The organism is Bradyrhizobium sp. CCBAU 45384 (genome assembly GCF_028128665.1).
GTDB lineage: Bacteria > Pseudomonadota > Alphaproteobacteria > Rhizobiales > Xanthobacteraceae > Bradyrhizobium > Bradyrhizobium manausense.
In genome coordinates this window covers 113,312-216,437 of the sequence record NZ_LBIZ01000107.1, presented here as the reverse complement: position 1 = coordinate 216,437, position 103,126 = coordinate 113,312, and the positions used below count along the sequence as shown (strand labels likewise).

Sequence of the window (103,126 nt, the reverse complement as noted above, 5' to 3'; positions counted from 1 at the left end):
CCTCCAAAGCCAGTATCTGCATTAGAACTTGGGTTGCGGCTTCGCGATCTTCCATGCCATCGGCGACTTGCCGCAATCGTGCGATTGGCTTCCAGTTCTTTCCGTGCGGTGGGGGCGTCCTAAGCTTCCACCTCCTATTCCACCTTCCATCGGCTTCCACCTCATGTGCTACCACCCCCTTATACCCCGGGGGGCGGTGGAAGCACCGCCGCTGTGTTCGGTCAGGGACGCTGTCTAGTCGCTCCAGCCGGCCCGCCTACGGTCGGTAGCGGCTCACCGGGAGCCCGATCAAGCGGTTGATGTGGTCTAGCAAGGCCCGTCGTATATGGCGGCGCGTCGTTGCTCGCTGTCCGGAGGTTGACCTTTTCCACGGTGACTGCAGACGCGATCACGACAACGGCGACCACGGCAAGTGCAAACAAGACCAATGCTGTCCGGTGCTGATCCATCAAAAACCCTCCGCGAAGGGCGAAACGCCAAGGCTTGAAATAAATGTCGGTAACCGAGCCCTAACGCGCCAGCGAGGGCTGGGTTTCAAAATTGCAACCACGAAAGGATATAGTGCCAACACGAGCAAAGCAATTCCGGCTGCCTCAGTGGCGACCCTACGTCAGACCCGTCTTCAAGTCAGACGCGTTCTACAAATCTGCAAGGTGGCGAGCGCAACGGGCCGCGTGCCTGCAGCGTGACGTTAGCCGGTGCACCGAGGCTTTTTGCAGCACCCCGAACGACAGGCTAACGGCGCATCACATCATTGAACGCGGCACGCCCGGTTAGACCGATACGCTGGGTAACCTCCGTACGCTGTGCTTCCGGTGTCATGACCGGCAACACGGCCAGCGAGGCCGGCGCGTGTTGTGAAGGCTCTCCGCGGACATTATGGTGGATGCTCGCAAACAATCTGATAGAGGACGAGCCTCAAACGAGCGTCACCGGGGATGCTGTCACAACCATCAGAATGCGCTTAAGCGCGGCTGGTTTTGATGCTCTTAAGGCGACTTCATTTAAGAGAAAAGAACGCAATCAGGATTAGGTCGACAACAGTCCTATCCAGAATCCGACCACGTGCACGGAGAATTGCACGCAACACAGGGGCGGCCAGTCGGATGCCTTTTCCATTTTAGGAGTGACAGTTGACTGAATTCTTCTCTCGACGCGCCGAACTTCGTAACCAATGGGACGTGTAAACGGCAAGGGAGTCGTACAGACGCGTCCTATGGACCCTGTGCCCGCGAACGCGATCAAAAACCTGCGAATGCCGAAGCCATATGGTGGCGGGGAGGGCGACTACAAAGTCAGTAAGCTTGTTCGCGGCGTAGATACGTTCGTTAAGCTGAATCGCGACGGCGACAAGCGCACAATCTTAGCTGCGACGTCTTAGCGACGTTCGCGGTTGGTTTGACTCGGAAAAGGTCTTTCCAAAAGCGGGCAAGAAGTTTCCGAGTCAAGAGAACGAACCGAGATCGCGTCAACGATGGTGACCGAGTCCAATTCCGAGCCTGATTGCCTTCTGGCGAAGCGAACCTTCAGTGCGCTTCATTTGTTTGGCGATCTTCACAATCGGTGTGCGTGCCTTTGAGTGCGCACGCAGTTGCTTGACGTCATCTGCGCTGTAAGTGCGGCGTGTTCTTTTCTTGGCGTTTTTTGCCATTTTGAATTCCCGATTCGTTATTGACCGGGGCCTTCTAAGTAAGATCGTCGCGAATAACAACACCGCACCAGTTGCAACATCTTCTGTCAGTAATTTTGCCGACGGTCGCCAAAGCCATACTCATCGAGCGGCCCGCGATTGATGTCCGGTTCCCGCCATGACAGACATCCCCGATTTCACGCTACTCCTCCAACGGATAAGCGACGCCGTTTGGCGCATCGCTCCATCGCCGATGAAACGAGAACTTTCTTTCAGGCCCAGAGAGCCACCGCGATTTGCGACCAAAAGATCATCCTGAACCCTTGCCTCACTCATCGAATGCCGCCGAGTAACGGCAACATGAAGAGAGGCGGCTCGACGAGCCGCCTCTGCGCACATTTGCGGGCCTATTGGCAGAGGTGTAGATGATCCTGCCCCGCCCTTAGCTAAGGCCCCGGTTGACGCAGGGTAAGCTATCGTGGCTGCTCCGGCCGAGCTTCCGGCGCTTCCCGTCGTGGTGCCACCACGCCGCTCCTCGCGTAGTTCCTGCCGCGCATTCCGCCGGTCTTCGCGACGATCACGTCGGCCTTCGCGCCGATCCTGCCGCCGCTCCATGCCCGCTGTTTGGGCTTCCGCCCCCGTCGCCGTCAGCGTTGCGGGAAGCGCTATCAGTCCAAACGCGGTCGCCCATCCGAGAGACAAAAGAGCCTTTCGCCGAGAAATCATGAGATCCTCCCGTGCAAGAGTTAACTCGCTTGATCCACATCAGCGTTGAGGAGCAAGTGAGCCACCTAATAATTGTCCAATGGAGCTGACCTATCTCGCGAGAGGGAGGTTTGGCGCGTAGGCACAGCAAGCCCGACTTCCGCTCGGGGTCTTGGTTGCGTGAAAACGCCGAGACGCTCGGTGACGATAGAAGAAGTTATTCGTCCAACACCGTCCCAGCGCACAAACGCGAAAGCGCAGTCAACTCTAATGACGCATGGAAGAATGCAATTCTCGCTGCGTTTCGATTTTTTGCGTTTTCACGCAGCCAGGGTCATTCGCGTCGATTTGGCAGTGCCTCTACGAAGGCCGGTCTAGCCCCGACTGCTGACGTGCGGAACAGCGGGGCCGACCTTCGCCTTCGGGCCATGTGTGGACGGCTCCGGGTTGGCAAGGAGAATCTTCACGTCGCAGGATTGGTCGGAGCAGCCATGTGTTCGGCCTGTGTGTGCGGTACGCATGACCGCTGGCCATAATGCCCTCCGCGGATCAGGTCCCGGTCAAAAGCACGCATTCGAGATGCTGTGGCCCGAGTGGGTTGTCCTGATCGCCGGATCGACCGGCACTGCATTACGTGCTGTTCGCCCTCCCAACCGTTACGTCACGCCGGCGATGTCGGCGCGATCTCGTTTAGGCCGCCAGCGCGGCCGGCTCCTGGTAGGGTTGGTTCCTTGCCATCATCGCCCAGGCCATCCTGGCGAGCTTGTTGGCAAGCGCGATGGCCGCGACCTTGGTGGGCCGCCGGGCCAACAATCGCGTGAGCCATGGCCGATGATCGGTGCCATGGATCTTGGCGTAGCGGATTACGGCGAGCGCGCCAGCCGTGAACAGGCTACGCAAATAGCGATCGCCCTGCTTGCTGATGCTGCCGAGCTTGTCTTTGCCCCCGCTCGAACTCTGCTTTGGCACGAGACCAACCCAGGCCGAGAAGTCTCGCCCCGATCGGAAGGCTTTGGGATCGGCAATGCTGGCGACCAGTGCTGTTGCCAGCGCCGGACCGACGCCAGGGATCGCGTCCAGCCGCTTGCTCGTCGTGTTTGATCGATGCCAGGCGATGATGCGACGGTCGAACTCCAGGATCTGGGCCTTCAGCGCGCGCAATTGACCGCCAAGAGCCGCAAGGCACGCGCGGGCCACCTCCGGGAGCCGCCGGTCAGCTGCATCGGCGACAACTTCCAGCAATTGCTCGACGCCTCGCCGCCCGACGGGGGCGACAATCCCGAACTCGGCAAGATAGGCGCGGATCGAGTTGATGACCGCGGTCTGCTGGCGGATGAAGAGGTGGCGCGCTCGGTGCAGCATCAGGCAGCTCTGTTGCTCGGCTGTCTTGGTCGGCACGAACCGCATGTTGGGCCTCGTCACCGCTTCACAGATCGCCTCCGCGTCCGTCGCGTCGTTCTTCTGCCGCTTGACGTAGGGCTTCACATAGGCCGGAGGCATCAATCGCACCGTATGTCCCAACGCCTGCAATTCACGGGACCAATGGTGCGATGATGCGCAAGCTTCGATCCCCACCAGGCATGGCGGCAACTTCTGGAAAAACGCCAAGACGTGGCGGCGCCTCAACTGACGGCGTACGACCACCTGGCCGGCAGCATCAACGCCGTGCACTTGGAAGACCGACTTCGCAATATCAAGGCCAATCGTCGAAACTGACTGCATAGGCTGCTCTTCCGAATCGTGGGAGCCTCAAAACAGCACCCACTCCTTGGCACTCTCGTGCCGGTGGAGGAGCCGTCCACAGCATCAGTAGCGGTCATCCGTGAACGTCTATGAGCAACCGTATGCGGACCTCAAAGCTCTTCGCCTTCCAGATCACTAACGCCGAGCGTCCAAGCACGTACCGTTTCTATTTTGGCCAGCGGCGCTTCCAACTGCAGCTATATCAATGGCAACCTCATCCGATCCGTCAGCCTGCTCAGTAGCGATCACGACGTCATGAGGTCCAGTCGTCATATAGCATATAGCCCGGTATAAGCTTGCCGCCAGCGTTCTCGACCAGCCTCGATAGCCGTGACGCAGAGAGGCAAATCCCTGCGCAAACAGGTGGCGGCATCAGTGGCGGCGCGAGGGCTGCGGTTGGTGGTGCATCAGTAGAATACGACGGCGATACGTTTTTCTCTACGCCAGACGACTGAACAGCGACGTGGGTCGCCGTCCGGAATGACGGTCAGCGCGAATTCGTCGGGAATCTTTTCATCTCCAGCCATGTCAAGGGCGGCACCGTATGCAGAGATGGTGCGAATCACGCAATCTGCTTTCGTATGACCGAAGCTGATCGAGCCGGACTTTGGGATGCGTGTCGAATGGAAACTTTTCTGCTCCATAGTTTTTCTCCGAGTAAAGGACTCACCAGAGCGAAGGAAATCGATTGTCGTCGGGCACCTCCTGCATCAAAACGAGCTTGTCAAAATCTCGGAAGTCGATCAGATCTCAGCGCCATCGAATTAAATTCCTGCATTGAAATACCACGTTTAATACGACTAAACAAATTAAATGCAAATTGCGGAGTTTAGATATAATACGGCGTGCTGGCCCAGCAACCTCAGCTACGGGTTCCAGCCGACCTTCATCCTTTCCCTGTCCTATAGATTCTCTCTCTCGATCCTTCGTATTAAATTTAAGCTTGTCAAAAATATTTAATTAATTTATTAAACAGCTCGATATTAAAATTTTGTTGGCGGGAGTGCTTGGCATGGACGAGAGAATTGCTCGTTTGCGCGCCCATCAAAAGAACGTTGAGCGCTATTTGCACCTTCTCAACACCGAGCTGACGGATGTTGAGATGCATTACCTCGAAAAGCGTCTATTCGAAGAGCGTTCCGTGATGGCCATTCTGAGCGCTGGCGATCAGCGAAGCATCGATCTTCCCGACGCTCTGTCATAGGGGCGAAATCCATTTCCAACTAGCATTGGAGAACGAAGGGCCGGTCATGCGAAATCCAGACCACGTTTCCGATCGCTACCTCGCCCTGATCGTGGCGGGTTTTGCCTTGCTCTGCTCAAGCCTACTAGCTTTTGCGTTCCTTTGAGCCTTATGGGCCTGAAGCTTGCGGAGCGAGCACGGCGCGTGCTTACCGAACGCGGCTGTGCCGAGGGTCCGCAATGGGTCTTGGCCGTGTAAAAACGGCCTTACAGGGGCCGTCAGTCTTGAAGCCAAAACTGGGCCCACCTCAGGTCACGATCGCGGCAATCAGCGGCCTGACCCCAAGGATATTCATTGCTCGGGTCAGATTATAGGCCAAAACCGAGAGCGCCATCTCAGCGGCTACCTTTGGAAGGGTTTTGGTCAGAAAGTGCGTCGCTCCCATGCGTGCCTTCATCGTGCCGAACGGATGCTCGACAGTCTCGCGACGAAGGCGCATTGCGAGCGGGTTCGCATCGAGCCGCTGCTGCACGGCGTCGAGCAGATCCTCGTGCTCCCATCGCGTGATCCGCCGCTCTGACCCGGGCGTGCACTGAGGTTTGATCGAACAATTCTTACAGGCGTTGGTCCAGTAGCGCCGCAGCATCTTGTCGGCTTCTTCGTTTGTAGGACAACGATAGGCGTCTTCCTCAGGCAAATAGACGAAGTCCTGCTTGCCGAAGCGTCCGTCCGACTTGGCGCCCGAAGTCATCGGCTTGGGCAGAGTTACCGTGACGCCGGCCTCGTGGCAGGCGAGGATCTCCGGGCTGCTGAAGTAGCCGCGATCGGCAACGGCCTCGAGCGTCTCGGACTTCAGAACAGCCTTCGCCTGCACGGCCATATTGGCAAGTTGTGCCCGATCTGAGCCGCTGTTCGTCACCTCATGCGCGATGATCAGGTGATGGTCGGTATCGACGGCGACTTGGACATTGTAGCCGACAACGCCGGATCCGCGGCCACTGGTTGCCATCGAACGGCTATCCGGATCAGTCAGGGAGATTTGCTGATCCGGTGAAGCAAGCATCTGCTTCTCGTAGGCGGCAAGCTTGCCCATCTCCCCCTTCAGCTTCGTCAGCTTCTCAGTAAGCCTTGTCACCTTCGCCGCAAGCGCCTCGCTTGGCTCCTGTCGGTCGGCCGTGTCAAGTTGGCTCAGATAGCGCGCGACGCTCTCCTCCAACTGAGCGCGCCGGCGTTCCACCTTCGCGCGCGTGAAGTTCCTGTCCCGGTTGTTCACGGCCTTGAACTTGCTCCCATCGATGGCAACGCTGGACGTCGTGAGAAGACCCATCCCGCGGCAGAGCTCGACAAAGCGCGCACATACCTTGCGCAGCGCCAGGCCGTTGTCCTTGCGGAAGTCCGCGATCGTCTTGTGATCGGGAGCAAGCCGCCCCAGCAGCCACATCACCTCGACATTGCGCCCGGCCTCTCGTTCCAGCCGCCGGCTCGACTGCACTCGGTTCAGATAGCCGTAAATGTAAAGCTTAAGGAGAACCGAGGGATGGTACGACGGCCGACCGGTGGCCGCCGGCTCCGCACCCCCAAAGCCCATCTCAGCCAAACTGAGCGCATCCACAAATACGTCGATCACGCGAACTGGGTTACTCTCGTCAATGAAGTCATCGAGGCATTCGGGCAACAGCGTCCGCTGCCCACGATCCGCCTCTTCAACGAAGCGCCTCATCCATTCCCCCAAAAGAATCACAGGAGAATCATAACAGCGGCCCGCCGTTTTCACACAGCCAGGGTCAATCGCGACGGTTTGGCACCGGCTCAAGTTAGGTCCGGCCTACCCCCGACAGCCGACATTTTCTCGTCCGTTGAATGCCAGCAGAGCGCATGGCTGCGTGGCGGACATTGTCGAGATGGACGCCGCGCGCTTAGGCTACGTCGACGGCAACTCCGCCATACTCGGCCCAGCGACTCCTTGCAGAAGCCGCAGCGCGGATCAGGCAGACTGGTGCGCTCATGCCCCTGGAGATATGTCGGGATGAGACCAACGGGCGCCGCAGCCTGTTGAGCCCGCGCGGGCGATGCCACAAGAACAAACGAGATTGTGCCCAAATGAGGAGATCCCGCGCATCGAAGTCTCCCCTAAAAGCTGCTACCCAAGTGGCTTGGTTTTGGCACTACCTAGGGTAGAGGTATCCGCGCTGCCGACTAGGATGCAAGCTGAGGAGGAGCAAGTTGTCCGTGCGATTGGAAAAACCGATCCCGGGGGGCTCGGCGTGGGCTCTCGCCCTCGTGCATCACTTCTCGGTCATCTGAGAAGGGGCAATTCCTCTTGACGCCGAAGGGCAGTTTTCGATGGCGCTGACAAGCGAGTCTGCTGGCAGACCGCAAGAAGAGATCCGTGTTGCCTATCAAATTGTTCGGCCTAGCCGATTTCGCGAGAAGATCACCGATCTTGCGATAGGGGAAGGAACGACTTTACTCCGGTTAAGAGGCCATCATAGGTTCGGTCTTTAACAACTGCGCCAAAGCTGTCGATGCCGTATCGGACGCGAACTCAAATTACACCCTATACACCGCTTCGTCTTGGCGATGCAGTAAAGATCGCGTTTCCCTTAGGCGGGATGACTGTCGGGGACTTGCGTCGTGAGCGCGATTGTAATCGATTGGTTATTGAAAAGATTGCTGGCAAGGAGTTTACAACGCTGGCTCATATCGAACGGATGCGAGAGCTATGCCGCGAAGAAGCAAGGGACGAAGACCGCAGCTCAAGGCCCCTCGCCGAGACAAGAGCGGAAAAGTCACGCATCGACCAGACCGGGTCATCCGAGGCAACGGATGGCATGTTAGCACAGGCGGCCCTGCAGATGAGATTGCAGCCGCGGAAGAAAAGCTGAGGAATCATATAATCCTTAAATGCTCCCCGAAACGACGAGTCCGCCACATCGATGATATTGCGATCGCGGATCTCCTCTCGATTTATTTGGATGCGCAGCTGGACAAGTTTCGGGAGCGTTTCAACGTAGATAGCAAGACCGAAGACACTATCCCGGACGTTCGCAAATTAAAGAAGCGAATTGAGCGGCTGAACGAGCGGTTGGGATCAAAAATGCTAGGCGAACTCAATGGAGACGCATGTCGCTCGTATGCCAAGAAACGCGGTAAGAAAGGAGGCGCGCGCCGAGACCTTGAAGATCTACGCGCTGCGATCGGTCACCATGCGGTTGAAGGATATCATCGGGGAATTGTCAAAGTATGGCTGCCTGAGAAGGGCCCACCTCGAGACAAGTGGCTGACGCGTAACGACGTGGCTCGATTAATTTGGACTTGTTGGCGCTATCGCGAAATGCAGAAGAGGTCGCGCCGGTCGTTGGACGAGAGAAAGGTCCCGACAAGCAGGCGTCCGCTACGGCACCTTGCCCGGTTCATTTTGCTGGGCATCTACAGCGGGACTCGCGCGGAAGCTATCGCGGCTGCATCTCCGATCGCAGCGATTGGTCGTGCCTATGTCGACTTGGAACGCGGGCGTTATTACCGCCTGAAACAGGGCCGCGCTAAGACCAACAAGCGGCAGCCCACCGTTCCGATCCCCTTGCGCTTGCTTGCTCACTTGCGACGTTGGCATCGGATTAATCCGGAGGCGAAGCATTTCATTGAATATAACGGAAAGGCTGTTAGCTCGGTCAAAACAGCGTTCAAGAGTGCCGCAAGGCTTGCGGGGCTTGGTCAGGGTATCTCCCCTCAAACGCTTCGGCATACTGCCGCGACTTGGCTGATGCAACGAGGGGCGGATCCTTGGCAGGCAGCTGGCTATCTCGGTATGTCGCTCGAGGTGCTCCTCAACACCTACGGCCATCACCATCCCGACTACCTGTCTGATGCAGTCGACAAGATCGCGAAGCGCGATCTAACTGTCGAACGAAGAGCGCACTTATTAAGAGCAGTTTCTGGTGCTGTGGTTCCGACCAAGGGGCGGCATCTGATAGGTTACTGATTTCACTGATTTGCCGGGCACGATTCTTCCTATGTCTACGTCGCCGCAAAAAAGATCGCGCAGTCGCTCTCCGGCTTCATCGGGGTGGCGACGAAGTTGACTGTGCCATTGGCGACGAGGTCGAGCGCATCATCCGCTAGGCCAGTCCGTCGGCCGATGTCGTCGTCGCATCGAACCGGAGTTCTTACGCGAGGCCGCCGCTTCTCCGACGAGCGCGGCCGCAAGCTGACGGTGACCTCTACCGCCGTGGGACGGAGGCTCGCCTGCGTTCTTTAGCGGTCCGCGGTTACTTTCGCAGCAGATGGAACCGCTCGCGGACTGACCGAGGGCGAGGCCCGGACGCCAGCTTGTCTAGAGCCTCAGTTTGTTCTGTTATTCGAACCTACCAAACCAGACGCTCGCTGCGTGCGCCGCAGGGTCGGACGACTCCGACTACATCAATGTCGCGAACGCGTTCCAGCAGTACGGGGTCCCAGCACATCTCCAGGATCTGGGAGTGCCGAGCCCATAGGTTGCTCCGTCGAGCAGCAGAGCGGCTTCGCAGTACACAAGTGATGGAATGTTGATAACGTTGGGAGGAGGCGCGAGAAAGTTGGCAGAATAAACCCAATTGGATCAAGCGAGGGCTGTTTCCGAACGGGTCGGTTCGAATCTGAGGCCGCGCGCCACTGATGTGAAGAGTACAAGAAGCTAGGAGATCTACAATCCTCATGACCGACGACACCTACACGATCCGCAGCGGCGCTCTCGCCGCGACCATCAAGGCACAGGGCGCCGAGATGTGCTCGCTCAGGCACGAGGACGGTATCGAATTTGTGTGGCAGGCCGAACCGGCGTGGCCTCGCCACGCGCCGTTGCTGTTTCCGATCGTCGGGCGTCTCGCCAATGACGAATTGCGGCACCGGGGCAAAACCTACCGGATGACCCAGCACGGTTTTGCGCGCGACAGCCGATTTGCATGGGGGACATTTGAAGAGAACAGGTGCGTGAGGTCTGGCGTTGCGGTCTACTGGGACATCGATGCGCTGCATGAGAAGTGTGGGGCAATTCATAGTAACACTTCAATACCGTGACCTATATTGTTCGGGCGACACAACGCGCCTAGTATTGCGGCAGGCAATTTCGGGGGCTCGAACAAGACGTGAATGTTCGTTCACAGGACAGCGCATCACGCGGCCATTTGAATCTTCAGGCCCAGTCGCAGGCACACAGGACATCCAACATCGTGGCTGATTCCGCACTTCAGGAATTGCGGCCGGTCGGGCGCGAGCGGCTGATCGTCGTCGAAGACGATCCCGTGACGCGAACGATGCTGGTCGGCTATTTCAGCGAGAACAATTTCGACGTGGTCGGTGCCGGCACCTGTGCCGAATGCCGCCAGGCGCTGCGCGCGCGCACCGACCTGGTCTTCCTCGACGTGCAATTGCCCGACGGGGATGGCTTCGAGCTCGCCAAGGAGATCCAGGCGACCAGCAACGCCGGCATCATCTTCGTGACCCGCCGCGACACCGACGTCGATCGCATCCTTGGCCTCGAGATCGCCGGCGATCATTACGTCACCAAGCCGATCAATCTGCGCGATCTCTTGGCGCGAGCGCGCAGCGTGCTGCGGCGGCGCTCGATCGACCGCAAGGCGGCGCGCAACCACAATTCGATCGCCTTCGGCGACTGGATCATCGACCTGACGCGGCGCGAGCTGCTGGGCAGCGACGGCAAGCCGGTGGCGCTGACGCGTGCCGAGTTCGACCTGCTCGCGGCCCTCGTCGGCGCGGACGGACGGCCGCTCAGCCGCGACTATCTGATCGAAGTCGTGAGCAACCGCCAGGCCGAGGTCGACATCCGCACCGTCGATGCCCTGGTGGCGCGGCTGCGCCGCAAGCTCGTCGGCAGCGACACGCCCGTCATCGCCACCGTCACCGGCGTCGGTTACCAGCTCGCGCTCAGCGAGCGCCTCTAAAGCATGATCCGGAAAAGTGCGAAGCGGTTTTCCGAAAAGATCATGCTCAAACAATAACCTAAAGCGCGCCGACGATTCCTCCTAATCTCATCGCGCTTCAGCCAGCAATGCCCGACGGCCGTCGCGCCGGCCGGGGGGCCTGGCCATCACCGTCTGCTTCAGCCGCTGAACCCGACCAAAAACCGGATGGCGATGAAGGTCGACGTGGCCACGGCCGCCGTTGCGACAATCGCAAACAAAACTCTCAAACCGTTGTGCATGGTCTCTATCAGGGGTTACGCAAAAACACTCTTGGCTAAATCGCTGCAGCTACCCCGAAAAGGACCCGAAAAGGGGAGCATCCGCAGTATTCCATCGACCATGACGGTGTCGTCAAGGGCTGGGTCCGGGTCGTGACGAATGACCGTTAACGCGAGGCCGTCCGCTTCCACCTTGCCTCGATGCGGGCCTTGATGCGGCTGACCCTGGCCTCATGCGCGGCCCAATAGGCCCGGCTTGCGGCGGCCGTGCCCCTGGTGTAGCGGGCATAGACGTCCTTGGGCTGGGCCAGCCTGGGCCGCGTCTGCGGCTTTTCAGCTCTGGCCGATGTCGTTGCCGGTGCTGGCGCCGTTGCGGATTCCGGCGCGGGCGCCGATGGTGGGGCGGCTGCATCAGGGGTGACCGCTGCCGTCGACTTCATCGCGAGCAGCCGGTTGCGCGCGCGATTGCAGTAGACCTGCGAGCGCGGGCTGATCTCTTCTTCGTCGTGGCTGGCCCGATATTTCATCAGCGTGCGGCAGAGGTCGCCGCCGGTGAGGCGCCAGGCGCGGCTGAGATGAAGCACGCCGTAGTGGATGTTGATATCAGGCTCGGCGAGCTCGGCAGCGTTTCCCCTGAACCCGAGCGCCGCCGCGGTCTCGAGCCGCAGCTGCATCAGGCCGAGCTGGCCGGCGCTGCCGACGACGGCCGAGTTGTAGCCGCTCTCGACGAAGACGACGGCCTCCGCAATGTCGGCGGGCAGATTGGTCCTCGCCGTCTCATGCTCGATGATCTTTCGGATCTCGGTTCGCGACGTCGCGGTTTCGCCCGCGCCGAGGTCGGCATTTTGAGTGGGGATCGCCGCGGTCGTGCCGACGTCATCCGTGGCGCGCTCCCTGGCGGCATCCTGGGCCTGCACGCAAGTCGCCGCCGACAGAAGCGCCGCGACCACGATGCCTCGCCACATCGCGCTGGAATTCGATCGTACCCGGCTCCGCAACATGAGGTACGTCGTACATCTTCCGAGTTAATAACCGATGTGTTGCCGGCTAGTTGTGCTCAACAATTCTTGAAATGTAAGGTCGTTCACACGCCTCGCTCCGCGATCGGATCATCGTGCGCGTCGTCGGTACTGGCCGCATCCCGCGTCCGGATCGATCCACGGTGAGCAAGGAGCCAACATGAGCAACGCAGCAAACAGGGAAGAGATCGTCCGCAAGTTCCTGGGGTCGAAGGTGTTCGACTTCAATGCCTTCGGAAAATTCGTTGCCGAGAACGGCGCGAGCATTGCGAGTGCCAGCGAAAGCGAGTTCGGCTTCGTCGTCGGCAATCGCTTCATCCGTTACTGCATCCCGCCGGTGGTGGAAGTGGAACAGGGGATCAATCCGGCCGCTATCCGCAATGAGGTCACCGGTCGCTGACCCGGCCCTGAGGTGCGCTTCCGGCGCGGCCACGATCTCGCTTTGGTCCATCAGCTCCCGCACTCTCCCTCTCGTGAGGCGCCCATGCCAAATCTGCAGGATCGGACTGCCGCGCCGGGTTGCAACCGCATTGCGGCCGGCGCCGCGAACGCCGCGGAAGTTGCCCAGGATCTGCGGCGACGCCTGCAGCTCGCCGTGCGCATCGCCGAGCGGACGCTCCAGTTTCTCGGCAAGGACGGGTTCGACGGTGCGGAGGTCCCGGACGGCAATTTCGCCGCGGAAAAGCCGCTCGCCGAAACCGCGATGCTGCTCTATGTAGCCGCGCGCTACGCGCCCGATGCCGGCACAGCGGCGCCGCTGCGAGATCTCGTGCCCTATGCGCGTTCGGAGCAGATGCGCTGGGACGTCGTACGCTATCCGTCGGTCTGCCTCCAGCTCGCGACGCCGCACATCCTGCTGAGTGCACTCGGCCACGCCGACCCGGACTTCGACGAGCTGCTGGCGCGAAGCTGGTCGGCGTCGGCGCGAGCCGGGCACGAAGTGGTGCCGTACCGCGAGCTCGAAGTGCTCTGGTTGCATGCACTGTGGCGCAGCGAGCGGCCGGGCCCTCTGCGTGAAGAGATCGCGCGCAGGACCGCGCTCGGAAATCCGATCGATCTATTGAACGGCACGCGCGATGACGCCTATGCGCACACGCATGCCCCGATGTATGCCACCAATTTCGGGGCGTGGCAGCTGACGTTGCCGCGGCCGAGCGGCGAGTTTCTCGACGAGGCGGGGTCCGTGCTCGCCCGGGCGCTGGTCGTCGAGGACTATGACCTTGCGGGCGAAGCGCTGATGGCGTGGCCGCTGTTGTCGTCGCACTGGAGTCCGGCTGCTGCGTTCGGCTTTCGCGTTCTCGCCTCGCTGGAGGACAAGGTCGGATTTCTCCCTGCAGGACGCTCGGCGTCGGGCCGGATCCAGCGGTTGAACGGACACGACAAGACCAGATGCGCGCTCGCGACCTCCTATCACACGGCTTACGTGATGGGCATGTTGTGTGCGGTGTCGCTCAGGGACGGTATGGCGTCGCCCTTCGACATCGCAGGTGCCGCATATCAGATGGATATCATCGAGATGTTGTATGCCGCGATACCCCGGACAGGCGCGCATTGGGAGAACGTTTTCCAGTCGCTGGATGCGCGCGAGCAGATGGCGCTGGCGCCGTTTCTGCTCGATGTTGCGCTGATACGGTCGAGCCGCAGCGGTGACGCCGCACGGATGGTGCATCTGCTGCAGACGGCCATCGCGCATGGCATGGCGAACACCGCGGTGTGCAGCCAGTCGGCCGAGTATCTCTCGCGACTGGGCGCGATGGTGGATGGCCGGCACGCAGTCTCGCGCCTATCGCGAGCGTGAGAGCTGGTCCGTGGCCATCCCCTGCACGCTGCCGGAGGCGAGCTGGTCGTCGACGGCATAGAGTGTGCAGGTCGGCGACCATTTCATGCAGGCCGCGAGCGAATCGCGCTGCGCCTCGTCTACGGTGCTGCGCCCGGAACGCCAGCCGTAGCCGCCGTTCGGCGACACCGCGAAGGCCTTGTGCGGCACGGTGCTGTCGAGATAGCGCGCGAACTCGGCTTTCGCCGCGTCGTTGAAATGAGCAGGCGGCGGCAGCGGATCAGGCAGGCTCAGCACGTCGTGGCCAAGCCCGCGCTCGCGCAGGAAGGCGTCGATGTAGGGCGTCCATTGCGGGCGGGCCGCCACGGAGTAGAGATAGTGGCCGTCATCGCCGTAGGGCGGCGCCGCGACGAATTTGGCGGCGCCGCCGCCGGCGCGAAATCCGTCATAGAACCGGCGCGCCAGATCGGGTCCGAAGTACAGGTCGTTGGTTGCGTAGACCCACAGCATCGGCACGCGCGAGGTCTTGCCGAAGGTCGCGAAGGCCTGCACCAGCCCCTCCGGATTGCAGACGTCGTCATCGTCGCGTGAGCCGCGGCCGCCGGCGAAGCTGATCGCGGCAACGAGGCCGCTTGGCGCCTGCGCGGTCAGCGCGACGGTGGCGAGTCCCCCGGCGGAATGGCCGGCCGCGATCATGCCCGTGGTGGTGACGTCGGTCCTGCGGCTCATCGCATCGATCGCCGCGCGTAAATCCGCGACCGCGATCGCCGCTGCCGGCAGATAGGCGGCCTTGGCGCAGCCGCCGACGCTGTCGACGCGTCCGCCGGGCGAGGTGCCATAGCCGCGCCGCATCACGATCAGCGCAGCAAAACCGCGCCGGGCATATTCCAGCGCGATGCCGTAATATTTGTGCGCCGACATGGTTGCGCGGTCCTCGAAGCTGCGCGGCGAGCCGTGACTGAGCAGCGCCAGCGGATAGCGCTTGGTGCCCGCGGGGCGGACCAGGAACGCCTCCAGCCCCTGCGGTCCGGCCTCGGCCATCGGAATGCGCAAATCCTCGGTGTAGAACTGGCCGGCGTTGGCGCGAGCCCCAACCCCCGCTATGGCGAGCAGGATGAGCACGGGCAGACGCCAGCGCGCAAAGCCCATGGTGGATGATTCTCCGTGGCTGTTGCGGATCATAACAGAACCCGCATGACCCGGCGAACCGGCCTCGTTCGGATCGCTCTAACGTCCGCCCCGATCGTTCACTTCAGCGTCTGGAGATAGGCGATGACATTGGCCCGATCTGTGGGGTTGGCCAGCCCCTTGAAGAACATCTTGACGCCGTGGACGTCGCCGCGGGGATCGGCGAGATAGGCGTCCAGCGCTGTTGGGGTCCAGGCCTCCTTGTTGGCCTTCATGGCTTCAGAATAGGCGAAGTCCGGGACAGCGGCAGGCTTGCGGCCGACGACATTCCAGAGGCTTGGGCCGACCTTGTTCACCCCGATCACCACCGCGTGGCAGTTCTCGCAGGTTTGCTGGAAGACGGCCTTCCCCGCCGCCGGATCGCCCTCCGCGGCGCAGGCCGACGACGCGGCGCTGGCCAGCATGAGCGTGAAAAACAGACGTCCAATCATGGTGATCGCCCCAATCACGGGATCTGCCGGTGTATCCCGCAGGTCCGCCTTCGTTCATAAAACGGGGAGCATCGTGCGCCGCGCCGGGCAACGGCGTCCTTGTCCTGAATCAACCGATATCCGGCACCAAAGTACGAGATCGATGGATCGCCCCGTGGAGGATCGGCGTTGTCGATTGATCGTTGACCTGGCATCTGGCCGGCCCGCCAACCGGCTTGGCGCGCTCCCGGCCGATGCTATGGTGGGCCGCAATCCCTTTAAGGACAGGACGAGGATATCCCAGTGGCAGATGTTCATCCCGCGGCGGGCAAGCTGGTTTCGCCGGACGCGCTCGCCAACATTCCGCGGCTCGTGACCGCCTATTTCGCCGGCAAGCCCGATGCGGCCGACCCGGCGCAGCGGGTGGCGTTCGGCACGTCCGGTCATCGCGGCACCTCGCTCAAGAACACCTTCAATGAAGGCCATATCCTGGCGACCACGCAGGCCATCTGTGACTACAGGAAAGAGAAGGGGCTGACCGGTCCGCTCTTCATCGGCATCGATACCCATGCGCTGGCCGAGCCGGCGCTCGCCAGCGCCGTTGAGGTGTTCGCGGCCAACGGCGTCGAGTTGATGATCGACAAGGATCACGGCTACACGCCGACGCCCGTCATCTCGCATGCGATCCTGACCTACAACAAGGGCCGCACTAGCGGCCTTGCCGACGGCGTCGTCGTCACGCCCTCACACAATCCGCCTGAAGACGGCGGCTACAAATACAATCCGCCGCATGGCGGCCCGGCCGATACCGACGCAACCTCCATCATCGAAAAGCGCGCCAACGCCTATCTTGCGGATGGGCTCAAGGGCATCAAGCGCATCGACTATGCCAGGGCGCTGAAATCGTCGACCGTGCACGGCCATGATTACATCACCCCTTACGTTGCCGATCTCGGCAGCGTCGTCGATCTCGAGCTGGTCAAATCCGCCGGCGTCAACATCGGCATCGATCCGCTCGGCGGCGCCGCGGTGCACTACTGGCATCCGATCATCGCGCGCTACGGCCTGAAAGCGACCGTGGTGAACGAGGCGATCGACCCGACCTTCCGCTTCATGACGGTGGACTGGGACGGCAAGATCCGCATGGACTGCTCCTCGCCTTACGCCATGGCGAGCCTGATCGCGATGCGCGACCGCTTCGACGTCGCCTTTGCCAACGACACCGACGCCGACCGCCACGGCATCGTGACGCGCACCGGCGGCCTGATGAATCCGAACCATTATCTGGCGACCGCGATCTCCTATTTGTTCGCGCACCGCCCGAACTGGGGCAAGGATGCCGCGATCGGCAAGACCGTGGTGTCGAGCTCGATCATCGACCGCGTCGCCAGGAAGCTCGGCCGCAAGCTGGTGGAGACGCCGGTCGGCTTCAAATGGTTCGTCGATGGTCTGCTCACCGGCGGCTTCGGCTTCGGCGGCGAGGAGAGTGCAGGGGCCTCGTTCCTGCGCCGCGACGGCACGGTATGGACCACCGACAAGGACGGCATCATCCTCGGCCTGCTCGCCGCCGAGATCATGGCCAGGACCGGCCGCGATCCGAGCCAGTTGTTCGGCGATCTCACCGCCGAGTTCGGTGTGCCCCATTACGCCCGCATCGACGTCGCCGCCACCGGGCCGCAGAAGACCATTTTGAAATCCGTCACGCCGGAGCGGCTTGGCCTGAAGGATCTCGCCGGCGATCCGGTTCGCTCAACATTGAGCAAGGCGCCAGGCAACGGCCAGCCGTTCGGCGGCATCAAGGTCGAGACCGACTACGGCTGGTTCGCGGCGCGGCCGTCGGGGACCGAGGATGTGTACAAGATCTACGCCGAAAGCTTCCGCAGCACCGAGCACCTGAAGCGGATTCAGGAAGAGGCTCAAGCGGGGCTCGCCAAGGTGTTCGCGGCTTAGGGACCTACGCCGAGCGCTCCCAAGCTGCCGCTCCGAGAGGGAGTGCTCGCCGCATCCCTCCGCTGTCATCACCCGCGAAAGCGGGTGATCCAGTACGCCGCGGCCGCAGTTGTGTGAACCCAATGACCGCCGCGGCGTACTGGATTCCCCGCTTTCGCGGGGAATGACAACTGTTCCATATGTATACATCAATCCAACTATAGGTATTATAACACTCAAATTATGGGCTTGAACGGCACCGTCCTTGAGTTATTGTATACATAACGCATACAACAGCCCTGGGAGATCGCCCATGACAAAACCCTTTCCCATGAACGCCTGGTACGCCGCCGCCTGGGACGCGGAGGTGAAGCCGGCCCTGTTGCCGCGCACGATCTGCGGCAAGCATGTCGTGATGTACCGCAAGGCCGACGGGGCGGTGACCGCGCTGGAGGATGCCTGCTGGCATCGCCTGGTGCCGCTGTCCAAGGGCCGGCTCGAAGGCGACACCGTGGTCTGCGGCTATCACGGCCTGAAATACAATGCGCAAGGGCGCTGCACCTTCATGCCCTCGCAGGAGACCATCAATCCGTCCGCCTGCGTGCGCGCCTATCCCGTGGTCGAGCGTCACCGCTATGTCTGGCTCTGGATGGGCGATCCCGCACTCGCCGATCCCGCGCTGGTGCCCGACATGCACTGGAATCACGATCCCGCCTGGGCCGGTGACGGCAAGACCATCCGCGTTGCCTGCGACTACCGCCTCGTGCTCGACAATCTCATGGACCTCACCCACGAGACCTTCGTGCACGGCTCCTCCATCGGCAATGATGCCGTTGCCGAAGCGCCGTTCGACGTCACCCATGGCGAGAAGACGGTCACCGTGACGCGCTGGATGCGCGGCATCGAGGCGCCGCCGTTCTGGGCCAAGCAACTCGGCAAGCCCGGCCTGGTCGATCGCTGGCAGATCATCCGCTTCGAGGCGCCGTGCACCATCGCCATCGACGTCGGCGTGGCGCCTGCGGGCACCGGCGCGCCTGAGGGTGATCGCTCGCAGGGCGTCAACGGTTTCGTGCTCAACACCATCACGCCGGAGACCGAGAAGACCTGCCATTATTTCTGGGCCTTCGTGCGCAACTACCGGCTCGGCGAGCAGCGCATCACCACCGAGATCCGCGAAGGCGTCTCCGGCATCTTCCGCGAGGACGAGCTGATCCTGGAGGCGCAGCAGCGCGCCATGGACGAGAACCCGGACCGCATCTTCTACAATCTCAACATCGATGCCGGCGCGATGTGGATGCGCAAGCTGATCGACAGGATGATCGCGAAGGAAAACGGACCGCAGCATCTGCAGGCCGCGGAGTAGGGCATGGCCGAGCTCGACCGCTCCGTCTCGCAGACCGTGAAGGCGCAGCTCGCGCTGCGCGACCAGATCCTGTCCGGATCGTTGCGTCCAGGCGAGCGCATCTCCGAGCTTCAGGCGGTGGAAACCACCGGCGCCTCGCGCACGCCGGTGCGCATGGCGCTGGTGCGGCTGGAGGAGGAGGGGCTCCTGGAGGCGATCCCCTCCGGCGGCTTCATGGTGAAGGCGTTCTCCGAGCGCGACATCTCCGATTCCATCGAGCTGCGCGGCACGCTGGAAGGTCTCGCCGCACGCTTTGCCGCCGAGCGTGGCGTCTCCGCGCGCGAGCTCGAGCCGCTGAAGGAGTGTCTGGCCGCGATCGACGAGCTGCTCGGCCAGGTGCCGATTTCGATCGAGGCCTTCTCGTCCTATGTCACGCTGAACGCGCGCTTCCATGCGCTGCTGACCGAATTGTCGCGCAGCCCGCCCCTGATCCGGCAGATCGACCGCGCCTCCGCGCTGCCGTTTGCCTCGCCCAGCGGCTTCGTGATGGCGCAGTCGGCGCTGCCGGAGGCGCAGCAGATCCTGATCATCGGCCAGGAGCACCACCGCGTCGTGATCGACGCGATCGAGAACCGCGAAGGCGCGCGGGCCGAAGCGATCATGCGCGAGCACGCGCGGCTTGCGGTGCGAAACCTGCGGCTCGCGCTGCGCAACCGAACCCATCTCGACCTCTTGCCGGCGCTCGCGCTGATCAAGACCGCAACCGATTGAGGGCACCATGCGCTTCGTCGAAACCTGGATTCCCGCAACGCTGGTCGCGACCCGCGATCTGTCGCCCGGCATCCGCGAATTCCTGATTCTGCCCGACCAGTTCGACGGCGCAGCCTATCCGGTCGGCAGCCACATCAATATCAGCGTGACGATTGATGGTCAGCCGGAGACGCGGTCCTATTCGCTGGTCGGCGAAGCGACCTCGCAAGGCTTCAAGATCGCGGTGCGCCGCGCCGAGGACTCGCGCGGCGGCTCGCGCTACATGTGGCAACTCGCAGCCGGCGCGCGGCTCGACATCACGCGGCCGGCTTCGCTCGTTGCCGTCGACTGGGAGCGCGAAAACTATTGCCTGATCGCCGGCGGCATCGGCATCACCCCGATCCTCGGCGCAGCGCAAGCGCTGATGCGCCGCGGCGCCAATGTCACCCTGCATTACGCCGTGCGCAGCCGCGCGGATGCCGCCTATCTCGACGAGCTCGCCGACATGCTCGGCGACCGCCTGGTCGTCCATGCCAGCGACGAGGGCAGGCGGCTAGATCTCGACGCGCTGTTCGCCTCGCTGCCCAAGGGCACGCTGACGCTGTTCTGCGGCCCGATGCGCATGCTCGATGCCGCGCGCCATGCCTGGATCGGTGCCGGCCATCCGCTGTCCGATCTGCGCTACGAAACCTTCGGCTCCAGCGGCACGCTGCCGACAGAAGCGTTTCGCGTGCGCCTGAAGGATTCCGATGTGGAGCTCGAAATCCCGCGCGAGCGCTCGATGCTCGACGTCCTCAACGCCAGCGGCTTTGAGGTGATCTCCGACTGCAAGCGCGGCGAGTGCGGCCTCTGCGCCATCGACGTCGTCGCTGTCGAGGGCGAGATCGACCACCGCGACGTCTTCTTCAGCGATCACCAGAAGCACAGCAACACCAAGATCTGCACCTGCGTCTCGCGGGCACGTGGCACCATCACCGTGGACACGCTGCTGCGGGCGGATGCGGTTTGAGGGCATCTACGCCGCAAAAATCGCCTGCAACTTCTTCGCTGTCATGCCCCGGCTTGACCGGGGCATCCAGTACGCCGCGGCCTCTCGGCTCTATCACAACCGTCTCGGCGTACTGGATCGCCCGGTCGAGCCGGGCGATGACAGCGGTGCGTTAGGCGTCACCGCCCCAACTGTTTCGGGTCGTAATAGAACCGCTCCTCGATCAGCTTGTCGCCGCGCCAGGTCTGCCAGGCGATCTCCTCCAGCGTGCGCGTGACGCCTTCGGCGTTGGTGAAGCTGAAGATCCAGCGGCTCGCGACATTGTCGCCTTCGATCAGGCTCGGCCCGACGCGCACCGCCTTGACCTCCTTGAACGCAGCGAGCACGCCGCGCTCCTTGGCGACGAGGTTGTCGCGGCCGACCGTTGGGGCGGCGTTGTTCTCATAGGTCGCGGCATCGGCCGTGTAGTACTGCTCGATCGCTTCGACGAACTCCCCGTTCTCCAGCCGCCTTACAAAGGCTTCAACGACGTCACGGCTCGGCATGGCGGCACCTCTTGAGAAAACCGACTGTTAGTCGGTAAATACCGACCGTCGGTCGAAAAGTCAACTGGCCGCGGAAAGCGAATTCGATTAGACCAAACCCATGGCCAAACAGGCGGAGCGGCGGGCGGCGACATCTGAGGCGATCCTGACAGCGGCGCGGCGGCTGTTCGGGGCGCGGGGCTTCGCCGCCACGACGATGGATGACATCGCGGAGGCAGCCGACGTCGCCAAGGGCGCGGTCTATCATCACTTCAAGACCAAGGAAGCCGTATTCGAAGCGGTGTTCGATCTCGTCTCGCGCGACCTCGTCGTCGAGATCGACGGCGCCGCGCGGACCGAGAAGGACGTGCTCTCCGCCATGGTCGCCGGCACCCAGCATTATTTTGCCGCGACCGCCAAGGGTGCGACCGGCCAGATCATCTTGCGCGACGGCCCCGCCGTGCTCGGCTGGGAGCGCTGGCGCGAGATCGATGCAAAACACTTTGGCGGCAAGATGCCGCGCGCGATTGCTGCCGCGATGGAGGCCGGCCTGATCGCCAAACAGCCGGTCGAGCCGCTGGCGCGGCTGCTGCTCGGCGCGGTGACGGAGGCCGCAGTCGCCTGCGCCGGACGCACGGATATTGCAAGGGCGGGCGCGGAATATGCCCGTGCCTTCAGGTCGCTGGTCGAGGCGCTGCGTCTGCGGGATTGATTGTGCTAATGTCTGCGCTGAGCGCGGCAAGCGTCTATCATCCGGCCTGAACCTGTCGTATGGGCAATGACGCGCACGCGACACACGTGCTGGATGGAGAACGGCTTGGCTATTCGACTACGGATCGGCACCCGCAAGAGCACGATGGCGCTGGCGCAGACGGAAGAGATTGCGCGCCGCCTGACATCGGCCGTATCAGGTCTCGACGTCGAGATCGTCAAGTTCGACACCACGGGAGATCTCGACCAGACCAGCAAGCTGCTGCCTCATGGCGGCAAGGGCGGCGCCTTCGTCGCCCAGATCCGCGCCGCCGTGCTTGCGGGCGAGCTCCAGGCCGCGATGCATTCGCTGAAGGACATGCCCGGCAATGAGGACACGCCGGGCCTCGTCATCGGCGCCACGCTGTCGCGCGATCCGCCCGGCGATGCACTGGTGCTGCGCGCGGGCGTGACGCTGCAAGCGCTGCACCAGTCGCGCGGCAAAGGCTTCAAAATTGGCACCAATGCCGTACGTCGTGCCGCCTATGCGCGGCGGCTGTTTCCTGACGTCGAGGTGATTCACTTCCGCGGCGCCGCCGACACCCGCGTGCGAAAGCTCGATCATCGTGAGAAGCAGAAGCTGCCGGACGGCGGCGCGGGGGGACCCGCGGATGCGCTGATCATGGCGCGGTCGGGACTTGATCGCGTCGGTCTTTCCAGCCGCATCGCCTACGAATTCACTGCGGCGGAGATGCTGCCGGCCGCAGGGCAGGGCATCGTCGCGGTCGAATGCGCGGCGCGGGACTGGCAGACGCGACAGATTCTCTCGTCGATCGACGATCCCTCAGCCCATGCCTCTGCCGATGCCGAACGCGAAGTGCTGTGGGTGCTCAACGGCCACTGCAATTCGCCGGTGGCGGGCTTCTCGACCATCGCGGGCGATCAGATGTCGCTGACAGCGTCGGTCCTCGATCTCTCCGGCAACACCATCATCGAAGCGTCGCGCACGGGGCCGGCCAACCGGCCGCGCGAGCTTGGTCGTGCGGTGGGTCTCGATCTCCTGGCGAAGGGAGCCGCCGAGATCATCGAGCGCAGTCGGCCGCGCTAAAGCGCGATGAGACCAGGATGAATCGTCATCGCGCTTTAGGTTGTTGTTTGAGCATGATCTCCGCGCAAACGCGTTCCGCTGATGTCGCGAGGGAAAACCGCTTCGCACTTTTCCGGATCATGCTTTCGGCCATGTCCCCATAGGTTCGGGCTTACCTTGGGTCGAGCTGCTTGCTGGCGATCTCGGCAAGCACGATAGCATTGGTCACGCCGCTTGAACCGATCTCAATGATCTTGCGGGCAACAAGATCGCAAATGGGATCACGGCGATCTACCAGATCGAGTTTGCGCAGGGTTGCGTTGAAGGCCAGTTCGTAGACGTGCCGTTGCTCTGGCGTAAGCCGGCTATCTTCAAGCAGGCGATTGATCGTCATGACCGCCTCCCGGTGTTCGGCGGGAGCGCGACAGGTCTCTCAGTCACCGATAGAAGCCTCGGATCGGACGGTGATGGTTCCAGCGTGCGCCGTTAACTTGTGGCAGTCAACCAGGATGAAGTGCCAGAACGGCGGGTTCGCGAATGAAAGAGGCGAACTGAGGCAGCTTTACTGACGCTGGATAATGTTGGGAGGCGGACCCCCGTCGGCCTTGGGCAGCCCTTCGTCGTCTATCCGCTCCTTGAGGTCGGCGGCCCTTTCGATGAAGCCAGCCGCCACGGTTGGGTCGGAGCTCGTTTTGGCCAGCTTAAGCAGCGTCGCCGCTACTTCTCGGGTGTTCTTCGTAACCACGGCATTCCCTAACAAATATCAAGTGCAGGAAAGATTCTGGAACACCTGATTCCGTTCCGGGACTTGGTGCAAAAATGTACACAGGCGATAAAAAGGCCTCAGCTCCGGGGCTGGCGCCGAGCTGAGGCCTTTTGCTTCGGTCTCACGTTGTCGAGGCGTGATGTCCGAACACAAATTTGGGTCCGACTGTTTTGTTCCCGCAACGGGCTTTAGTGCATCTTGCGGGGGAAACTATCTGCGATTTTCCGCTGTTCCTCGATGTCCTCGCGGACCATCTGTCGCAATTCATCGATGGTCAAAGGAGTGTGGCGCACGACTTGCTTCGCTGGCGCTTCCTTGTCGGCCATGGGCTTGGAAAACCTCTCAGTCACCAGATCTCAATCGCTGCCGGTGAACAGCCATCAGTAAAGCAAATGTTATGTTCTCGCATTCACACAAGTTAATGGGCTGGCCGCGAGCACTACCGCCAGATGGGCCTTACTAAGACACCGGCCAGAGCAAAATAAAATAGTTTGAGCGCATCGTTCGCCGTTGCTGCGATGACTATCAGCGCGCCGAACTTCACTTGGTAAGGCATCCCCCGCGCCCCGCATGTCGTCGGCCCGTCCGGCGCACCGGACGAACCGTTCTGCAATCACATCTTCGCTTAGTGCATGTGAACCGAGTGGTTATTGCTCGGTGCAGACCTTTGTGGTCTTCACGGCGGACTCGGCTTCCGTCTTGGTCGTGTAGACGCCGTCGCCCACGACCGTCGTGGTGGTGGTCGTTGGCTTGGTGTCGACGACAGTGCACTTCTTGGTGGTCGCGTCGCGAACGATGTAGAACTCGGCGGCGGTGGCCGCTTGGGTCACGAGGGCAAAAGCGGCGAGTGCGCCGCATGCGATCAGCTTCTTCATGGTGTCCTCCTCAAACAGGGCCAAGTAGTCACTGCTAATGAGGAGGCTCGGCCGAAGTTCCACCTTTTCCCAGCGCGGCGGAACGCTGGAATCTCGTCACAGGGATGAACAGCGGCCCTTTCCATGTGGGCTGCCTCCGCCATCGATGACACGAGAGCGCGCGTCCTGCGTAGAGATCGACTAAACAGACGCCGCGCCCGTTTACTCTTTACTCTGCGATCTCCCTGATGGTCCGGACGAGTTCCTCGGGATTGAAAGGCTTCTTCACGATGCGGCTGCCCGGGACGGGGCGTGGTGTCGTTGGCGAGAAGCCGGTGGCGTAGATGACCGGCAGCTCCGGATCCTGCTCTCGGTATCGCTCCGCGATCTGCCACCCGTCGATCTGTCCCGGCAGCGTGACGTCCGTGACCAGCACATCCGCGACGCGGCGCTTGCACCAGGCCAGTGCTTCCTCGCCGTTGCTCGCGTGGATCACGTGATAGCCTGCCTCGCGCAGCGCCTCGACGACGAATTCGCGGATCAGAGGGTCGTCCTCAATAAGAAGTACGCTCACTGCTGGCTCTTAAAATCGCTCGCGTTATCAAGCAATCGAACGGCGCAACATGTGGGTCGTTCCCCATCCGAGGAAGGTTTGCAGGAGAGCCGGGGCGGATGCCTCGACCTGGTGCGCCAAGGCGAGGAACGGCTATCGGCGACAGGCGTTTTTTCAATTCATGAACAGGCTCTATCCGCTCGTTCTTGAGCACCGGCTTCCGACTCCCGTCCGGTACGGCGTCTCGGCGACAATGATGCTGGGCTGCGCCGTACTGCAGATGGTCTTGCAGATGCAGACCGGCTCGCCGGGGTATTTCCTGCTGCTCCCCGGCGTGTTTCTCTCGGGCCTGATCTTCGACCGCGGGTCCGGAATATTCGCCGCGATCATCGCCGTCGCGGTCGGCGCCTATCTCAGCTATGCCGGCAGCAACGGCATCGACTATTTCGCGCCCAATGCGCTCTTCGCGATCACCGCAGCCGGGACGGCCGCTGTCGCCGAATTCGAGCGCGCCGAACTGCGGCGGGTCATGCTGGCGGACAAGACCAAGGCCTTGCTTCTGCAAGAGATGGCCCACCGGACCAAGAACAACCTGGCGATCCTCGGCGGGATGATCAGGTTGCAGGCAAGGCACGGCGGTCCCGAAGTCGAGGCCGCTCTGGAAGCCACTGCCCGTCGGTTGCAGGTGATGGCGGAGGTCTACGACCACCTTTCGCCCAAACGAGATTCTCGCTCGGTGAACATGCGCTATTTCCTGAACGACGTCGTCGAGAAGGTCTTCCAGTCCTTGGCTCCTTCCGGACCGATCGCTTTCCAGGTGGTCTGCGAGGACGTCGACCTCGCCAGCAATCACGCGCTCGCGATCGGCATGATCACGAACGAGCTTGTGACGAACGCGATCAAGTATGCTTTTCCCGGCGACAGACCCGGCCACATCGCGGTCGCGTTCTCGAGTGGCAGCGGCATCGAGCTCTCGGTCTCCGACAACGGCGTAGGTCTGCGGGAGGGGAAAGAGCCGGGCGGATTGGGGTCGCGCATCGTTCAGCTGCTGGCCCAACAGCTCGAAGGCGAAACGTCCTACCAACGGCTCGATCCCGGCCTCAAGGTCCGGGTGCGGGCGCATCCCCGATAGTTCGCTACGGAAGCGAGCGTCAGCTCCGCCAGGCGCCGAGAACCTTCTCTTCGTTCGGTATTTTCCCGGGGTGTCGAATTTCATCAGCTTTAACAATTTTTGGGAATGATCACGCTCATGATGCGGGAGCCTGACCAGGAAGCAGAAGCCCTCGCTGCAATGAGGAAAGCCATTGCCGCGAGTTGCCCGGCTGAACGCCAGAAGTGGCTTCGGGTTGCTTTGGCTTGGGCTGACCTCGCGCGTCGCTCTAAGGGCAACCTCGCCGCGTAGGGACAGCCCTGATCGCGACGTTTTGCCCCGGAATTCGGAGATCTCTGATGATTGCGCCAGAAGAAGAGAGGATGCTGAAAACGCTCTTGGTCGAAATGTTCGGCCACATCAGCAGCATGCGGCGGGAATTTGCCGCTCTTCAAGGCGACAGCAAGGGCAGTTTCGCGACGATGACAGACACGCTCGACGCGATCGTCGAGAACACGGAGGCAGCTGGAAATGCGATCCTCGAAAGCATGGAGGCAATCGGCGCCAGCGTCGCGAAGTTGCAGAGCGTCAACGATTCGACCGCCGCGTCAGTATGCGATGAGATCGCCAATAGCTCAAACAAGGTGTTCGAGGCTTGCGCATTTCAGGACCTTACAGGGCAGCGGATCACTCGAGTGATCAAGTCGCTGCAGTTTATGGAGGATCACATCAACAGGCTGGTCCGCATGTGGGGAAAAGATGAGCTGGCACGGCTGGCCGCCGAGCTTGCCGTCCAAAGCGCCCCGGACTTTCTGCAGGGCCCACAGCGGCCGAGCGCGGCGATTTCCCAGGACGACATCGACAAGCTGTTCGCGTAAACAGATGGCACCAGTTTCGTCTTAACCGGTTCACTTGCGGAGACTTGCTTCTTTGGCCGGGTTTTCCTGAGGCTCATTCCAAAGCGGGTCTGAGGGCGGGGTGTCCACGTCGGCTTGGGGCCAAAACCGGTCCGTGCCGCAATGCTGAGCAAGGTCAACTACGGACCCATACGCCGACATCCGATTTGTCACCTCGGTTTCGCCATCGACGTGTTGGGATGAGCCTGAATGCGGACCAGGTCACCTATCCAGAAAACGCCGGATAGCCCAGCCACGAAAAAGCCGGGTGGGGACCGGGCAGGGCTGCGCCGACCAAATTGGGCATGATCGCCATGCCATGAAAGCCGTTGGTCAGCACGACGATCGCGCATCCTTGTTGCTGCGAGCCCATCGCGAAGGCCTTAAATCTCCCGCGATCGCAGTCGCCCCACTGAAAAAAGGCGCTGGTATCTGTCTCAAGACCCCAGCCGAGTCCCCATGCAATCTGCGCGTCTTGGATGCGCACCTGTGGTTCGAGCCAATCGCTAGCGGCTTCTCGCTTTTATCCTGTCCCCGACAACACTGCCGTCAGCAAGAGAGCGTAGTCCTCCGCCGTCGTCAGCAACGAAGCCGCACTGTTGGGCACGAGCCGCCTGATTGTCGTGCCGGGCTTTTCTTCCGCGTCGTGCGGGGCCGCATGGTTCGTTTCGAATGCTGACTGCCAAACATAGCTTGATCGATTCATGCCGAGCGGTTCGAAGATCAAACGACGGATAGTTGTATCGAGGTCTTCGCCGGTGACCGATTCGACGACGCGTTGAAGCCAAACGAAGCCCTCGCCGGAATAGCTGAAGCGCTCCCCCGGAACAAAGTAGGTCTTGAGCGGATGTTCGGCCGAACGCCAATTGGGAAGTCCAGATGTGTTGCTTAGGACGTGGCGTATGGTGATGGTGGCCGCACGGGGATCGTCTGCCACATAGTCCGGGACCTATTGCGACAACCGGGCGTCGAGTGTGAGCTTACCCGCACCGACGAGTCGGAGAACACAGTAGGCGAATAGAGGCTTGGACAGCGAGGCCGCCGCAAAGACCGTTTGTGGATCGACTGCAATCCTGTCGTGCGAGTTGCGGACACCGGCAGTAATTCGCGTTGTTGCCTGACCATCCCTTACGATCGCCATGGACAGACCGGGGACCCGCGCGTCGGCAATGAGCTGTTCAAGGGCTGATGCTGAAAAATGAGACACTTGAAGGAGTTTCCAAAGACCGCTGTCTTTGTAGCAGAAAGTCGAAATGAGAGGCATAACCAATCTTAACGATGACACCGAGGCCGCTGTTCAATATCTGGTTTGGACCCTCGAAGAGACCGAAATGATTGGCAGTCGGGATGCCGCCGACTATGCGCATCTCGCAATCGACGCGTTGCGCAAGCGCAGGCCTCGGCGTGCAAAAGAACTGTCGCTACGTTCGGACCCGTCCTAGCGTCTCGGCCAGCGTCACCGCGCCGAATGGCTAGGTAAGATAAGCGAGGCAACCGGATTTATGTGCAGCCTTGATACTCGAAGTCAGGCCATTGAGTGCGGATTCAGCGAGGTATCGCATCATAAGCACCCAGGCGTTCTTGCCTTTTGATAATGTTAGAGCTGAAAACGCCATTATCGTGGTTGTGAGGAACTCTCGGTGGAGAGGCAAAAAAGGATTTAGGGTGGAAAGCCAATTTTGATTGAATCGAACGTCGCAATATTCATCCTGCGACAGGCAGCACTAGTTCAAAGACCGAACCTTCTGAACTCGACTTTCCAAGTCTCAGCTTGCCTCCGTTCTTTTCAATCAAGTTTGCCGAGATGCCGAGCCCCAGGCCCATTCCTTCCAATTTGGTGGAAAAGAATGGATCGAAAATTCGCTCTCGGTATTGGTCAGGAATTCCGGGTCCGGAGTCGTGGACGGATACAACTACGTTCGATTGACCATCGAAGCTGGCCTTGAGCTGCAGAAGTCTTGCCGCCGCAGGGCGCGCCTTCATCGCATCCATGGCATTCCTGACAAGGTTTAGGAGTACCTGCTGGAGCTCCAACCCGTCTATGCTCACGTCCGGCAGGTCATGTTCCAGCTCCGCAGTTACGGTGATTCCCTCAGCCCGAAGATCGTGTTTGAGCAACCGCAAGGCGAGTTGCGCCGAACTTGCAGGGTTGGTTGACGTACCTTGATGGACTCCCTTTGTGGTCAGCTCTCGAATACTGGAAATGATTGCGCCTGCCCGCAGGCCGTCGGCTTCGATGTCACCAAGTAGTTCTTCGATGTCCGCGACATTGACTGGCGCCGATCGCAGCTGGAGACGCGCCGTGTTGGCATTCAGTGTGATGGCCGCCAAGGGACTTCTCAGCTCATGGGCAAGTGCGCCCGTGACAGCCTGTATGCTTAAATTCCGATATGCGAGCTCGCGTCGCTGCAGTGCAATGGCACTGGCAAGACGAGAATAAAGCAGCATCGTTTCGATGATCAAGACCACCAGAAGCATGCAACTGCTGACAAGCACAAAGCCGCGCGCAGCGTACCAGCCGACGCTGAATCGTACCGAGCTGGCGAACATCGCCACCAGGAAGTTCGGCATGCAAGCCAGCAATGTCACAAGTAACCACAGATCAAGGATCGTATGTCGGCGAGAAAGCAGAACAGCGAGAGTTGTCGCTCCCCATAGCGCCAAAACCAGATTGATCTGGTTGCCGAATTGCGTCTGTTGCCTGACGTCGTCGGTGTAAAAGCTGGGAAGATATTGCGCCTTTGTCGCTACGATCCAAGTCAGTACCGCAACCATCGACATGACCGCCGCAACAGTGGCTAGGATTGTTGCCCTGATCGATCCCCTGGGCCGCTCGGCTCCATCCGTATGCTTGGTAAGCGCGTAGATCAGGATCGCCGCCGGAAACGTCGTGTGCCAGAGAACGTACAACCAACCCGGCGTGTTCAGGCCGTCACCGATAAGACCGTTGGGAGCGTAGCCGCCAGGGAATGACAGGGTTTGCAGAAATGCGAACGAGCCGCTGCAAATGTAAGCACTCGCGACAGCAAGAAGGGCCCGCTGCGGCTGGATAGCATATTGTGCAAACAGAAGAGATGCGGTTACGCCATCCGCAATGGCCAAGGCTGTTTGCAGGACCGGGATAAAGGCATCTATCCGACCCAGTTGAATACTTGCGAACGGCGCAATTGCCACTGCCGCCGCAACCAGCAGGAACGCCACTCCGGTTGCCACAGTCTGATGATGCCTGTCGGCAGGCAAGTTTGCAAAAACCAAGGGGAAATCTTGCTCTGCCGACCGAGCGACATCAGCTTTGCCCGTCGGTCCATCGCGTTGCGGTGCGTCATCACAGATCAAACGGTCGCCTCGTCTACGTCGACCGGTCGCTGACAGCCTGCGAATTACGACCAGCGGGATGATGCCATCCTACATCTGTTTTGCCCGACGGGTCAAACGATATTCGGAAAAATCAAATTAGGTGCGGCGCGAATTCTCCAATGATTTGTACTGTGCATGGGGTTGTTTTCGCGGCTTTTGTTGTCACCCCCGCACGCGCCTGATCATCTGCTCGACATGGGCGATCGGCGTTTCCGGCTGGATGCCGTGGCCGAGATTGAAGATGAAGCGGCCTTGCGCAAAATTTGCCAGCACGTTGTCGACCGCGCGGTCGAGTGCCGCGCCGCCCGTGATCAGCACCAGCGGATCGAGATTGCCCTGCACCGCGACCCGGCTCTGCACCCGCTCGCGGATGAAGGCGGGCTCGGCGGTCCAGTCGATGCTGACGGCGTTGACGCCGGTACCTTCGACATAGAAAGGCAGCTGCGCGCCGGCGCCGCGCGGGAAGCCGATGATCTTCGCATCAGGCACCTTGGCGCGCACGCCGTCGACGATGCGCCGCGTCGGCTCGGTCGACCAGCGGGCGAATTCGGCCGGTGGCAATACGCCAGCCCAGGTGTCGAAGATCTGCAAGGCGTTGGCGCCGGCTTCGAGTTGCGCCAGCAGATATTGGATCGAGCTCTCGACGAGCACGTCGATGATCTTCGCGAACGCCTCGGTGTGCCGGTAGGCCATCATCCGCGCCGGCGCCTGGTCGGGCGTGCCGTGGCCCGCGACCATGTAGGTCGCAACCGTCCACGGCGCGCCGCAGAAGCCGATCAGCGCCACCTTTGGGTCGAGCGCGCCGCGCACGATCCTGAGCGCGTCGAACACCGGCTGCAGCTTGCCGAAGTCGGCCTGCGCGGCGAGCGTTCCGACCTTGGCCGGATCATCGAGCGGCTCGAGCCGCGGACCTTCGCCGACCTCGAACCGCACCGCGCGGCCGAGCGCATGGGGGATCACCAGGATGTCCGAGAAGATGATCGCCGCATCGAAGCCAAACCTTCGGATCGGTTGCAGCGTGACTTCGGCGGCAAGCTCCGGATTGAAGCAGAGATCGAGGAAGCCGCCGGTCTTGGCGCGCACCTCGCGATACTCAGGCAGATAGCGGCCCGCCTGCCGCATCATCCACAAAGGCGGCACGGCTTGCCGCTGGCCGGAGAGCACGTCGATGAAGGGCTTTGTCGCAGACTGGGGCACTGATCGTCCTGATGCAGAGTTGAGGTTCCTGATATACCGCCGCGGGCGGAAGCGGAACAGGGGAACCAGCGCAAATGCGCCGCGTTGACCCCGCCAATGGAGGAGGAATTGCATGGCCCAGACATTCAATCCCGCGCCGCATGACAAGCATGCCGAGGACCTGCGCGAAGCCCTCGCGGCGGATCGCCACGCCAAGCTCGACACCGGGTTGAAGGATAGCTTTCCCGCCTCCGATCCGGTCAGCGTCACGCAGCCGACGCCCTCGAAGGCCGATGCGGACGCCGACAATCCTTCCCTGTGGGACAAGGTCAAGGCGATCTTCAGCTAGGGACCGCGAGTTTCCGACAGGTTTGCTAAGACCTTGTTAGTGATCTGCCGAAGTCCCGGTCCGTAGGAGTACGGAAAAGCCCGTAGATGAATGCGAATCGCTGTCAGGGCTTCAGAGTTCACTAAGAGAAGCGGCAGAATTTCCCCCCCGTTGGAGAATTCTGTCGCATGAACGTCGCCTCACTGAGAGCCGGATGGAGCCGCCTGCCGTTGCGCGCGGCGGCTTTCGTCGTGCTCACTTGCGTCGCGATCCTCGGCGTCAGCGGCTGGCGCGAATGGACCGCGCGCGATCAGGTGCTCAGGGGTGCCGAGACCGAGATGGCGAACGTCGCCCGCTCCTTGACGCAGCACGCCGAGGACAGCCTCGATTTGCTGGATTCGGGCGTTGTAGGTGTCGTCAGCCGTCTCGAGATAGACGGCACTGACCCGTCCACGATCGCCAAACTCGGCAGCATCCTTGATGCCCGCAAGAAGGCGGTCGCGCGCATCCACAGCCTCGCCATCATCGACGACCAGGGTAACTGGCTGACCTCGCCCGGTGCCATCGCATCGACGCTCAGCGACGATACGTTCTTCCGTCACCATCAGCTCTCGCCGAAGCGCGAGGCCTATGTCGGTCATCCCGTAAAGAGCCTGCTCGACGGGCAATCGATCGTCACGCTGTCACGCCGGTTCAACAAGCCGGATGGCAGCTTCGGCGGCGTCGTGCTCGCAACGATCAGCGCGGGCTACCTCTCGCACTTCTACGAGCAGTTCGAGATCGGGCGCAACAGCTCGATCGCGCTCGTGCATGGCGACGGCCTGATCATCGCGCGCAATCCGAGCAACGAGCGGTTCGTCGGACGCAGCGTCGCCGACGGGCCGCTGTTTCGCGACCCGAGCCTACAGCGACCAAGCGGCGTCTATCATTTCAAGTCGCCGCTGGATGGCGCCCAACGAGTCAGTTTCTTCAAGCGCAGCAGCAGCTACCCGCTCCTTGTGCTCGCGACCGTCGACAAGGACGAGCTCCTGGCGCCGTGGCGGGCTGCGGCGATTTCGCGCATGCTGTATGTGCTCGCGCTGGTGATGCTGATCGCGATCATCGGCGCGGTGCTGGTGCGGCAGTTGCAGCGCGGCCAGCGCATGGCGGCGGCCCTGATCGAGAAGGAGGCGCATTTCCGCCTGCTCGCCGAAGGCTCCAGCGACATGGTCACCCGCATCGGGCTCGACGAGCGGCTGCGCTATGTTTCGCCATCGTCCAACCGCGTCGTCGGCTGGCGGCCCAATCAGCTGATCGGCACGGAGGCGCTCGCCGGAATCCATTCGGAGGACCGCCCGCACGTCCAGGCCATCATCGATGCCATGAAGCGTGGCGAGACGGAAGAAGCGCGCGTCACTTACCGCAACGTGCACCGGCAGAAGTCCGAGGTCTGGCTGGAATCGACCATGCACGTGACGCGCAAGGAGAACGGCACTGTCGACGGCGTGGTCGCGATCTCGCGCGATATCACCGAGCAGAAGAATCTGGAGACGAGGCTCGAGACCCTGGCGATCGAGGACAGCCTCACCGGGCTTGCGAACCGCCGCCGCTTCGACGAGCGGCTGAAGGAGGAATGGGCGCGCGCGTATCGCGACCGTTCCAGCCTTGGCCTCTTGATGATCGACGTCGATCACTTCAAGGCCTACAACGACGAATATGGCCATCCCGCGGGTGATGCCTGTCTGCGCGTGGTGGCAAAGACCATTGCGGCCGAGGTGCAGAGGGGCGGCGATCTCGCGGCCCGCTATGGCGGCGAGGAATTCGCCATGCTGCTGCCGAACACCGATGCCGCCGGTTGCGCCCGGCTCGGTGAGCGGATCCGCAACGCCATCCGCGATGCCGGCCTGGTTCATGCCTCCAATCCGGCAGGGCCATGCGTCACCGTCTCGGTCGGCGGCGCGGCTTGCCGGCCGGCGGTGGAGCGGACCGCGGGCACGAGCTCGCTGGTGGAGGCCGCCGACCGCGCGCTCTACGCCGCCAAGGATGCCGGCCGCGACCGGCTGATGATGTCCGGCGAGGTCATGAACCTGTTGCCCAGAGCGTCAGGTCAGTAATCGCGCTCAATAATGCGGCGGGCGCTCGTTGGCAGGGCCCGGCGCGTTGGTCTCGGCGTCCTGCAGCCGCTCGCCGAGCTCTGCGACCTTCCGCGTCAACGCATCGATCTGCTTCCACTGCGCGGTGATGGTCTGGTTCAGCGTCTCGATGGTGTCGTCCTGATAGGCAAGGCGCATCTCCAGCGCGTCGATGCGTTCGGCAAGCGTCTTGATGTCATTCGTCACCGGCGTGCCCCTCATCCCGTTCGCGGAGACCAATTTCCTGCAGACCATGGCCAAGCGCGACACGTTCGTCGAATACGAAACATTCGCCGCGCCAGCGGCTCTGCGCCTCCGGCACCTCTTCCAGATATTTCAAGATGCCGCCCTTGAGGTGGTAGACCTCGGCAAAGCCACGCGCCAGCAGATGCGAACTTGCCTTCTCGCAGCGGATGCCGCCGGTGCAGAACATTGCGATCTTGCGATGCTTGGCCGGATCGAGCTTTTGAGCGGCAAAGTCCTTGAACTGGCCAAAACTCTTGATGTCGGGGTCGACCGCACCCTCGAACGTCCCCATCGCCACCTCGAAAGCATTGCGGGTGTCGAGCACCAGCGTGTCGGGTGAGGTGATCAGCGCGTTCCATTCGCGCGCGTCGACATAGATGCCGACCTGCCGGGTCGGATCGGCGGCCGCATCGCCAAGCGTGACGATCTCCTTCTTCAGCCGCACCTTGAGCCGGCCAAACGGCATCGCCTCGGCTGTCGAACATTTCAGCTCGAGATTGTTCAGACGGCCGCCGAACATAGCTCCATGTGCGAGCTCATGGGCGAAGGCGTCAATTGCGTCGGCCGACCCGGCGATAGTACCGTTGATGCCCTCATGGGCCAGCAGCACGCTGCCCTTAAGGGACAGGCCGGCACAGAACGCCCGCAGCGGCTCGCGCAGCTCGCGGAAATCGGGCAGGGCAGCGAATTGGTAGAAGGCGCAGACCTTGTAAATCATGCGCCCGTTTAGCAGGCGGCCGGCGCCCAGAAAACCCGCAACGCACAGCTCTATTCCCAGGGAATGGCAGCCATTTCCCTGGTATGCCAGCATTGCCCGGACGGCCCGGAATGTGTCATGAAGGTCCGGTTTTTCCGAGACGGCGCGGCGCGCGTCCCACGGTGCTGAGAGAGCAAAACTTCGATGAGAAACTTCCATTTCCCCGGCAGGTCCACGGTCCACGCTACCAACGCGATGGTGGCGACCTCGCATCCGCAGGCTTCTCTTGCCGCGATCGAGGTGCTGCGCGAGGGCGGCACGGCGGTGGACGCGGCTGTCGCGGGTTCAGCGCTGCTCGGCGTGATCGAGCCGCAGTCGACCGGCATTGGCGGCGATTGTTTTGCGCTGATCCAACCGCGCGGCGAGGGCAAGATCATCGCCTATAATGGCTCCGGCCGGGCGCCAAAGGCCGCCAACGCCGACTGGTATCTCGAGCGCAAGATCAATTCCGTGCCGCTGACCTCGGCCCATGCGGTCTCGATCCCCGGCGTGATCGATGCGTTTGCGACCGTGCTGCGCGACCACGGCAAGTTCGGTTTCGACCGTCTGCTCCAGCCCGCGATCAAGGCTGCGGAGGAAGGCTATGTCGTCGCGCCCCGCATCGCCTTCGACTGGAAGAACCAGTTCGAGAAGCTGAAGAACGGTACCAACGCCGTGCGTTACCTGCTGCCGGGCGGCAGGCCGCCGGTCGCCGGCGATGTCATCCGCCAGGCCGAGCTCGGCAAGACGCTGCGCGCGATCGCCAAGGACGGCCGCGACGCCTTCTACGAGGGCGAGATCGCGGAGGATATGGTCGAGACCCTGCGCGGCATCGGCGGCCTGCATACGCTCGACGATTTCGCCGCGCACACCACCGAAGTCACGACGCCGATCGGCACCATGTACAAGGGTTACGACGTCTGGCAGTGCCCGCCGAACGGTCCGGGCGTGACCGCACTTCTGATGCTCAACATCCTGTCGCGCTTCGACCTCACCAAATACGCGCCCGTCAGCGTCGAGCGCTTCCATCTCGAGGCGGAAGCTGCGCGCATCGCCTACATGAACCGGGAGATGCATGTCGCCTCTCCCGACCACATGAGGATCAACGTTGCCGAGATGCTCGAGAAGGGCTTTGCGGACGAATACATCAGCAAGATCCGCATGGACGGCATGCTCGACCTGCCCAATGTCGCGCCGCCGATGAATCCCTCGACCATCTACATCACGGTGGTGGACAAGGATCGCAACGTCTGCTCGTTCATCAACTCGGTCGCGCATTCCTTCGGCTCGGCCATAGTTTCCAACAAGACCGGTGTGCTGTTCCAGAACCGCGCCGGCGGCTTCCGCATCCAGCCGGGCCATCCGAACTGTATCGAAGGCGGCAAGCGCCCGCTGCACACGATCATGCCGGGCCTGCTCACCAAGGGCGGCCGTTCCACGATGTCGTTCGCGGTGATGGGCGGCCAGTACCAGCCGACCGGGCAGACCCATGTGCTGACCAACGTTCTCGACTATGGCTGCGACGTGCAGGAGGCAATCGACATGCCCCGAGGCCTGCACTACGAGGGCCAGTACCAGCTCGAGGACAGCGTGCCGGCGGCGGTCGTCGAAGGCTTGAAGAAGCTTGGCCACAAGACCACCAGCGTGGTCGGCCCGCTCGGCGGCGCCCAGGCGATCTGGATCGATTGGGACAAGGGCACGCTGACCGGCGGTTCCGATCCGCGCAAGGACGGTTGCGCGCTCGGCTATTGATCGTCGCGCGAGGTTCCTCGCAACAAGATCAGGAAAAGTTGACGGAGGGCGGCGCGGCATCGGCCGCGTCGCCCTTTTCCGTTCGGAACGGAGCTCGTGGCCCAAAGTTGGTGGGCGATGAGCGGTGCAGGCGCGCGCTGCCTTGTTGTCGAAGCGGCGGAGGCCGTCCATGTCCGATCATCCAAGTTCCCAATCATCCGGATACGATAGGCGTTCCTTCATGGCAGGTGCTGCCGGCAGCGCGCTCGTTCCGCTGACCGCGCGCGCGACCGTGCAGGAGGCACGAGCGGCAGTGGCGCAGGATCCGGCGCTTCCCGTCGACGTCACACTGCGGGTGAATGGTCAGGAGAAGCGTCTGAGTCTCGATCCGCGCACCACGGTGCTGGACGCACTGCGCGAGCATCTCAAGCTCACGGGCAGCAAGAAGGGTTGCGATCACGGCCAGTGCGGTGCCTGCACGGTGCTGATCGGCGATCGGCGCGTGGTGTCGTGCCTGACGCTCGCACTGGCCGCTGAAGGGCAGGAGATCACGACCATCGAAGGCCTCGCCACCGACGACCGCCTGCACCCGATGCAACAGGCCTTCATCGACAACGATGCGTTCCAGTGCGGCTATTGCACGCCCGGTCAGATCATGTCGGCGATTGCCTGCGTGAAGGAGGGACATGCCGGCAGCGATGCCGACATCCGCGAATACATGAGCGGCAACATCTGCCGCTGTGCCGCCTATCCCAACATCGTCGCTGCGGTGAAGCAGGCCGCGCCCGAGATCATGAAAGGCTAGGCGAATGCGACCATTTTCTTACCAGAGGGCGACAGACCCCGACATGGCCGTGCAGGCGCTTAGCGCCGCTGCGGCCGCCAACAAGCCGTTGACGCAGGCCTCGGCCCAGCCGCTCGCCGGCGGAACGACGCTGATCGACCTGATGAAGCTCGACGTGATGCGGCCCGCCGCGATCGTCGACATTAATCCGCTCGCGCAGGGGTGGTCGGCGATCTCGCCCGGTCGCGAGGACCTGCGGCTCGGCGCCCTCGCAAAGATGTCCGACGTCGCCGCGCATGACGAAATCCAGCGCAATTATCCCGTGATCGCCAATTCCCTGAAGCTCGCCGCCAGCGCCCAGCTCCGCAACATGGCGACACTCGGCGGCAACGTGATGCAGCGGACGCGTTGCAGCTATTTTCGCGATGTCTCCTATGAAAATTGCAACAAGCGCAATCCCGGCTCCGGCTGTGCCGCGATGGACGGCATCAACCGCATGCATGCGGTGCTCGGGATCTCCGATCAGTGCATCGCGACTTACCCCGGCGATTTCGCCCAGGCGCTGATCGCGCTGGATGCCACGGTCGAGGTTGCCGGCAGGTCTGGCACCCGCAGCATGCCATTTGCGGCGCTCCACAAGGCTCCCGGCAACACGCCCGAGATCGAGACGACGCTGCAGCCAGGCGAGTTAATCTCGGCCTTTCTTATTTCCGGCCGTTGGCCCCGCTCGGTTTATCTGAAGGCGCGCGACCGGCAATCCTATGAGTTTGCGCTGTCCTCGGCTGCGGTTGCGCTGGACGTGCAGGGTGGGACGATCCGGGACGCGCGCGTGGCGCTTGGCGGCGTCGCGACCGTGCCCTGGCGCGCTCGCGAGGCGGAGGCGCAGCTGAAGGGACAAAAATTCGACGACGGTCTGGCGCAGCGCGCCGCCGATGCTGCATTCGCTGAGGCCAAGGGGCGCCAGCACAACAGCTTCAAGATTGCGCTCGGCAAGCGCGTGGTGGCGCGTGCGCTCCAGCAGGCCGTAATGATGGAGATGTGACCATGACCGCTGCCGCTCCCGAGCCGAAGGCGAATATGGGCAAGCCCGTGCCACGTTACGATGCGGTTGCGAAGGTCACAGGGCGTGCAACCTACGGGTCCGACATGCCGCTGGACAATCCCGCCTATGCGTTTCTGGTCACCAGTGCGATCGCCAAAGGCCGCATCAACAGCTTCGATCTCGACGATGCTAAACGCGTGCGAGGCGTGATCGACATTGTCACGCACGAGAACGCGCCCAACCTGAACGAGTCAAAGCTGTTCAGCAATGGCGGTTATGCTGGCACCACGATCCAGCCGCTGAAATCGACCGACATTGCCCATGACGGCCAGATCATCGCGGTGGTCATCGCCGAGAGCTACGAGGCCGCGCGCGAAGCCGCCAACCGCGTCAAGGTGAGCTACACAGCCGCAACCCCGAGTGCGAGCTTCGATTCGCCGGGAACGACGAAAGCCGCCGCGAAAGGCCAGAACGCGCAATTCAAGGAAGACCCCAAGGTCGGCGACTTTGCCAAGGCGTTTGATGAGGCCGAGGTGAAGGTCGAGGCCTCCTACGAGACGCCGACGCAGCATCATAATCCAATGGAGCTTTTTTCGACGAGCTGCGCCTGGATGGGCGACACTCTCGTCATCTATGAGCCCAGCCAATATGTCTACGGACTGAAGAACGGCGTCGCCGAACAGCTCGGCATCGACGCCGACAAGGTGAGGGTGGTCAATCCCTATGTCGGCGGCGGCTTTGGCTCGCGCGGCTCGATGACGCCGAGAACCGCGATCATCGCCGGCATCGCGAAGCGGCTGAACCGGCCGATCAAGCTGGTTTCGACTCGCGACCAGGGCTTTACGATTGCGACCTATCGCGCCGAAACCCGCCACGAGATCAAGCTCGGCGCGAGCCGGGACGGCAAGCTGGTCGCGCTGAGGCACGAAGGCGCCGAGGTCTCCTCGCACGCCGACCCCTATTGCGTCGGCGGCACCAAGACCACGACGCGGCTCTATGCCTGCCCAAATGTCGACAGTCTCGTGTCGATCGTGCGCGCCGACCGCAACACGCCGGGCTTCATGCGCTCGCCGCCTGAGGTGCCGTATTTGTTTGCGCTCGAGAGTGCGATGGACGAGCTGGCCGTGAAGCTCAACATGGATCCGATCGAGCTCCGCCGCGTCAATGACGCGACCAATGAGCCGATCGGCGGCAAGCCTTACACGTCGCGCTCGCTGATGGCGTGTTTCGACGAAGCTGCCAAAGCCTTCGGGTGGGCACAGCGCTCGGCGGCGCCGAAATCGATGTCCGACGGTGACTGGCTGATCGGCTATGGCTGCGCGGCCACCTGTTATCCGACGCAGATGGCGCCGTCGGCGGCGCGCGTTCGCCTGCAGCGCGACGGCCGTACCCGCGTCGAGATCGCCGGCCACGAGATCGGCACCGGTGCCTACACCATCCTTGCGCAGACAGCCGCCGAGCGGCTTGGCGTGCCGCTGGAGAAGGTCGCGGTCTTCATTGGTGACAGCGACCTGCCGCCGGGGCCCGTTGCTGGCGGATCGAATTCGACGGCCAGCACCTGCTCCGCTGTGATGATGGTGTGCGATCAGGTTCGTCAGCGCCTGTTCAAGGCGCTGACGCCGAACGAGAGCCTCACGGACAAGGCCAAGGAAACCGTTGGCATGGGGCAGACCCGATCGACACAGGCAGCAAAGGGCGATCGCCCGATCGATCTGGAGAAAGCGTTCGACGCGCTCGGTGTCGGCGTGGTGGAGGAATATGGCGAATGGAAGCCCGAAGGCGCGCCGCCGGATTCGTTCAAGGCGATGCACAGCGGGCACGCCCAGCTCGTCGGCGGTGCGGCCATGAAGGACAAGATCGCCTATGCCTTCGGCGCGGAGTTCGTGGAAGTCCGGATCAATCGCTTCACCCACGAGATCCGCGCCCCGCGCCTGGTTGGAGCGTTTGCGGCGGGCCGCATCATGAATCCGCGCACGGCTCGCAGTCAGCTGATGGGCGGCCTGATCTGGGGCATGTCCTCGGCGTTGCTGGAGGCCACCGAGATCGACGAGCGCACCGCACGCTATGTCAACGACAATTTTGCCGATTATCTCATTCCCGTGAATGCAGACGTCCCCGGCGTCGAGGTGATCCTGCTCTCCGAGCAGGATGATCACATTAACCCGGCCGGCGCCAAGGGGCTCGGCGAGCTCGCCAACGTCGGCACCAACGCCGCGATTTGCAATGCGATCCATCACGCCACCGGCCAGCGCATCCGCAAGCTCCCCGTGCGGCTGGAAAATATCGAGGTCTAGAGGGGTGGAAACGGCGTCGACCTTGCGCTAGACACCTTCGGCCTCAACGGGAAGGTGTCTTATGCAGCGTGTCCAGCCCGTGCTCCTCGCCATCATGTCGGCATTCGCGATCACGTCGATCGGCGGTGCGCCGACGTTTGTTTCCACCCCGGCCTCGGCCCAGACCGCAGGAAAGACCATGACCACAGCTTCAGGATTGCAGATCACCGATAGCGTCGTCGGCACTGGCGCCTCGCCGAAGCCCGGCCAGATTTGCGTGATGCACTATACCGGCTGGCTCTATGAGAACGGCCAGAAGGGCAAGAAATTCGACTCGTCCGTCGATCGCAACGAGCCCTTCGAATTCCCCATAGGCAAGGGCCGCGTCATCGCCGGCTGGGACGAGGGCGTTGCCACGATGAAGGTCGGTGGCAAGCGGACGCTGATCATCCCGCCGCAGCTCGGCTACGGCGCTCGCGGCGCCGGCGGCGTGATCCCGCCGAACGCGACGCTGATGTTCGACGTGGAATTGCTCGGCGTGAAGTGACGGCGCATTCCGCGTCGTCATGCCCGCGCTTGTCCCGGGCATCCACGTACTTCTTCGCGTGGCCAAGACGTGGATGGCCGGGCAAGCCCGGCCATGACGGACAGAGATCAACACAAACAAAAAGACCGGCCCCTCGGCCGGTCTTTTCGCTTTCAATGCTAGCGCGCGTTATTCCGCCGCGAGCGCGCGTTATTCCGCCGCGCGACGTGCCGCCGCAGCGGCGCGATCAATCGCTTCCTTCGCGCTGTCCTTGGCCTCTCCCATGGCTTTCTGGCCCTTGCCTTTCACTTCCTGAACGGCGCCTTCGCCCTGCAGACGCTCGGAACCGGTGGCTTCACCGATGCCCTGCTTGGCCTTGCCGATCGTCTCGTTGGCAGTGCCCTTGATCTTGTCGCTGGTGCTACCCATGAAACTCTCCTTCCAGTTTGCTCGCAAAGACAACATCTGTCGACTATGAGAGTTCCGATTTTGGTATGGCTTGATGTCGCGCCTTTGGTTACGTTCGCCCGCGCGGAACCAACAGAAAGCAGTCCCCATGACCGGCCATGACCACAGCCATTCCCACCATGTCCACGATCATCACGATGATCGCTGGAAGCATGACGGCGTGCGCGTCATTCCCGGCAATCAACTCGATACCAATGTGCCCTCGACACCAGGGATGGACCGCGCGGCCGCGATCAATTTCGCCCGCGTCGGCGCGCAGAAATTGTGGGCTGGCACCGTCAGCATCAAGCCCGACGCCAAGACCGGCGCGCACCACCACGGCCATCTCGAGAGCGTCATTTACGTGGTGAAGGGCAAGGCGCGGATGCGCTGGGGCGAGAGCCTGCAATTCACCGCTGAAGCGGGTCCCGGCGATTTCATCTTCGTGCCGCCCTACGTGCCGCACCAGGAGATCAACGCCAGCCCCGACGAGGTGCTGGAATGCGTGCTGGTGCGGAGCGATGGCGAGGCGGTTGCGATCAATCTGGACATCGAGCCGGTCGAGAAGCCCGAGACTGTGCTGTGGATCGACCCCGTGCATCGGGATCCGAACGAGAAGAAGTAACACCGAGGCTCGAGGGGTCGGTGCGACCAAACCCCGCGGCGGTCTCGGCAAAATAATTCGGCATGCGCTGTCGGATGGCGGCCCAGTCGTCCGTCCTTGGGCAGAACCCCGCCCAAGGAGCCCCCATGCCCAGGATGATTTTCGTCAATCTGCCGGTGACCGATCTCAAGCGCGCGACCGCCTTTTACGAGGCGGTCGGCGCGACCAGGAACCCGCAATTCAGCGATGACACGGCAAGCTGCATGGTCTTTTCCGAGACCATCTACGTGATGCTGACGACCCACGACAAATTCCGTCAATTCACGCCGAAGCCGATTGCCGATGCAAAAACCTCGAACCAGGCGCTGTTCTGTCTGTCCGCCGACAGCCGCAAGGAGGTCGACGATATCGTCGGCAGGGCCAAGGCTGCAGGCGGCGTGGCCGATCCCAGCCCGGTTGACGAATACGATTTCATGTATGGCCGCAGCTTTGAGGATCCGGATGGCCATATGTGGGGCGTGAACTGGCTGGACATGGCAGCCGTCCCGCCGAAGCCCGCCATGGCGAACGCCTGATCGGAACCTGAAGAGGAGCATTCGCAATGTCCAAGCTCGTGCCCTGCATGTGGTTCAACGGCGATGCGGTCGATGCCGCCAAGTTCTACGTCTCGCTCGTTCCCGACTCGGAGATCACGCACGTTCAGCACAACGTCTCGGATAGCCCGTCCGGCAAGGAAGGCTCGGTGCTGGTCGTCGAGTTCACGGTGGCCGGGCAGCCCATGGTCGCGCTCAACGGCGGCATGACGATGGAATACACGCATGCGATCTCGCTGATGATCCAATGCGACGACCAGGCCCAGGTCGACAGCGTCTGGAATGCGTTCCTCGCCCATGGCGGCAAGGAAGAACAGTGCGGCTGGCTCAGGGATCGCTGGGGCGTGGCCTGGCAGATCGTGCCGAAAGTGATGTTCGAGTTCCTCACCAGCCCCGATAAGGCGGCCGCCGCCCGCGCATGGCAGGCCATGATGAAGATGGTGAAACTGGACGTGGAGGTGCTGCGGCGAGCGTTCGAGGGGAAGTCTGCGGCGTGAGGGCCAGTGCCGTTGCCATGCGACAGATGTCATCGCCCGCTAAGGCGGGCGATCCAGTATTCCAGAGGCCTTCGTCGAAGAGCTCGCTCTCACAACGACCGCCGCGGCGTACTGGATGCCCCGGCCAAGCCGGGGCATGACAGCGGAATTCGTGGCCATGCGAGAGCGCGCCGCTAATAATTGATCCTCAGCCCGACGCCGCCGTGGATCGTGTTGCCCACAGGCTGCGGGCCCAGGGTGCCGTTGGCGAAGAGGTCCACGACCCAGCCCTTCTGCACACGGAAGCCGAGACGACCGCCATACTCGAACCAGCCCTGGTTGCCCATCGTAGGCACCACCATGCCGTCGCCGGTCACGGTGGCGACGATGCCGCTGTGGCTGGCGAAGGACTGCACCCAGCCGCCGTTGATATTGGTCTCGATATTGTTGGCGAAGAGATGGGTCCACTGGCCGCCGATCTTGACGAGGCTGGTGCGGTCGGTGCCCGTTGCAATGGTGGCGTCGAACGGATTGAACGCGACCGTGTTGTCGGCATAGCCTGACACGCGCTGCCAGAGCTGCCAGAGCTCGATGGAAGCTGCGACCTCATCGCGCGATGACAGGCGACTGATCCAGCCGGCGCGGCCATAGACTGCATAATTGGCAGCGTCGGTTGAGCTCGTCACGCTGACCGGACCGAGGCTGGAGGTGTAGCTGCGGGTGTAGCGCGCCTTTTCCCACGGCGTCAGGATCGTGCCGACGTCGAAGAACGGACGCGATGAGCCCCAATCGGTGAAGTCATAGCGCAGCGCAAAGGCGCCGATCGGCGCGCTGGTGATGTGATAGCCACCCTCGCTGTATTGCGTGTAGGCGATACCGGCAAGCAGCGACAGGTTGGGCGTCAGCTCCTTGCGGCCGTGGATGCCCGCCGAGAACGAGCCGGCCGACCCGAACGCGCTGATGCAGTCGCTGCAATTGATCTGCTCGTTGACGCCAAGCAGCACCGTGCCGAGCACGCGGTTGGTGATCATCTGATTGAAGCGCTGGCCCGCGAGTCCATTGACCGAGTTGCCGCTGGAATCGGAGCCGGTCGGCGTTGGGCTCGGCAGCGGGGTCGGGCTCGGCGACGGCGATGGGCTCGGGGAGGGCGATGTGCCTGGTGTCGGGGACGGCGAATAGGTCGGTGAAGGGGAGGGGGTCGGATTGCCGCACTCGGATTCGCAAAAGGTCGCGGCTGTCGCTGGACGGGCGTCGAGCGCGAACAGCGTGAGCGCGGCGGCTGCGCCGAGCATGCAGGCCAGTGCGAGGCGTTTGAAGTCGGGCTTTGCCATCGTCAGCGTCCACACAGCATGCCGTCGTCATGGACGGCGGGCGTGGTCGGCGAGGCATCGGCATATTGGTTGACGGCGCACAGACCGGCATTGGCGGCGCAGTTGGCTGCGAACGTCCAGGGCGGCGAGTTCGTCTTGGTGATCGTGACTTTGCCGCCGGTCGAGGTGATGATCGCGGTGTCGCCCGGCTGGGTGAGCTGAATGCACTGGAAGCTCAACGTGCAGACGCTCGCCGCTCCCTCCTGAAGCACGACGACCGAGCGGCTGCGCTGCGAGAGGATGTCGAGGATTGTGCCGCGAACGCCGATGGTCGCCAGCGGTGTCGTGATCTTGTAGGCGGTCTTCTCCGAATGTCCGGTCACGAAGCGGAATGCGCCGGTCGCCATTCGGATGGCGACGTCGCGATAGCTGTGCTCGTCGTTGAAGACGGTGCGATCGAGCTTCAGCGTCGCACTCGGCCCGAGCGAAAGATTGGTGCTGTCGGCCATGACAAAACGCGCCGCACTGTCGGCACCGGTGCGCACGGTCTCGTCGCGCAGCATGCTGTCGCCGACATTGATTGGCGTCGTGCTCGCGGCCACCCGCACCACTTCGTTCTGCACGAGGACGGCTTCGCCGACGCGCGTCTGGGCTTGCACAGAAGGCGCAGCGCACGATGCAGCCGACAGCAATGTTGGGAAAAGCAGAAAACGCAGATTCATGTCGTAACCGAGCGAGGCCCCTGATCGTGCTGGATCGCGCACGCTCGTGTTGTGGCAGAATTATCACAGGCGGCGCGAGACGAGCGCTAGCTTAGTGACAGTTGCGGCAGAATGCGTTCAATGCATCGGCTGAGTGATTTTTTATTCGCGGTGACGCAGATTTGCCACGCAAAATAGCCCTACAGCAGTCGCTTGAAGCACATGCGATGCCGATGACGTCGCGAAGCGCAGTGATCGCTGTCGCGATCTTCCTAGCCGCGCATCTCGCGCTGCTGATCGGGCTGACGACGCCGGACAAGTTCGTGTTCGACGAGGTGCATTACGTGCCGGCAGCACGGCAGATGCTGGGCTTCACTGCGCCGCAGCCGATGCTCAATCCGATGCATCCGCCGCTGGCGAAAGAGCTGATCGCGGCGTCGATCGCGGCATTCGGCGACAACGCGTTTGGCTGGCGCTATCCGGCGACCTTGTTCGGCGCGCTCGCTGTCGTCGCGATCTATCTCTGCGGGCTCGCGCTGTTCGGCTCGCAAGCACCCGCGGTTGCGACGGCGCTGATCGCGGCCTTCAACCAGATGCTCTATGTGCAGGCGCGCATCGCGATGCTCGACATCTTCGCACTTAGCCTCGGCTTGCTCGCCATCGCTGCTTTCATGCACGGCTTTCGGCGAGCGCGGCCGCAGGCGCTGTTCGCGATCGCGGGTGCGTTGTTCGGTCTCGCAGCTGCCTGCAAATGGAGCGGCTTGTTTCCGCTCGCTGTCTGCATCGCAATCGTTGCGGTGATCCGCCTGATGCAGGGCTGGCATACTCTGTTTGCCGATGCGAGGCCAACCGACTGGTACCGCCCTGATCTCTGGCCCACATTCAGGGCGCATCATGCCGCGCTCTGCTTCGCGCTGTTGCCGGCAGTGACGTATATCGCCGCCTTCGTTCCGCTCTACGGCCTGTCGCTGCCTGATCTGATCGAGGCGCAGCGCCGGATCTTCGCCGACAACACCACCACTGCGATCGCCGGCCACACCTATATGAGCTCGTGGCCGTCCTGGCCGTTGCTGGCGCGGCCGGTGTGGTTCCTGTTCGACAAGACATCAGACGACAACGTCGCGGCGATCGTCTTCCTCGGCAATCCGCTGGTCGCCTGGCCGGCGCTGCTCGCGCTTGCCGTTGTGTTGCGCGACGTCGTCGTCGCGCGTCGTTGGGATGCGTTTCTGATCGCGGCGTTCTATTTCGGCTGCTGGCTCGCCTGGGCTTTGCTCCCGCGCACGCTGGGCTTCATCTACTACTATCTGCCGGCCGCAACGGTCGCGTCGCTTGCGCTGGTCTATGCGCTGAGCCGAGAGGGACTGCCGCGCTGGCTGCTGTGGGCCTATGTCGGCATGGCTGCCGCCGGCTTTGCGGTGATGCTGCCGATTTCGGCGGCCTTCATCGGCACATCGATGCAGACGTTCAACCGGCTGATGCTGTTTCAGAGCTGGATCTGACAACAGAAAACCGCCTGCCAGTCTCGCGGCAGGCGGTTTGTCGATTGTGGCAATGGCGTCTCAGGTCACTTGTTCAGATCATTTGGACGCGGTCTTGGTGTCCATGTTCACGACCTGGACGCGGCGGTTGATCGGGTCGGCGCCGTTGGCGGCGTCCTTCAGCTTGGTCTTGCCATAGCCGACGGTGACGAGGTCACTGCCGTTGAGACCGTAGTTCTGCACCAGGTACTTCTTGATAGTGTCGGCGCGACGCTCCGACAGGCCCTGATTGTACTCCTCCGTGCCGATCGCATCGGTATGGCCGGCGACCACGAAGGTCGAGCCCTTCAGCGACGGGTCGGACAGCGCCTTGCCGAGGGCCTGCACCGACGCCACCGAGGTCTTGGCGATGTCGGCCGAGTTGTAGTCGAACTGGATCTCCAGATCGATGTTCGGCTTGGTCGAAGCAAGCTCGGCGATCTGGTCGCGCTCGCCCATCGAGAGTGAACGGGTCTGCCGGTTGCGCACGGAATTCAGGAAAGTCGCTTCCTTGGCTTGCGCGGTCGGATCGGCCTGCGGACCGACGGAGAGGCCGCGGGTGATCGGCTTCGGCTTCAACGCATCCAGGATCTGGCTGGACGAGACGTTGCTGTCGCCGGCGAAAGCCAGGCCCGCCGTCAACGACAGCGCGGCCGTGAGCGTGATCGCCCTCAGTCCAAAAGACTTATTGAAATGGGTCATTGTCGTATCCTTGCTGTGACGCCTGATGGCAATTTGATGCTCCGAGCATAGGGAAGGTTCAAAAGCTCCGATGTGATGCGGGTCACATTCCAAAGGACCGAAACGTCGGCTGCATGCTAGCGCCGGACCCAGTCGGCATCCACGGCATGCTCGCGCCACTGGCACCGCGCTACCATCAGAAAGGAGCGCTGTCTCGTTCGGCATCGAAGCAGAATCCTGATCCATCACGCATTCTCGGACGAGGTTTCAATAGCTGCTGGACTCGCAGCTCCAGCGGGTACAATCTTTTGTCCATTGCTCGTCACCTGCCGGATTGCCCGCTGCGTTAGCAGCTCGAAAAGCGATCGTCGCAGCGACTCCCAGCTCGGTTCGGGCAGCAGAAATCCCCGAGTGATCCAAATCACAGTGCGTCCTTGTGAGTTGGATCAGATTGCTGTCATCGGATCGGCTAAGGCCGATGCGAGAGCAGCGAAGAAGTTTGGATCAGGGGAGAATGATCATGCGCTTCTTGATCGCAGCAATTTCACTCGCAGCATTCATCGTCAGCGGCAACACGGCCCTCGCTGACAAGCGCGTCGCCTTCGTGGTCGGCAATGCCGCCTACAAGAACGTCCCGCAGCTTCCCAACCCCGCGATCGATTCCAAGGCAATGGCCAGGGTGCTGCGCAATGTCGGCTTCGATGTCGTCGAGGGTGCCAACCTCACGCGTGACGCCATGACTGCAAAACTCCTGGAGTTCGGCAAGAAGAGCGAGGGTGCCGATGTCGCGGTGTTCTTCTATGCCGGCCACGGCATTGCCGTGAACGGCATCAACTACCTGTTGCCGATCGATGCAGACCTGAAATCCGAGATGGACGTCAAGCTGGGCGCGGCGATCAATGTCGACCTCACGCTCGATCAAACCATGTCGGACGCGAAGGTGAAGCTCGTGTTCCTGGATGCCTGTCGTGACAATCCTTTCGCGGCAAAGATCCGCTCGGCGAAAGCCACCCGATCGGTCAACGTCCAGGCCGGTCTGGCAGAGATGAAGTCGGGCGAGGGCACGCTGATTGCCTTTGCCACCGGCCCAGGTCAAACCGCGCTCGACGGCGAAGCCGGGACCAACAGCCCGTTCACGCGCGCGCTTGTCGCCAACATTGCCCAGCCTGGGATCGAGATTCAGCAGGCGATGACCAAGGTCCGCGCCCAGGTCAGTGACGAGACCGGTAAAGGGCAATTGCCTTGGGGGCACACCAACCTGACGGGCAACGTCTACCTCAATCCGGTTGGCGGGCCGGCTGCGGGCGCAACTGATACGTCGAGCGCGCCGGTGTTGGCCGCAAGCAAGCAAGGCTCCGACGTCGAACTCGAGTTCTGGCGCTCGATCAAGGACTCCAACAGGGTCGAGGAGCTCAACGCCTATCTCACCAGCTATCCCAACGGCACGTTCAAATCGATCGCACTCGCCCGCATTGCGGCGTTGCAGGATGGTCCATCCAATGCCACCCGCAACCTGTCGGTTGGGATCGATCCCGCGACCTTCACGGAAGAGGCCAACCAAGTATCTGAAGACCAGGTTGGTCTGGACAAGAGCCAGCGTCGTGACGTGCAGCGTCGCCTCACTGGGCTCGGTTTCGACGTCAGGGCGACAGGCCAGTTCGACGACGAGGCGCGTTCCGTGATCAGGCGGTGGCAGGCTGCGCGCGGTTATCCCGCTACGGGCTATCTCAACAAGCTCCAGCATAAGGCTCTGCTGTCGGAGATTGTCTCGACCCGCGCGGCTTCCTCGGCACAGGCAGACGATGAGCCGGCGCACCGCCGTTACTCGGGCGGTGGCGGTCGCCGCCATTATAGCGGCGGTGGTGGCGCTCCGGCAGGTCCCGGTGGTCTACTCGGCGGTATGATGGGCGGGTTGTTCGGCCGCCGCTGAGGGTGCAGGGGAGTAAGTAAAAGGCGGCCCGCATTGGGCCGCCCATTGTTCCGGAACCAGTGCTTACCCATCGTCGGCAAAGCCGTCGCGGCATGGCCTGCGTGCGAACAAGAATTTGGCCAGATACACGCCTAGCAGACCTCGACGAGCCGTCACCGCAAGCCGAAGGGAGCTGAGTTCCATCCAGTGCCGAGGCCCAGTGACTACCAATTCTATCGCAGCGGCCCGCCGGATCGGACTGTGTCTCTGAGCGCGATGCCCATCTATATCGGCGCGGCAATGATCGCGGTGGCGATCCTGCTCTCGACGTTGATCACGGGGCTCACCAGCCGCTATGTCGGCCTTGAAGCACCGACCGACGAGAACATGTGGCTGGTGGACCGTCTCACCGGCAGCGTCTATCGCTGTCAGGCGGAGGGGCGGGGCAGGGCCTCCTGCGAGCCCGACATCGCCACCGGCAGCCTCAGTGACAGGCCCAACGACCGGACCAAGGCTCCGAAGGCCGGCCGTTAACGTCGGCTCGCTTTGCATTGCAGCAAGAAAATTGTCTTCTCCACGAAACGTTCTCGCCGGAAAATACGTAATTGCGAATGCCGGCATGACGCCGGTTTCGTTTTGCTCAAGGAGACTTTTCGATGAAGACCTTGCTCACCGCCGCAGCCTTTGTCGCGTTCGCTCTTTCCGTTTCGCCCGCATCCGCCGCCATGATGGCGTGCACCAGCGCCAATATGATGAAATCGACGGCCATGATGACCGGCACCGCGGACACGCCCGCCAAGATGGCCATGAACAAGGAAATGGCCATGGCCAATACGGACATGAGCATGGGCAAGATGAAGGGCGCCTGCATGCATTACATGAAGGCGCAGAAGGCGATGACGATGAAGTAGGCCTCGGCCGCACCATCCGCCGCGCTGTCAGCAGATGGCAGCGCGGCTTTCCTATGCAGCGTTGTTCTTGCTCTTGTCCTTTTTCTTGGCGCGAATCCCGCTACATTGCCTCGCGCAATGCCTCGCTCCCCAAAACCCCTCCCAATCCCGACGACACAGGCCCGGCAGATCTGGCTGCGGGCCCAGCGGCTCGACAAGCGTGAACCATTCGGGGACGGGCCGCAGGCGGTCAAAGACGCGGTCGCCCATCTCGGCTATGTGCAGATCGACACTATCAACGTGATCGAGCGCTGCCACCACCACATCCTGTTCAGCCGTATCCCGTCCTATCGCCGCGCCGATCTGCGTCATGCCCAAAGCGTCGACAAGAGCGTGTTCGAATACTGGACTCATGCACTGTCCTACGTACCGTCGGATGATTTTCGCTTTTTCCTGCCGGCCATGCGCGAGCACAAGCGCGAAGGGCACAAATGGTACGCGTCGGTGACGCCGGCCGACACCCGCAAGGTGATGCGGCTGCTACGCGCCGGTCCCCTGACCATTCGTGACATCGAGGACGATGTGCTCACCGAGAAGGAGCATCTCTGGCAGAGCCGAAAACCTTCGAAGCGGGCGCTTCAGCTGGCCTTCTATACCGGCGTCGCGACCATCGGCGCGCGCCAGGGCATGCTCAAGACCTATGATCTGATGACGCGGCATTTCGGCTGGGACAAATTGCCGAAGCCGGCATCGCCGAAGGAGATCACGGCCTATCTGCTCGACCGCGCGCTGCGCTCGCAGGGCATCGTCAGTCTCGATTCGATCTGCCATCTCGATGCGCCGAGCAAGAAGGCGGTGGGCGCCCTGGTCGCTTCGCGGGTCCGGCGCGGCGAACTCGTGCCTGTGGCAATTGAAGGCGCCGGCAAGCAGGAGCATTGGGCGACGCCCGCGGCGCTCGAGCCTGCCGAGGTGCCGCCGGACCTCGTCCACATCCTCTCGCCGTTCGATCCGCTGATCATCCAGCGCAAGCGCACCAATCTTATCTTCGGCTACAACCATCTGTTCGAGGCCTACGTGCCGAAGGCCAAGCGCAAGCTCGGCTATTTCGCGCTGCCGGTGCTGGTCGGCGACGAGATCGTCGCCGCGCTCGATCTCAAGACCGACCGGCAGGCGAAGAAGGTGTTGATGCAGAAATGGACCTGGGTCGGGCAGGGCAAGAAGACGGCAGGGCGCAAGGAACTGAAGCGGAAGATCGAGGACGAGCTCGATCGTTTCGAGCGGTTTCAATTGGCGGAGTGAAGATCGTGCGCCACATCGCCGGTCTCGTAGGGTGGGCGAAGCGGAGCGTGCCCACGATTGCCCAAGGTAGCGGACAATCGTGGACACGGTGCTAACGCGCTTTTGCCCACCCTACGACACCGCTCATTTCGGCGAGCCGATCAATCCAAACTCCGAACGCAATCCCGATCGCATACGCGACCAAATTCCACAGCGAGACGATGCGGCGCGGGTCAGCGATGTCAGTAGCAGTGCAGTAGAATGATTTGGCTGCGTCCCATGCATTGCTTGTTCCATTGACTCTTTGCCCGCGATGCTCAAAACCGGGATCAGCTCACAAAAGCAACAATACGGGGGGACGCCATGAGCCAGACCACGACCTATACCGCTTCCGCCGGTGCGAAAAGCGCCATTGAGACCTCAACGATTAGCGCCATCTCCTGGCGCCTGATCCCGTTTCTGGTTCTGGCCTACTTCTTCTCCTATCTCGATCGCGTCAATCTCGGCTTCGCCGCGCTGACCATGAACGCGGAGCTGAAGTTCACGCCGCTGATCTTCTCGTGGGGCGCCGGCATCTTCTTCATCGGCTATTTCATCTTCGAGGTGCCGAGCAACCTTGCGCTGGAAAAGTTCGGCGCCAGCCGCTGGATCGCCCGCATCATGGTGACCTGGGGCATCATCTCGGCGCTGATGGCGCTGGTGAGCGGCGTGACCAGCTTCTACGTCCTGCGCTTCCTGCTCGGCGTCGCCGAAGCCGGCTTCTTCCCCGGCATCATCCTCTATCTCACCTATTGGTATCCGGCCGAATATCGCGCCCGCTTTCTCGCAGCCTTCGCGATCGCCGTGCCGGTTTCGACTGTGATCGGCGCGCCGATTTCGGGCCTGTTGCTCGGGCTCGACGGCGTGATGGGTCTGAGGGGCTGGCAGTGGCTGTTCATTCTCGAGGGCATTCCCTCGGTGCTGCTTGGCATCGTCACCTGGTTCTACCTCACCGACAAGCCGGAGAAGGCGGACTGGCTCTCGGCCGAGCAGAAGGCCTGGCTCAAGGCGAAGCTCGATTCGGAGATCGCCGCCAAGCAGGCGGTGAAGCATCTGTCGCTCGGCGAAGCCTTGTCGTCACCGAAGGTGATCGCACTTAGCCTGATCTATTTCGGCTTCGTCGGTGCGCTCTATGGCATGCAGTTCTGGCTGCCGCAGATCGTCAAGGCGTTCGGCCTCACCAATGCCCAGACCGGCTTCGTCACTGCAATCCCTTATCTGTTCGGCACCATTGCCATGATCCTGTGGGCGCGGCATTCGGACGCCACGCGCGAGCGGGTGATGCATGTCGGCGCGCCCATGATCCTGATTGCGATCGCGCTCGCCATCTCCAGCTATCTCACCGACCCCACCCTGACCATGGTGGCGCTGACCTTCGCCGCGATCGGCGTGTTCTGCGTCTTCGGCGTGTTCTGGACCTTGCCGACTGCCTGGCTCTCCGGCACGGCGGCCGCCGGCGCCATCGCGCTGATCAACTCGATCGGCAATCTCGCCGGCTTCGGCGGGCCTTATCTGATCGGCTGGGTCAAGGAAGCGACGGGGCAGACCTCGACAGGTCTGCTGGTGCTCGCCGTGCTGCCGCTGCTCGCCGGCATTTTGGTCTTCATCGGCGGCCACGAGACCAAGCACGAGTTCGGCGACCAGGGGCGGTGATCCAACGTCGCCACGGCTTTCGCCAGCCTTTTGTAGGGTGGGCAAAGGCGCGCTCTTCGCGCGCCCTGCCCACGATCTCTTCCGACATCGCCAAAGGCGTGGGCACGCGGAGCCTGTCATCGGGCGCGCATTCGCGCGACCCGGTGGCTTTGCTCACCCTACGATAGCACCTTCCTGACTACCACTTGGTCGACCTTACCACCTCTTAACGATCACGCACTCCTGATGACTGACGATTATTGACTTTTATCAGTGATTAGTTGACATTCCTCTCATTGCAGACGCAGGAGTGTCCTCCGATGTTCGTTCGGCACGTTTTGTCTAGCTATTCCAGGCTCTTGGCAGGTGTATCGCTGGCCCTGATGGCCGCGGCGCTGGCCGGATGCAACGATTCCGTGGCGCAAAAAGCCGAGCCGCCGCGGCCGGTCCTGGTCGCGACCGCGCATTATGACGCCGAGACCCCGGAGCGCAGCTTCGTCGGCACCATCAAGCCCCGCATCGAGAGCGATCTCGGCTTCCGCGTCGCCGGCAAGGTCGCAAAACGCCTTGTTGAGGTCGGCCAGACCGTGGAAGTCGGTCAGGCACTCGCCACCCTCGACGAGGTCGATCTGAAGCTCCAGGCCGAGCAGGCCGTCGCCGAACAGACCGCCGCAACGGGCGTGCTGGCCCAGGCCGCCGCGGCAGAGCAGCGCGCCAAGGATCTGAAAGCCAAGGGCTGGACCACGGACGCCGCGATGGATTCGAGCCGCGCCGCGGCTGACGAAGCCCGTGCGCGCCTTGATCGCGCCGTACGCTCGGTCGAGCTGACCAAGAATTCCCTTTCCTACGCGACGCTTGTTGCCGACGCCCGTGGCGTCGTCACCGCAACGCTGATCGAGCCCGGCCAGGTGGTCGCCGCGGGCCAGGCTTCGATCCGTGTCGCCCGCTTTGCCGAAAAGGAAGCGGTCGTCGCGATCCCTGAGACGCTGGTTGGACGCGCCAAGTCGGGCGTCGCCAGCGTCACTCTTTGGTCTGAGCCGGACAAGAAATATGTCGCGAAACTGCGCGAGATCGCGCCCGCCGCCGATCCGGCCACGCGCACCTATCTCGCAAAATTCTCGCTGCCCGAGGCTGGCGACAAGGTCGCGCTCGGCATGACCGCGACGCTGACGCTGTCGGATGCCGGCACCGAGCGCGTCGCACGGCTGCCGCTGTCGGCGCTGTTCAACGAAGGCGGCAAGTCGTCCTTCTTCGTCGTCGACGACAACGGCGCGGTCACGCTCAAGCCTGTTGTGGTGAAGTCCTACGACAGCAACGACGTCGTCATCACCGGCGGCGTCGACGAGGGCGCCAAGATCGTTGCCCTCGGTGTGCAGAAGCTCGATCCCGGCCAGAAGGTGCGGGTCGTGTCGGCGCTGTCTTTCTAGGCTTGGCTAGGTGAGCTTCTGCCTTTGCCCCTACGCAAAGGCTGAAGCGGCGAAGCGATCCAGAACCTGCCCAGCCCCCTGGATTGCTTCGCTGCCTCGCGACGACGGTTGATCAGAGCGGCTGTCGTTTGGGCAATTGGATCGATTATCCGGAGAGTGCGATGAAGCGCTTCAACCTTTCGGCCTGGGCCGTCAGCCATCCGACGCTGGTCCTGTTCCTGATGCTCGTGCTCGGCGTTGCCGGCTTCTTCTCCTATCAGAAGCTCGGCCGCGCCGAAGATCCGTTCTTCACGGTGAAGGTGGTCAACGTTTCCGTGCTGTGGCCGGGGGCGACCGCACAGGAGATGCAGGCCCAGGTCGCCGATCCCATCGAGAAGAAGATCCAGGAGCTGCCCTATTTCGAGAAGGTGCAAACCTATTCCAAGCCGGGCTTCACCGCGCTCCAGGTCACCTTCCGCGACTCCACGCCGCCAAAGGACGTGCCGTATCTGTTTTATCTGCTGCGAAAGAAGCTGGTCGACGTGCAGGGCCAGTTGCCGGCCGGCATTCTCGGACCCGTCGTCAACGACGAATTCTCCGACGTCGATTCCATCCTCTACATGATGACCGGCGACGGCGCCGACTACGCCCAGCTCAAGAAGGTCGCCGAAGGTTTCCGCCAGCGCCTCCTCAAGGTGCCTGGTGTCACCAAGGTCGACATGTACGGCAACCAGGACGAGCGCATCTTCGTCGAGTTTTCGCACGCCAAGCTCGCCACGCTCGGCATCACGCCGCAGGCGCTGTTCGATTCGCTCGCCAAGCAGAACAACGTGACGCCGGCCGGCATGGTCGAGACCTCGTCGCAGCGCGTGCCGCTGCGCGTCACCGGCGCGCTCGACGGCGCCAAGGCCGTGGCCGAGACCCCGGTCGAAAGCAACGGCCGCGTCTTCCGCCTCGGCGACATCGCCACCGTCACCCACGGCTATGTCGATCCGCCGAGCTTCGTCGTCCGTCAGGAGGGCAAGCCGGCGATCGGCATCGGCGTCGTCACCGCCAAGGGCGCCAACATCCTCGAGCTCGGCAAGGACGTCGAGAAGGCGACCGCCGAATTCATGAAGGCGGTGCCGCAAGGCGTGGACGTCTCGCTGATCGCCGATCAGCCCAAGGTAGTCGAGCACGCCGTCGGCGAGTTCGTGCACTCCTTCATGGAAGCGCTCGCGATCGTGCTGTTCGTCTCGTTCCTGGCGCTGGGCTGGCGCACCGGCATCGTGGTCGCGCTGTCCGTGCCCTTGGTGCTCGGTATCGTCTTCATCGTCATGAACTCGATGTCGCTCGACCTGCACCGCATCTCGCTCGGTGCGCTGATCATCGCGCTCGGCCTTCTCGTCGATGATGCCATCATCGCGGTCGAAATGATGGTGGTGAAGATGGAGCAGGGCTGGGACCGCATGCACGCGGCATCCTTTGCCTGGGAATCAACTGCGTTTCCGATGCTCACGGGAACGCTGGTCACGGCCGCTGGCTTCCTCCCCATCGGCTTTGCCAATTCCGCGGTCGGCGAATATGCCGGCAGCATCTTCTGGATCGTGGCGATTGCGCTGATCGCCTCATGGTTCGTGGCGGTGATCTTCACGCCCTATATCGGCGTCAAGCTGCTGCCGAACATCAAGGTCCACGCCAACCACGATCCGCATGCGGTCTACGAGACCCGCATGTACCGCGGCTTGCGTGCCGTCGTGCAATGGTGCGTCAACCACCGCATCACCGTGGTGGCCGCGACCGTTGGCGTCTTCGTGGCCGCGATCGTTGGCTTTGGCCATGTCCAGCAGCAGTTCTTCCCGCTGTCGGAGCGCCCGGAGTTGTTCCTCCAGCTGCGCCTGCCCGAGGGCACCGCCTTCAACGTCACCGAGAAGGCCGTGAAGAAGGCCGAGACGCTGCTCAAGGACGACAAGGACATCGAGACCTATACGTCCTATGTCGGCCAGGGTTCGCCGCGCTTCTGGCTCGGCCTCAACCCGCAACTGCCGAACGAGGCTTTCGCCGAGATCGTCATCGTCGCCAAGGGCGTCGAGGCGCGCGAGCGCGTCAAGGCCAAGATCGAGGGCGCCGTCGCCGACGGCATGCTCACTGAAGCGCGCGTCCGCGTCGACCGCTTCAATTTCGGCCCTCCCGTCGGCTTCCCCGTGCAGTTCCGCGTGATCGGGCCTGACGCCAACAAGGTGCGCGAAATCGCCTATCAGGTTCGCGATGTCATGCGCGAGAACAAGAACGTCAAGGACGTCCAGCTCGACTGGAACGAGCAGTCGCCCTATCTCAAGCTCGTCGTCGACCAGGACCGCGCCCGCGCCATGGGCCTGACCCCGCAGGAGGTCTCGCAGGCGCTGTCCATGCTGATCTCCGGCGCGCAGGTCACGACCGTGCGTGACGGCATCGAGAAGGTCGGCGTGGTCGCCCGTGCGATCCCGTCGGAGCGTCTCGACCTCGGCGGCGTCGGCGATCTCACCATCACCTCGAAGAACGGCGTTGCCGTGCCGCTGCAGCAGATCGCCAAGATCGAGTATGCGCACGAGGAGCCGATCATGTGGCGGCGCAACCGCGACATGGCGATCACGGTGCGTTCCGACGTCGTCGACGGCGTGCAGGCGCCTGACGTCACCAACCAGATCACGCCGAAGCTTCAGGCCATCAAGGACAGCCTCGAGCCGGCCTACCGCATCGAGCCGGGTGGTGCGTTCGAGGAATCCGCCAAGGGCAATGCCTCGATCTTCATCCTCTTTCCGGTGATGGTCATGGTGATGCTGACGCTGCTGATGATCCAGTTGCAGAGCTTCTCGCGCCTGTTCCTGGTGTTCCTGACCGCGCCGCTCGGCATTGTTGGCGCCTCCTTCGGCCTCAACGTCGCCAATGCCCCGTTTGGGTTCGTGGCGCTGCTCGGCCTGATCGCGCTCGCCGGCATGATCATGCGCAACACCGTCATCCTGGTCGACCAGATCGAGACCGACGTCAGCCACGGCCTGACCCGCCGCGAGGCGATCGTGGAGGCGACGGTCCGCCGCGCCCGTCCCGTGGTGCTGACGGCGCTTGCCGCCATCCTGGCCATGATACCGCTGTCGCGCTCGGCGTTCTGGGGCCCGATGGCGATCACCATCATGGGCGGCCTGTTCGTCGCGACGTTCCTGACGTTGCTGTACCTGCCGGGCCTCTACGCCCTCTGGTTCCGCAAGAGTCTGGACGAGGCCGGAACGCCCGAGCAGCCTGCCGCACCGCAACATGGCAGCGATGACCCGCACGCAATTCCGCTTGCCGAAGCGGCTGAATAGATGAGAAGACTGCTGACCAACGAGTCCTGACTGATGGCCCTTGTTTCGGAACATATCGAAGTCGACACCCGGGATCGCATCCTCGAGGTGGCCGAGCGGCTGTTCCGCCAGATCGGCTACCAGAAGACCACGGTCGGCGACATCGCCAAGGAGCTCAGGATGAGCCCCGCCAACGTCTATCGCTTCTTCGAATCGAAGAAGGCGATCCATCAGGCGGTGGCGCGCTCTTTGATGGGCGGGGTCGAGCTGGAGGCGCAGCGGATCGTGGCGCGGCCTGGTCCGGTGCTGCCGCGTTTCCGCGAGCTGCTCACCACCATCCACCGCATGAACACCGAGCGCTATGTCGGCGACAACAAGCTGCACGAGATGGTCGCGGTCGCGATGGAGGAGGATTGGGACGTCTGCGTCGCCCATATGGAATGCATCGCCGGAATGATCGGCCAGATGATCGCGCAAGGCGTCGCTTCCGGCGAGTTCGAGGCGCCGGACCTGCAGCTGGCCGCGCTCTGCGCCTGCAGCGCGATGATCCGCTTCTTCCACCCCCAGATGATCGCCCAGTGCGCCACCAAGCCGGGCCCGACCATCGACCAGATGATCGATTTCGTCATCGCCGGTCTGTCGCCGCGTCACTGACGGGGGGGCATTTTCCCCTATAAGTTGATGTGCCGCCCGCCAGAGGGTGAGGGGCAAGGACGGATCAACAAACTCCGTCATTGCGAGCGCAGCGAAGCAATCCAGACTGTCTCCTCGGGGGGATTCTGGATTGCTTCGCTACGCTCGCAATGACGAAAAGGAAACAGCGGCGTGACCGAGAAAGACCTGCATTTCTACGAACCCTCCAAGGGCCACGGCCTCAGGCACGACCCTTTCAACGCCATTATTGCGCCGCGGCCGATCGGCTGGATCTCGTCCCGCGATGCCAAGGGCCACGTCAATCTCGCCCCCTATAGCTTCTTCAACGCCTTCGCTTACGTGCCGCCGATCATCGGCTTCTCCTCCACCCACTGGAAGGACTCGGTCCAGAACATCCAGCAGACCGGGGAGTTCGTCTGGAATCTCGCCACCATGGATCTGGCCAAGCAGATGAATGCGACCGCCGCGCATGTCGCGCCTGAGGTGGATGAGTTCAAGCTCGCAGGGCTGACGGCAGTCCCGGGCAAGCTCGTCAACGTGCCGCGCGTCGGCGAGAGCCCGGTCGCCTTTGAGTGCAAGGTGTCCGATATCGTCCGTCTCAAGGGTGCCGACGGCAAGGAGGCGAATGCCTGGCTGACGCTCGGCGAGGTCATCGCCGTCCACATTGACAAGGCCATGATCAAGGACGGCGTCTACCAGACCGCCGCGGCCCGCCCGATCGTGCGCGCCGGGCGCCGCGGCGACTATTTCGAGATCAAGCCGGAAAACATGTTCGAGATGGTCCGGCCGGATTAGGTCGCGTCTCGCTCCACACGTCATTCCGGGGCGACGCGTAGCGTCGAACCCGGAATCCACCGACCAACGCTGCCGCACGATGGATTCCGGGCTCGCGCCTGACGGCGCGCCCCGGAACGGCGGCGGAGATGCTGTCCCCGAACCCACCCGGAACTGCCTGCACGCCCCAACCGTTATGGTTCGGACGGCCGCCCGGCCGCGTCCAATCGCGTCATTTTGCCCGCGAAGTGCTCACTCACTCCGGCCGCTTTCCGCTAAAATGCCCTGTCACCGCGCCGATCCATGAGGTCCGCCATGAGCTTCCGCCGCGACAGACTGACAAGACCGATCTTTTCCTGGGCCCGCGGCGTGCTGCCGGCGATGTCCGACACCGAGCGCGAGGCGCTGGAGGCTGGCGACGTCTGGTGGGACGCTGACCTCTTCACCGGCAACCCCGACTGGTCGAAGCTGCTGAAGACCCCGCAGGCGACATTGACCGCCGAGGAGCGCGCCTTCCTCAACGGCCCCGTCGATGAGCTCTGCGCCATGCTCGACGAGTGGAAGATCTTCTGGGAGTGGCGCGACCTGCCGCAGGACGCCTGGACCTTCATCAAGCGCGAGAAGTTCTTCGGCATGATCATCCCGAAGGAATTTGGCGGCCTCGGCTTCTCACCCTATGCCCATTCGGAAGTGGTGCGGAAAATCTCGACCCGCTCGATCGCCGCCGCCGTCACGGTGATGGTGCCGAACTCGCTCGGCCCCGGTGAGCTCCTGATGCGCTTCGGCACGAAAGAGCAGCAGGAGCGCTGGCTGCCGCGGCTTGCCGACGGCCGCGACATTCCCTGCTTCGGCCTCACCAGCCCGGAGGCGGGCTCCGACGCCGCCTCGATGGTCGACAGCGGCATCATCTGCAAGGGTGTGTTCGAGGGCCGCGAGGTCACAGGTCTCCGGCTGAACTGGCACAAGCGCTACATTACGCTCGGTCCCGTCGCGACGCTGCTCGGCCTCGCCTTCAAAGCCTATGATCCCGATCATCTCGTCGGCGATCAGGAAGAGCTCGGCATCACCGTCGCGCTGATCCCGACCCATCTGCCCGGCGTCGAGATCGGCCACCGTCATCTGCCGTCGATGCAGGTATTCCAGAACGGCCCGAACTGGGGCCGCGATGTCTTCATTCCGCTCGACTATGTCATCGGCGGCCAGGAACGGCTGGGCCAGGGCTGGAAGATGCTGATGACCGCGCTTGCCGCCGGTCGCGGCATCTCGCTGCCGTCGCTCTCCGCAGCCGGTGCCGCCTATGCGGCACGGACGACCGGAGCCTATGCCCGCATCCGCGAGCAGTTCGGCATCTCCATTTCCAGGTTCGAGGGCGTCGAAGAGCCGCTCGCGCGCATCGTCGCTACCGCTTACCAGCTCGACGCCGCGCGGCGGCTCACTTGCGTGGCGCTGAATGCCGGCGTCCACCCCGCCGTGATATCAGGCATCATGAAGCTGCATGCGACCGAACGCATGCGCATCGCGATCGACGATGCCATGGACATCCACGGCGGCAAGGCCGTGATCGACGGCCCGCAAAACTATATCGGCAATCTGCACCGCGCCGTGCCTGTCGGCATCACCGTCGAGGGCGCCAACATCCTGACGCGCAACCTCATCATATTCGGGCAGGGTGCAATCCGCGCCCATCCCTATCTGCTCGACGAGATGAACGCGCTTGCGGACACCGATCGCGAGCACGGGCTTACCGCATTCGACGAGGCGTTCTGGAAACATGTCGGTCACAGCTTCCAGACGCTGTTCCGTGCCTTCGGACGAAGCTGGACTTTTGGCGCTTTTGCGCTGGCGCCGGATGCCGGCGATGCAACACCGTTCTATCGCCAGCTCTCGCGCTACTCCGCGGCGTTCGCGCTTTGCGCCGATATGGCGCTGCTGACGCTTGGCGGCGCGCTCAAGCGCAAGGAGATGTTGTCGGCGCGTTTCGGCGACATCCTCTCCGAGCTGTACCTGCTCTCGGCCGCGCTGAAACGCTGGCAGGACGAGGGCCGGCAGAAGGAGGATTTTGCCGCGTTGGAATGGTGCATGGCGACGGGCTTCAAGATCATCGAAGCGAGGTTTGCCGAAATTCTCGCCAATTTGCCGAACCGCTTCGTCGCCGTCATCCTCAAGCTCGTGGTCCAGCCCTTCGGTGCCCGCGTACTCGGTCCCTCCGATCGCGTCGTGCATCAATGCGCCAGCCTCGTGCTCGAGCCCTCGGCCGCACGTGAGCGCCTCACGCCGGATCTCGCCCACGTCGATGACGACAGTGGCTTCGCCCGGCTGGAGCGCGCCTTCAAGCTGGTCGCGGCGACCGACGCCATTGCCAAGCGCATGCGCGCCGCGCATATCCGGGACTGGAAGGACGCGGTGACCAAGGGCGTGATCACGCAGGCCGAAGGCGAGCAGCTCGCTTCCGCTCATGCAGCGGTCACAAGCGTCATCGAGGTCGACGATTTTGCGCCGGAGGCGCTGTCGCCGATTTACAAGAAAGCCGGCGACGTGCATCAGTTCTTCCAGGAACTCGGTGAACAGAGGGCGGCGAGCTGATGGCACGACCGGTTTTCATCATCGACGGCAGCCGGACGCCGTTTCTGAAGGCGAGATCCGGGCCGGGGCCGTTCACGCCTGTCGATCTCGCCGTGCAATGCGGACGGCCGCTGTTGGCGCGCCAGCCGTTTGTGCCAACGGATTTTGACCAGGTCATCCTCGGCTGCGTCAACGTTATCGCCGACGAGATGAACCCGGCCCGCGTTGCCGCACTCCGGCTCGGCATGGGCGAAGACATGGTTGCCTTCACCGTGCAGATCAATTGCGGCTCCGGGATGCAGTCGATCGACACCGCCTATCGCTATATCCGCGAGGGCCATGCCGACATGATTTTGGCTGGTGGCACCGAGGCGCTGAGCCACGCGCCGCTGGTCTGGCCGAATTCCGGCGTGCGCTGGTTCGCTGGCCTCGCCACGGCCAAAGGCCTAGCCGCGAAGCTCGCCGCAGCGTTCAGGCTGCGGCCGCGCTATCTCAAGCCGATCATCGGCCTCGAGCGCGGGCTCACCGACCCCATCACCGAACTGAACATGGGCCAGACCGCCGAAGTCGTCGGTCATCTCTTCGGCATCACCCGCGCGCAGTCCGATGCCTATGCCGCCGAAAGCCATCGCCGGCTCGCCCATGCACAGGCCGAAGGCTTCCTGAAAGGCGAGGTCGAAACTGCGTTCTCCCGAGACGGCAAATTCTTCGACCATGACGACGGCGTGCGGCCGGACTCCACGGCCGAGACGCTGGCAAAACTCCGGCCGGTGTTCGAGCGCCCCTGGGGCCAGGTCACCGCCGGCAATTCCTCACAGATCACCGATGGCGCATCGTGGGTGATCCTCGCCTCTGACGCGGCTGTGGCAAAACACAAGCTGACGCCGAAAGCCGCGATCGTGGACAGCAACTGGGCCGCGCTCGATCCCAGCGTCATGGGGCTCGGCCCCGTGATGTCGGCGACGCCGCTTCTGACCCGCAACAATCTCACCCTCCAGGACGTCGAGACCTGGGAGCTGAACGAGGCCTTTGCCACGCAAGTGCTCGGCTGCCTCGCCGCCTGGAACGACGACAAGTTCTGCCGCGAGATTCTCAAGCTCGACGGCGCTGCCGGCGAGGTCGACCGCGAAAAACTCAACGTCGATGGCGGCGCCATTTCGCTCGGCCATCCCGTCGGCACGTCAGGCAACCGCATCGTGCTGCATCTCGTCAATGCGATGAAGCGGCTCGGCACGCGGCGCGGGATTGCCACCGAATGCATCGGTGGCGGGCTCGGCGGCGCCATGCTGATCGAGGCGGTGTGACCATGGATTCAAAAATCATGGCCGCGCTCGGCGATCGCGTGCTCTCGCTCGGGCCTCCTCCGGCAGCAGATGGTCCCTACAAGCACTTCAAGCTGACGCGTGACGCCGACGGCGTCGCCTGGCTGTTGTTCGATCGTGCGGATTCCAGTGCCAACACGCTGTCCTCCGATGTGATGGAGGAGTTCGACGCCGCCCTTGCGGCGATCGAGACCGAGCGCCCCGCTGGCCTCGTGATCCGTTCGGCGAAACCGTCCGGCTTCATCGCCGGCGCGGACGTCAACGAATTCCGCGGTGCGTCCGATCCCAAGGTGGTGGAAACGCGGATCCGTGCCGCGCATGCGGTGGTCGATCATCTGGAAGCTCTCAAGCTGCCGACGGTCGCGGTCATTCACGGTTTCTGCCTCGGTGGCGGGCTCGAGGTCGCGCTCGCTTGCCAGTCGCGCATCGCCATCGACGGCGCGCGCTTCGGCTTCCCGGAGGTGATGCTGGGCCTGCATCCCGGCCTCGGCGGCACCGCGCGCTTCACGACGCTGGTCAATCCGACTCAGTCCATGGCGCTGATGCTGACCGGCCGCACCATCGATGCACGCCGCGCCAAAGCGCTTGGCCTCGTCGACAGCGTGACGCAGGAGCGTCACGTCAGGGGCGCCGTGAAGGACGTGCTGTTCGGCCGCCTGAAGCGGGTCAAGCCCGGCCTGCTCACCCGCGCGGCCAATCTCGGCCCCGTGCGCGGGCTGCTTGCCAAGCGCATGCGCACCGAGGCGGCGAAGGCCGCGCCGCGCGAGCATTATCCTGCGCCTTACGCGCTGATTGATCTCTGGGAGACGCATGGCGGCAGCAAGGCCGCGATGCTGCAGGCGGAGCAGGCCTCCTTCGCCAGGCTGATGGTGACGCCAACCGCGCAGAATTTGATTCGCGTCTTTTTCCTGCGCGAGCAGATGAAGAAAGCCGCAGGCTCCGGCAACACGATCAAGCACGTCCATGTCATCGGCGCCGGCGCCATGGGTGGCGACATCGCGGCTTGGGTCGCCGGGCAGGGGCTGCGTGTCTCCCTGGCAGATATGAAGGCCGAGCCGATCGCGGGGGCGGTGAAGCGCGCCGCCGAGCTCTACGGCAAGATCATCCGCAAGCCGACCGAGGTGCGCGACGCGCTCGATCGGCTGATCCCGGACATGGACGGCGAGGGCATCCGCAATGCCGATCTCATCATCGAGGCGGTGCCGGAAAAGCTCGAGCTGAAGCAGAAGGTCTATGCCGGCCTCGAGCCCAGGATGAAGCCGGGCGCGATCCTTGCAACCAACACGTCGAGCATTCCGCTTCAGGATTTGCGCACCACGCTGGCGCGGCCGGAGCGGCTGGTCGGCCTGCATTTCTTCAATCCAGTATCGCGCCTGCAACTGGTCGAGGTCGTCAGCCATGACGGCAACGACGCGCAGGTGCTGAGGGAAGCGCTCGCGTTTGTCGGCGCGATCGATCGCCTGCCGCTCGCGGTGAAGAGCTCGCCCGGCTTCCTCGTCAACCGCGCGCTGACGCCCTATATGCTCGAAGCCATGGTGATGCTGGACGAGAAGACCGACCAGCGCCTGATTGATGCGGCCGCGGAGCAGTTTGGCATGCCGATGGGACCGATCGAGCTCGCCGACCAGGTCGGTCTCGATATCTGCCTCGATGTCGGCGACATGCTCCGCGCCAAGTTCGGCGACATGCTGCCGCCGACGCCGGCCTGGCTGCGCGAGAAGGTTACCAGGGGCGAGCTCGGCCGCAAGTCCGGCAAGGGCTTTTACACCTGGAAGGACGGCAAGGCCGAGAAGGCGCCATTACCCGAGACCGGTCCGCGCGTCACTGATCAGATGATCGACCGCCTGGTGCTGCCGATGTCCAATGTCTGTGTCGCAGCCCTGCGCGAAGGCATCGTCGACGATGGCGATGCGGTCGACGGCGCCATGATCTTCGGCACGGGTTATGCGCCGTTCCGCGGCGGTCCCCTGAACTATGCGCGCACGCGCGGCGTGGAAAATATTGTATCCACCTTGCGCGCGTTGGCCGAGCGATTCGGCGAACGCTTCGCGCCCGATCCGGGCTGGGACAATTTCAAGTGAGAGACGCATGAGCGACCAGGGGACTACCGAGCCGAGCGGCGATCTCTGCATCCGCACGCTGGCGATGCCCGCCGACACCAATGCTAATGGCGACATCTTTGGCGGCTGGCTGCTCAGCCAGATGGACGTCGGCGGCGGCGTGTTCGCCTCGAAAGTCGCGAAGTCGCGCACCGTTACGGTCGCGATCGAGGCGATGAATTTTCGCAAAGCGGTTTATGTCGGCGATCTCGTCTCCGTCTACGCCACCCTTGTGCGCGTCGGCCGCACCTCGATGACCGTCCATCTCGAAGCCTGGGCGCTGCGGCGGCGCGAGCTGCAACCGATGCTCGTGACCGACGGCAATTTCACCTATGTCTCGATCGACGATCACGGCCACCCACAAGTGATCCAGCGAAACGATCCGCCAATCGCGACGTAATCGCGCGCCGCGCTTCGTCCCGTCTCGCGAAAACTTGCGGCATCGCGAAACGCGGCACTGATGAGTCAACCCGTCGCTTCTTTGCCAAGAACGGGTCACAAAACGGATGAGGTCCCGGCGTACTCAATAGGCCGTCGATTCGGGGTGGAACGGCCGATTTGCCCTCAGGAACCTTTGGGCAAAATTGCCGTTATTTGCCCGCACTGAGGAATCCACGGGCCATGCCAGACAGCTACATTATCGAAGTTAACTCGGAGACCGCGGGCATCGTCGTGCGCGGTCAGGGCGGCTACCGCTTCTTCGCCTCGTCCCATCAATTCAATCGCCTCGAAGGCCAGCTCTTCCGCAATGCCCGCGAAGCCGAACGTGCTGCGCGCAAGCTGGTGAACGGCGATGTGAAGGAGGCGGCGTAGGAGCCGTCATTCCGGAGCGCGCGGAGCGTGGTCGGAAATTTTTGCAGCCCTTGATGCCGCTGCCTTTTCCTTCTCCCCTTGTGGGAGAAGGTGGCGCGAAGCGCCGGATGAGGGGTATCTCTGCAACTCGCAAGATCGTTCGTGAGGATAGATACCCCTCACCCGTCTCGCCGCTAACACGGCGAGCCACCCTCTCCCACAAGGGGAGAGGGAAAGAGCATGATCACAATTTCGTCGCCGAGCGCGACAACAGCTTCCACTCGTCGCCCTGTTTCTGCCAGTTCATCAGGATGTGAAGGCTGTTTGCCACTTTCTTTCCGTCGGTCATCATCTCGGCCATCCAGTGGAAGCGGACGATCGCGGCAGGGCCGACGATCTTGATGGTCGGATCCTTGTACGCAATCGACAGGAATTTCGTCTTGCCGTCTGTGGCATTGGCGACGAAGGCTGCCTTGTCCTCGAGGAAGCCGTTGGAATGGCTGTAGCTCAGATCGTCCGCGCATAGCGCACTGAGCGCCTTTGGATCGGCCGCGATCTGGGCGAGGCGAAAAGCCTCGACTTTTTGTGCCACCGCATCAAGGTCGGTCCTGGCGGCGTGATCGCGATCGAGTGTCATCGTATCCTCCATTCTTGATGTTGCGGCCAATGTTGCAGCCGCATTCGATTTTGTCGAGTGTCACGTCGCCATCGCCGCAACGGGCTGCATTGCGTCATCAGGGGCAAGTTGATACGTCTCGCGCATCGTTGCGCCGTGCGCGAGAGGAACACGATATGATCCAGGGACTGGGCAGGGCACTGCTGTTCGACATCGACGGCACGCTCGCCAACACCGACCCGCTGCACTTGAGGGCGTTCAATCAGGTGCTGGGCCCGCACGGCCATGTCTTCGACCACGCGCGCTTCTCCAGGGAGCTGCAAGGTTTCGCCAACGTCTCGATCGGTGAACGCTTTTTGCCTGACGAGACATTGGAGCGCCGCGCCGAGATTCTCGGCGAGAAGGAGGCAGTGTTCCGCGACCTGGTCGCGGGGCAGATCGAACCGTTGCCGGGCCTGATGGCGCTGCTCGACCGCGCCGATGCTGCCGGCATTCCGATGGTCGCCGTCACCAACGCGCCGCGTCTCAATGCCGAGCTGTTGCTCACCGGCCTCGGCATCACGCAGCGCTTCAAGGCACTCGTGATCGGCGACGAGCTGCCATATGGCAAGCCGCATCCGCTGCCCTATCAGGAGGGGCTGCGCTTCGTCGGTGCCAGCGCGGCAGCCTCGATCGCCTTCGAGGATTCCCGCTCCGGCGTGCAGTCGGCCACCGCCGCCGGTATCCCGACCATCGGCATCCGGACCAGCCTTGGCGATGCTGACCTTGTCGGGTCCGGCGCGGTCGCCTCCGCCAGCGCCTTCGACGATCCCGAGCTGCTCGCGCGGCTCGCCCGCGCCATGGCGTGGTAAGGCTTGGCTTGGTCAGAAAAAGGGCTTCATCCGTGAACCGTGATCGGCATGCGCATTGACCGCGCGCGCGGGAAGCCGCACCATGCACCATTCTGATTTGAGGCCATTGCCGTGACCGGATTAACCCATCGCCAAGCCGAGATTCTCAACATCGCCCGCGCCTCCGGCCGCGTCATGGTCGAGGAGCTGGCGCGCCGGTTCGAAGTCTCGGCGCAGACCATCCGCAAGGATCTCAACGATCTCTGCGAGCGCCGATCGCTCACCCGTATCCACGGCGGCGCCATCATCGCCTCAGGCGTCGAAAACCTCGCCTATGAGGCGCGGCGCTTCGTGGCCGCCGATGAGAAGAAGGCGATCGGCGCCGCGGCCGCATCGCTGATCCCGAACGGCTGCTCGCTGTTCATCAACATCGGCACCACGACGGAGGAGGTGGCGAGCGCGCTGACCTCGCACGAGGATTTGCTGGTCATCACCAACAACCTCAATGTCGCCATGCTGCTCTACCGCCATCCCCGCATCGAGGTGGTGGTCGCCGGCGGTACGGTGCGCCGCGCGGACGGCGCCGTGGTCGGCTCGACCGCAACGCAGCTCATCGGCCAGTTCAAGGTCGATTACGCCATCATCGGCGCCTCCGCGATCGACGAGGAGGGCGCGCTGCTCGACTTCGACTATCGCGAGGTACAGGTGGCGCAGGCCATCATCGCCAATGCCCGCAGCGTCATGCTGGTCGCCGATTCCACAAAGCTTCGCCGCAGCGCGCCGGTCCGCATTGCGCACATGACCCAGATCCAGACCTTCGTGACCGACCAGGAGTTGCCCGAGCGCCTGGCCACCATCTGCCACAGCAAGGGCATCGAGGTGGTGGAAGCGATGCCGAAGGGCGCTGATATCGACGAGACCCAGGCTGATGCGCAAGACGCGGCGCCCGAGGCTGCGCCGGTGGTGCGGCTGCGCTAGGAGCCTAAGCACCGTCCCACGGATTGAGCAGCGGCACGCCGAAGGCCGCGAAAACCTTCACGTTGCGCGTGACGAGCGTGAGATCGTTTGTAAGTGCGGTCGCGGCGAAGAATCCGTCCATGACCGACAATGCAATGCCGCTTCTGCGGCTTTGAGCCATCAGATCGCCCCAGCGCTCGGCTATTGCCAGACCGATCGGCAGAATGCGCCCGGCAAAACGCTCGGGCAGATCGTGGGCCAGCCAAGCGGCCAGCGCCGTGCGCCGGCGGCCGTCCTCCAGCAATGCGATGCCGCGGCGAAGTTCGGCGATTGAGGCCACGCTGATGAACGCGCGATCCTCATCGATCGTATCAAGCCATGCCAGGACTTTTGGTGAGGGCAATGGCCGCTGAACCTCGGAGAGTACATTGGTGTCGAGGAGCAGATTCACGGCGTCTCGTCGCGTGGTTCGTCCTGTACGCGTTCAAATTCGAACTCCGCGCCGCGCAGCGGCGAGGCCAGCAGAAACTCGGCGAGCGTGCCCTTGCGGGCGGTCTTTCGCGCCCATTCTTCGGCGGAAACGACCACGGCATTGGGCTTGCCATGACGGGTGATGATTTGCGGACCGGTTTGGGCGCGGTCGACCACCTCGGACAGGCGAGCCTTGGCGTTGGCGAGCGTCCACGTGTCGGTGGGATTTGGATTGGGAGCGGCGCGGTTATCCGTCATGCTTACAACCAATATGACTATTATGACTATATAGGCCCTCCCTGACTATTCAAGAGCGGGCTGCGCGCAGGGACACCACTTTGGTTGCCCAATTTGCCGGCAAATTGCCCTGCAGAAAGTTCCATTTTCGCTTCTTTTCGTCTCTCTTTCGTCTTGCTTTCGTTTTCGGGTGTGATCTAATCAAAAACGAAAGCTGCCGCTCGACTGAACGAGCGGTTTCCGGGGGATGCGTCTGTTGGAGCGTATTTTCGATCTCGCCATCATTGGAGGCGGTGTTAACGGTTGCGGCATCGCGCGCGATGCCGTGGGCCGCGGCAACACGGTTTTCCTGTGCGAAATGAACGATCTGGCGAGCGGGACGTCGTCCTGGTCGACCAAGCTGGTGCATGGCGGCCTGCGTTATCTCGAATATTACGAGTTCCGTCTGGTCCGCGAAGCGCTGATCGAGCGCGAGATCCTCTGGGGCATCGCGCCCCACATCATCCGCCCGCTGCGTTTCGTTTTGCCGCATCACGCCGGACTGCGCCCGGCCTGGCTGCTGCGCCTCGGCCTCTTCCTCTATGATCACATCGGCGGCCGCCATCTGCTGCCGGCGACGCGTTCGCTCGATCTCAGGCGCGACGAGGTCGGCAAGCCGCTGATCCCGAATCGCTACAGCCGCGCATTCGAATATTCCGACTGCTTCGTCGATGACGCCCGCCTGGTCGTGCTCAATGCGCGCGATGCAGCCGACAAGGGCGCCGAGATCCGCACCCGCACCCGCGCGACGGATATCAGGCAATCCGACGGCGTCTGGACCGTCAGCATGGTCGACACGCTGACCGGCGCGCGTTCCCAGATCCAGGCCCGCGCCTTGGTCAATGCCGGTGGCCCCTGGGTCGAGGACGTGCTCGGGCGTGGTGCCGGCGTCAACGCGAAAGCCAAGGTGCGGCTGGTGCAGGGCTCGCACATCGTGGTCAAGAAGCTCTACGACCACGACCGCGCCTACATGTTCCAGAACGCCGACGGCCGCATCATCTTCGTCATTCCCTATCAGGACGACTTCACGCTGATCGGCACCACCGACCGCGACTATGACGGCGATCCCTCCAAGGTGAAGGCAACGCCGGAAGAGATCCAGTATCTCTGCGCGGCCGCGAGCGAGTATCTCGCCAAGCCGGTGACGCCTGAGGACGTGGTCTGGACCTATTCCGGTGTGCGACCGCTCTATGACGATGGCGCCAGCGAAGCCAAGGCCGCGACCCGCGACTATGTGTTCGAGCTGGACACGCCCGGCGGTTCCCCCCTGCTGTCGATCTACGGCGGCAAGATCACGACCTACCGCCGCCTTGCCGAAGAGGCGCTGGAGCGGCTCGCGCCCTATCTTCGCAGTGCGAAAGCACGCGAAGGCTGGACCGGCAAATGGCCGCTGCCCGGCGGTGACATGGACGTTTCCGCCGTCGATGGCCTGATCGCCGAGCTCCAGCGCGGCTACCCTTTCCTGAGCCACGGGCATGCGCGACGTCTCGCACGCGCTTATGGCACCCGCGCCATCAAGCTGCTTGGCGACGCCAAATCGGCGGCCGATCTCGGCCAGGCCTTTGGCGCAACTCTGACCGAACGTGAGGTTCGCTACCTGATGACGAACGAATGGGCGGTGACCGCCGAGGATATCGTCTGGCGCCGCTCCAAGCTTGGCCTGCGTCTATCCGCCGACGAAATTGCCGCACTGGACGACTGGATCAGGACCCAAATTGTATCGCAAAGTCCTCTGCTGGAAGCAGGAGGACGCTCATGAGTGTGACACTCGAGCACGTGACCCGCACCGTCGACGGTGTCGAGCATATCCGCGATGTCTCGCTGACGCTCGAGAGCGGCACGCTCAACGTGCTGCTCGGGCCGACACTGTCTGGCAAGACCTCGATCATGCGGCTCCTCGCCGGCCTCGACAAGCCGACCACGGGCAAGGTGCTGGTCAATGGTAAGGACGTCACGGGTATCGACGTGCGCCAGCGTTCGGTCGCAATGGTGTATCAGCAGTTCATCAACTACCCCTCGCTGACGGTCTACGAGAACATCGCCTCGCCGCTGCGCGTGCAGGGCAAGCCGCGCGAGGAGATCGAGACGCGCGTGGCGGAGGCCGCCAGGCTGTTGCGGCTCGAGCCGTTCCTGAAGCGTACGCCGCTCCAGCTCTCCGGCGGCCAGCAGCAGCGCACCGCGATGGCGCGCGCGCTGGTGAAGGGCGCCGACCTCGTGCTGCTCGACGAGCCGCTCGCCAATCTCGACTACAAGCTGCGTGAAGAGCTGCGCGCCGAGCTGCCGCGCATCTTCGAGGCCTCAGGCGCGATCTTCGTCTATGCCACGACAGAGCCGACCGAGGCTCTGCTGCTCGGCGGCAACACGGTGTGCATGTGGGAGGGCAAGGCGCTCCAGATCGGCGAGACGCCCGGCGTCTACCGCCGTCCCCAGACGCTGCGCGTCGCGCAGGTGTTTTCCGATCCACCGCTCAACCTCGTCGGCATCGAGAAGAAGAACGGCTCCGTGCAATATGCTGGAGGCATCGCCGCGCCGGCGTCCGGCCTCTATTCCTCGCTCGCCGACGGCGCCTATCGCGTCGGTTTTCGCGCCCACCAGCTTGCGCTCGCCAATGGCGAGACTGATCGCCACGCCTTCCATGCCACTGTCACGGTGACCGAGATCACCGGTTCGGAGAGTTTTGTGCATTTGACCCGCGACGGATCGAACTGGGTTGCCGTGCTGCACGGCGTGCACGAGTTCGAGCCGGGTCAGACCATCGATGCAGTGCTCGATCCCAATGATATCTTCGTCTTCGATGCGGCAGACCGCTTGGTCGCCGCTCCGAGCTCGTAAGGGGGAGATGCGCGATGGCCCGCATTGACCTCGTCGATCTCGCCCATTCCTACGGTGGCAATGCCGCGCCGCAGGAAACCTTTGCGCTGAAGCCGGTGACCATGACCTGGCGGCAGGGCGGCGCCTATGCGCTGCTCGGACCAAGCGGCTGCGGCAAGACCACGCTGCTCAACGTGATCTCCGGCATCATCACGCCCTCGCGCGGGAAGATCCTGTTCGACGGCCAGGACATCACACCGCTGTCGACCCAGAAGCGCAACATCGCCCAGGTGTTCCAGTTCCCGGTGATCTACGACACCATGACGGTGGGGGAGAACCTGGCGTTTCCGCTGAAGAATCGCGGCGTGCCCAAGGCCGAAATCGACAAGCGCGTCGCCGAGATCGGCCGTCTGCTCGATCTCGAGCCCTACCTGAACCGCAAGGCGACGCGGCTCACCGCCGACGCCAAGCAGAAGATTTCGCTCGGCCGCGGCCTCGTCCGCTCCGATGTCGCCGCCGTGCTGTTCGACGAGCCGCTGACGGTGATCGATCCTGAATTGAAATGGCAGCTCCGCTCCAAGCTGAAGGCGCTGCATCGCGAGCTCGATCTCACGATGATCTATGTCACCCACGATCAGACCGAGGCGCTGACCTTCGCCGACACCGTCGTCGTCATGCATGACGGTCGCGTGGTGCAAAGCGGCACGCCGGCCGAGCTGTTTGACAAGCCCGCCCACACCTTCGTCGGTTATTTCATCGGCTCGCCCGGCATGAACATCCTGCCGGCCGAGGTGAAGGGACGCCAGGCCAGGGTCGACGGCCATGTCATTGCGCTCAACCGCAGCTACGACAACCTGCCCGTAGGCGCCAAGATCGAGATCGGCGTGCGTCCGGAATTCGTCGACGCGGTTGCGCCGGCGTCCGGCCTGCTCAGCGCAAAGATCGAGCGCATCGACGATCTCGGCCGCATCCGTTTCGCGCGCGTCCGCCTCGGCGAGGCCAGGATCGCGGCGCGTGCGCCGGCCGGCTTCACCGGCTCCGACGGCAAGGCCGGGCTGAAATTCGATCCGGCGCACGTCCACGTCTATGCCGACAGCCGTCTGGTTGAGGGAGCCGCCTGATGGACAAGACCATCAACCAAAAAGCCTGGTTCCTGGTGCTGCCGGTGTTCCTGGTCGTCGCCTTCTCCGCGGTGCTGCCGCTGATGACGGTGGTGAACTATTCGATGCAGGACACGTTCGGCAACAACCAGTTCTTCTGGAACGGCGTCGGCTGGTTCAAGGAATTGCTCGATCCCTCGACCGATCTCGGCGGCCGCTTCCTGGCCTCGCTCGGGCGCAATCTGTTCTTCTCGCTGGTGATCCTCGCGATCGAGGTGCCGCTCGGCATCGTCGTCGCGCTGTCGATGCCGCGGCAGGGCTGGACGGTGGCCGCCTGCCTCGTCACCCTCGCACTGCCGCTGCTGATTCCGTGGAACGTCGTCGGCACGATCTGGCAGATATTCGGTCGTCCCGACATCGGCCTGCTCGGCTATACGCTCAATGCGATGGGCATCGACTACAACTACGTGGCCAACGCAGTCGACGCCTGGGTCACCGTCATTGTGATGGACGTCTGGCATTGGACCAGCCTCGTCGCGCTGCTCTGCTACGCCGGCCTGAAGTCGATTCCCGAGGCCTATTACCAGGCCGCCCAGATCGACGGCGCCTCGCGCTGGGCCGTGTTCAAGGCGATCCAGCTGCCGAAGATGAACCGCGTGCTCTTGATCGCGGTGCTGCTGCGCTTCATGGACAGTTTCATGATCTATACCGAGCCGTTCGTCGTCACCGGCGGCGGCCCCGGCAACTCGACCACTTTCGTGTCGATCGAGCTCGTCAAGATCGCGCTCGGCCAGTTCGACCTCGGCAAGGCTGCCGCGCTCTCGCTGGTCTACAATCTGATCATCCTGATCGTCTGCTGGATCTTCTACACCGTGATGACCAATGCAGGCGTCGAGCGTAAGGCACAGACGGCGAAGCAGCCGGCGGCGGAGCCCAAGCCCGCAGGCGCGCTCCAGCCCGCGCCCGCGCTCAAGCCGAAGGAAGGAGTGGCCTGATGCATTCGATCCCCGGCCGCCGCCTCATCATGGGGCTGTTCCTGATCTTCCTGATGTTGCCGATCTACTGGCTCGTCAACATGAGCTTCAAGACCAACGGCGAAATCGTCTCGACGATGACGCTGTGGCCGCATACCCCGACGCTGCAGCACTACAAGCGCATCTTCACCGATGAGAGCTGGTATTCCGGCTACATCAACTCGCTGGAATATGTGGTCCTCAACACCATCATCTCGATTTCGGTGGCGTTGCCTGCGGCCTATGCGTTCTCGCGCTATCGCTTCCTCGGCGACAAGCACCTGTTCTTCTGGCTGCTGTCGAACCGCATGGCGCCGGCGGCGGTCTATGCGCTGCCGTTCTTCAACCTCTATTCGGCGATCGGCCTGTTCGATACGCCGTGGGCGGTTGCGCTCGCGCACTGCATCTTCAACGTGCCGCTGGCGGTGTGGATCCTCGAGGGCTTCGTCTCCGGCGTGCCGCGCGAGATCGACGAGACGGCCTTCCTTGACGGCTATTCCTTCCCGCGCTTCTTCGTCCGCATCCTGGTGCCGCTGATCGCGAGCGGCATCGGTGTCGCCGCCTTCTTCTGCTTCATGTTCTCCTGGGTCGAACTGCTGCTGGCGCGGACGCTGACCTCGGTGCAGGCCAAGCCGATCGCGGCGATCATGACGCGCACGGTGTCGGCAGCCGGCATGGATTGGGGCCTGCTGGCTGCCGCCGGCGTCCTCACCATCATTCCGGGCGCGCTCGTGATCTGGTTTGTCCGCAACTACATCGCGCGCGGTTTTGCGCTCGGTCGCGTCTAAGGGAGGCAATCATGGAATCCATTGCATGGATGGCCTGGACGCTGCCGACGGCGATCTTCTTCGTCGCGCTCGCTTGCACGCTCGCGGTGATGACGTGGCTCGCGGCTGCTTATCCCGAGGCCGAGCGTGTCGGCGTGCTCAGCATCCCGACCACGCGCGGGGATCGCCTGTTCATCTCGCTGATTCTCGCGGCCGTCATTCACCTGGTGTGGATCGGCCTCGTCGGCACCGACCCGATCGCCTCGGTGCCGATCGGTGAAGAGAGCATCGAGATTTCGAGCCTGTGGCTCGCAAGTGGAATTTCGCTGGCCACGGCCGTGCTCATTTTTCGCACGGTCTGAAGCTCGCGAAAGGGACGGCCAGATCCGGGAGGCAACCCGGGCCTGTATAAAAGTTTGTCGCTGCAACGGAGGAACAACATGCGACAGTTTAGGAGAAGGAAAGGTCCATTGACCAAAATCAGCTTTCTAACCGTATCGAGCGCCGCGGCTATTCTCGCCACCGCGTTCGCTGCCTCGGCGCCGGTCCGCGCCGCGGACGACGCCACGATCCAGAAGTGGATAGCGGAATTCCAGCCCTCGACCCTGTCGAAGGACGACCAGAAGAAGGAGCTGGAATGGTTCGCCAAGGCGGCCGAGCCCTTCAAGGGCATGGAGATCAACGTCGTCTCCGAAACCATCACGACCCACGAATATGAGTCGCAGACGCTGGCCAAGGCGTTCACCGAGCTCACTGGCATCAAGCTCAAGCACGACATCATCCAGGAAGGTGACGTCGTCGAGAAACTGCAGACCCAGATGCAGTCCGGCAAGAACGTGTACGACGGCTGGATCAACGACTCGGACCTGATCGGCACGCATTTCCGCTACGGCCAGACCATCGTTCTGTCGGACTACATGACCGGCGAGGGCAAGGACGTCACGGATCCGATGCTCGACGTCAACGACTTCATCGGCAAGTCGTTCACGACCGCGCCGGACGGCAAGCTCTATCAGCTTCCCGACCAGCAGTTCGCGAACCTCTACTGGTTCCGCTACGACTGGTTCACCAACCCGGACTACAAGGCCAAGTTCAAGGCCAAGTATGGCTACGATCTCGGCGTGCCCGTGAACTGGTCGGCGTATGAAGACATCGCCGAGTTCTTCACCAACGACATCAAGGAGATCAACGGCGTCAAGGTCTATGGCCATATGGACTATGGCAAGAAGGACCCGTCGCTCGGGTGGCGTTTCACCGACGCCTGGCTCTCGATGGCCGGCAACGGTGACAAGGGCATCCCGAACGGCCTGCCGGTCGACGAGTGGGGCATCCGCATGGAAGGCTGCCGCCCGGTCGGCTCTTCAGTCGAACGTGGTGGCGACACCAACGGTCCTGCGGCAGTCTACTCGATCACCAAGTACCTCGAGTGGCTGAAGAAGTACGCGCCGCCGCAGGCGCAGGGCATGACCTTCTCTGAAGCAGGCCCCGTGCCGGCTCAGGGCAACATCGCCCAGCAGATGTTCTGGTACACCGCCTTCACCGCCGACATGGTGAAGCCGGGCATCGCCGTGATGAACGCGGACGGTACGCCGAAGTGGCGTATGGCTCCGTCGCCGCATGGCGCCTACTGGAAGGAAGGCATGAAGCTCGGCTACCAGGACGCCGGCTCCGTGACGCTGTTGAAGTCGACCCCGGCGGATCGCCGCAAGGCAGCCTGGCTCTATCTCCAGTTCATCATCTCCAAGACGGTGTCGCTGAAGAAGAGCCATGTCGGTCTCACCTTCATCCGTGAATCCGACATCTGGGACAAGTCGTTCACGGAGCGTGCGCCGAAGCTCGGCGGCCTGATCGAGTTCTACCGCTCGCCCGCGCGCGTGCAGTGGACCCCGACCGGCAACAACGTGCCTGACTATCCGAAGCTCGCGCAGCTGTGGTGGCAGAACATCGGCGATGCGTCGTCGGGTTCGAAGACGCCGCAAGCCGCGATGGATGCGCTGGCCGCTGCCCAGGACTCCGTGATGGAGCGTCTGGAGAAGTCCGGCGTGCAGGGCAAATGCGGTCCGAAGCTGAACAAGAAGGAGTCGGCCGAGTACTGGTTCGCCAAGGCCGAGAAGGACGGCACCATCGCGCCGCAGCGCAAGCTCGCCAACGAGAAGCCGAAGGGCGAGACGGTTGACTACGACACGCTGATCAAGTCGTGGCCGGCCAGCCCGCCCAAGCGCGCCTCGCTGCAGTAAGCAACGTCTCACAACGACGACGAAAGGCCGGGAGCAATCCCGGCCTTTTTGTTTTGGTGCTCTGCTGCTTCCACTTTGTTGTTGGTGCTTTCCGCAATCTCGGTGTCATCGCCCGACTTGGTCGGGCGATCCAGTATTCCAGAGGCAGGCGTGGGATACGGAGAGGCTGCGGCGTACTGGATTCCCCGCTTTCGCGGGGAACAACAGCGGAGGTTTGGGCACATCCCGCAATGCAGGGCTTCGAAGCGATACCCCCCGCTTGACTCCCCGTCCCATCGAATTCATGATCAGCATAATGCGATTGAAGTAATCGTACTGCGATTACATGCGCAAACGGTTTGGGCCGGCACCGGCCCGTCCCGGAGGTCGGTAGATGCCCTTGATCGAGGCGTTCAGGCAGTTGCTGGGCGACACGGCCGTGCTGACGCGGGAGGAGGATCTCGCCGCTGTCACCGAGGATTGGCGCGGCCGGTTTCAGGCGCCGGCGCTCTGCGCGGTGCTGCCGTCGACCACCGAACAGGTCGCCGCCATCGTCCGTCTCTGCGTCGCCCATGATACGCCGGTGCTGCCGCAGGGCGGCAACACCAGCCTGTGCGGAGGCGCGACGCCGTCGGGGCAGGGCAAGCCACCGGTCATCGTCGCGCTGACGCGCATGCGCCGGATCCGCTCGCTGGATCCCGTCAACAACACCATGGTGGTCGACGCCGGCTGCGTGCTGGCGACCGTTCAGGAGGTCGCCGCGTCCGCTGGTCGGCTTTATCCGGTCAGCCTCGGCGCCGAAGGCTCCTGCCAGATCGGCGGCAATATCGGCACCAACGCCGGCGGCACCGGCGTGCTCCGCTACGGCAACACGCGTGACAACGTGCTCGGGCTGGAAGTCGTGCTGCCGGATGGCTCGGTCTGGGACGGCCTTTACGCGCTGCGCAAGAACAACACCGGCTACGACCTCAAGCATCTCTTTATCGGCTCGGAAGGCACGCTCGGCATCATCACCGGCGCAGTGCTGAAGCTGCATCCGCTGCCAACCGCGGAGTCGGTCGCCTGGCTCGCGGTCGACAGTCCGCAGGCCGCGCTCAAGGTGCTCGGCCTGTTCCAGGCGTCGTGCAACTCGCGGCTTTCCGCCTTCGAGCTGATGAATGCGAAGCAGATCGAACTCGTGCTCGAGCAGGTGCCGGGCCGGCGCTGCCCGGTCGCGGAGATCGACACCTGGCACGTCCTTGTCGAACTCTCCGACACCGGCGAGGCCGCCGCGCTCGCGGCGACGATGCAGACGGTGCTCGAGCAGGCGCTCGAGGCCGGGCTTGTCCGCGACGGCGTGGTCGCCACCAGCGAGGCCCAGCGCAAGGCGATGTGGCTGGTACGTCACAGCGTGTCGGAAGCCAACAAGAAAGCGGGCGTCGGCCTGACCTCGGATACCGCGGTGCCGGTCTCGACCGTGCCCGATTTCATCGACCAGGCCATGGCAGCCGTGCGCGCGATCGTGCCGGATCTGCCGTTCATCATCGTCGGCCATATGGGCGACGGCAACATCCATCTCATCCCCTTCTTCAGCTTCGCCGAATGGGACGCGCTGCCGAACCGCGACGAGACTGCGCAGCGGATCCGCCGCGCCATGAACGATGTCGCCAGTTCCTTGCGTGGCACCTTCAGCGCCGAGCATGGCGTCGGGCGGACGCTGACCGGCGAGATGATCCGCTACAAGCCGCCGGTCGAGCTCGCTCTCATGCGCGCCGTGAAACAGGCGTTCGACCCGTCGGGCCTGTTCAATCCCGGCCGCGTTCTGCCGCCGTCATCGACGACCGAGGTGGCCGCAACTTCGCTGACCAATGCAACATCGTAGAGAGGGGACTGACATGACCAACGCATCGAAGCTCATTACTTCCCGCCGTCGTCTGCTGCTTGGCGCCGGAGCCGTCGCGCTGGCCGCGCCCTCAGTCTGGTCGCCGTCGCGCGCCGCTGGCAAGCGCATCGTCGTGCGCGACGATGGCGGCATCTACACCAAGGCCTACGGTGCGGTGTTCTACCGTCCGTTCACCGAAGCGACCGGCATCGAGGTCGTCGGCGTGCAGGCCAATGCCGAGCCGGTCGCGCAGATCAAGACCATGGTCGACACCAAGAACTATACCTGGGACATGGCCAAGATCTCCTGGCCTGCGATTGAGATCCTGACCACCGGCGGCAAGCAATATCTGGAGAAGCACGGTCTCGAATCCGAGCCGGTCGTCAAGTCGATCCCGGCTGAATTTGCTTCGCCCTACGGCGTCGCCACCAACGTCTACACCACCGTGCTGGCCTACCGCACGGATGCCTTCAAAGGACGCAAGGCGCCGCAGTCCTGGGCTGATTTCTGGAACGTGGCGGAGTTTCCGGGGCGCCGCGCGGTGCGCAAGCATCCGTTCGACACGATCGAGCAGGCGCTGATGGGGGCGGGCGTGCCCACTGCGCAGGTCTACCCCTGCGATCTCGACAAGGCCTTTGCCTCGCTCGACAAGATCAAGTCGCAGGTCGCGGTGTGGTGGACCAGCGGCGCGCAGGTCGAGCAGATGCTGACCTCGGGCGAGATCGATCTGCTGCCGACCTGGGTGTCGCGTCCCCAGGCCGCGCAAGCAGCCGGCGCGCCGGTCGAGATCGTCTGGAATCAGGGCATCTGGGGCGGCGACAATTGGTCGATTCTATCAGGCACGCCCAATGCCGATGCCTGCCGCGACTTCATCAAGTTCGCCTCCGATCCGAAGCGGCAGGCGGCGCTGGTCGAATATTTCCCGGCTGGCCTGACGCAGCCGGAGGCTTTCAACTACGTGAAGCCGGAGGTCGCGAAGAACTGCCCGACCTACCCTGACAACATCAAGGCCGGGCTGAAGATCAACGCCAAGTACTGGCTCGACAACCAGGCCGCCGTCATCGAGCGCTTCAACAGCTGGATCCTGGCTTGATCGGGTCAAACGGATCGGAGCGGCCCGTGATCTCGTCGAGCCTGTGCATTCGTGAGCTCTGCAAGCGCTACGGCGATTTCGTGGCCCTGGCGCCGACCAGCCTCGACGTCGCCAAGGGTGAATTCCTCACCCTGCTCGGCCCGTCGGGATCAGGCAAGACCACGCTGCTCAGCCTGATCGCCGGGCTCGCCCAGCCCGACGAGGGACAGATCCTGATCGACGATGCCGACGTCACGCATAGCCCGGCCTATGACCGCGACATCGGCGTCGTGTTCCAGAACTACGCTCTATTTCCTCACATGACGATCGAGGACAACATCGCGTTTCCGCTGAAGATGCGAAAGGTGTCGGATGCGGAAGCACGCCGGCGCGCTGGCGAGGCGCTGGAGACGGTACGCCTGCCGCACGTCGCAAAGCGCTATCCGCGCGAGCTGTCCGGCGGCCAGCAGCAGCGTATCGCGCTGGCGCGCTGCATCGTCTATCGCCCTGCGATCATCCTGATGGACGAGCCGCTCGGGGCGCTCGACAAGAAGCTGCGCGACCAGATGCAGCTCGAGATCAAGCGCATCCATCGCGAGCTCGGCACCACGATCGTCTATGTCACCCACGACCAGGAAGAGGCGATGACCATGTCGGATCGCATCTGCCTGATGAATGCGGGTGCGATCGAGCAGCTCGGTACGCCGCAGGATCTTTACTTCCGGCCGCGCTCGCTGTTCGTCGCCGACTTCCTCGGCGAGTCCAACCTGCTCAGCGCCACCGTGCGTGGCGTCGACGGCGAGGGACTCGACATCGTCCTCGCCGAGCAGCTTGCGGCCTCGCGTGCGGTCGGCAATGGCTCGCGTTTCGCCGCCGGCGAGCCTATCAAGGTCATGGTGCGCCCGCAGAACCTCGTGGTGGGCGAGGGTGGCCAGCTGTCCGGCCGGCTCACCGACGTGATGATCAGCGGCAGTCTGACGCGGCTCTACATCGCGCCGGAGGCTGCGGGCCTGCCCCAGCTCGTGGCCGCGCATCCGACCCGCAGCGGCTCTCCGCCCTACGAGATCGGCCAACGCCTGTCACTCGGATGGCATGCGGCGGATGCCGTCGCGATCCATGAGGGGAAGGGGATCTGAGCTTGGCCACCACGCGCGCGCTATCGCAGAGGCTGGCCTGGACGCGGGCCGCGATGGGCGCGCCGCTGGTGCTGCTGCTCGTGCTTTTCCTGGTCTATCCCGTCGGCCAGCTGCTGCTGCTCAGCGTCTATGGCGACAATGGCTTCACGCTCGCGCAATATCGCCAGCTGTTTGCTTCGTCGGTCTATCTCGACGTTCTCCTGATCACCCTGAAGATCTCGCTGGTGACGACGCTGGTCTGCGTCGTCACCGGCTATCCGATCGCCTATCTGATCTCGGTCGTCGGCAAGGAGCGCAAGGCGACGCTGCTGTTCTGGGTGCTGCTGTCGTTCTGGACCAGCTTTCTGGTTCGCGCCTTCGCCTGGATCGTGCTGCTCGGCCGCAACGGCGTCATCAACAAGCTCCTGCTCTCGCTCGGCATCATCTCGAGCCCTGCGAGCCTGCTCTACAATTTCGGCAGCGTCCTGGTCGGCATGGTCAACGCGCTGCTGCCGCTCGCGGTGCTGACCATGCTTTCGGTGATGGAGAACATCGACCGCAATCTGCCGCGCGCCGCCGCCACGCTCGGGGCGCGTCCGGGCATGGCGTTCTGGAAGATCTATTTTCCGCTGTCGCTGCCCGGCGTGGCCGCTGCCGGGATCATGGTGTTCGTCACCGCGATCGGCTTCTTCATCGTGCCTGCGCTGCTCGGCGGGCGCCGCGAAACCATGATCACGCAGCTCATCATCGACCAGGTGCAGCAGACCATGAACTGGGGCTTTGCCGGTGCGATCTCGGTGCTGCTGCTGGTCGTCGTCCTCATCGTCTTTGCCGCCTATGACCGGCTGCTCGGCCTGTCGACCATGACCGGCGCATCGGCGCCGCGCAATGCCAAGCCGTCGCGCCTGTCGGGCCCGGTCGTGCGGGCAGGCGATGCGCTGCTCACGCTGCTCGGCGCGATTTCCGACCGCATCATTCTGCTGCTGTCCTCGCGCCGCCGCGACCGTCACCCCGATAAGGCTGGCCTCGGCTTGCAGGCCTTCGTCTGGACCATGCTGCTCATCATCAGCGCGCCGACGATTCTGATGATCCCGCTATCGTTCGGCAATGGCGGCCTCAATTGGCCCCCACAGGGCTTTACCCTGCATTGGTACGAGACGGTATTGAGCTCGCCGGTCTGGACCCAGGCCATGCTGCGCTCGCTGCTGGTCGGCATCGGCACGGGGCTGCTCGCCATGCTGATCGGCACGCCAGCCGCGTTCCTGCTGGTGCGCAGCGACATCAGCGGCAAGGCGGCGTGGCTCGCCTTCATCCTGTCGCCGATCGTGGTGCCGCGGATGATCATCGCGGTCGGCCTGTTCTATGTGTTCGCGCGCATCGGCCTCGTCGGCAGCGCCGTCGGTCTCGTTCTCGGCCACACCGTCGTCGCGGTGCCCTACGTGGTCATCACCATGATGGCGGTGCTGCGCAATTACGACACGCGGCTCGATCAGGCCGCGCAGAGCCTCGGGGCGCGTCCGCTTGCGACGCTGCGCTACGTCACGTTCCCGATCCTCGCTGCAGGCATGATGTCGTCCTTCCTGTTTGCGTTTGCGACCTCGTTCGACGAGCTCACCATCGCGCTGTTTGCCACCGGCGGCCTCAATGCGACGCTGCCCAAACAGTTCTGGGACGAGGTGACGCTTCAGGTCTCGCCCGTGATCGCCGCCGTCTCGACCTGTCTGTTCGTTTTCATGGGGCTTCTCATCTTCGTCGCCGAACGCCTGCGCCGGCGCGCTGCCGCGAGATAGAAGCGCCGCCGTCAAACCAGAGGTTCTAAAGTGATGCTCACTGCCATCAGTCTCCGCGGCCTGTTCCCGGCCATTCCGACCCCGGTCAAGGCCGACGACACCATCGATGCCGGCGCGGTCTCTTCCATGTTCACCTGGCTCAACAAGCAGGGCATCGACGGCGTGGTGCCGCTCGGCGGCACGGGCGAATATGGCGCGCTGGCCAGATCCGAGCGGATCAAGATGGCTGGCCTGTCGGTGAAGGCGATGGCGGGCAAGGGCCCGGTCATCGCCGGCGTGCTCGACACCGGCTTCCACGATGCCTTGCAGGCCGGCCGCGAATTCGCAGCCGAGGGCGTGGACGGCCTGCTGGTTCTCACGCCATATTATACCAATCCGACTCAGGCGGGCGTTCGCGACTATTTCCTGCGCTATGCCGATGCCTCGCCGGTGCCTATCCTGATCTACGAGATTCCCTATCGCACCCGGATCGCGATCGAGCCCAAGATCCTGCACGAGCTCTCCAGGCATCCCAACATCATCGGCATGAAGGCCTGCAATCTCGACATGTACCATTTCCTTCAGGTCGTGGCCGGCGTCGACGAGAGCTTTGCGGTGCTGAGCGGCGAGGACAGCCTGTTTCCGTTGCATCTCGCAGCGGGCGCGAAGGGCGGCATCATCGTCACCGCGTGCCTGTTGCCGCGCGCCTGGCGTCAGATCTTCGAGACGGCGACGGCAGGCAAGACGGGGGAGGCGTTGAGCCTGCATCGCCGCCTGATCCCGCTGATGAACATGGCGTTCGCCGAGACCAATCCGGGACCGATGAAGGCGGTGATGGACATGGTCGGCGTCGAGGCGCCGCGCATGCTGGCGCCGCTGGTGCAGCCGGCGCCGGCGCTGGTCGCCTCCTTGCGCGCCGAGCTCGGCCGGCAGCTGGCGATCTCGGAGGGTATCGCATGAGAGGGTGGCAGCATGGCGCATAGCAGCCGCGCGAGCGGCGGCCGGCCTGTAAAGGCAAAGGCCGTCAAGGCGAGCGGGAAAACCAGCGTGAAGACGACGGACAAGGCCGACGAGCCGCGCTCGTCCTTGTTCGTCGGCTCGACCGAAAAGGCGTTCCAGGTCCTGCATGCCTTCGACGGGCCGCAGCGTTACATGACACTTGCTGACATCGCGCGCGCCGCCAATCTCGACCGCAGCGCCACCCAGCGCCTGGTCTACACGCTTGAGACCCTCGGCTATCTCAAGCGCATCGAGGGCACGCGGAACTATGGCCTCACCTCGAAGGTCCTGCAGTTCTCCCATAGCTATCTCAAGGCCAACGAACTCGTCGACAAGGCCTCGCCCTATCTGCTCGACATGAGCCGCAATCTTGGCGAGACCTGCAACCTGCATGAGCTCGACGGCCACGAGGTCGTGTTCGTGGCGCGCTTTCCCGGGCAGCACCTGATCCATATCGATTTCGTGATCGGAAGCCGGCTTCCGGCCTACTTCACGGCTTCCGGCATAGCCATCCTGGCGGCCCTTCCTGAAGCAGAGCAACAGGACCTCTTGAAGCGTACGCGGCTTGAGCCGCTCACGCCTTACACAATTACGGATCCTGTCAAGCTCGCAGAGCAGGTGCACCTGGCCGCCAAACGCGGCTATTCGATCCAGATCAACCAAAGCGTCATGGGCGACATTTCCGTTGCGGCGCCGATCATCGACGAGCACGGGCGGCCTATCGCTGCGGTCAACATCTCGGTGCCCACGACGCGCTGGACCACGGAGCGTGTCGAGGCCGAGCTCGTTCAGCACGTTCACGTCGCCGCAACCTCGATCTCCAAGTCCAAGTTCAAACGCTACGCGGCCTGAAACGCCGATGCCGATGCTGCTCAATGCCAGCGACTATCGCAGCCGCGCGCGACAATTTCTCCCGCGCGGGCTGTTCGAGTATATCGATCGCGGCTCCGAGGACGAAACCGCGCTGGCGCGCCTGCGTGACTCGCTCGACGCCATTACCTTGCTGCCCGCGGTCCTGACGGGGCGCGACAGAAGCGATCTCCACACGGTTTTGTTGGGCCGGAGGATCGCTGCGCCCCTCATTGTCGCGCCGACGGCGCTCGCTGGTCTTGTTTCGTATGACGGGGAGACGAAGCTTGCCCGCGCGGCCTCGCGCATCGGCATTCCCGTCTGCATCTCGACGCAATCGGTGACATCAGTCGAGGCGATCCGGCGCGGCGCGCCGGATGCCCTGCTCTGGTTCCAGCTCTATGTCTGGCGCGATCGCGCCTTGACCGCGCGGCTCCTGGAGCGTGCGAGTGCCTGTGGCTGCGACAACCTGCTCGTCACCGTCGATACGCCGGTCTCGCCGAACCGGGAGTATAATGAACGCAACGGTTTTGGCATTCCCTTCAAGCCGCGGCTGCGCAGCATGATCGACGTGGCACTGCATCCCGGTTGGCTGTTCGGGGTTCTCGCGCGCTATCTCATGGGCGAGGGTGTTCCGACCTACGGCCACTATCCGGATGCATTTCGCACCGCCATCACCCGCGCTGACATCGCCGAGTCGGTCCGGATCGAACCGCACCTGAGCTGGGACGATATGCGCTGGCTGCGCGAGATCTGGCCGGGTAAACTCACCATCAAGGGCGTGCTCGCGGTGGACGATGCTGAAAAGGCGGTCGAGATCGGTGCCGACGGCATCGTGGTCTCGGTTCATGGCGGGCGCAATCTCGATTGTCTGCCGCCTCCCGCGGACTGCATTCCGGCGATTGTGGCTGCCGTGAAGGGACGTCTGACGATTCTGGCCGACAGCGGCGTCCGGCGCGGCACCGACGTCCTCAAATATCTTGCGCTCGGCGCGGAAGCCGTGCTTCTCGGTCGCTTGCCGCTGTGGGGACTTGCGGCCGGGGGAGAGGCTGGCGCCGAAGCCGTCCTGCGCATGGCCCTGCGCGAGATGGATACCGCGATGGCTTTCCTGGGAGCGCATTGCGTTCCGGCCTTGCGGAATGGGCGCGCGAGCGAGCAACCGAACTAAGATCAACTCCAACATTTTGGAAAGCCGCCATGTCCGTCAAATCAGCACCGCAGACGCATACCGCCAATGCCGATCTTGCCGGCGAAGTCGACAGGCTTCTCGCCGAACTCGGCGTCAAGCGCTCCGACTATACGGAGGGCAGCATCCTCGTTCGTACGCCGATCACTGGCGGGATCATCGGCCGCGTCGCGGAGATCGGCGCAGCCGAAGCTGCCGGTGCGATCGAGCAGGCGCACGCGGCGTATCTCGGCTGGCGGCTGGTGCCGCCACCCAAGCGAGGGGAGCTCGTGCGGCTGTTCGGCGAGGAGCTCCGCGCCAGCAAGGAGGCTTTGGGCCGGCTGGTGTCGATCGAGGTCGGCAAGATCGTCTCCGAGGGTCTTGGCGAGGTTCAGGAAATGATCGACATCTGCGATTTCGCGGTCGGCCTGTCGCGGCAGCTCTACGGCCTGACGATCGCAACCGAGCGTGGCGAGCATCGCATGATGGAAAGCTGGCATCCGCTTGGCGTCACCGGCATCATCTCTGCGTTCAATTTTCCGGTCGCCGTGTGGGCCTGGAACGCAGCCCTGGCGCTGGTGTGCGGCAACAGCCTCGTCTGGAAGCCGTCCGAGAAAACACCGCTCACCGCGCTTGCGACACACGCCCTGTTTGGGCGTGCGGTCAAACGCTTCAACGAAGCTGGCGGGGATGCGCCGCAGGGGCTTGCGGCAGTGCTGTTTGGCGGCCGCGAGATCGGCGAGGTGCTCGTCGACCATGCGAAGGTGCCTCTGGTCTCGGCGACCGGGTCCACGGCGATGGGACGCGCGGTCGGTCCGCGGCTCGCCAGTCGGTTCGCCCGGGCGCTGCTCGAGCTCGGCGGCAACAACGCCGCGATCGTCGCGCCGACGGCCGACCTCGATCTCACGCTGCGCGGCGTTGCCTTTGCCGCGATGGGAACGGCGGGACAGCGCTGCACGACGTTGCGCCGCCTGTTCGTCCACGAGAGCATCTATGACAGCTTTGTGCCGCGCCTGAAGCAGGCCTATGCGTCCGTCACCGTCGGCTCTCCGCTGCAAGGCGGTAACCTGGTCGGTCCGCTGATCGACGGCGCGGCCTATCGCGCGATGCAGAGTGCGCTCGAGGCTGCGAGCGCTGCCGGAGGTCAAGTCCAAGGTGGCGAGCGCATCGCCATCGAAGGGGCGGCCGACGCTTACTATGTCCGCCCGGCGCTGGTCGAGATCGCGACGCAGACCGGACCGGTGAAGCACGAGACCTTTGCGCCGATCCTCTACGTGATGAAATATCGCGATTTCGATGCCGTGCTCGAATTGCATAACGCCGTTCCGCAGGGGCTGTCGTCGTCCATCTTCACCAATGATCTGCGCGAAGCGGAAACATTCTTGTCGGCGCGTGGCTCTGATTGCGGCATTGCCAACGTCAATATCGGCCCATCCGGCGCGGAGATCGGAGGCGCCTTCGGCGGCGAGAAGGAGACCGGCGGCGGACGCGAGTCCGGATCCGACGCCTGGAAGACCTATATGCGGCGGGCGACCAACACCATCAATTACGGCCGCACGCTCCCGCTGGCTCAAGGCGTCAAGTTCGACGTGGTGTGAGGACGCGGCGTACTGTCATGCCCCATCCCCGTGCGCAATTGCGCACCAGGCGGGGCATGACAGCGTTCGCGTGGGAACCTACTCCGCCGGCTCGGCCGCCAGCGTCGGATAGTCCGTGTAGCCCTTGGCGCCGCCGCCATAGAAGGTGTTCTTGTCCCAATCGTTCAGCGCTGCGCCCTGCTTCAGCCGCTCGACCAGGTCGGGGTTGGAGATGAAGGGCTTGCCGAAGGCGATGAGATCGGCCGCGTTCGCGTCCAGAACCTTGGTGGCGAGATCGAAATCGTAGCCGTTGTTGGCGACATAGGCACCGGCGAAGCGCTTGCGGATGCTTGCATAGTCGAACGGGGCGACGTCGCGCGGACCGCCGGTGGCACCTTCCACGACGTGGAGATAGACGAGCTTCAAGGCGCTGAGTCCGTCGACGATATGGTCATACAGCGCCTGCGGGTTGGAATCCGAGATGTCGTTGGCGGGCGTCACCGGCGAGATGCGGATGCCGGTGCGGTCGGCGCCGGCCTCGGCCGCGACGGCCTTGGAGACCTCAAGCATCAGCCTGGCACGGTTCTCGATTGAGCCGCCATAGGCATCGGTACGCTTGTTGGCGCCGTCCTTGGCGAACTGCTCGAGCAGATAGCCGTTGGCGCCGTGAATCTCGACGCCGTCGAAACCGGCCTCCAGCGCGTTCTTCGCAGCGCGCTTGAAATCGTCGATAATGCCTGGAATTTCGGAGAGTTCGAGCGCGCGGGGCTCGGAGACGTCGGCGAAGGTGCCGTTCACAAAGGTCTTGCCCTTGGCGCGGATCGCGCTCGGCGCCACCGGCGCTACGCCACCGGCTTGGAGATCGACATGCGAGATGCGGCCGACATGCCAGAGCTGGATGAAGATCTTGCCGCCGCGCTCATGCACCTTGTCGGTGACCTTGCGCCAGCCGGCGACCTGGTCCTTCGAGTAGATGCCGGGGGTGTCCTGATAGCCCTGGCCCTGCTGCGAGACCTGGCTCGCTTCGGTGATCAGCAGGCCTGCGGAAGCGCGTTGGCCGTAATACTCGGCGGCGAGCGGGGAAGGGACGAAGCTGCCGGGCGCGGCCCGGTTGCGCGTCAGCGGCGCCATCACGAGGCGGTTGGCCAGCGTGATCGGGCCGAGCTTGTAGGTCTCAAACAATTTGGTCGAACGGCTCATTGAGGATGATTCCAGAGGTTAAGGGGTCTGGAACACTTGTGCATTGCGACATCGGGCGCAAGAGACGAGCCATACGGAAAGTGCAGGCGAGCTGCGCGGCAGGCTCCGCGCAGCATATTTCGTGTGCAATTTCGGCCACGGCAGCGGAATTCCGCTACGCGGTGGTCGATCCAGCAATCAGTTGGCGCCGAGGAAATCGCGTTTACCGATCTCGACGCCGTTGTGGCGCATGATGCCGTGAGCGGTCGTGGCGTGGAAATAGAAGTTCGGCAGCGAGACGGCGCTGAAGAACTGCTGGCCCTTGAGCGTCATGGTCCGGTCGGGGCCCGCCGGGAAGGTCACGTCCTTGGCCTCGGCGCCCTCGAACTGCTCCGGCTTGAACGATTTCACATAGTCGATCGTCTTCGCGAGCCGCTGCTTCAGCTCCTCGAAGGTTTTTTCCGTGTCGGGCATCGAGGGCAGCTCGCTATGGGTCAGCCGGGCGCAGCCCTTGGCGGCAAAATCGCTGGCGAGCTGGATCTGCTTTGACAGGGGCAGCATGTCCGGGAAGAGGCGCGAGCCGAGCATGACGCTCGGGTCGATCTTCTTGGCCGCGCAATGTGCCTCGGCCTTGGTGAGCAGGCCGATCAAGCTGTTCAGCATTTGCAAATAGGCGGGAACGACAGCGTCATAGAAGGACATGTGATGCTCGCTTTAATGGTGGGAATCTCAGGCGGAAAACCTGAGCCACTCACATGGGAACCTCATGGAATAATACAATCGCGAAAACCGCTTGTGCGGTGCGAAAATTCTACGGCTCCCGAACTTCGGTCTCGTCGGCGCCACACCCTCGCTGTCATCGCCCGGCTTTGACCGGGCGATCCAGTACGCCGCGGCGGCTGTGATAGAGCCGAGACGCTGCGGAGTACTGGATCCCCCGCTTTCGCCGGGCATGACAGCAGATGTGGCCGCTACCGCACCGTGCTCGCGGGCTGCGCCTGTGCCGTGCCGCCGCGCATGCGGGCCAGCAGCTCCGCGGTCGGCCAGGAATCGGCGGGCAGGCCGTATTTGATCTGCATCGCCTTCACGGCTGCGCGGCTCTGCTGGCCGAGAACGCCGTCGATCTTGCCGACATTGAAGCCCGCCTGGACCAGCAGCTGCTGCAATTGCTTGAGCTCGTTGAACGGCAATTGTGCGACCGGCGTCGCCGGCTTGCGCATCGGCGCTGCACCCGCGATGCGCGAGGCGAGATAGCCGGCGGTGGTCGAATAGATCAGCGAGTTATTCCATTCGGTATAGGCCGCGAAATTTGCGTAGGCCATGAAGGCCGGACCAAAGCGTCCCATCGGCAGCAGCACGGAGGCCGGAAGATTGTCGTTCGGCAGCGGCCTTCCGTCGGGATAGGTGACGCCGAACTGCGCCCATTTCGAGCGCGGCAGCTGCACGCTGAGATCGGTCTGATCCCACGGCAGGTTCTGCGGCACCTTGATCTCTTCCAGCCACGGCTCGCCGCGCCGCCACTTCAAGCCGTTGGCGATATAGTTCGCGGTCGAGCCGATCACGTCGGCCTCGCTGCGCAAGAGGTCGCGCCGTCCGTCGCCGTCATAGTCAACGGCGTAGTTGACGTAGTGCGTCGGCAGGAATTGCGTCTGGCCGAGCTCGCCGGCCCAGGAGCCGATCATCTCGTCGGGCGTGAGATCGCCGCGATCGATGATCTTCAGCGCGGCGATGGTCTCGTTCACGAACATCTCCGAGCGCCGGCAGTCATAGGCGAGTGACACCAGCGATTTCAGCGTCGGCAGATTGCCCATATTGGCGCCGAAGTCGCTCTCCAGGCCCCAGAACGCGGCGATCACCGCCGGCGGCACGCCGTACTCCTTCTCGGCGCGCGCAAACGCTGCCGCGTGCTGCCTGATGTGCTGCTGGCCGTTCTGCATGCGATAGGGCGCGGCCATGCGGCCGGCGAATTCGGTGAAGAGCTGGCCGAACACGCGCTGGCCGCGGTCGCGATTGACGATGCCCTGGTCGTAGACGAGGTAGGGCGACGCCTCCGATATCGTCCGCTGCGACACGCCCGCCGCGACCGCCTGCTGTTTCACCTCGGCGAGGAAGCGATCGAAGCTCGCTCCGTTGTGGCACGAGGCGGCGCGTGGCGACGGTGCCGTCGTCCTGGGCGCCGCAGGCTTTGCGGGCGGTGGCACGAGCTGGGCCGAGGCGGGAAGGGAGAACACGGCGAGGGTAACGGCCGCGATCGCAAATCGGGTCAGGAGCATGAGGTTTCCGAAAGGGGGGAGACGCTTGGATTCTTGACGAAGTTTAATGGAATGATCGCCCGCAAACCATCCCTTCGTCATTCCGGGGCGATGCGCAGCATCGAACTACGGGGCGCGATTGCGCCCCTGAGAATCTCGGGATTCCGGGCTCGCCCTTCGGGCGCCCCGGAATGACAATGCATGGTTGAGCCAGTGCCGCGGCTCCGCGACGCACCCTGAAACCTTGCGCCTTAGCAGGGGGCGTTCCTACCTGATGTCTGCCGGCCCGCAGTGCCTTGGGCGGCCATCGCCGGCGCTGGAGACGAGCCATGAACTATCTGCGTACAGCGATGCTTCTCGCGGGCCTGACCGCCCTGTTCATGGGCGTAGGCTATCTGATCGGCGGCGCCTCAGGCGCCATGATCGCGCTTGTGATCGCGGCCGCGACCAATCTCTTCACCTACTGGAACTCCGACCGTGCGGTGCTCTCGATGTACGGCGCCCATGAGGTCGACCGCCATAGTGCGCCGGAGCTGGTCGGGCTCGTCGCCGAGCTGGCGGGCCGTGCGGGCTTGCCGATGCCGCGCGTGTTCCTGATGGACGAGGCGCAACCCAATGCGTTCGCGACCGGACGCAATCCCGAGAACGCCGCCGTGGCCGTCACCGTCGGCCTGATGAACCAGCTGAGCCGCGAGGAGCTTGCCGGCGTGATCGCTCACGAGCTCGCACACATCAAGAACCACGACACGCTGCTGATGACGATCACCGCGACCATCGCGGGCGCGATCTCGATGCTGGCGCAGTTCGGCATGTTCTTCGGCGGCCATCGCGACAACAACGGTCCCGGCATCGTCGGTTCGATCCTGATGATGATCCTGGCGCCGCTCGGGGCCATGCTGGTGCAGATGGCGATCAGCCGCACCCGCGAATATGCCGCCGACAATCTCGGCGCGCGGATCGCAGGGCAACCGATGTGGCTCGCCTCGGCGCTGCTCAAGATCGAGAGCGCCGCGCATCAGGTGCCGAATTATGATGCCGAGCGCAATCCGGCGACCGCGCATATGTTCATCATCAATCCGCTCTCGGGCCACGGCGTCGACAATCTTTTCGCCACCCATCCCTCGACGCAGAACCGCATCGCGGCGCTCCGGCAGCTCGCGGCCGAGCTCGGCACGCATGCGATGCCCTCGGTCGGCGCCGTCGAGAACTATCCGCCGCACGGCCCTTGGGGCCGCTCGTCCTCGCGCGGGCCGTGGGGATGAGCTTGCGCGTAGCGCCGGCGTATTCTGATCGCGCTGCAATTCGAGCGGGAAATTTCTGATGCAACGTCGCATTGCCGGCACCTGTCGCGATCTGGCCCAGGGAACGGCAGGCGGGCAGGACCCCGCCTGGCCCGGCCACGCATTATGCTGCCATTGTGATCTGGCGCACAGAGGGCCCTCTCGGGGGGTGTTAACACCTCACCCAGAGTGTTCCTTCGAAAGGGGATGTGTGACCGGCCTGTCGGTCACCGCCAAAGATGACCAGAGTTGCCGTGCCATTGTTGATCGTGCTGGGCTTGGCCATCGGCCTGTCCGTGCATACGGTCGTGAATTGCGGCGACGAGGACGAGCCCGACATCTGCTCGGCCGTGATTGGCTTTTCGCCGTTGCGCGGCTCTCTGATCGCCTTCGCCTATGAAGGGCGCGGGCGGATCGCGCTCCGCCACGGCGACAACGCCCGGGCGATCGCCGATTTCAATGAGGCTATCCAGCTCAATCCTAACCGCGCCTCGCTCTACCGCGACCGCGCGCGGGCGTACCGGCAGAACGGCGAGCCGGAGCTTGCGATCACCGATTATGACGAGGCGATCGCGCTTGATCCAAAGCCAGCGGCGCCCTATCGCGAGCGCGGCCTTGCGCTCATCGCCAAGGGCGATCTCGATCGCGCCATTCTCAGCTACAGCACGGCGGTGCGTCTCGACCCCCGCGATGCGCAAGCCCGCATCGACCGTGGCCTCGCATTCCTCGCCCGCGGCCAGGCCATTGAGGCCCGCGCCGATTTCGAAGCCGCCCTTGCGCTACCTTCCGGCAAGGACAGCCGGGCCCATGACGCCGCGCGCGCCAAGCTCGCCGAGCTCACCAATTCCGAGCCGACCAAGGTCTCCACACCGCGACGGTGAAAGCGCCGGCTACTTCGCCTTCTTGGCTTTTGCCGCCTTCGCCTTCTTGGCCTTCTTCGCGGGCTTGTCCTTTGCTGGCTTGTCCTTGGCCGGCTTTTCCGACTTCACCTCGACGGGCGTGCTGGCGGCGAGCCGCATCGCGCGGGCGTAGCTGTCGGCGACGTTGTCGGCGGACATCTGGAGGCGCCGCGCGGCGGCGGTGGCCTGCTCCATGGTGGCCTTGGCCATCATCTTGAAGCGGGCGCCGGTCTCCTGGCTCTTGGCCTTGGCCGCGAGGCCGCTGAAGCGATCCCGCCGCTCCTTGGCGCGGGACATCAGGCCCGTCTGCAGCTGTCTGGCCAGTTGCCGGATCACGACATCCAGGTCGGCGTCCGCCATGTCTTCTATCCTCTTCGAAACAGTCCAATCGATGCGGCGGGACTATGCAGATCAGGCCCCGCCTTGGCAATTGCCGCCCGTGCGTCATCCGCAGCTTCCGGCCTTACAAAACGAAAAAAGCCGCGCATGTCGCGCGGCTTTTTGGCATCAGGTTGGCGCTCGCAGCGCCAGTGCGAACTCGCTTCAGCGAGGCGACCGGTCCGCTCGAGGCCGCTGCCGGGTCCGGGTCGAAGCCGAACACGCCGATCAGATATTTGTAATAGTCCGGCATCTTCTCCTTGAGCGTCTCACGGGTCTTGGGATCCTGGTAATCGCTCTTTCCCGCCAGGAAAATGCTCGCGGTCACCGCGAAGAATTCCATGTGATTCTTCATCGCATAGGCCTCCTTGGGCAGGAGATCCTTGGACTTGGCGTAGGCGTAATAGCTGATCACGCCCTTGTTGGCGTAGCCGTCCGGCAAGAGCCGTGCGTGATAGGCGTGCAGCATTTCGTGCAGCAGCACGGCCTCCTTCTCGTAACGCATCATGTCCGGCCGGATCATGATCACGCCGAGGCCGGAATCGACCGCGAGGTCGACGGCATTCGGATTGGTCCAGCGCTGCTTGTCATGGTCCCACACCGTCAGGGTGCGAGGGGTGGTGCGCTGGATGTCCGGCGTGACCCGGCCGTAGCAGGCGGTCGCGGCGCCTTCGTCGAGGCAGGCCAGCTCGCTCGCGATGATCGGAACGGTGTGGAAGAAACGCATCACGCGCGGCGACAGGCCGGAGGCCTCGACGACGTCGATCTGCTGCTTCAGATTCTCGGTGAGCTTGTCGAGGTCCTTGCGATCGGACGCCTCCGACACGTCGAACATGTAGCCGCGGTAGCTCTGGAAGCCCGGCGGCAGCGCGGCTGACGCGACGTCGAGCGAGCCGGCGTTGGACGGATTGGCAAAGAGCGCGCCGACAATGGTCGCGGTCAGCAGCAACGCAATGCGCATGATGAACCCCCTGATGTCACTTCACGCGGCAGGATAGGCTGCCGTTGTTTGCGAAAAGTGAGTGGGGCGAGACTAGGGCAGCGATGTTGAGGCGTGCTTAATCCCTGGTTGCAGATCGCGGGCGCAAGTTAGGGCCGGGTTAACCAAGCCGTAGATCGGCCGCGCGCTTCGGCGTAACATGCGAACGGGCCCCAAGCCCCACATCAGTAGCCGGAAGGGAGGATGCCATGTATGCCGCCATCCGTCAGGCCAAGGCGAAGAGCGGAAGCGCCGAGGAGCTGGCGCGCCGGATCAAGGACGGTGCCGTTCCGATCATCAGCGACGTCGACGGCTTCAGGGCCTATTACGTGGTCTATGCCGGCGACGACACGGTGACCGCGATCTCGATCTTCGACAAGTTCGAGCAGGCCGAAGAGGCGAACAGGCGCGCCATCGCCTGGATCGAGAAGGATCTGGGCTCGCTGCTGGCCGGTCACGCCAGCGCCGCCGCGGGGCCGGTGATCGTGCATACGCTGGCGTGAGGGCGCGAGGCTCGCGCCACACTCTCCGCTGTCATCGCCCGGCTTGATCGGGCGATCCAGTATTCCGTGACAGCAGCGATAGAGTCGACAGGCCGCGGCGTTCGCGGGGCAGGACCGAGGTGGGAGGTCACAACTCCCTTGCATTCGAGAACGCGAACGAACTCACCCGCCGCGTGGTCTCATCCAAAATCAGCGTGCGGGTGATCGGCGGCTCGGCGCGCTGGGCGCAGTTTTCGCGCTCGCAGAGCCGGCAGTTGACGCCGATCGGCGTGCCTTCCGTCTTCTCCAGGTCCATGCCGGCGGCATAGGTCAGGCGCGCGGCGTGGCGAATCTCGCAACCGAGGCCGATGGCGAAGCGCGGCTGCGGCAGCGGGTGCGGCGCGATGGGACGGCGTACCATCTGCGCGATCGAGAAATAGCGCGTGCCGTCGGAGAGCTCGATCACCTGCTTGAGCAGGCGATCCGGCGTGTCGAAGGTCGAGTGCACGTTCCACAGCGGACAGGTGCCGCCGAATTTCGAGAACGGGAATGTGCCGGAGGAAAAGCGCTTGGAGACGTTGCCGGCATTGTCGACGCGCAAGAGGAAGAACGGAATGCCGCGTGCATTCGGCCGTTGCAGCGTGGTCAGGCGATGGCAGACCTGCTCGAAGCCGGAATTGAAGCGCTGCGCCAGCACGTGGATGTCGTAGTTCAGCGCCTCGGCGGCGGCGAGGAAGGCCGGGTAGGGCATCATCACCGCGGCGGCAAAGTAATTGCCGAGCGTGATGCGGAACAGCCGCCGCGGCGCATCGTCGAGCGGGCCGGCGCGGCCGATGATGGTCTCCAGGGCTTGCGCGCATTCGCCTAAGCCCAGCTGGAAAGCGAGCTGGAAGGCGCGGCCGGGCGGATCGACCAGCTCCGAGATCAGCAGCTGGCGGCGGTGGCGGTCGAAGCGCCGCAGCGTCTCGCGCATCACGTCGACAGGCATGATCCGGGTCTGGATCGAATGCTTCTCGCGCAGCCGCGCGGCAAGCGCGGCGTAAAGCCCTTCGGCCGGCACGTCCAGCTCATCGCGAAGCGTCTCCGCCGCCTGCTCCAGCTCGGGGAAATAATTGCGGTTGGCCTCGATCAGCTCGCGCACGCGCTCGACCGGATTGGCCTCATAGCGGGTGCCGACGTCGCGGTCGGCCATTTGCGCGGCCGCCAGCGTCTCGCCCTGGCGCGCCTCGGTATAGGCCGCGTAGAGCCGTTGCAGCGCATGGGTGACGCCGGGACAGAGCTCGGCGAGGTCGCGCAGCTCCTGCTTGGGCACGTCGATCTGGCGGAACAGCGGATCGGAGAAGATCTCGTTCAGCTCGGCGAAGAAGCGGTCTTCATCGGCGGTGGCGAGATCGCGCAGATCGAGGTCATAGGTCTCGGCCAGCCGCAGCAGGATCTGCGCCGTCACCGGGCGCTGGTTCCGCTCGATCAGATTGACATAGCTCGGCGAGATGCCGAGCCCCTCGGCGATCTGGGTCTGCGACAGCCCCAATTGCTGCCGGATCCGCCGGAAGCGCGGACCGACGAACAGCTTTTTCCCTGACTCGGCGGGCATTTTCAGTCCTCCAGACCAATCAAGGTCAGTCCTCCTGACCTATAATTTACAAAATTTACAAAATAACATCTATTACATGTTCTGATGTTACATGACATCACCATTCAAATACAAGGCCTCTGTACGAACTTCTCTTTCTCGCGTTTATCTCGTGTCACGCATTTCGCAATGCATTGTCAAAAATGTCGATGACGCAGCGCTTCGCTTCGTCATCCGTCGAGAAGGATCAGGCACATGAACTACCAGCCCCGCGGCATCAGCACCCTTCAGGGCCCGGCCTCGTATCAGAGCGAGATCGAGGCGGCCCAGGCGCTCCTCAAGACCCAGCCGACCTGGAACGGGGTGACGGCTGAGGCTGTCGCGCGCATGCGCCTGCAGAACCGTTTCAGGACCGGCCTCGACATCGCCCGCTACACCGCGGCGCTGATGCGGGCCGACATGGCGGCCTATGACAACGATCCGACCAAGTACACCCAGTCGCTGGGCTGCTGGCACGGCTTCATCGCCCAGCAGAAGCTGATCTCGATCAAGAAGCACTTCGGCGGCAGGACCGATCGCAAATATCTGTACCTGTCCGGCTGGATGATCGCGGCGCTGCGCTCCGAGTTCGGCCCGCTGCCCGACCAGTCGATGCACGAGAAGACTTCGGTGCCGGCGCTGATCGAGGAGCTCTACACCTTCCTTCGCCAGGCGGATGCCCGCGAGCTCAACGATATCTTCCGCAGCCTCGACAAGGCGCGCAAGGAAGGCGACACCGCGCGCGAGAAGGAGCTGATCGCGAAGATCGACGCCTTCCAGACCCATGTCGTCCCCATCATCGCCGACATCGACGCCGGCTTCGGCAACGCCGAGGCGACCTATTTGCTCGCCAAGAAGATGATCGAAGCGGGCGCCTGCGCGCTGCAGATCGAGAACCAGGTCTCGGACGAGAAGCAGTGCGGTCACCAGGACGGCAAGGTCACCGTGCCGCACGAGGTGTTCATCGCCAAGATCCGCGCCTGTCGCCACGCTTTCCTCGAGCTCGGCGTCGAAGACGGCATCATCGTCACCCGCACCGACTCGCTCGGCGCCGGCCTGACGCAGCAGATCGCGGTCAGCCACCAGCCGGGCGACATCGGCGACCAGTACAACAGCTTCCTCGATTGCGAGGAAATCACCGCGGAGAACGCCAAGAACGGCGACGTCATCATCAACCGCAACGGCAAGCTGATGCGTCCGAAGCGGCTGCCCTCGAACCTCTACCAGTTCCGTCCCGGCACGGGCGAGGACCGCTGCGTGCTCGACAGCATCACCTCGCTGCAGAACGGGGCGGACCTGCTCTGGATCGAGACCGAGAAGCCGCATATCGAGCAGATCGCGAAGATGGTCGACCGCATCCGCAAGGTCATCCCGAACGCCAAGCTCGCCTACAACAACTCGCCGTCGTTCAACTGGACCATCAACTTCCGTCAGCAGGTCTACGACGCGTGGAAGGAAGCCGGCAAGGACGTCAGCAAGTACAGCCGCGCCGAGCTGATGAAGCCGGAATATGACGATACGCCGCTGGCCGCCGAAGCCGACGAGCGCATCCGCACCTTCCAGGCGGATTCGGCCAAGCGCGCCGGCATCTTCCACCACCTGATCACGCTGCCGACCTACCACACGGCCGCGCTGTCCACCGACAACCTCGCACGCGAGTATTTCGGCGAGCAGGGCATGCTCGGCTACGTCAAGAACGTGCAGCGCCAGGAGATCCGTCAGGGCATCGCCTGCGCCAAGCACCAGAACATGGCCGGCTCCGATATCGGCGACGACCACAAGGAATACTTCGCGGGCGAAGCGGCCCTGAAGGCGGGCGGCGCCCACAACACCATGAACCAGTTCGGCTAACGCACCTCGACAGGAGACTGACAATGACCAAAGGCAGCAATTTCTGGGTGATCGGCGGCGAGTTCGGCTCGATGAACTTCCACAAGCTGGTCGAGGGCTCGGCCCAGGTGCAGGGCCCGTTCAAGACCCGCAAGGAAGCCGAAGACGCCTGGCGCTCGGTTTCGGAAGAGAACCGCCACAAGGCCGGCGTCCGCTTCTCGATCGTGGAAGAGCCGTCGCGGGTCTCGGCCTGACGGCCAGCTGACAAGTCTCAAGAAGACGTCCAAGGACGGAGGGTCCCATCCGGCGCAAGCCGGGTGGGATCGTCTGTTTTTGGCACATATCAGCGGCCTGTGGGCACCGTAAGTATCTGGAATAATGGGCCCTTTGCGGGGGGTCTGGTTGCTGATAGGTTAACGGGTAGAGTTGAGGACAGGGACGACAATGTCAGAGCCCGAGACCAGCGGTATCAATCCCGGCCAGCCGCGCCCGGTGCGGCTGCGCGATGCGCTGCTCCGCGCACGGATCGAGGCTGCCGACCGGACCGGGGTGGTCGTCGATCTCAGGGACGCCGAAGTGGCCCGGCTCGAGATCCTCAACGACGCGCTCGATCCGCTGTTCGCCCAGGTGCCCGACAGGATCGATCTGTTCGACCGCGGCATCAGCCAGGGTGATACGCCGAGACTCTGGATCGACGTCGTCGCCCATATCATGATGGGACGCGACAAGCGGCAGTACCGCTTCGTCCAGGACACCCGCTTCGGCCGCATCGTGCTCGCCGAATCGCACGACACCGCCGTGATCGTGGACGCCGTGACCGACTACGTCGCCCGCCGCATGATCGAGCGCGAACATGCGATGGTGGTGCCGCCAGAGCCCAAGGAGGAAGTTGCGGAGCCGCCGCGCCGCTCGCGCCTCTGGCCGTTCCTGTTCGGCTTCATCCTCGGGGCCGCCGCGCTGTTCGGTGTCGCCGTGCTCGCAGCGCTGCGGAGCTGGTGAGGACGCTGCTCGTAGCCCGGATGGAGCGAAGCGCAATCCGGGAAGCCTGTCGCTGCGGATGCACTGCCCCGGATTACGCTGCGCTCCATCCGGCCTACGAAGCGGGCTCATGCTTCGCATGCCCCGGAATGACCGCATCGGATCACATCACCCGAGCGCGCTTGATCTCGCGGATCTGCAAGCCATGATCGATGCTCCGCACGATCTGCTCGCAGCGCCAGCCTTCATTGTCCTTCTCGATCGCAAAAAGATTGTAGGCCGCCGCAGGATAACGCCCATGCGCGAGCGCGGAAGCCGATGGCACGCCGATCGCGGGAATCTTGCCGTTGGGGCCTTCGAACCACATCGTCGAATGAATGTGGTCGTGCCCGTGCAAGACCAGCTCGACACCCCGGCGCTTCAGCAGCGCCAGCAGCCCGGCCGAATCCGTCAGCCGCTTCTGGCGCGCGTCGGACTTCAGGGGATGATGCACCAGCAGCACGCGGAAGACGTCCTCGGTCGCAAGCTGCTCGAGCACCTGTTCGAGGTCAGTGAGCTGATCGCGCCCGAGCGTGCCCGTCGCCATCAAGGGCAGCGTCGGCACCGCGCTGGAGAGACTGATCAGCGCAACCGGGCCGCGCCGGCGCACGCCGGGAAAGCCGATGCGGCCGTCGTCATCTGCAAGATAGGGCGCAAAGGTCTCGCCGAAGCGGTGACAGGTCGCGCGGACATAGGCGTCGTGATTGCCGGGGATCGTGGTAACGCGGTCAGGCGGACCGACTTCGTCGAGCCAGGCGCGCGCCGGCGCGAACTCCGCCTCCATCGCCAAATTGACGAGATCCCCCGTAACGGCAATGTGGTCCGGCGCCTGCGCCCGCACATCGGCGACGAGCGCATCAAGCACCTCGCGGCGCTGGTATTTATGGCGGTTGCGTGTCCAGTTGACATAGCCGAGCGCGCGCTTGCCGGCGAGCTCGGTCAGCCGCGGCTTCGGCAGCGGCGGCAGATGCGGGTCGGACAGATGGGCAAGCGTGAAGGGTGCCATGAAAGATGTCATCCGCGCGATGGCCTCGCTATTCCGATGCCGTAATGGCAAGGTCTCCGGCAACGTGCAAGGAAAGCCTGAAAGAGCCAAGCCTGAAAGAGGAAAGCCTGAAAGACTGATGGGAGAGCCTCTGCGCCGGATCCGACGGAAATTCGAGCCGCTGCTGCGGCGGTTCTTCCATGCCTATTTCCTGGTGGTCCGCGGCATGACGCTGGGCGTTCGCGCCGTGGTGCTCGATGCCGACAACAAGGTGTTCCTGGTCAAGCATAGCTATGTCTCTGGCTGGTATTTGCCGGGGGGCGGGGTCGATTTTGGCGAGACCATGGAACAGGCAATGCGCCGCGAGCTCAAGGAGGAGGGCGACATCGACCTGACCGGAGAGGCCGTGCTGCATGGCATCTTTTTGAACAGCCACGTCTCCCGCCGCGACCATGTCGCGGTCTATGTCGTCAGGCATTTCCGCCAGGACCGGCTACCCGAGCCCAACCGCGAGATCATCGAATGCGGCTTCTTCGACGCCGCCGCGCTGCCGGAGGAGGTGACTCCAGGCACTCGCTTAAGGATCGCCGAAGTGCTCGATGGTAAGCCCGTGATGGCGACGTGGCGCTGATGGCCGGCTATGCTAGTGAACTGAACCGGCGCCACGGAAACCTGATGAAATCAGCAAAACTCGCCTTCGGCCTCATCTGTCTTGCGATCCTCGCCAGCAACATTTGGGGAATGTCGCGATGGAGCGAGGCGCGTGGGGTCTATGACGACATCTGCTATCTCAGGCAGGCCCATCTGTTCCAGCGCTTCGGCATCAGTGGGCTCGATACCAACGCAGTCGGGGACGACGACCGTTATTTCGAAGGCAAGTTGAAGGAGATCGCGTTTTCCGAATGGAAGGATCCGATCCGCTGGCCCTGTCACAACCCGATGCCTGGTGGCAAGGTGGTGTTGCAATATCCGCCGGGCACGGGTTTCCTGCTGGCGCTGTTTCCGGAAGGCCACCAGGTGGTGCCGCTCTACATTGCCGCGAACCTGATTGTTGGCGGGCTGGCGCTATCAGCTATTGCAATGGCGAGAAGCCTGCCATCGCTCATTGGCGCAGGCGTGTTCGGCGCGCTTGCGATCGGTCTCATGATCAATCCCGCCAAGGCGAGCTATTCGGTGGCGCCGACCATGGCGCTGTGCGCTGTTGCAGGTTTGCTGACCGCGGTGTGGCTGAGCCGGGACAAACGCAGCGTTCTGCTGCTGATCGCGTTGATCGGGCTCCTGCTCGGCGCCTCCGTCAATCTCAGGCTGCCGAACGCGCTGCTCGCCGCAGGCTATTTCCTGTTCCTCGGCATTCCCTTCCTGTGGACGCGCTCGCTCGCGATCTTCGTGCAGGGACTTGCCTTCGGTGCAGGCGTGCTCGTCGGCATGGCGCCGACGCTGGCCGCGCAGGCCATCAACGCCGGCAGCGCGCTGGCGACCACCTATGGCAGCGCCGACGTGGTTGCGCCGGCGTTCGATCTTGCCGTGTTCGTCCAGTATCTGCGCGACATGCAAATCGTGCTGATCGTGCTCGCGATCGGCGCGACGCTTTGGCTGCTGTGGGCCGGTGAACGACATGTGCGACAGGCCGCGTTCGTCGTTGCCGGCAACCTCGTCGTCAATCTCGCATTTTTCATGACCCACCCGATCTTCACACCATACTATGTCGTGCCGATCACGATGCTGTCGCTGTGGACGCTGTCGTTTGCGCAGGTGTTAGAGCCCGCCGCGGCGCCCATGGCCGCATCGGTCCGGAGCGCAGCGGCGAGCCTTGGACCGCTGCCGCGATGACGCCCCAGCCGGCGCTGAAAAGGGACTGAAGTTGGGCGCGACGCCCATGGACCTCGCCAGGCGCAGATGCTATCCCGCAAATGATATGAACGATCTCTCCATCACCATCCGTCCCGAAGCCGCAGGCGACGCGCAGGCGATCGAGCGGCTGCACGAGCGCACCTTCGGCCCCGGCCGTTTCGTGCTCAGCGCCTATCGCATCCGCGAGCACGTCGAACACCTGCTCGACGTCTCCTTCACCGCCCGCATCGGCACGCTGCTGGTCGGCTCCGTCAGGCAATTGCCCGTGACGGTTGGCGAGACGCCTGCACTGCTGCTCGGGCCGCTCACGGTCGAGCCGCC

General features: G+C 63.3%; 97 protein-coding genes and 4 pseudogenes (1 of these 101 only partly in view). 68 read left to right on the top strand and 33 right to left on the bottom strand.

What is annotated here, in order from left to right; translation table 11 throughout:
• Nucleotides 1-777: 777 nt before the first annotated feature.
• A pseudogene (locus XH80_RS43990) lies at nt 778-861 on the top strand (HNH endonuclease); the annotation flags it as partial.
• Between the two features lie 607 nt (nt 862-1,468).
• Here XH80_RS43990 and XH80_RS18605 read toward each other — a convergent pair.
• The 3 genes from XH80_RS18605 to XH80_RS18595 form a co-directional block, all read right to left on the bottom strand.
• A complete protein-coding gene (locus XH80_RS18605) occupies nt 1,469-1,651 on the bottom strand; it encodes a hypothetical protein (protein ID WP_271599794.1) in 183 nt (60 codons plus the stop codon).
• Between the two features lie 1,374 nt (nt 1,652-3,025).
• The gene (locus XH80_RS18600) at nt 3,026-4,057 is read right to left on the bottom strand and encodes an IS110 family transposase (protein WP_271599793.1); all 1,032 of its coding nucleotides are present in this window, start codon (nt 4,055-4,057) and stop codon (nt 3,026-3,028) included.
• A gap of 428 nt (nt 4,058-4,485) precedes the next feature.
• Nucleotides 4,486-4,722, bottom strand: coding sequence for a PilZ domain-containing protein (locus XH80_RS18595; protein WP_271599792.1), 237 nt, complete (start codon nt 4,720-4,722; stop codon nt 4,486-4,488).
• Nucleotides 4,723-5,090: 368 nt separating this feature from the next.
• Between XH80_RS18595 and XH80_RS18590 the strand changes: the two genes are divergently transcribed.
• Nucleotides 5,091-5,282 (top strand): hypothetical protein, encoded by a 192-nt coding sequence (locus tag XH80_RS18590; protein ID WP_271599791.1) that lies wholly within the window; start codon nt 5,091-5,093, stop codon nt 5,280-5,282.
• A 286-nt stretch (nt 5,283-5,568) separates the two neighbouring features.
• Here the strand turns inward: XH80_RS18590 and XH80_RS18585 are convergent, their stop codons facing one another.
• Nucleotides 5,569-6,981, bottom strand: a complete 1,413-nt coding sequence (locus XH80_RS18585; protein WP_271599790.1) for an IS1182 family transposase — start codon at nt 6,979-6,981, stop codon at nt 5,569-5,571.
• 805 nt (nt 6,982-7,786) lie between these two features.
• On the opposite strand from XH80_RS18585, the gene XH80_RS18580 reads away from it, so the two are divergent.
• The 5 genes and pseudogenes from XH80_RS18580 to XH80_RS18565 all read left to right on the top strand — a co-directional run bounded on the left by XH80_RS18580 (nt 7,787) and on the right by XH80_RS18565 (nt 11,200).
• Nucleotides 7,787-8,146, top strand: coding sequence for an excisionase (locus tag XH80_RS18580; protein WP_271599789.1), 360 nt, complete (start codon nt 7,787-7,789; stop codon nt 8,144-8,146).
• Between the two features lie 86 nt (nt 8,147-8,232).
• The gene (locus tag XH80_RS18575) at nt 8,233-9,243 is read left to right on the top strand and encodes a tyrosine-type recombinase/integrase (RefSeq protein WP_271599788.1); all 1,011 of its coding nucleotides are present in this window, start codon (nt 8,233-8,235) and stop codon (nt 9,241-9,243) included.
• Between the two features lie 15 nt (nt 9,244-9,258).
• A pseudogene (locus tag XH80_RS43985) lies at nt 9,259-9,445 on the top strand (UDP-glucose 6-dehydrogenase); the annotation flags it as partial.
• A gap of 508 nt (nt 9,446-9,953) precedes the next feature.
• A pseudogene (locus XH80_RS18570) lies at nt 9,954-10,232 on the top strand (aldose epimerase family protein); the annotation flags it as partial.
• Nucleotides 10,233-10,384: 152 nt separating this feature from the next.
• Nucleotides 10,385-11,200, top strand: coding sequence for a response regulator transcription factor (locus tag XH80_RS18565; protein WP_271599787.1), 816 nt, complete (start codon nt 10,385-10,387; stop codon nt 11,198-11,200).
• Between the two features lie 406 nt (nt 11,201-11,606).
• Here the strand turns inward: XH80_RS18565 and XH80_RS18560 are convergent, their stop codons facing one another.
• On the bottom strand, nt 11,607-12,389 hold the full coding sequence (locus XH80_RS18560) for a transglycosylase SLT domain-containing protein (RefSeq protein ID WP_271599786.1): 783 nt from the start codon (nt 12,387-12,389) through the stop codon (nt 11,607-11,609).
• A 229-nt stretch (nt 12,390-12,618) separates the two neighbouring features.
• Between XH80_RS18560 and XH80_RS18555 the strand changes: the two genes are divergently transcribed.
• Nucleotides 12,619-12,858, top strand: coding sequence for a hypothetical protein (locus tag XH80_RS18555; protein ID WP_057756882.1), 240 nt, complete (start codon nt 12,619-12,621; stop codon nt 12,856-12,858).
• Between the two features lie 84 nt (nt 12,859-12,942).
• Nucleotides 12,943-14,256, top strand: a complete 1,314-nt coding sequence (locus XH80_RS18550; protein WP_271599785.1) for a DUF6895 family protein — start codon at nt 12,943-12,945, stop codon at nt 14,254-14,256.
• Here the strand turns inward: XH80_RS18550 and XH80_RS18545 are convergent.
• The gene (locus tag XH80_RS18545) at nt 14,242-15,384 is read right to left on the bottom strand and encodes an alpha/beta hydrolase family protein (protein WP_228749648.1); all 1,143 of its coding nucleotides are present in this window, start codon (nt 15,382-15,384) and stop codon (nt 14,242-14,244) included. The genes XH80_RS18550 and XH80_RS18545 overlap by 15 nt on opposite strands.
• A 98-nt stretch (nt 15,385-15,482) precedes the next feature.
• Nucleotides 15,483-15,854, bottom strand: coding sequence for a c-type cytochrome (locus XH80_RS18540; RefSeq protein ID WP_271599784.1), 372 nt, complete (start codon nt 15,852-15,854; stop codon nt 15,483-15,485).
• A 282-nt stretch (nt 15,855-16,136) separates the two neighbouring features.
• Here XH80_RS18540 and pgm point away from each other — a divergent pair, with 282 nt between their 5' ends.
• The 4 genes from pgm (at nt 16,137) to XH80_RS18520 (ending at nt 20,863) form a co-directional block, all read left to right on the top strand.
• A complete protein-coding gene (pgm, locus tag XH80_RS18535; RefSeq protein WP_271599783.1) occupies nt 16,137-17,783 on the top strand; it encodes a phosphoglucomutase (alpha-D-glucose-1,6-bisphosphate-dependent) in 1,647 nt (548 codons plus the stop codon).
• A 292-nt stretch (nt 17,784-18,075) separates the two neighbouring features.
• A complete protein-coding gene (locus tag XH80_RS18530) occupies nt 18,076-19,125 on the top strand; it encodes an aromatic ring-hydroxylating dioxygenase subunit alpha (RefSeq protein WP_271599782.1) in 1,050 nt (349 codons plus the stop codon).
• 3 nt (nt 19,126-19,128) lie between these two features.
• Nucleotides 19,129-19,875 carry a GntR family transcriptional regulator gene (locus tag XH80_RS18525; RefSeq protein ID WP_220003988.1) on the top strand — a complete coding sequence of 249 codons (747 nt, stop codon included), beginning with the start codon at nt 19,129-19,131 and terminating at the stop codon, nt 19,873-19,875.
• Between the two features lie 7 nt (nt 19,876-19,882).
• A complete protein-coding gene (locus tag XH80_RS18520) occupies nt 19,883-20,863 on the top strand; it encodes a PDR/VanB family oxidoreductase (RefSeq protein ID WP_271599781.1) in 981 nt (326 codons plus the stop codon).
• A gap of 158 nt (nt 20,864-21,021) precedes the next feature.
• Here XH80_RS18520 and XH80_RS18515 read toward each other — a convergent pair whose 3' ends face one another.
• Nucleotides 21,022-21,387 (bottom strand): nuclear transport factor 2 family protein, encoded by a 366-nt coding sequence (locus tag XH80_RS18515; protein ID WP_271599780.1) that lies wholly within the window; start codon nt 21,385-21,387, stop codon nt 21,022-21,024.
• 100 nt (nt 21,388-21,487) lie between these two features.
• Here XH80_RS18515 and XH80_RS18510 point away from each other — a divergent pair, with 100 nt between their 5' ends.
• Both XH80_RS18510 and hemC read left to right on the top strand, forming a co-directional pair.
• Complete coding sequence (locus XH80_RS18510) at nt 21,488-22,078, top strand: TetR/AcrR family transcriptional regulator (RefSeq protein ID WP_271599779.1); 591 nt, start codon at nt 21,488-21,490, stop codon at nt 22,076-22,078.
• Between the two features lie 105 nt (nt 22,079-22,183).
• Entirely contained in the window at nt 22,184-23,164 is a 981-nt protein-coding gene (gene hemC / locus XH80_RS18505) for a hydroxymethylbilane synthase (RefSeq protein ID WP_271599778.1), read from the top strand.
• Nucleotides 23,165-23,315: 151 nt separating this feature from the next.
• Here the strand turns inward: hemC and XH80_RS18500 are convergent, their stop codons facing one another.
• The 5 genes from XH80_RS18500 to XH80_RS18480 all read right to left on the bottom strand — a co-directional run bounded on the left by XH80_RS18500 (nt 23,316) and on the right by XH80_RS18480 (nt 25,337).
• Nucleotides 23,316-23,537, bottom strand: a complete 222-nt coding sequence (locus tag XH80_RS18500; RefSeq protein WP_220004027.1) for a hypothetical protein — start codon at nt 23,535-23,537, stop codon at nt 23,316-23,318.
• Between the two features lie 168 nt (nt 23,538-23,705).
• Nucleotides 23,706-23,888 carry a hypothetical protein gene (locus tag XH80_RS18495; RefSeq protein ID WP_271599777.1) on the bottom strand — a complete coding sequence of 61 codons (183 nt, stop codon included), beginning with the start codon at nt 23,886-23,888 and terminating at the stop codon, nt 23,706-23,708.
• A 209-nt stretch (nt 23,889-24,097) separates the two neighbouring features.
• Nucleotides 24,098-24,235, bottom strand: coding sequence for a hypothetical protein (locus tag XH80_RS18490; RefSeq protein ID WP_220003983.1), 138 nt, complete (start codon nt 24,233-24,235; stop codon nt 24,098-24,100).
• Nucleotides 24,236-24,556: 321 nt separating this feature from the next.
• On the bottom strand, nt 24,557-24,784 hold the full coding sequence (locus tag XH80_RS18485) for a hypothetical protein (protein ID WP_271599776.1): 228 nt from the start codon (nt 24,782-24,784) through the stop codon (nt 24,557-24,559).
• 208 nt (nt 24,785-24,992) lie between these two features.
• Complete coding sequence (locus XH80_RS18480; RefSeq protein WP_271599775.1) at nt 24,993-25,337, bottom strand: response regulator transcription factor; 345 nt, start codon at nt 25,335-25,337, stop codon at nt 24,993-24,995.
• A gap of 160 nt (nt 25,338-25,497) precedes the next feature.
• Here XH80_RS18480 and XH80_RS18475 point away from each other — a divergent pair, with 160 nt between their 5' ends.
• Both XH80_RS18475 and XH80_RS18470 read left to right on the top strand, forming a co-directional pair.
• Nucleotides 25,498-26,448 carry a sensor histidine kinase gene (locus XH80_RS18475; protein ID WP_271599774.1) on the top strand — a complete coding sequence of 317 codons (951 nt, stop codon included), beginning with the start codon at nt 25,498-25,500 and terminating at the stop codon, nt 26,446-26,448.
• 317 nt (nt 26,449-26,765) lie between these two features.
• Nucleotides 26,766-27,284, top strand: coding sequence for a protein phosphatase CheZ (locus tag XH80_RS18470; RefSeq protein ID WP_271599773.1), 519 nt, complete (start codon nt 26,766-26,768; stop codon nt 27,282-27,284).
• Nucleotides 27,285-27,528: 244 nt separating this feature from the next.
• Here the strand turns inward: XH80_RS18470 and XH80_RS18465 are convergent, their stop codons facing one another.
• The 4 genes and pseudogenes from XH80_RS18465 to hemE all read right to left on the bottom strand — a co-directional run bounded on the left by XH80_RS18465 (nt 27,529) and on the right by hemE (nt 31,856).
• Entirely contained in the window at nt 27,529-27,789 is a 261-nt protein-coding gene (locus XH80_RS18465) for a hypothetical protein (protein WP_220003980.1), read from the bottom strand.
• 36 nt (nt 27,790-27,825) lie between these two features.
• Nucleotides 27,826-28,566 (bottom strand): annotated as a pseudogene (locus XH80_RS18460) (serine hydrolase domain-containing protein).
• A gap of 440 nt (nt 28,567-29,006) precedes the next feature.
• The gene (locus XH80_RS18455) at nt 29,007-30,638 is read right to left on the bottom strand and encodes a sensor histidine kinase (protein ID WP_271599772.1); all 1,632 of its coding nucleotides are present in this window, start codon (nt 30,636-30,638) and stop codon (nt 29,007-29,009) included.
• A 183-nt stretch (nt 30,639-30,821) separates the two neighbouring features.
• Entirely contained in the window at nt 30,822-31,856 is a 1,035-nt protein-coding gene (hemE, locus tag XH80_RS18450) for a uroporphyrinogen decarboxylase (RefSeq protein WP_271599771.1), read from the bottom strand.
• 112 nt (nt 31,857-31,968) lie between these two features.
• On the opposite strand from hemE, the gene XH80_RS18445 reads away from it, so the two are divergent.
• Together XH80_RS18445 and XH80_RS18440 are read left to right on the top strand one after the other, a co-directional pair.
• Entirely contained in the window at nt 31,969-32,184 is a 216-nt protein-coding gene (locus tag XH80_RS18445; RefSeq protein ID WP_220003976.1) for a hypothetical protein, read from the top strand.
• A gap of 167 nt (nt 32,185-32,351) precedes the next feature.
• On the top strand, nt 32,352-34,256 hold the full coding sequence (locus tag XH80_RS18440) for a diguanylate cyclase (protein WP_271599770.1): 1,905 nt from the start codon (nt 32,352-32,354) through the stop codon (nt 34,254-34,256).
• A 6-nt stretch (nt 34,257-34,262) separates the two neighbouring features.
• Here the strand turns inward: XH80_RS18440 and XH80_RS18435 are convergent, their stop codons facing one another.
• Nucleotides 34,263-34,481: a SlyX family protein gene (locus tag XH80_RS18435; protein WP_220003974.1), complete on the bottom strand. Its 219-nt coding sequence runs from the start codon at nt 34,479-34,481 to the stop codon at nt 34,263-34,265.
• A complete protein-coding gene (trhO, locus tag XH80_RS18430) occupies nt 34,471-35,238 on the bottom strand; it encodes an oxygen-dependent tRNA uridine(34) hydroxylase TrhO (protein WP_220003973.1) in 768 nt (255 codons plus the stop codon). Before trhO ends, XH80_RS18435 begins: the two co-directional genes overlap by 11 nt.
• Nucleotides 35,239-35,421: 183 nt before the next feature.
• On the opposite strand from trhO, the gene ggt reads away from it, so the two are divergent.
• The 5 genes from ggt (at nt 35,422) to XH80_RS18405 (ending at nt 41,633) form a co-directional block, all read left to right on the top strand.
• A complete protein-coding gene (gene ggt / locus XH80_RS18425) occupies nt 35,422-37,008 on the top strand; it encodes a gamma-glutamyltransferase (RefSeq protein ID WP_271599769.1) in 1,587 nt (528 codons plus the stop codon).
• Between the two features lie 220 nt (nt 37,009-37,228).
• Nucleotides 37,229-37,792 carry a (2Fe-2S)-binding protein gene (locus XH80_RS18420; protein WP_220003971.1) on the top strand — a complete coding sequence of 188 codons (564 nt, stop codon included), beginning with the start codon at nt 37,229-37,231 and terminating at the stop codon, nt 37,790-37,792.
• Nucleotides 37,793-37,796: 4 nt separating this feature from the next.
• Entirely contained in the window at nt 37,797-38,813 is a 1,017-nt protein-coding gene (locus tag XH80_RS18415) for an FAD binding domain-containing protein (RefSeq protein WP_271599768.1), read from the top strand.
• 2 nt (nt 38,814-38,815) lie between these two features.
• Nucleotides 38,816-41,107 carry a xanthine dehydrogenase family protein molybdopterin-binding subunit gene (locus XH80_RS18410; protein WP_271599767.1) on the top strand — a complete coding sequence of 764 codons (2,292 nt, stop codon included), beginning with the start codon at nt 38,816-38,818 and terminating at the stop codon, nt 41,105-41,107.
• 61 nt (nt 41,108-41,168) lie between these two features.
• Nucleotides 41,169-41,633 (top strand): FKBP-type peptidyl-prolyl cis-trans isomerase, encoded by a 465-nt coding sequence (locus XH80_RS18405; protein ID WP_271599766.1) that lies wholly within the window; start codon nt 41,169-41,171, stop codon nt 41,631-41,633.
• Nucleotides 41,634-41,822: 189 nt separating this feature from the next.
• On the opposite strand, the gene XH80_RS18400 is transcribed toward XH80_RS18405, so the two are convergent.
• Nucleotides 41,823-42,041, bottom strand: a complete 219-nt coding sequence (locus XH80_RS18400) for a CsbD family protein (protein ID WP_220003967.1) — start codon at nt 42,039-42,041, stop codon at nt 41,823-41,825.
• Between the two features lie 127 nt (nt 42,042-42,168).
• Here XH80_RS18400 and XH80_RS18395 point away from each other — a divergent pair, with 127 nt between their 5' ends.
• The 3 genes from XH80_RS18395 to XH80_RS18385 all read left to right on the top strand — a co-directional run bounded on the left by XH80_RS18395 (nt 42,169) and on the right by XH80_RS18385 (nt 43,753).
• Nucleotides 42,169-42,684 carry a cupin domain-containing protein gene (locus XH80_RS18395; protein WP_220003966.1) on the top strand — a complete coding sequence of 172 codons (516 nt, stop codon included), beginning with the start codon at nt 42,169-42,171 and terminating at the stop codon, nt 42,682-42,684.
• A 125-nt stretch (nt 42,685-42,809) separates the two neighbouring features.
• On the top strand, nt 42,810-43,238 hold the full coding sequence (locus XH80_RS18390; RefSeq protein ID WP_271599765.1) for a VOC family protein: 429 nt from the start codon (nt 42,810-42,812) through the stop codon (nt 43,236-43,238).
• A 26-nt stretch (nt 43,239-43,264) separates the two neighbouring features.
• Entirely contained in the window at nt 43,265-43,753 is a 489-nt protein-coding gene (locus XH80_RS18385) for a VOC family protein (RefSeq protein WP_271599764.1), read from the top strand.
• Between the two features lie 173 nt (nt 43,754-43,926).
• On the opposite strand, the gene XH80_RS18380 is transcribed toward XH80_RS18385, so the two are convergent.
• Together XH80_RS18380 and XH80_RS18375 are read right to left on the bottom strand one after the other, a co-directional pair.
• Nucleotides 43,927-45,063 carry a hypothetical protein gene (locus XH80_RS18380; protein WP_271599763.1) on the bottom strand — a complete coding sequence of 379 codons (1,137 nt, stop codon included), beginning with the start codon at nt 45,061-45,063 and terminating at the stop codon, nt 43,927-43,929.
• 2 nt (nt 45,064-45,065) lie between these two features.
• Entirely contained in the window at nt 45,066-45,764 is a 699-nt protein-coding gene (locus tag XH80_RS18375; RefSeq protein WP_220003962.1) for a FecR family protein, read from the bottom strand.
• A 212-nt stretch (nt 45,765-45,976) separates the two neighbouring features.
• Between XH80_RS18375 and XH80_RS18370 the strand changes: the two genes are divergently transcribed.
• Nucleotides 45,977-47,242 (top strand): phospholipid carrier-dependent glycosyltransferase, encoded by a 1,266-nt coding sequence (locus XH80_RS18370; protein WP_271599761.1) that lies wholly within the window; start codon nt 45,977-45,979, stop codon nt 47,240-47,242.
• A 78-nt stretch (nt 47,243-47,320) separates the two neighbouring features.
• Here XH80_RS18370 and XH80_RS18365 read toward each other — a convergent pair whose 3' ends face one another.
• Complete coding sequence (locus tag XH80_RS18365; protein ID WP_220003960.1) at nt 47,321-47,962, bottom strand: OmpA family protein; 642 nt, start codon at nt 47,960-47,962, stop codon at nt 47,321-47,323.
• Between the two features lie 499 nt (nt 47,963-48,461).
• On the opposite strand from XH80_RS18365, the gene XH80_RS18360 reads away from it, so the two are divergent.
• The 14 genes from XH80_RS18360 to XH80_RS18295 all read left to right on the top strand — a co-directional run bounded on the left by XH80_RS18360 (nt 48,462) and on the right by XH80_RS18295 (nt 66,618).
• Nucleotides 48,462-49,871 carry a caspase family protein gene (locus XH80_RS18360; protein ID WP_271599760.1) on the top strand — a complete coding sequence of 470 codons (1,410 nt, stop codon included), beginning with the start codon at nt 48,462-48,464 and terminating at the stop codon, nt 49,869-49,871.
• Between the two features lie 255 nt (nt 49,872-50,126).
• Entirely contained in the window at nt 50,127-50,384 is a 258-nt protein-coding gene (locus XH80_RS18355; RefSeq protein WP_271599759.1) for a hypothetical protein, read from the top strand.
• 122 nt (nt 50,385-50,506) lie between these two features.
• The gene (locus XH80_RS18350) at nt 50,507-50,761 is read left to right on the top strand and encodes a hypothetical protein (protein ID WP_220003957.1); all 255 of its coding nucleotides are present in this window, start codon (nt 50,507-50,509) and stop codon (nt 50,759-50,761) included.
• 117 nt (nt 50,762-50,878) lie between these two features.
• Nucleotides 50,879-52,039 carry a winged helix-turn-helix domain-containing protein gene (locus XH80_RS18345; protein WP_271599758.1) on the top strand — a complete coding sequence of 387 codons (1,161 nt, stop codon included), beginning with the start codon at nt 50,879-50,881 and terminating at the stop codon, nt 52,037-52,039.
• A 342-nt stretch (nt 52,040-52,381) separates the two neighbouring features.
• Nucleotides 52,382-53,710 carry an MFS transporter gene (locus XH80_RS18340; protein ID WP_220003955.1) on the top strand — a complete coding sequence of 443 codons (1,329 nt, stop codon included), beginning with the start codon at nt 52,382-52,384 and terminating at the stop codon, nt 53,708-53,710.
• A 299-nt stretch (nt 53,711-54,009) separates the two neighbouring features.
• The gene (locus XH80_RS18335; protein WP_271599757.1) at nt 54,010-55,116 is read left to right on the top strand and encodes an efflux RND transporter periplasmic adaptor subunit; all 1,107 of its coding nucleotides are present in this window, start codon (nt 54,010-54,012) and stop codon (nt 55,114-55,116) included.
• Nucleotides 55,117-55,277: 161 nt separating this feature from the next.
• The gene (locus XH80_RS18330; protein WP_271599756.1) at nt 55,278-58,415 is read left to right on the top strand and encodes an efflux RND transporter permease subunit; all 3,138 of its coding nucleotides are present in this window, start codon (nt 55,278-55,280) and stop codon (nt 58,413-58,415) included.
• Nucleotides 58,416-58,448: 33 nt separating this feature from the next.
• A complete protein-coding gene (locus tag XH80_RS18325; RefSeq protein WP_271599755.1) occupies nt 58,449-59,048 on the top strand; it encodes a TetR/AcrR family transcriptional regulator in 600 nt (199 codons plus the stop codon).
• 171 nt (nt 59,049-59,219) lie between these two features.
• Nucleotides 59,220-59,843: a flavin reductase family protein gene (locus tag XH80_RS18320; RefSeq protein WP_271599754.1), complete on the top strand. Its 624-nt coding sequence runs from the start codon at nt 59,220-59,222 to the stop codon at nt 59,841-59,843.
• 294 nt (nt 59,844-60,137) lie between these two features.
• Complete coding sequence (locus tag XH80_RS18315; RefSeq protein WP_271599753.1) at nt 60,138-62,405, top strand: acyl-CoA dehydrogenase; 2,268 nt, start codon at nt 60,138-60,140, stop codon at nt 62,403-62,405.
• Complete coding sequence (locus XH80_RS18310) at nt 62,405-63,688, top strand: acetyl-CoA C-acetyltransferase (RefSeq protein ID WP_271599752.1); 1,284 nt, start codon at nt 62,405-62,407, stop codon at nt 63,686-63,688. The genes XH80_RS18315 and XH80_RS18310 overlap by 1 nt, the downstream gene beginning before the upstream one ends.
• Nucleotides 63,689-63,690: 2 nt before the next feature.
• On the top strand, nt 63,691-65,787 hold the full coding sequence (locus XH80_RS18305) for a 3-hydroxyacyl-CoA dehydrogenase NAD-binding domain-containing protein (protein WP_271599751.1): 2,097 nt from the start codon (nt 63,691-63,693) through the stop codon (nt 65,785-65,787).
• 7 nt (nt 65,788-65,794) lie between these two features.
• The gene (locus tag XH80_RS18300; RefSeq protein WP_220003947.1) at nt 65,795-66,205 is read left to right on the top strand and encodes an acyl-CoA thioesterase; all 411 of its coding nucleotides are present in this window, start codon (nt 65,795-65,797) and stop codon (nt 66,203-66,205) included.
• Between the two features lie 221 nt (nt 66,206-66,426).
• A complete protein-coding gene (locus tag XH80_RS18295) occupies nt 66,427-66,618 on the top strand; it encodes a hypothetical protein (protein ID WP_057756983.1) in 192 nt (63 codons plus the stop codon).
• Nucleotides 66,619-66,841: 223 nt separating this feature from the next.
• Here XH80_RS18295 and XH80_RS18290 read toward each other — a convergent pair whose 3' ends face one another.
• Nucleotides 66,842-67,234, bottom strand: a complete 393-nt coding sequence (locus XH80_RS18290) for a nuclear transport factor 2 family protein (RefSeq protein ID WP_220003946.1) — start codon at nt 67,232-67,234, stop codon at nt 66,842-66,844.
• 155 nt (nt 67,235-67,389) lie between these two features.
• Between XH80_RS18290 and XH80_RS18285 the strand changes: the two genes are divergently transcribed.
• Both XH80_RS18285 and XH80_RS18280 read left to right on the top strand, forming a co-directional pair.
• Nucleotides 67,390-68,064 (top strand): HAD family hydrolase, encoded by a 675-nt coding sequence (locus XH80_RS18285; RefSeq protein ID WP_220003945.1) that lies wholly within the window; start codon nt 67,390-67,392, stop codon nt 68,062-68,064.
• A 111-nt stretch (nt 68,065-68,175) separates the two neighbouring features.
• The gene (locus XH80_RS18280; protein ID WP_220003944.1) at nt 68,176-69,021 is read left to right on the top strand and encodes a DeoR/GlpR family DNA-binding transcription regulator; all 846 of its coding nucleotides are present in this window, start codon (nt 68,176-68,178) and stop codon (nt 69,019-69,021) included.
• 4 nt (nt 69,022-69,025) lie between these two features.
• On the opposite strand, the gene XH80_RS18275 is transcribed toward XH80_RS18280, so the two are convergent.
• Both XH80_RS18275 and XH80_RS18270 read right to left on the bottom strand, forming a co-directional pair.
• On the bottom strand, nt 69,026-69,451 hold the full coding sequence (locus XH80_RS18275; protein ID WP_271599750.1) for a type II toxin-antitoxin system VapC family toxin: 426 nt from the start codon (nt 69,449-69,451) through the stop codon (nt 69,026-69,028).
• On the bottom strand, nt 69,448-69,729 hold the full coding sequence (locus XH80_RS18270; RefSeq protein ID WP_271599749.1) for a type II toxin-antitoxin system Phd/YefM family antitoxin: 282 nt from the start codon (nt 69,727-69,729) through the stop codon (nt 69,448-69,450). Before XH80_RS18270 ends, XH80_RS18275 begins: the two co-directional genes overlap by 4 nt.
• Nucleotides 69,730-69,955: 226 nt before the next feature.
• Between XH80_RS18270 and glpD the strand changes: the two genes are divergently transcribed.
• The 15 genes from glpD (at nt 69,956) to amaB (ending at nt 88,082) form a co-directional block, all read left to right on the top strand.
• Nucleotides 69,956-71,506 carry a glycerol-3-phosphate dehydrogenase gene (gene glpD, locus XH80_RS18265; protein ID WP_220003941.1) on the top strand — a complete coding sequence of 517 codons (1,551 nt, stop codon included), beginning with the start codon at nt 69,956-69,958 and terminating at the stop codon, nt 71,504-71,506.
• The gene (locus tag XH80_RS18260) at nt 71,503-72,579 is read left to right on the top strand and encodes an ABC transporter ATP-binding protein (RefSeq protein ID WP_271599748.1); all 1,077 of its coding nucleotides are present in this window, start codon (nt 71,503-71,505) and stop codon (nt 72,577-72,579) included. The genes glpD and XH80_RS18260 overlap by 4 nt, the downstream gene beginning before the upstream one ends.
• A gap of 14 nt (nt 72,580-72,593) precedes the next feature.
• Complete coding sequence (locus XH80_RS18255) at nt 72,594-73,679, top strand: ABC transporter ATP-binding protein (protein ID WP_271599747.1); 1,086 nt, start codon at nt 72,594-72,596, stop codon at nt 73,677-73,679.
• The gene (locus tag XH80_RS18250; protein ID WP_220003938.1) at nt 73,679-74,653 is read left to right on the top strand and encodes a carbohydrate ABC transporter permease; all 975 of its coding nucleotides are present in this window, start codon (nt 73,679-73,681) and stop codon (nt 74,651-74,653) included. The genes XH80_RS18255 and XH80_RS18250 overlap by 1 nt, the downstream gene beginning before the upstream one ends.
• On the top strand, nt 74,653-75,459 hold the full coding sequence (locus XH80_RS18245; RefSeq protein ID WP_057757005.1) for a carbohydrate ABC transporter permease: 807 nt from the start codon (nt 74,653-74,655) through the stop codon (nt 75,457-75,459). Before XH80_RS18250 ends, XH80_RS18245 begins: the two co-directional genes overlap by 1 nt.
• Nucleotides 75,460-75,470: 11 nt before the next feature.
• Entirely contained in the window at nt 75,471-75,800 is a 330-nt protein-coding gene (locus XH80_RS18240) for a DUF2160 domain-containing protein (RefSeq protein ID WP_220003937.1), read from the top strand.
• Between the two features lie 78 nt (nt 75,801-75,878).
• A complete protein-coding gene (locus XH80_RS18235; protein ID WP_220003936.1) occupies nt 75,879-77,675 on the top strand; it encodes an ABC transporter substrate-binding protein in 1,797 nt (598 codons plus the stop codon).
• Between the two features lie 373 nt (nt 77,676-78,048).
• On the top strand, nt 78,049-79,515 hold the full coding sequence (locus tag XH80_RS18230) for an FAD-binding oxidoreductase (RefSeq protein ID WP_271599746.1): 1,467 nt from the start codon (nt 78,049-78,051) through the stop codon (nt 79,513-79,515).
• Nucleotides 79,516-79,528: 13 nt separating this feature from the next.
• Nucleotides 79,529-80,608 carry an ABC transporter substrate-binding protein gene (locus tag XH80_RS18225; protein WP_271599745.1) on the top strand — a complete coding sequence of 360 codons (1,080 nt, stop codon included), beginning with the start codon at nt 79,529-79,531 and terminating at the stop codon, nt 80,606-80,608.
• Nucleotides 80,609-80,634: 26 nt separating this feature from the next.
• The gene (locus XH80_RS18220) at nt 80,635-81,723 is read left to right on the top strand and encodes an ABC transporter ATP-binding protein (RefSeq protein WP_220003933.1); all 1,089 of its coding nucleotides are present in this window, start codon (nt 80,635-80,637) and stop codon (nt 81,721-81,723) included.
• A 2-nt stretch (nt 81,724-81,725) separates the two neighbouring features.
• Nucleotides 81,726-83,492 carry an ABC transporter permease subunit gene (locus tag XH80_RS18215; protein ID WP_271599744.1) on the top strand — a complete coding sequence of 589 codons (1,767 nt, stop codon included), beginning with the start codon at nt 81,726-81,728 and terminating at the stop codon, nt 83,490-83,492.
• A gap of 33 nt (nt 83,493-83,525) precedes the next feature.
• Nucleotides 83,526-84,431: a 4-hydroxy-tetrahydrodipicolinate synthase gene (gene dapA, locus XH80_RS18210; RefSeq protein ID WP_271599743.1), complete on the top strand. Its 906-nt coding sequence runs from the start codon at nt 83,526-83,528 to the stop codon at nt 84,429-84,431.
• An 87-nt stretch (nt 84,432-84,518) separates the two neighbouring features.
• Nucleotides 84,519-85,322 carry an IclR family transcriptional regulator gene (locus XH80_RS18205; RefSeq protein WP_271599742.1) on the top strand — a complete coding sequence of 268 codons (804 nt, stop codon included), beginning with the start codon at nt 84,519-84,521 and terminating at the stop codon, nt 85,320-85,322.
• A gap of 7 nt (nt 85,323-85,329) precedes the next feature.
• Nucleotides 85,330-86,487, top strand: coding sequence for an alpha-hydroxy acid oxidase (locus tag XH80_RS18200; RefSeq protein WP_271599741.1), 1,158 nt, complete (start codon nt 85,330-85,332; stop codon nt 86,485-86,487).
• Nucleotides 86,488-86,516: 29 nt separating this feature from the next.
• A complete protein-coding gene (gene amaB, locus XH80_RS18195) occupies nt 86,517-88,082 on the top strand; it encodes an L-piperidine-6-carboxylate dehydrogenase (protein WP_220003930.1) in 1,566 nt (521 codons plus the stop codon).
• Nucleotides 88,083-88,160: 78 nt separating this feature from the next.
• Here the strand turns inward: amaB and XH80_RS18190 are convergent, their stop codons facing one another.
• The 3 genes from XH80_RS18190 to XH80_RS18180 all read right to left on the bottom strand — a co-directional run bounded on the left by XH80_RS18190 (nt 88,161) and on the right by XH80_RS18180 (nt 91,513).
• Entirely contained in the window at nt 88,161-89,261 is a 1,101-nt protein-coding gene (locus tag XH80_RS18190) for an alkene reductase (protein ID WP_220003929.1), read from the bottom strand.
• Nucleotides 89,262-89,438: 177 nt separating this feature from the next.
• Nucleotides 89,439-89,942 (bottom strand): DUF1993 domain-containing protein, encoded by a 504-nt coding sequence (locus XH80_RS18185; RefSeq protein WP_220003928.1) that lies wholly within the window; start codon nt 89,940-89,942, stop codon nt 89,439-89,441.
• Between the two features lie 269 nt (nt 89,943-90,211).
• Nucleotides 90,212-91,513 (bottom strand): lytic murein transglycosylase, encoded by a 1,302-nt coding sequence (locus tag XH80_RS18180; RefSeq protein WP_271599740.1) that lies wholly within the window; start codon nt 91,511-91,513, stop codon nt 90,212-90,214.
• Between the two features lie 308 nt (nt 91,514-91,821).
• On the opposite strand from XH80_RS18180, the gene htpX reads away from it, so the two are divergent.
• Together htpX and XH80_RS18170 are read left to right on the top strand one after the other, a co-directional pair.
• Complete coding sequence (gene htpX / locus XH80_RS18175) at nt 91,822-92,754, top strand: zinc metalloprotease HtpX (protein WP_271599739.1); 933 nt, start codon at nt 91,822-91,824, stop codon at nt 92,752-92,754.
• Between the two features lie 257 nt (nt 92,755-93,011).
• Nucleotides 93,012-93,653 (top strand): tetratricopeptide repeat protein, encoded by a 642-nt coding sequence (locus tag XH80_RS18170; protein ID WP_271599738.1) that lies wholly within the window; start codon nt 93,012-93,014, stop codon nt 93,651-93,653.
• A gap of 9 nt (nt 93,654-93,662) precedes the next feature.
• Here the strand turns inward: XH80_RS18170 and XH80_RS18165 are convergent, their stop codons facing one another.
• Complete coding sequence (locus XH80_RS18165) at nt 93,663-94,031, bottom strand: hypothetical protein (protein WP_271599737.1); 369 nt, start codon at nt 94,029-94,031, stop codon at nt 93,663-93,665.
• A gap of 103 nt (nt 94,032-94,134) precedes the next feature.
• Nucleotides 94,135-95,010, bottom strand: coding sequence for a hypothetical protein (locus XH80_RS18160; protein WP_271599736.1), 876 nt, complete (start codon nt 95,008-95,010; stop codon nt 94,135-94,137).
• A gap of 227 nt (nt 95,011-95,237) precedes the next feature.
• Here XH80_RS18160 and XH80_RS18155 point away from each other — a divergent pair, with 227 nt between their 5' ends.
• Nucleotides 95,238-95,531 (top strand): antibiotic biosynthesis monooxygenase, encoded by a 294-nt coding sequence (locus XH80_RS18155; protein ID WP_045005289.1) that lies wholly within the window; start codon nt 95,238-95,240, stop codon nt 95,529-95,531.
• A gap of 127 nt (nt 95,532-95,658) precedes the next feature.
• Here XH80_RS18155 and XH80_RS18150 read toward each other — a convergent pair whose 3' ends face one another.
• Entirely contained in the window at nt 95,659-97,104 is a 1,446-nt protein-coding gene (locus XH80_RS18150) for a helix-turn-helix domain-containing protein (protein WP_271599735.1), read from the bottom strand.
• A gap of 234 nt (nt 97,105-97,338) precedes the next feature.
• On the opposite strand from XH80_RS18150, the gene XH80_RS18145 reads away from it, so the two are divergent.
• From XH80_RS18145 to XH80_RS18135, 3 genes are all read left to right on the top strand, one after another.
• Entirely contained in the window at nt 97,339-98,973 is a 1,635-nt protein-coding gene (locus tag XH80_RS18145) for an isocitrate lyase (RefSeq protein WP_271599734.1), read from the top strand.
• 23 nt (nt 98,974-98,996) lie between these two features.
• Entirely contained in the window at nt 98,997-99,206 is a 210-nt protein-coding gene (locus tag XH80_RS18140; protein WP_008137787.1) for a DUF4170 domain-containing protein, read from the top strand.
• A 190-nt stretch (nt 99,207-99,396) separates the two neighbouring features.
• Nucleotides 99,397-99,951, top strand: a complete 555-nt coding sequence (locus XH80_RS18135; RefSeq protein WP_271599733.1) for a hypothetical protein — start codon at nt 99,397-99,399, stop codon at nt 99,949-99,951.
• A 142-nt stretch (nt 99,952-100,093) separates the two neighbouring features.
• Here the strand turns inward: XH80_RS18135 and XH80_RS18130 are convergent, their stop codons facing one another.
• The gene (locus tag XH80_RS18130; RefSeq protein ID WP_271599732.1) at nt 100,094-100,975 is read right to left on the bottom strand and encodes a metallophosphoesterase family protein; all 882 of its coding nucleotides are present in this window, start codon (nt 100,973-100,975) and stop codon (nt 100,094-100,096) included.
• A 118-nt stretch (nt 100,976-101,093) separates the two neighbouring features.
• Here XH80_RS18130 and XH80_RS18125 point away from each other — a divergent pair, with 118 nt between their 5' ends.
• The 3 genes from XH80_RS18125 to XH80_RS18115 form a co-directional block, all read left to right on the top strand.
• Nucleotides 101,094-101,585: an NUDIX domain-containing protein gene (locus XH80_RS18125; RefSeq protein WP_271599801.1), complete on the top strand. Its 492-nt coding sequence runs from the start codon at nt 101,094-101,096 to the stop codon at nt 101,583-101,585.
• A 44-nt stretch (nt 101,586-101,629) separates the two neighbouring features.
• Entirely contained in the window at nt 101,630-102,784 is a 1,155-nt protein-coding gene (locus XH80_RS18120) for a hypothetical protein (RefSeq protein WP_271599731.1), read from the top strand.
• Between the two features lie 85 nt (nt 102,785-102,869).
• Nucleotides 102,870-103,126: the 5' end (the start) of a GNAT family N-acetyltransferase gene (locus tag XH80_RS18115; RefSeq protein ID WP_271599730.1), read on the top strand. The gene runs 259 nt beyond the window's last position; the window shows 257 of its 516 coding nt (coding positions 1-257); its start codon is at nt 102,870-102,872; the stop codon falls past the right edge of the window.

Bases quoted from the DNA above. Each gene is read 5' to 3' on its own strand.
- XH80_RS18605 (WP_271599794.1), bottom strand. From the start codon at position 1,651: ATGGCAAAAAACGCCAAGAAAAGAACACGCCGCACTTACAGCGCAGAT.
- XH80_RS18600 (WP_271599793.1), bottom strand. From the start codon at position 4,057: ATGCAGTCAGTTTCGACGATTGGCCTTGATATTGCGAAGTCGGTCTTC.
- XH80_RS18595 (WP_271599792.1), bottom strand. From the start codon at position 4,722: ATGGAGCAGAAAAGTTTCCATTCGACACGCATCCCAAAGTCCGGCTCG.
- XH80_RS18590 (WP_271599791.1), top strand. From the start codon at position 5,091: ATGGACGAGAGAATTGCTCGTTTGCGCGCCCATCAAAAGAACGTTGAG.
- XH80_RS18585 (WP_271599790.1), bottom strand. From the start codon at position 6,981: ATGAGGCGCTTCGTTGAAGAGGCGGATCGTGGGCAGCGGACGCTGTTG.
- XH80_RS18580 (WP_271599789.1), top strand. From the start codon at position 7,787: ATGCCGTATCGGACGCGAACTCAAATTACACCCTATACACCGCTTCGT.
- XH80_RS18555 (WP_057756882.1), top strand. From the start codon at position 12,619: ATGAGCAACGCAGCAAACAGGGAAGAGATCGTCCGCAAGTTCCTGGGG.
- XH80_RS18550 (WP_271599785.1), top strand. From the start codon at position 12,943: ATGCCAAATCTGCAGGATCGGACTGCCGCGCCGGGTTGCAACCGCATT.
- XH80_RS18545 (WP_228749648.1), bottom strand. From the start codon at position 15,384: ATGGGCTTTGCGCGCTGGCGTCTGCCCGTGCTCATCCTGCTCGCCATA.
- XH80_RS18540 (WP_271599784.1), bottom strand. From the start codon at position 15,854: ATGATTGGACGTCTGTTTTTCACGCTCATGCTGGCCAGCGCCGCGTCG.
- XH80_RS18530 (WP_271599782.1), top strand. From the start codon at position 18,076: ATGACAAAACCCTTTCCCATGAACGCCTGGTACGCCGCCGCCTGGGAC.
- XH80_RS18525 (WP_220003988.1), top strand. From the start codon at position 19,129: ATGGCCGAGCTCGACCGCTCCGTCTCGCAGACCGTGAAGGCGCAGCTC.
- XH80_RS18520 (WP_271599781.1), top strand. From the start codon at position 19,883: ATGCGCTTCGTCGAAACCTGGATTCCCGCAACGCTGGTCGCGACCCGC.
- XH80_RS18515 (WP_271599780.1), bottom strand. From the start codon at position 21,387: ATGCCGAGCCGTGACGTCGTTGAAGCCTTTGTAAGGCGGCTGGAGAAC.
- XH80_RS18510 (WP_271599779.1), top strand. From the start codon at position 21,488: ATGGCCAAACAGGCGGAGCGGCGGGCGGCGACATCTGAGGCGATCCTG.
- XH80_RS18500 (WP_220004027.1), bottom strand. From the start codon at position 23,537: ATGACGATCAATCGCCTGCTTGAAGATAGCCGGCTTACGCCAGAGCAA.
- XH80_RS18490 (WP_220003983.1), bottom strand. From the start codon at position 24,235: ATGGCCGACAAGGAAGCGCCAGCGAAGCAAGTCGTGCGCCACACTCCT.
- XH80_RS18485 (WP_271599776.1), bottom strand. From the start codon at position 24,784: ATGAAGAAGCTGATCGCATGCGGCGCACTCGCCGCTTTTGCCCTCGTG.
- XH80_RS18475 (WP_271599774.1), top strand. From the start codon at position 25,498: ATGAACAGGCTCTATCCGCTCGTTCTTGAGCACCGGCTTCCGACTCCC.
- XH80_RS18470 (WP_271599773.1), top strand. From the start codon at position 26,766: ATGATTGCGCCAGAAGAAGAGAGGATGCTGAAAACGCTCTTGGTCGAA.
- XH80_RS18445 (WP_220003976.1), top strand. From the start codon at position 31,969: ATGGCCCAGACATTCAATCCCGCGCCGCATGACAAGCATGCCGAGGAC.
- XH80_RS18440 (WP_271599770.1), top strand. From the start codon at position 32,352: ATGAACGTCGCCTCACTGAGAGCCGGATGGAGCCGCCTGCCGTTGCGC.
- trhO (WP_220003973.1), bottom strand. From the start codon at position 35,238: ATGATTTACAAGGTCTGCGCCTTCTACCAATTCGCTGCCCTGCCCGAT.
- ggt (WP_271599769.1), top strand. From the start codon at position 35,422: ATGAGAAACTTCCATTTCCCCGGCAGGTCCACGGTCCACGCTACCAAC.
- XH80_RS18420 (WP_220003971.1), top strand. From the start codon at position 37,229: ATGGCAGGTGCTGCCGGCAGCGCGCTCGTTCCGCTGACCGCGCGCGCG.
- XH80_RS18415 (WP_271599768.1), top strand. From the start codon at position 37,797: ATGCGACCATTTTCTTACCAGAGGGCGACAGACCCCGACATGGCCGTG.
- XH80_RS18410 (WP_271599767.1), top strand. From the start codon at position 38,816: ATGACCGCTGCCGCTCCCGAGCCGAAGGCGAATATGGGCAAGCCCGTG.
- XH80_RS18405 (WP_271599766.1), top strand. From the start codon at position 41,169: ATGCAGCGTGTCCAGCCCGTGCTCCTCGCCATCATGTCGGCATTCGCG.
- XH80_RS18400 (WP_220003967.1), bottom strand. From the start codon at position 42,041: ATGGGTAGCACCAGCGACAAGATCAAGGGCACTGCCAACGAGACGATC.
- XH80_RS18395 (WP_220003966.1), top strand. From the start codon at position 42,169: ATGACCGGCCATGACCACAGCCATTCCCACCATGTCCACGATCATCAC.
- XH80_RS18390 (WP_271599765.1), top strand. From the start codon at position 42,810: ATGCCCAGGATGATTTTCGTCAATCTGCCGGTGACCGATCTCAAGCGC.
- XH80_RS18385 (WP_271599764.1), top strand. From the start codon at position 43,265: ATGTCCAAGCTCGTGCCCTGCATGTGGTTCAACGGCGATGCGGTCGAT.
- XH80_RS18380 (WP_271599763.1), bottom strand. From the start codon at position 45,063: ATGGCAAAGCCCGACTTCAAACGCCTCGCACTGGCCTGCATGCTCGGC.
- XH80_RS18375 (WP_220003962.1), bottom strand. From the start codon at position 45,764: ATGAATCTGCGTTTTCTGCTTTTCCCAACATTGCTGTCGGCTGCATCG.
- XH80_RS18370 (WP_271599761.1), top strand. From the start codon at position 45,977: ATGACGTCGCGAAGCGCAGTGATCGCTGTCGCGATCTTCCTAGCCGCG.
- XH80_RS18365 (WP_220003960.1), bottom strand. From the start codon at position 47,962: ATGACCCATTTCAATAAGTCTTTTGGACTGAGGGCGATCACGCTCACG.
- XH80_RS18360 (WP_271599760.1), top strand. From the start codon at position 48,462: ATGCGCTTCTTGATCGCAGCAATTTCACTCGCAGCATTCATCGTCAGC.
- XH80_RS18355 (WP_271599759.1), top strand. From the start codon at position 50,127: ATGCCCATCTATATCGGCGCGGCAATGATCGCGGTGGCGATCCTGCTC.
- XH80_RS18350 (WP_220003957.1), top strand. From the start codon at position 50,507: ATGAAGACCTTGCTCACCGCCGCAGCCTTTGTCGCGTTCGCTCTTTCC.
- XH80_RS18345 (WP_271599758.1), top strand. From the start codon at position 50,879: ATGCCTCGCTCCCCAAAACCCCTCCCAATCCCGACGACACAGGCCCGG.
- XH80_RS18340 (WP_220003955.1), top strand. From the start codon at position 52,382: ATGAGCCAGACCACGACCTATACCGCTTCCGCCGGTGCGAAAAGCGCC.
- XH80_RS18335 (WP_271599757.1), top strand. From the start codon at position 54,010: ATGTTCGTTCGGCACGTTTTGTCTAGCTATTCCAGGCTCTTGGCAGGT.
- XH80_RS18330 (WP_271599756.1), top strand. From the start codon at position 55,278: ATGAAGCGCTTCAACCTTTCGGCCTGGGCCGTCAGCCATCCGACGCTG.
- XH80_RS18325 (WP_271599755.1), top strand. From the start codon at position 58,449: ATGGCCCTTGTTTCGGAACATATCGAAGTCGACACCCGGGATCGCATC.
- XH80_RS18315 (WP_271599753.1), top strand. From the start codon at position 60,138: ATGAGCTTCCGCCGCGACAGACTGACAAGACCGATCTTTTCCTGGGCC.
- XH80_RS18310 (WP_271599752.1), top strand. From the start codon at position 62,405: ATGGCACGACCGGTTTTCATCATCGACGGCAGCCGGACGCCGTTTCTG.
- XH80_RS18305 (WP_271599751.1), top strand. From the start codon at position 63,691: ATGGATTCAAAAATCATGGCCGCGCTCGGCGATCGCGTGCTCTCGCTC.
- XH80_RS18300 (WP_220003947.1), top strand. From the start codon at position 65,795: ATGAGCGACCAGGGGACTACCGAGCCGAGCGGCGATCTCTGCATCCGC.
- XH80_RS18295 (WP_057756983.1), top strand. From the start codon at position 66,427: ATGCCAGACAGCTACATTATCGAAGTTAACTCGGAGACCGCGGGCATC.
- XH80_RS18290 (WP_220003946.1), bottom strand. From the start codon at position 67,234: ATGACACTCGATCGCGATCACGCCGCCAGGACCGACCTTGATGCGGTG.
- XH80_RS18285 (WP_220003945.1), top strand. From the start codon at position 67,390: ATGATCCAGGGACTGGGCAGGGCACTGCTGTTCGACATCGACGGCACG.
- XH80_RS18270 (WP_271599749.1), bottom strand. From the start codon at position 69,729: ATGACGGATAACCGCGCCGCTCCCAATCCAAATCCCACCGACACGTGG.
- glpD (WP_220003941.1), top strand. From the start codon at position 69,956: ATGCGTCTGTTGGAGCGTATTTTCGATCTCGCCATCATTGGAGGCGGT.
- XH80_RS18260 (WP_271599748.1), top strand. From the start codon at position 71,503: ATGAGTGTGACACTCGAGCACGTGACCCGCACCGTCGACGGTGTCGAG.
- XH80_RS18255 (WP_271599747.1), top strand. From the start codon at position 72,594: ATGGCCCGCATTGACCTCGTCGATCTCGCCCATTCCTACGGTGGCAAT.
- XH80_RS18250 (WP_220003938.1), top strand. From the start codon at position 73,679: ATGGACAAGACCATCAACCAAAAAGCCTGGTTCCTGGTGCTGCCGGTG.
- XH80_RS18245 (WP_057757005.1), top strand. From the start codon at position 74,653: ATGCATTCGATCCCCGGCCGCCGCCTCATCATGGGGCTGTTCCTGATC.
- XH80_RS18240 (WP_220003937.1), top strand. From the start codon at position 75,471: ATGGAATCCATTGCATGGATGGCCTGGACGCTGCCGACGGCGATCTTC.
- XH80_RS18235 (WP_220003936.1), top strand. From the start codon at position 75,879: ATGCGACAGTTTAGGAGAAGGAAAGGTCCATTGACCAAAATCAGCTTT.
- XH80_RS18230 (WP_271599746.1), top strand. From the start codon at position 78,049: ATGCCCTTGATCGAGGCGTTCAGGCAGTTGCTGGGCGACACGGCCGTG.
- XH80_RS18225 (WP_271599745.1), top strand. From the start codon at position 79,529: ATGACCAACGCATCGAAGCTCATTACTTCCCGCCGTCGTCTGCTGCTT.
- dapA (WP_271599743.1), top strand. From the start codon at position 83,526: ATGCTCACTGCCATCAGTCTCCGCGGCCTGTTCCCGGCCATTCCGACC.
- XH80_RS18200 (WP_271599741.1), top strand. From the start codon at position 85,330: ATGCCGATGCTGCTCAATGCCAGCGACTATCGCAGCCGCGCGCGACAA.
- amaB (WP_220003930.1), top strand. From the start codon at position 86,517: ATGTCCGTCAAATCAGCACCGCAGACGCATACCGCCAATGCCGATCTT.
- XH80_RS18190 (WP_220003929.1), bottom strand. From the start codon at position 89,261: ATGAGCCGTTCGACCAAATTGTTTGAGACCTACAAGCTCGGCCCGATC.
- XH80_RS18185 (WP_220003928.1), bottom strand. From the start codon at position 89,942: ATGTCCTTCTATGACGCTGTCGTTCCCGCCTATTTGCAAATGCTGAAC.
- XH80_RS18180 (WP_271599740.1), bottom strand. From the start codon at position 91,513: ATGCTCCTGACCCGATTTGCGATCGCGGCCGTTACCCTCGCCGTGTTC.
- htpX (WP_271599739.1), top strand. From the start codon at position 91,822: ATGAACTATCTGCGTACAGCGATGCTTCTCGCGGGCCTGACCGCCCTG.
- XH80_RS18170 (WP_271599738.1), top strand. From the start codon at position 93,012: ATGACCAGAGTTGCCGTGCCATTGTTGATCGTGCTGGGCTTGGCCATC.
- XH80_RS18165 (WP_271599737.1), bottom strand. From the start codon at position 94,031: ATGGCGGACGCCGACCTGGATGTCGTGATCCGGCAACTGGCCAGACAG.
- XH80_RS18160 (WP_271599736.1), bottom strand. From the start codon at position 95,010: ATGCGCATTGCGTTGCTGCTGACCGCGACCATTGTCGGCGCGCTCTTT.
- XH80_RS18155 (WP_045005289.1), top strand. From the start codon at position 95,238: ATGTATGCCGCCATCCGTCAGGCCAAGGCGAAGAGCGGAAGCGCCGAG.
- XH80_RS18150 (WP_271599735.1), bottom strand. From the start codon at position 97,104: ATGCCCGCCGAGTCAGGGAAAAAGCTGTTCGTCGGTCCGCGCTTCCGG.
- XH80_RS18145 (WP_271599734.1), top strand. From the start codon at position 97,339: ATGAACTACCAGCCCCGCGGCATCAGCACCCTTCAGGGCCCGGCCTCG.
- XH80_RS18140 (WP_008137787.1), top strand. From the start codon at position 98,997: ATGACCAAAGGCAGCAATTTCTGGGTGATCGGCGGCGAGTTCGGCTCG.
- XH80_RS18135 (WP_271599733.1), top strand. From the start codon at position 99,397: ATGTCAGAGCCCGAGACCAGCGGTATCAATCCCGGCCAGCCGCGCCCG.
- XH80_RS18130 (WP_271599732.1), bottom strand. From the start codon at position 100,975: ATGGCACCCTTCACGCTTGCCCATCTGTCCGACCCGCATCTGCCGCCG.
- XH80_RS18125 (WP_271599801.1), top strand. From the start codon at position 101,094: ATGGGAGAGCCTCTGCGCCGGATCCGACGGAAATTCGAGCCGCTGCTG.
- XH80_RS18120 (WP_271599731.1), top strand. From the start codon at position 101,630: ATGAAATCAGCAAAACTCGCCTTCGGCCTCATCTGTCTTGCGATCCTC.